Source organism: Parabacteroides sp. AF17-3 (assembly GCF_003635445.1).
Classification (GTDB): Bacteria; Bacteroidota; Bacteroidia; order Bacteroidales; family Tannerellaceae; genus Parabacteroides; species Parabacteroides goldsteinii.
On record NZ_QTMM01000007.1, the window covers coordinates 1 to 115,343 of the forward strand.

The following is a 115,343-nucleotide window of genomic DNA, read 5'->3' on the forward strand; positions in this document are numbered from 1 at the left end:
TCAAAGTTTATGCGCATTATTTATATATTTATACGGACTTATTAAACCCTTCGTCGCCGATGATGACATTTCATGTCACGGCCGTTTTTCCAGTACCTTATCTTTGTCATGTTATCGATAACCAACCAGTTAACCGTCAATAGCTTTCGGAGCATTTCCATTGGCATATTGGCACATTGTCAAATTAAAAAATTATTCCCCATGGCTTTAAGTTTTCACTTAGTAAAACGTCCCGACATGCGCAAAGACGCTGCCGAAGGTTCCAAATTATTTTATGCACAGGTCCGTTCATTGAAGAAACTCGATTTCAACAAGCTCTGCGATCTGATCGCTGTTCGAAGCACCGCTTTTATCGGTGATGTGATGCTTGTCATCGAAGGTCTTCTTTCCGTCATGGAAGAACGCCTGGAAGAAGGCGATGTGATCCAGATGGGCCGCCTGGGTAACTTCCGTATGGTTGCCGGCAGCAAGGGTATTGAGAACGAAAAGGACTTCAATGTCTCCCTCTTCAACAAGGCTCGTATCGTCTTCTCACCGGGCACCATGCTCAATGAGATCCGCAAGAATGCCAAATATGAAAAGATGGATATCGAAACGGTCACTCCGCCTACAGGAGGTGGTTCGGACCGTCCGGAAATCGAGTAGTAACGTATCAATTATCCGTTATGTTAAAACAGGAATTTATCAAACAATATCTTTTCCCCGCTCAAAAGGCGGGGGAATGTTTCGGAATCAATCCGGTTGTTATCCTAGCCCAATCGGCCATCGAAACAGGGTGGGGGGAAAGTACCCTGGCAAAGGAGCATAACAACTTCTTCGGTATCACCGCTTACGGACGTCCCAATGCTTTCTGGAAAGGCAAAAAGACTGATCTTTCTGAAAACGGTGGCCATGCTTCCCTCTGGTTCCGCACTTACGAATCAGCGAAAGACAGTTTTATGGATTTCGCCCGTCTGATCCACACTGCTTATCCGGTGGCCGCCTCGCTCAGTGCCCATCCTTCGGCCTATGCCAAAGAGATCGCTTACAGTAAATACATCAGCGAAGTGAATGGCGACAACCGTGCTGCCTATCAAAGGATGTTGGTGTCGATTTGCCGGACGATCGAAAGGATAATTATCAATTCATAATTTTCAATTAACATGAAGTACCTTGAAACAATCCTTGCCTTTCTCACTAGCCTTGCCCGGATCATCTTTCCCCGCAAGCAAAAACCGGCAACCGGTGACTGTCCTTGTCCCCATCCCTATCCTCGTCCTGTTCCTGATGGCGATCACCCTGCTGTCTCTCCTGATGGAGCAGACGGAAGTGACGCTAACAGCGATCGGAGCGATACTCTCGTTCTCCACCAGGGCGACTGGGGAACCAAACAACGTGTTGAACCCATAGACATTGCCGGTTACAGCCTGATGGCTGCGGGACTGATCGGGGGGTTGTACAAATTATTTACTGCATAAGCGCTGCTAAAGCGTCATCACTTATGTAAAAAGTCTGTTATCTTCTTTGGTATGGAAGGGTGATAACAGGCTTTTCCAGTTATTTTAAAGTAATCTTTAGTCATAAATTATTTATGACTACTACATCACTTTCTTTACAAAGGCTCAATCCGATTTATACTTCTTAAATACATGAAAATCATAATTTTGACGCCATCTCTTTTGCTTCCAGTATATTATCTTCTATAGAACAATAAGTCCAACTGCCATATCGTCCTATGGAATAGACATCTTTTTCTTTCAATATACTCTTATAATGTGAGATGGCCTCTTGGCTTTCCTTGCTAATATGTACATAAGCTGGCTTCATTAAGACGGTTTCATAATCAACCAACTTTTGTGTTGTCACCACCCCAATCCTCTTTAAATCATTCATCACACGATCTAAATATAAGCCTTCTTTGTATAAAATCTCGTTTTCCGGAAAGCCTATTTCAACATATAAAGACATTTTATCTGTTCCCAATATATTGTCGTAATAACCCAAACGATAAAAAATATAATCCTTTTCGGGAACATACACCCAACTATTCTTCTGATCATCGCCTTTAGAATCAAAACCTAAGTTAAATACCAAAACCTTGTTACATGAAAAAATATTGGATTCATACCCCAAGTGGCATTGGTCTAACAAAGAGGGTAATGGTTGAGTAGATATCAGTCGATCATACTTTATCTTCCGTTTATTAGTTGTCGCTACTTTTTCCTCTATATTTATTTCTAATAGCTCTTCATTCAAGCAAACTTTTGTACTATCTACATTTTTCAGCAGAGACCGAACATATTCCACCGCACCGCCTTTAGGATAAGTAAAAGAACTATTATAAGAGGAATTATCTTGCGAACGAAAGTTCAAGATAATATCTTCTTTATTCGCTTTTGGGAAAAAGCGTCCCATTGCATTCATATCTAATCTATCCAAATCACAAGCATACAATTTCTCATTATAAGGGATCAAGAACTTTTCAGCAATTGATTTACCCAAATTAGCATAAACCATTTCTTTGAAAGACTGTATATTTTCATGATTTGCAGAAAATAAATCATAAAGACAATCTATTAAATCTTCTTTATCCAATTGATGAATGTTTTTCTGGAAAGGAAAATCTATATAATCACCTTTATAATAAATCTGTGTGTGTTTTTCCACTTTCAACAAAGAAGAAGGAGATAGATTTCGGCAAACATATTCTTCGATATCCGGATGTTGGAAATGAAAGAAATGTCCCGAATAATCCCACACATATCCATTTCGTTTAATTGTACGGCAATATCCTCCCGCTTCGTTTTCTTTTTCTATCAATAAAAAATCATTCTTTGTAAAATTGGCATAACTGATACCTGATATACCTGCACCTACAATTAAATCCATCATCAACTATATTTAAAAACGCTCCTTATAGCCCAATTTATAAAATAATAAATACTTCTTAATAGTCCCAGCTTCTCCACTTGATAATAAATCAGAAATTGAGGCTTGATCAGTTTTTTTCTATTACGCGTAACGCTAGTGGAAACCAAACGATAAGATGCCAAGATTTTCGGATTACCATAAACATAGTCTACCTTGTCCTTCAATATCTCTAACCAAAAGGCATAATCATCACGTAGACTTTTCAGTTCTTCCCTAAAATAGTGTTCACTTACTACCTCACGATCATATATTGTAGTGAGGCAAGAAATAGGATTAGATTTCAGTATATCCCAATAATTTACTTTCTCTGGAACAATAAAAGGTTGCAATACTTGTATCCCTTGTTCGTTAATTCGGTGATAAGAAGCGGTGACTAATGCTGCACTTTTTTCTTTCATGAAATTCAATTGGGATTCTAAAAAATCAGAAGACCAAATATCATCCGAATCCAAGAAAGTGATGTATCTCCCCTGCGCTTCATGCAATGCTATATTTCTTGCACCGGACGAACCTTTGTTCACAGGAGAAGCTATTAATTTAATGCGCTTCTCTTTCTCCACATATTTCCTTACTTCTGCGATACCAGCACCGTCATCTGGAGAACAATCATCCACGATAATCATCTCCCAATTCGCATAAGTTTGCTTCAAGACTGATTCTATCGTATCTCCAACAAACTTAGCCCCTTTATACATAGGGGTAATGATTGATACCAATCCTCTTTCCATATCATATTTTAATAAAATTTCTGCTAATTCTAACGCATTAGTAATCACCTAATGCATATCATAATTATTTATATTCCGCCAATCGATCACTTAAAATTACTTTATCCTACCCATCTGTCCATCTTGTACAGAGCACATAATTGACTATTTATTCATCATTCACAGGATAGATAGTTTTATCTTTTGACACCCGAAGTGATATTTCGAGAAAGCAGAAAGGTTCTATATAAAGTCTATATCTATATTGTAATTTGTTAGAATATGCTCCCTAATTTTCTCTTTGTCTCTGCCACACGCTTTCCGTATCTCTAAAATCTTGGCATCTACCAACATCCGATACCACCATGAATACATAAAATGGAACAGAAAGCCGATTTTACCGTCCTTGAATCCACCGTGCAAGATGTAACGGTAGCAAAAAAACGCAAAAGCTCTCCAAAACAGAGGCAGACAAACGTATTTGTGTTTTTTCATGCGTTTGAAATAAGCCTGCTTACCAATATATTTGTCTTTGTCCATTCTCCTTGTACCAGTAAGATTTATCTCAATGTCTAAAAGATCAATAGCTTCACGTATAGCATAATTGACCTGTTTGTGGAGCGTCCACGAAAGGTCATTCAGATTTTTGTCCACCATGTCATATTTAAATTCTACAGCATATCCTTCCAATAATTGTATATGTTCATCCATCAGCCGTTGCTCACATATTCCTTTGCCGGAACGAAACAAGCGGAGTAGTTTCGTAGGATATATACCTCCTTTTATCCATTTTTCCATGAAAATATAGCGACGGTTAAACAGAACTCCTGTTATGTCTGGAGTCAATGACGGTAACTTCTCATACAATTCTTGTATTAATTCTGGTAAGAGATATTCATCCGCGTCAAGTCGCAATACCCATTGAGTTGTTATATCGGAATGCTCCAATCCCCAGTTGAACTGCTTGGCATAGTTATTTTCCCACTTATTTTGTAAGATATGCACATTGTGGTATTCCCTTGCTATTTCAAGCGTGCGATCGGTAGAAAAACTGTCTATGATAAATACCTCTTTCGCAAAAGAGATAACATTTTCAATGCAACGACGAATATGTTTTTCCTCGTTATAAGTCAATATGATTACTGAAATGTCAAGCATAATAATAAACCATTAAAAAACATTCGCTATAAATTAGGATCTATAATTCCACTACAATATTCTTTAAGTATAGGTATTCCATATACCATTGATAGTTCTGGTATATGTATCTGATACGTTCTGATATCCGGATTTATAACTCGGGTGGTATAGAGCACGGAAGAGAAAAATGAATATAACGTAAAAGAGGTTTGGGGAGCCAAGAATTCCAAGGTGATACCCAACTGACCGAGATCAAGGATTGGACAGTCTATTCGTTCTTCGTCAAGAGCGAAAGCGTGAGGTAAATAGCAATCTATGTCATACTTTTTAATGATCCTGTTCACTAGTTCATTATATTCCCCTATGGAAATATACCCAAATCGATATAGGCATTGCCCTACAAATATTTTTTTACCTTCGATTTTCGATAGTATGTTTTCTCCTATGGGTTGGATTGTCATCGGTTTTAATATGGCTCGTACTCCTCCATAAAATCTAGCCATATCTGGAATCAATAAATAAGTGCGGTAAATGCGTTCAATAAGTTTGCGTTGATTTATACCCAACACCCACTGGACCACAGACTTCATCCGACTGTCAGAAGGACGAAAATCAGAATAATTCATCAAACCATCTTCCAGCAAAAAGATATACCGACATCTGGATATATTTATCAAATATTGATTTGCAACCAGTACGATATTTGATAAGATGACTGCCTCGCATTCTAGTGCATCTTTCCTAGCCCTTATTTCCCGAATAACATTAATTCCATTTATACGTCTTTTTGGAGAATCAAATACGATTATATCATCGAATAGTTCTCTGAAAGGAATATATTTTTCAAATATATCATTTGCAAAAATAACTAAAACATGTCGATTAAATATTTTCCATTCAGGAGTGGAAATTGAATAGAAAATATCATTGAATTTTCTTGCCAAAACCAATAAAGTTCTTTCTCTCATTATAATTTAGTTTTCATATACACATTTTTGTCAATTCTCCTGCGGGCTATCAAGATAAATAGGAATGGGATCCATAAATATACGGTGGACAACATATTGTGTAAAGAACATGAAATTAGGGCAACAAGTATCAGTACAAATTCCAAATCCAACCGCACATGTTTCTTGATTTTCACCATCAGTAATATACAAAATACGAAAAAAAGTATTCCCCATTCATATATAAATTTTAATATATCGTTATGAGGTGAATAACTCGAATCACCTGTAAATTGCCTGATCACAGCAGTAGCGGTGTATGAGCCATGGGGTATCACCACATAATTATCTAATATTCCCATTCCTATTTGTAAATACAAGCTAGAGCGTGTATTTAAAGAAGCCTCGTTCTCATCTAAGCGGAATTTCTCGAGAATCTGTTCCGAGAACAGGGATAAATAAAGTAGGGAAATACCCAAGGCGACAAAAACCATTATTCTTGTCTTACGCTGAGTGTATAGTTGATATAGCCAATAGGGTAGTATAAATAACAAACTACGAGTCCCCGCTGCCCACATATAAATCAAAAAACTAACAATCAACGACACAAGTATCCCTAATCGCCTTTTTTCTTTCTTTTCCAACTCCCAAATAACAATGCTTACCATGGAAAAAATACAGGCCGAACTGGTAATACCATGAAATATCCCTAAATACCGAAATTCATCTCCTTCGTCTCCAGCATACATTATCGGATTAAAGATTCCCAAAACGGAAAGAAGACAGATAAACACACAAGCCAATCGTATGAAACGTATTTCTCTTTCCTTTACCGGAAAACAGCAACCAATATACACGGAACCAATCACATAGAAGATAAATGCACAATCGAGTACTACAAACAAAAAATTGGGGGATTGAAACAAAGAAAAGGTGAACACAACTAAACTGAATAGAAAAGAAACTCGATAAACATCAACGTTTCGAACCAGCCATAGATACACACTTGCCATGAATAAAAGCACATAACCATTATAATCCGACAACCCTTTGGGTAAAAGGGCAAAAATAAATAGGACAAAAAAATAGACGATGGATAAAACACCAACCTTACTTATCTTCATATGGGCTTACTTTGATAACGGATGAACTGACTAACAGACAAGAATACGGCTTTCATCGAACGCTTACCTTATATTTCACAAAGAGAGTTAGTTTCTAAACTAGAAGAGAATTTCTATCAGAAATTATTCTCACACCTTCCTTGATTGAGTTCCTTAGATTTTTATAATTAATAAAAAGATATATACCTACTCCAATCAAAATAACATGCCACTGGTTAATAACAAAAGCATAAATCAAAACAAGTACACAAGAAAACCATTTTTTCAGTGCAAATATTTCCTTCAATACATCAGTTATCGCATGACTCTTATTCATGGTTGCTAAAGATTCTCGAGTTGTCATGAATGTATAAAACAAAGAACTAATAGGAACAACCAATGACAAAGCATATAATGAATTAAAATATTCACCACATAAGATTCCTAAAACAAATGTCACCCCAACAGATTCGAACCCAAAAACAACTAGCTTGAATTCTTTCTTTTTTGATAGCAGATAAGCTGAATGCCCAGTAGTAGAACTCATAATCATCTGCCCCAAAATAAGAATAGGGAATATAATAGTGACATCATTTCTATATTGAGGTAACAAATAAGATAAAACAATTGCAACAAATATAGACAACAAAGACACCAAATCTATAAATAGAATATAAATACTTCTTATTCTACTTATCAACTCATAAACCTTATCTTCATCACAACTATAGAGTCTGTTCAAAATTTTAGGATAGAATATGAACAAAAATGCTCCACAAGCCATAATTACACCATGAATCAAGGTATTAACAAATGAGTAACATCCAAATTCTTCTAATGAAAAATAAAAACTTACTAAAGATGATGCAACTAACGTAAGAAGATAAAAACTCAAATTATAAAGTAATAGAGTAATACCCCTCCGTAGCAAAACAGATGCAATCGATCGATCAATTTGAAAGGAAGGAGGATTGGGCAAATCCACTCTAAAAATGATCAATGCTATCACATTACTTACCAAATAAGAAATAACAATATGTCTAACAGTAAGTTGATCCCACAAAATTAACACTAATATAAGTAGTGCAAAATGAGGAAGAAACTGTTGGATATTCAATTTAATCAGCTTTCCCAGTAGCCTATAATATGTTATATAAATTCGAGACAGATTAATTACAATACATGTCATTAGCAATAGCATACTATATGAATCGAACTCATAGTGACTAAATAGCGAAACTACTGAAATTAACAAAGCAAACACAATGAACAGAAAAGTATTTATCAATAAATTCAATGTCCATGACGTATTCCATATTTTACATCTATCACCGTTTTTACTTACCGCATATTCTGTATTTAAAGACTCACTAATTCCTAGATTTGAATACGACATATATTGCATAATCAAAAAGACAAAACTATATATACCATATTTGATATCACCTAGAGCTTTTGCCAATAATATGGAATTCAAGAATTGAACTATATACGTTCCATATCGAAAGATTACATATACAGATGAAGGAGAACGTAACAGAGCTAATATATTATATCTAGTACTCATTGCAGAACTTTACTGTCTCACCAAATTAAGAACTTGGTCAACAAACTTATATTTGCTACTATGGCATCTGTAAAGGTATTGTGCCATAACATTTTTCTCATACAACGATTTATTTTCATTTCAGGGATAAGAGTTTGACAGAGGAAATAAATCGAAAATAGAAAAATCACTTTATCTACAGTCTTATAATTTATCTATACACTTCCGAGTAATTAGTACCTTGGCTAAATCTAAGTCTAAAGCACTATCTATGTCTACAGAGTCTTCTGCAGACATTATGTATGCAATACTCCTTGCTCCAAAGAAATGCCTATGTTGAAGATATTCCAAGGGTTTTCCAATAAAAATGGCTCCATTGGGGGAATAATCCTTGAACCCTTGACGACGATAGGTTGAGAAATCTGTATCAAAATATCTTAAGCTGCCGTCCTCTCCAATTGGGTTTACCAACACTTTTGTATGCTCCGACTCTTTCATTGACACAAGGAAATCGAACTCCTTAATACGTGATTCAAAAAGCCAAGCTGCTTCTTTTACATGTTGCGCATTACGTAAAGGCGAAGTCGGTTGAAGTAATGTGAAGTAATCATACTCCTCATCCAATCTATTGAAAAGATCCATAAGCACATCGAAAGTGGTAGCTTCATCATTACTTTGTGCTTCTCCCCTCATAATTACGTCTGCACCATATTGACGTGAGATGTCAGCATAATACTCTGAATCTGTAGAAACAAGAATTTTATTGAAAATTCCAGACAGAAGTGCGGCTTCAATACTATAAACAATAAGAGGTTTACCACAAAGGTCCGTTATATTCTTATCTTTTAATCCCTTGGATCCACATCTGGCAGGGATAATTGCTAATCGTCTCATGTTTCTCAAAATTTGATATCGTAAAACTTCTTATAACAAAGTTTATCAACATCCAAAAGAATCCGTTTTGTGATGTTATAATAGCCATCAGATGTATTTGGCTTGTAATAAGGTGTATCAGTAACAGGTTCATCCTTGTGATTAATCGTATAATCAATCGCTCTTCTTATTTCAATTTCATCACAACGAACATCAAGTATGCTTTTACTCTTTACCCGACCTGTCTGACGATCTCCTATGTTTATGGTATAACTTCCTAGAGAGGGTACCTCTATGATGCCAGAGCTACTATTACCAATAAGAGCAATGGATTGCTTTACAACATGATGATACCCATCTGGATGAAGGTTGCTATAAAAACGGCAAGTGTCATGTTTCTCACAAAATTCATAAATATGGCGTGTGATCTGATCACTATAAGTATCTGCATTACTACCTATAAACACAAAATTGTAGTCAATAGTATAAAATTCGACAGCATTCAATATTTCCTCTATTTGGTCAGCTGGAGAGATTACATTAAGCGTCTCTGGATGGAAAAGGACTGTGAAACCATTGTTGAAATCACGAAGTTCCTCCGGAACATTGTTTATATCAATGTTCAAGCAATTCTCGGCACCAAGAGCTCCAAGATAAAATACGGTTTCAGGTCTTTCTCCTAATTGAATAACACGATGACGGTATTCTTCTGTACTAGTAATATGATATGCGCTCATCTTAGTAATGCTATGACGGATAAACTCATCATAATTGGAAAGAGTTATCTCACCTCCATGTAGATGTAATATAGGGATACGTTGCATAGCTGCAGCTATAGTAAGCGCATAAATTTCGTAACGATCACCAAGTATAATAAGCAGGTCATAACGATTATTCTGAAAATAAAGACCAAAATCTCCAAGGACAGTTGCCATAGTGCTAATCGTATCTGAAAATGCGGTCATATTGTTGCTTACCCTACATATATGTTCTATATTAAAACCGTCTTGTTCAACAATCCTTATTGCATTCCCAAAATTATCATCAAGTAGAGCGCCTGTAGCCAATACCGAAAATTCAATCTCTGGATCAATATTGAGTTTGCTAATATAGTTACGAACAATTCCGTAATCAGCACGAGAACCTGCCGCAAAAGCGACTTTATACCTTTTCATTCTTTTATAGTTATTACTTTTTCTACAATATCTTTCAACTTCACGTATCCCTTATCCGAGAAGTGCAATCCATCCTTTGTGTATTCGGATCTTAAATCTCTGAATTCATCATCTAGATCACACACATTAATGAAGACGACTCTCGACCGGAAACTGTCAAACAGTTTTTCATTTAGTTCTGTTATTCTTTTATTATTTTTATCCAAGTGTCCATTAACATGAGCACATGAAAGAAAATAAATCTTAGCGCGAGGTTGGCGCATCTCTATGTAATCGAAAGTATGAGAAATACTTTCGATTATCTCCTTGTCAGAATGATCGGTCACGATGTCGTTAGTACCATGCATAACAAGATAAACTTCGGCATTACATTGGAGTATATTCTCTGCAAGAATATACTCCTCATACTCAAAAGATGATATTCCACGAATACCACAATTCTGAACATTATATCCCGCTATTTCTTGAATATCCCAATTATCGATTTGGGAGTGTCCTATAAGGCAGATAGTATTACTATCATTGCGATAAAAAGTATTGTTTTGCTATAGTAAATAGTTTTTTATGCATAGTTATATCTTTAAATAATTATTACTGAAAAAGTTCCACATCTCATTTCATATCCTATAATTGAAATTTACAAATTGTATAGAACTCCAATGAACTAATTTACGTTTATTACTTTATCTTTCTATCAGTTCATCCTCTTCAAAATCGCGAACAGCTATTGTACCAAGCACATTGTACCATTCCATAGGACTTATACCATTCCCCGGACGTTTACACGTTATATTCTGCTCTGTGAAAATTTCCCCCCTCTTGATTATTTTACGAGCAACAATAGACTTACGGGCTATATTTATGTTTCGTTTTTCTGATTCAGTTACCCTTTTCCCCCCAGTTCCTGCCATAATCTCAATCCTACGAACATTCTCACAAAGAGCTTTAAGTTCTTCCGGTGTCGCTGAAGCTTTATGATCAGGTCCCGGAAGATTCCTGTCTAAAGTAAAATGCTTCTCAATAAGAACAATATTTTTCATACAAGCGCCAATAGCTGCAAGATAACCAACGGAATGATCAGAGAATCCTATCTCTATCCCCGGTAATTCTTCATGAAGCGTGTCAATGCCACTGAGATTTACGTCTTCATCAGGAGTGGGATACTCCGTATTGCAATGAAGCACCACAAGGTTTTTAGGATCTTCATACTTACATATAACATCAACAGCTCGATGTACTTCCTTCATAGTACACATACCCGTAGAAAGAATGATCTTCTTTCCTTGAATCTTGTATTTAGCTATACGTTCTAAAAAAGGAAGATTTGTTACTTCTCCTGAAGGTATTTTCCAGATAGCCTGTCCACTTTTCTCCAAAAAGTCTATAGAATCCATATCAAAAGGAGTCGAGAAAACATCAAGACCAATACTTATGGCATAATCACGAAGTTTTATAAACTCATCATATGGCAGTTCTAGTTTACGAGTCATTTCCAATTGATTTTCATCACTACCAGTAGTCTTTTTCTGATAATCAGCCTTAGGGGCATACTTGGAGATAAGTTCTGCCGCTTTAAATGTTTGGAATTTGACCGCATCAACACCGCATGCTTTAGCTTTCTCTATCATTACCTTAGCGCAAACAGGATCACCACAATGGTTACATCCTATTTCTGCAATTATATAAATGTGTTTCATTTTTCGATCAATTATATTTGTGACTTTTAGATTCGATTTCTTTTGCGGGACAGCCAACGACAGTCGTATGAGGCCTTACATCCTTAATGACAACAGCACCAGATCCAACAAGTCCCCATTCACCAATAGTGAGTTGTCCATTGCAGACAACGCCAGATCCGATAAAACTACCTTCTTCACAGACAACATCACCATTTAATGTACAATTAGTTGAAATATTGACGTGATTCTCAATTCTACAACCATGCTCCAAAAGAGCCCGTGTATTGATAACGCAATTATCTCCAACGGAGGCTCCGTGATTTACAATAGCCAACTTGCCAATGAAACTGCCTTCACCTATGGTCGAATACTGAGATACAATAGCTGATTTATCAATCACATTAATAAGGGACAGTTGCCGCTCCTTTAATTTGTTAAACCAGACTTTTCGTTTTCGATTATTTCCTATAGCAACGAAATACACACAATCTTCGGGCTTATTCACACAATCTATAGTATTCCCTATAATCGGATATCCAAGATGTTCCGATCCTATACGTTTTATATCATCTATAAATCCAATCATTCGGAAATTCATGTAGTCTACAGAATCAAGCACAGATTTCGCATAACCTCCAGCTCCAATTATTATTAGATTTTTCATATGCAAGCAATGATTCCAGACTCGTTATGAGTCCAATTTAACTTTATTGTTTAATAACTTATTCACTCTCGTATGTACTTAATTTAGGATGTACCCTTTGAAGGGGCACATAAGTGTGCCCTAAACTGAATTTTGTTGATTAATTAGTATTAAATTTAACATCAGCTTGTAGCCAAAGTAATTTTTTTAGGAACCATGTTAACATAATCCCTGCACCTGTTAAAGATATTTTTGAAAAAAGTTCCGATGAAGTTCCAAAAAGAACTGCCATGAAGCTTCACTGTCTCAATCACACTGTGGTAAGTCGGAGTAAATCCGGCATCATCACAACTACGTTCTCTAGCAAAGAATACCTTTAATATGTTGGAAAGGCGTTTAATTCACTGCGAAGATCGATCTTTTAAGCAATAGCCTATTTTTTATTATGGGTGAACAATCAGGCTTTCAAGTTTGGTTAATAATTTGCGTGTGGGTTCCAACAAGGGCAACACATCCTCACACTCAAAATCAAAAAAATCGTTATAATCTCCGGTAATGCGGTATTGCAACAAACGAGAATATAATCGACCTTCATCTTTCGTCAATAGGCCTTTAGAAACATAATTCAATCCTAATTGACCGACTACCCCGTTATGGGTTTGCGCCTTGAGTCCAGTGCTGAGCAACAATGCGGAAGCCATATAAAAACAAGCGTAATACATTCGTTGGACAGCCAAGTTCCAATGTTCCGTAGCAATCATATCTTCTACTTCTCGCAAGGTTGCGTGCGCCTTCTCTTTACGATAAGCGACAACTGCTGTTATATCTTCTGTACTTAAGCTCATAGTAATCGTATTCCCTCATCTTTTACGTTGTGAACAAAGGGGGAGAAGTGGTATTTCATCCAATCTTTCAAGGTGTAAAGTACCGGGCTGACGCACTCGTTTAACGACCAGCCTAGCTCCACCAAAGGATAAGATACATTGTCATAATCCTCCGCCTCGATTTTCGGTTTGTCCAACAAGATCAATATATCCCAATCCGAATCCGGACGTGCTTCGTTTCTTGCTTGCGAGCCATACAAAAAAGCATGCCCTCCAGTCGGTACGACCTTACGCAAGGTCTCTTTTATTCGATTTAACACATCCGTTCTCATAAATTTTATGGCATTATATTTTTTCACTTGACGCAAAGATAAATAATGTATACCAAACTTGCGCATAAATGTCCACCTAATTTCATTCAACATAACCTTTTCGGTTTTTCTACTATCCGAACTAATTTCTGGTGGCTTAAATTCTTTTCTTCAGTTTTTGCTTCCTGTCCCTAATCCGATCAAACCACAAATTCAACCCAACCCAAACAACAATATCCATTATAAACAAAACATTGTTATTTACATAGGATATTAATGTCATATTGATGACACTGAAAGATAATGCCATCGCCAATATGCTGATCATTGCTTTGCGCGGACTGAAGCCCATATCCAAAAATTTATGATGTATATGGTTTCTGTCTGCATTGAATAACCCTTTATGATTTCGGGCACGTACCAATATGACCCGGAACACATCGAATATGGGAACAATCAATGTTGAAAAGGCAACGACGATGGCTCCTTCGGTATAAGGAGCTCTTTCGGAATTGTTGTTGGTATAAGCGATAGCTAAAAAGGCAAGTATATAACCTAATGTCAGGCTACCGGTATCACCCATGAATATTTTTTTGCAACGGTCGGCCTGTCCGAATACATTATAATAGAAGAAAGGAAGTAACACCCCCAATGTAGAAAAAGCAAACATGGCATAGACCCATTGTTCGTAATAGATGTACAGGCTACCGAGTGCGAGCAACGATATGCTACTTAGTCCTGATGCCAGACCGTCAATACCGTCTATCAGATTAATGGCATTGACAATGAATACGGTTAGGAAGATAGTGAAGGGGATACCTAGCCAGGGTGTAAGTTCGTGGATACCGAAAAGGCCGTACAGGTTGTTGATCCACAAACCTGACAGAGGAATGAAGCAGGCGACTATGGTCTGTATGATGAATTTGCTTCGATAGCGTAGTCCTACCAAATCGTCTTTTATACCTGATAAATACAATAACATCAGACCACAGACCATGAAGTAAAATTCGGGAATTATGAAATTAAGCTTGTCAATGGCTATTTCAAGTCCGACAATATACCTTAATCCGGTGACAAAGGCTAACGAAAACAGGATGGTGGGAACAAATGAAACACCACCCAATCGGGGAATTATTCCACTATGGACTTTTCGTTCATCAGGTATATCGAACAGTTTTTTTCGGTGTGCAACTACCAGAATACGCGGAATAATAAGCCTTGAAAGGATTATTGATATGAATAACGATAAAGTAATAAGTAGGTAAGCCATTACATTAATACTAGTTATTGGACACGACAAAGTTCGTCAGTCACATGTGTGTGCTAACGAAAAATGACTAGAAAAAACGATCGTTTTTTCTAGTCATCATTATGTGTTTTTTAACCTTATGTTAAAAAATATTTAATACTTTGAAAATCAATTTTTATAAAAAATATATGTCTTGTGGATATAAAAATAATTCATACCTTTGCACAGACTAAAATAAACGATCGATTATTTTAGTCATTTGTTTTTATTGTAATATATTGATAGCTATTTATTTATATTCTATATTTCGATTTGTTTTATAGCTGGTTTTGTTTAAATCTTTTATCTTATATAATGATATAAAAAATACAATAACTATGTAAAAGTAAAGAATGTTGGAATGGGCTTTTATAAAGTTTTATGCTTGATAAGTAGCTGGGAAACAGGATGTGTTGAAAATTAGGGTAAATTAAAACCAATAAGGGAAAATAGTTGTATCGTTTGGCTGTGCGGGCAGATATATTATGCTTATATTTATCCCCTGTTTGTAAAATCTATTTACTTAATAAGGCAAAGATATGTCACGGGAGAAAATATTGATAAGAACATCATGGATAAGCACGATTGGTAACGCTGTACTTTCCGTATCGAAAATTATTGTAGGTTTATTGGCTGGCAGTTTAGCCGTATTGGGGGACGGTATCGATTCGGCGACAGATGTAATTATTTCTGTTGTGATGATTTTTACGGCGCGGATTATGAGCCGGCCACCTTCTAAAAAGTATGTGTTCGGCTATGAAAAAGCGGAGAGTATTGCAACGAAGATTCTGTCGCTCGTGATATTTTATGCCGGTATGCAGATGCTGTTGTCGTCTGTGGAAAGTATTTTTTCGGACGAGGTAAAAGAGATACCGTCTGCTATTGCTATATATGTTACTGTCTTTTCTATTGCCGGCAAGCTCCTGCTGGCGTTGTATCAGTATAAGCAAGGAAAGAAAATCAATAGTTCCATGCTGACGGCAAATGCTATCAATATGCGTAATGATGTTATTATTTCATCCGGGGTTTTATTGGGGTTGATATTTACTTTTATATTTAAACTGCCGATACTCGATTCAATTACCGGGTTAATAATAAGTCTCTTCATTATAAAATCATCTGTCGGCATCTTCATGGATTCGAATGTGGAGCTGATGGACGGCGTGAAAGATGTCAATATATATAATAAGATATTCGAAGCCGTGGAGAAAGTGCCCGGTGCAGGTAATCCTCACCGGGTTAGGTCGAGGATGATAGGAAACCTGTATAATATCACCCTTGATATAGAAGTCGACCCCCAGATGACTCTTATGCAAGCTCATGAAATAGCCGATGCAGTAGAGAAAAGTATCGAAAACTCGATAGATAATGTATATGATATTCTAGTCCATGTGGAACCTGCCGGGAAATGTCAGACGGATGAGAAGTTTGGTATCGACAAGGGGATGGTAGAATAATCTGTCGACGTGTGTTACTATCCCAATGGTAATCCGTAATTTGGGTATAAATATCTGTAATCCATCTACAGTCTGGTTGTCACTGTTTCCTTATTTTTGCAGCATCGAAAGGAAGATGATAAAATACCATTAAATAAGGAAGCGTATGAAAAATAATTCAGTAATTATCCTGATTTGCATGGCACTCTTTGCAGTGAATGTGTGCAACAGTAAAAACAATAACGGAAATAATCAAACAGTAGAAACAATGGAAGATAAAACTCAGGTAAAAGAACCGGTATTGGGACTGGGCAATCCTATTACTGCTAACTTCAGCGGCGATGCCTGGCTGAAGATGCTTTCCACACAACCGGAATATGATTGTAACATTTATAATGTAACTTTCGCTCCCGGCACCCGCAACAACTGGCATTCCCACGCAGTAGGACAAATCCTGCTTTGTACTGAAGGAGTCGGCTATTACCAGGAAAGAGGCAAACCGGCCCAACGCCTGCAACCGGGCGATGTGGTAAATATTCCGGCCAATACTGTCCACTGGCATGGTGCTGCACCCGACAGCCGTTTTACACATATCGGAATCACTCCGAAGGTAAGCGAAAACAGCGCGGAATGGCTTGGGGAAGTGACTGATGAGGAATATACGGAGGCTGTAAAATAGTTGAAGTTTGACTGATATAACAAAAATCTATTAACTTTGTACTGAAACATTTAAAAGGAAAGACTATGGCTGAAATAGAAAAAATGGATCATATCTGCCAGTATAATGACCTGATAGGGCAGGAAACGTTGCACCCGCTGGTTAGCGTGATCGACTTCTCGAAAGTAGCGGGCATAAAACGTGCCCGGATGAGTTACGGCTTTTATGCAGTCTTCCTGAAAGAGGTAAAATGCGGCGACTTGCAATACGGGCGTAATTATTATGATTACCAGGAAGGTACGATGGTTTTCACGGGGCCGGGCCAGGTGGTTGGTGTGTCGAATGACGGAGAGGTGATAAAGCCGAAAGGGTGGGCGTTGTTGTTTCATCCGGATTTGATTCGGGGGACGACACTCGGACGCAATATAAAGAATTATAATTTCTTCTCCTATGAAGTATATGAGGCTCTCCACTTGTCGGAACAGGAGCGGCAAATTGTAATCGATTGCCTGAAGAATATAGAACTGGAACTGTCCAGGGGGATCGATAAACACAGCCGGATGCTGATTGTTTCCAATATCGAACTGTTGCTCAACTACTGCTTGCGCTTCTATGACCGTCAGTTTATTACCCGCGAGAATGTAAATAAAGATACATTGTCGAAGTTCGAGAAGATATTGAACGACTATTTCCTGTCGGATAAGCCACAAGAGATTGGGTTGCCGTCTGTGCAATATTGTGCAGACCAGTTACATCTTTCCGCAAATTACCTGGGCGACTTGATTAAAAAGGAAACAGGCAAATCGGCTCAGGAACATATACAGTTGATGTTGATTGACATGGCGAAGGAAAAGGTGCTCGACACCAGCCGTTCTATCAGCGAAATAGCTTATGAAATGGGATTTAAGTATCCGCAGCATTTCACCCGTCTTTTCAAGAAGTGCGTAGGAACTTCTCCGAACGAGTACCGGGCGCAGAACTAAAGTATGAGAAATAATGAATGGCATGCAGATTGAATAAATAATTTTAATTTGCATGCCATTTGTTATTATGAAAGATTGCTGTTTTTATTTCTTTTTGCGGGTAGCGTAGACTCTTGCGAGTGTAATCCAATCTCCGGCGGGGCTTTTGGCAATGCTTCGCCAGGTGAATGAATTATCGGTGATATCGGAGAAAATCCATTTCATAGCTTTTGAGGTTATTTCAGTGAGGATGATTTCGTCACCTTCCTTGCGTGCTTCGAGACGTGCACATTCTTCGGGGCATCCGTAGAATATTTCCCAAACTTGTCTTTCGATGTTGAACAGGCGGATGGTGGTCCCGTAGGCGGCATCGGGCTGAATATCAGTGAGCCGCTCTGCTCTTGAAGGGACAATGAAAACGTCTTGTACGGCCATACCGTCGAGTACCCATGAGAATATCCATTCGCCTTTCACACGACGTGGGGTGGAGGTATTGAGTCGGTCGTTCCAGTCGAGGTCCCATTCGCCAATGACTTTTCCGAAGTAATTGAATTCTTCAGGTATTCTCTCATTCTTACATTTGCAAACTAGTGCTTCTTCAAATTCTTTCATGATCTTCTGTTTAATAGTGTTCAAAGGTTATTACTCAGCAAATATAGCAAAAAACAACAAACTATTCCACCCTCGCATCACGATAACGTGCGGGGGACATACCGGTGTGAGCTTTTACAAACTTGCCGAAGAAGGATTGGTTGGGGAAGTTGAACTCTTCTGCAATTTCTTTGATGGATTTGTCGGAGTGTTTCAGGCGGTGTTTGATATGCTCGATGGCTGTTTCGTTGATTAGTTCCAAAGGTGTCCTTCCACATGTTTTCTTGACGACTTTCGACAGATATTTGGGACTGTAAAAGAGCGCATCGGCAAAATAAGATACCGAACGGTGCATACCATTGTCTGCCGATAACTTTTCAGCGAATTTCCGGAAAATATAATCAGCCTGTTTAATCCCTTCTTTCGCATGTCCGACCTCTCCCAGTTCGATGGCTTCTTTGTGGAGAGCCCCCAGCATCTCACAGAAAAGTGCGGAAAACAGATGCTGTATTACTTCTTTATGATAATGATGAGGATCGTCGTTTATCTTTGCAACGATTAAATCCCTGTAATAAAAGAAGATTTCATTTTTGTTTTCACCAACGCGCTTTATCGGATTATTATGTATATAGATGGCTGTATTCCATGTCACTTTCTCCATTTTGAGGACACGCTGCAGGAAGCGGGTGGAGAAACCGGCAAGCCTGATTTTATTCCTGGGACTTAACATAATATGGCTGATGATGGTGTTGGGAAGGCCAAGTAAAAGGTCGCCATCTTCCAATTGATAAGTTTTGCGGTTTATATCCAGCTGAATGCAGCCTTCCACGCAAATAGCCAGGAGAAAACAATCTAATCGTACCGTATCATTACCGGTTGGAGCTCCTTCCAGGCTGTTCACTATTGCAAAATCGTCATCTATATAATCGATGATGTGCTCGTTGGTCTTAAAGTCTTCTATACTGACAGTTTTGATTTCTTCATTTTCCATATACTCTATTTTTGTTTTTGCAAATTTGGCGAATAACCGGACAACTAAGATGTTCTATTTCACTACTTTGATGTTCTGTATTCCGCATGGGTGTATAAAATTAGCGTAAAAAAGCGATGGTGGGGGAAAATAAGACATCCTTGGAGAGAAATGGGGCACTACGGCTATGTTCCTTTCGTCTACATTTGTCCCAGTTTTTAATAGCAATAGTATGAATAAAACAAGTAAAAAATGGATACGGCTGATAGGGATTGTCGGTTGTACGATGTGGATGGCATCCTGTAAACAAGCTCCGGATGCACAGATGAAATCTTCTTATTCAATTATGAAAGTGGCTCCGGCGGACAAAGAGCTTACTTCTTCTTATTCGGCGACGATACGTGGGCGGCAGGATATCGACATTTATCCTCAGGTATCAGGTACAATTGAGAAACTTTACGTAACTGAAGGGCAAAAAGTACGTCGTGGGCAAGTGCTGTTCGTTATTGACCAGGTGCCTTACAGGGCAGCTCTCAAAACGGCTACAGCTAACGTGGAAGCGGCACGTGCCGCACTGGCAACAGCAGAATTGACCTATAACAGTAATAAGGAACTGAATGCTCAGAAGGTCGTTTCGGACTTCAGCCTGCAAACGGCTGAGAACACTTTCCTCTCTGCCAAAGCACAATTGGCACAGGCCGAAGCGCAGGAACTGAATGCACGCAATAACCTCTCTTATACGGAAGTGAAAAGTCCGTGCGATGGTGTTGTGGGCGCATTGCCTTACCGTGCAGGTGCATTGGTGAGCGCGAGCATACCGCAACCGTTGACGACAGTAAGCGACAATTCCGATATGTATGTTTATTTCTCCATGACTGAAAACCAGTTGCTGGCCCTGACCCGCGAGCACGGAAGCATGGACGACGCATTGAAGAACATGCCGGAAGTGGAACTGAAGCTGAACGATAATTCGGTTTACGACAAAAAAGGAATCATAGAATCCATCAGCGGAGTCATCGACCGGCAGACAGGTACGGTGGTGGCACGTGTGGTATTCCCCAACGAATCGCGATTGCTTCATAGCGGAGCATCGGGCACGGTAGTGATACCGAGCGTTTATAAAGACTGTATCGTTGTCCCGCAGGGGGCGACTGTCCGGTTGCAGGATAAGACTGTTGTCTATAAGGTTGTGGACGGCAAGGCTGTCTCCACCCTGATAACCGTAGCCGGTATTAACGACGGGCGCGAGTATGTCGTGCTCGACGGGTTGAAAGCCGGTGATGAAATTGTATCGGAAGGTGTCGGGTTGGTACGCGAAGGTACTGTCGTAAAATAAAACAAGGAGAAAAAGAATATGAAAGGAAACATATTTATAAAACGGCCGGTGATGGCTATCTGTATCTCCGTGCTGATTTTGGTGATAGGGCTTATTTCGCTCTTTACGTTGCCGGTGGAACAGTATCCCGACATTGCGCCGCCTACGGTTTATGTGACCGCTTCTTATACGGGAGCCGATGCCGATGCTGTGATGAACAGTGTTGTCATGCCGCTGGAAGAAAGTATTAACGGGGTGGAGAATATGATGTATATCAGTTCCACTGCCACGAATGCAGGTTCGGCAGTCATACAAGTATATTTTAAACAAGGGACAGACCCGGATATGGCAGCCGTAAACGTGCAGAACCGTGTATCCAAGGCGCAGGGACTTTTACCGGCAGAGGTAACAAGGATCGGTGTGACTACACAGAAACGCCAGACCAGCTTCCTGCAAATCGGGGCAATGGTTTGTACCGATGGACGCTACGATCAGACGTTCCTTGCCAATTACCTGGATATAAATGTCATTCCCCAGATTAAACGTATTGAAGGTGTGGGTGATGTAATGGAATTGGGTGATACATATAGTATGCGTATCTGGCTGCGTCCGGAACGGATGGCGCAGTACGGCCTTGTCCCTTCGGATGTGACGGCAGTGCTGGGCGAACAGAATATCGAAGCGCCTACCGGTTCGCTGGGAGAAAATTCGGAGAATGTTTTCCAGTTCACGATGAAGTATCGCGGACGTTTGAAAAGCGTGGAAGAGTTTCAGAACACCGTTATCCGTTCGCAGAGCGACGGTTCCGTACTTCGCCTGAAAGATGTGGCTAATGTGGAACTGGGTACGTTGACGTACAGTTTCCGTAGCGAGATGGACGGTAAACCGGCTGTTCTTTTCATGATGTTCCAGACAGCAGGTTCCAATGCAACCGCTGTCAACAAACAAATAACTGCCCAGATGGAGCAGATGGAGAAGAGCTTACCGGAAGGGACGGAGTTCGTCACGATGATGAGTTCGAACGACTTCCTATTCGCTTCCATACATAATGTGGTGGAGACGCTTGTTATTGCCATCATCCTGGTTATCCTGGTGGTGTACTTCTTCCTGCAGGACTTGAAGAGTACGCTTATCCCGTCTATTTCTATTATAGTGTCGCTGGTCGGAACATTTGCCTGCCTTGTGGCTGCCGGATTCAGTTTGAATATCTTGACGCTGTTTGCCTTGGTACTTGCCATCGGAACGGTGGTGGATGATGCCATTGTGGTGGTCGAGGCGGTGCAGTCGAAGTTCGATGCCGGATATAAGTCGTCTTATCTCGCTACGAAAGATGCGATGGGCGATGTGACGATGGCTATCGTTTCCTGTACCTGTGTATTTATGGCAGTGTTTATCCCTGTAACATTTATGGGCGGAACGTCGGGTGTGTTCTATACACAGTTCGGTATCACGATGGCTACTGCGGTAGGTATCTCCATGATTTCGGCGTTGACTCTTTGTCCGGCTCTGTGTGCTATTATGATGCGTCCGTCGGACGGAACGAAGAGTGCAACGAGTATCAACGGACGGGTACGTGCAGCTTATAATGCTTCGTTCAATGCTGTGCTGGGTAAATATAAGAAAGGTGTAATGTTCTTTATCCATCATCGCTGGATGGTGTGGACTTCGCTGGTGGCTGCCATCGTTCTGCTGGTTTATCTGATGAATACCACTAAGACGGGGCTCGTGCCGCAGGAAGACCAGGGCGTTATCATGGTGAACGTAAGTACTTCGCCGGGAAGCACGCTGGAAGAAACAAACAAGGTAATGAACAAGCTGGAAGATATTTTGAATAATACTCCTGAAATAGAACACTATGCCCGTGTTGCCGGATATGGACTTATGTCCGGGCAGGGTACTTCTTACGGAACAATTATCGTCCGTTTGAAAGACTGGAGCGAGCGAAAAGGGAAGGAGCATAACTCCGATGCTGTGGCTGCACGCCTCAATGCACAGTTCTACGGTATAAAGGAAGCACAGATATTCAGTTTCCAGCTCGCCATGATTCCGGGGTACGGTATGGGTAATTCCCTTGAACTGAACCTTCAGGACAGAACTGGTGGCGATATGGCTACATTCTATAATTCGTCGATGCAGTTTCTCGGTGCGCTCAATCAGCGTCCGGAAATAACGATGGCCTATACTTCTTATGCGATGAACTTCCCGCAGATATCGGTAGATGTCGATGCGGCAAAATGTAAACGTGCAGGTATCTCACCAAGCACCGTACTCGATGCCTTGGGCAGTTATTGCGGTGGCGCTTATATCTCGAACTTCAACCAGTTCGGTAAAGTATACCGCGTAATGATGCAGGCTTCGCCCGAGTATCGCCTGGACCAGCAGTCTTTGGATAATATGTTCGTGCGTAACGGAGCGGAAATGGCTCCTATCAGCCAGTTCGTGACATTGACGGAAGTGCTCGGACCGGAAACGTCCAACCGTTTCAATCTGTATAGCACCATTACAGCGAATGTGAACCCGGCCGAAGGATATTCATCCGGTGAGGTGCAGAAGGCTATCGAAGAGGTGGCAGCACAGAGTCTGCCGGCAGGATATGGATATGAATACGGCGGTATGGCCCGCGAAGAGGCCAGCAGTAGCGGTGCACAGACGGTTTTCATTTATGCTATTTGTATATTCCTTATTTATCTGATTCTGGCTTGTCTTTATGAGAGCTTCCTGGTTCCGTTTGCCGTTATCTTCTCCGTGCCGTTCGGGTTGATGGGTAGCTTCCTGTTCGCCAAGATATTCGGATTGGAAAATAACATTTACTTGCAGACAGGTGTGATTATGTTGATTGGTTTGCTGGCAAAGACGGCTATCTTGATTACGGAGTACGCCATCGAACGCCGCCGCAAAGGAATGGGGATCGTCGAATCGGCTTATTCAGCCGCACAGGTTCGTCTGCGTCCTATCCTGATGACGGTATTGACAATGATTTTCGGTATGCTGCCGTTGATGTTCTCCAGCGGTGCAGGTGCCAACGGAAACAGTTCGTTGGGTACGGGTGTCGTTGGCGGTATGGCTGTCGGAACACTGGCGTTGCTGTTTGTAGTTCCGGTATTCTATATCATCTTTGAATATCTACAGGAAAAGATACGTAAACCGATGGAAGAAGAAGCCGACGTGCAGGTGTTGCTGGAACAGGAGAGAAGTGCAGCCGAACGTGGCGGCGTTGAATAATCAATAAATAAAAGGAATATGAAAAAGATAATTCTGTTAACGACTGTATCTGTCTTGTTAAGCAGTTGCGGCATATACAGCAAATATAAACCCGCTACCACCGTCCCCGACCATCTCTATGGCGAGGAAGTGGTGGCAGAAGATACCGCCAGCTTCGGTAACATGGAATGGCGTGAACTCTTCACTGACCCGCAGCTGCAACAACTTATCGAACATGGTTTGCAGAACAACACCGATTACCAGTCGGCCCAACTCCGTGTGGAGCAGGCCGAAGCGACTTTGATGTCTGCAAAACTGGCATTTCTTCCTTCTTTCGCCTTTACGCCGCAGGGATCTGTGAGTAGTTTCGACGGTCGTAAGGCAACGCAGACTTACTCGTTGCCTATCACCGCCAGCTGGGAACTGGATATCTTCGGACGTATGCGTAATGCGAAAGAACAAGCTAAAGCACTATTTGCCCAAAGCCGTGACTATCAGCAGGCGGTCCGCACCCAGCTGATAGCCGGTATAGCCAACACCTACTATACTTTGCTGATGTTGGACGAGCAGCTTTACATCACGCGCCAGACGGAGGAAGCATGGAAAGAAACCGTTGCTTCCACCCGTGCCCTGATGAAAGCCGGCTTGTCCAACGAATCAGCCGTATCGCAGATGGAAGCGGCATATTACCAGGTGCAGTCCTCCGTGCTGGACCTGAAGGAGCAGATAAACCAGGTGGAAAACAGTCTCGCCCTTTTGTTGGCAGAGACTCCGCGATATTATGAACGGGGAGAGTTGGGAGTACAACAGTTCCCCGACAACTTCTCCCTCGGTGTTCCCATGCAGATGCTGGCAAACCGTCCCGATGTCCGTTCGGCCGAAAGGACGTTGGAAGCCGCTTTCTACGGAACCAACCAGGCGCGTTCCGCTTTCTATCCCTCGATAACATTGAGCGGTAGCGCGGGATGGACGAACAACGCCGGTTCGATGATTGTAAACCCGGGCAAGTTCCTGGCTTCGGCAGTCGGTTCACTGACACAGCCACTGTTTGCCCGTGGGGAGATTATCGCCCAGTACAAGATTACCAAGCTGCAACAGGAAGAGGCGGCCCTTGCCTTCCAGCAATCATTGCTGAATGCCGGAAGCGAGGTGAATGACGCCCTGACTGCTTGTCAAACCAGCCGTGAAAAGAGTTTCTTGCTGGACAAGCAAATCACGTCCCTGGAAGCAGCATTAAAAAGCACTTCTCTGTTGATGGAGCACGGCACGACCACTTATCTGGAAGTGTTGACCGCCAGGCAGAGTCTGCTCAGCGCACAACTAACCCGTACCGCCAACCGTTTTACTGAGATACAAAGCGTGATTAATCTCTACAGGGCTTTGGGGGGCGGAAGAGAATAGCCCACTGTTTTTTATTTTTCGTACAACAAAGGAGGGGTTGCCTGGAAAGTGATTTTAGGGCAGCCCGTTTTTATGCCTTTCAGTGATAAGATTATACAATAATAGTCTCTGCCTGTGGCCCTCGGCCTATACCGATTTTTCGGTGGCCTCCACTCCCTGGAAAGAGGGGAAAGGAGACCTTGTCCGTTCGGTCGGGAAGAACTCACTGTTGCTCCTGAATCTACCTCCCGATAAACGCGGTTTGATCCACGAAAACGATATTTCTTCCCTGATTCTCCGCTTTGCTCCCGTACGTTGCAACAAGGCCCGGATTATTATAAACGGGGCAAGGGATGTTCCGCAACTATCGGAGATAGGCTTTTATAAGGCTTCAGAAGAAGAAATATAATGTATATAATGCCAGGCTGATTAGCGCGGCAATATTGAAGGTCTACGGCAGTGCCTCGCTAAATAGTCTGGCATTTTTGCAGTTGGAGGAAATGCCTTTTTAAATAAGCTGGCACTATTGTTGGACTCCGAAATTGCCGCGCTAATCAGCCTGGCAATATTTTTATTTGTCCGGACTTGTTTCTCCGCTTTTTATCCCTTATCTTTACCTGCGTAACTTTAAAAGAACAACGCATGAGCCATAAATTTCCTACCATATCAGTCACCAAACTGTTTGTAAGCATCGATCCTCGTCCGGCAACCGAAGAAGAGCGCTGGATGGGCCTTCCTGCTATCGTTCCCGGTTATCGTCCGAGCGGCAATACGTTTATCGATCATTTTATGCCGTTGCTTCATGCCGGAGGGGCGCTTCCGGTGGAGTATTATGCCAAGGAACTTGAAGTGAGCGTCTCCGATTTAAACGGTGCAATAAAGGTGCTGGCCGGTACGTCGGTCGCGAAGTTTATCGAAGACTATTCGCTGGAGATGGCCAAATACATGCTAGCGCATAGTAAATCTGAAATACGGGCGGTGGCACAGCGTTGTGGTTATAGTCCCAGCGGCCTGTTCCGGGTTTTCCGGCGACGCTTTAAGATGTCGCCGGAAGATTGGCGGTGGAACTATCGTATTTCTTGACGAGGAACGATCAGCAGTTAAATTCTTCGTCGGAAGAAGGGGCACCCTTCTCAAACTCGGTTTTTAGCTGTCCGACCCATTTCCGGACTCTTTCATCGGTTTTATCGGACTGGTTCTCTATGTCCAGTATCAATCCGAGGAATTGCCCGTTTTGCAGTGCACCGGATCGGTTGAAATGGTATCCTTCCGGCGACGTCCTTCCAACCAGGGTGGCTCCCCGGTCGGTGAAGGCCTTTGCCAGAATGCCGATTCCATCGGCGAAATTATCCGGATACTTCTTCTGGTCTCCCAATCCGAAGAGGGCGACTTTCTTGCCGGTCAGGTCGAGACCGGTAAGTTCGGGGAGCGTCTCGTCCCAGTAGGTCGGCAATTCGCCGTCGAACCAAGTGGAAGAGCCAGCGATGATATATTCATATGCATTAAACTCCTTTTCATCGGATTGTTCGACAGGAATGATATCGACGATATCTTCTCCGAACGCTTCCTTTATCTTTTTGGCGACAGCAGCAGTCTTAGCTGTCGCGGTTCCGTAAAATAATCCTATTTTTTTCATTATTCGTTTGCTTTTTTAGTAATCCAACAATTCTTTTGCCGCCTTATAAATCTTCTCTTCATTCGGCAGGATTGCCTTTTCGAGTATCGGGTTGAATCCGACGGGGGTGAAGAGGGAGCCGACGCGCTGTATCGGAGCGTCCAGGTATTGGAACAGTTCGGCACCAATCATACTGGCAATTTCCGCCCCGAAACCGGAGAAGACTTTGTCTTCATGCACAATCAGGACTTTGCTTGTCTTTCTGACAGAGTCGAAAATAGTCTCTTTATCTAACGGTATCAGGGAGCGGAGGTCGATAACTTCGACATTCCGATTATGTTCCCGTTGTAACCGTTCGGCAACGTTCAGGCAAAGATGCGTGGTATTACCGTAAGTGATAATGCTCATATCGTCTCCCGGACGGCGGATGCGTGCCTTGCCGAAAGGAACCTCGAAGTCATCGGGAACCACGGCCGAGGCTTCCACCGCATTATATAAAGCTTTCGGTTCAAGGAAGAGGGTAAACCCTTTCGAACGCATGCTTGTCCGGAGCAGGCCCGCGGCATCATCGGCAAATGAAGGGTAAACGATTCGTGCACCGGGCAAGGTCGTCAGTGCCCCTTCTATCGTTTGCGAATGATACAGGCCGCCGCCGATGTATCCGCCCGAAGCCAGACGGAGCGTGATGTTGGGCGTGAACTGTCCGTAGCTTCTCCAGTATTCATGGGTACATTCCACATATTGCTCGACTGCCGGCCAGAAATAATCGGCAAACTCGGCGCCTTCTATCACGACATGTATTTTAGGATCGAAACGGCACATGCCGTTGGCCGTACCGACGATATAGTCTTCGGCAATCGGAGCGTTGAAGACACGGGCGTCGCCAAACTCCTGCTGCATCCCTTTCGAGATGTTGAAGACGCCGCCTTTTTCTTTATTGGCAATATCCTGTCCCCAAATGAAGGTGTCCGGATTATACCGGAACTCCGCTTTCAGCGTCTTGTTGATGGCAGTGACCAATGTCTCTTTTTCTCCCTTTTCATCGTGTGGTATGCCATCTGTATACTTCCGGGGAATATAAGGTTCGGGCAAGACGAAATCGGTAACCGTGGCAGGGTCGGGGTCGGGAGCGGCAAGCGCTTTCCGGTTGGCTGCGGACAGGTCTTTCTTTGCTTTGTCTTCTATCTCCTTTAACTCTTCTTCGGTGAAACGTTTATAGCGGAGAAGCATGCGGCGGAACTTATACAAAGGGTCTGCCGCCTTTACATAATTCAGCTCGTTTTCATCGCGGTATAACGTATGTTTGTCCGAGTTTGAATGAGAGCCGATGCGTACGCAGTTAGCCTGTACGATGACCGGCGTACGGTTGAGGGCATACTCTTTGGCCTCTGTCATGGCGTTCATGGAGTCGAAGACGTCTTTGCCGTTGCAATGGATAATCTTCAGGTTCTTGAACCCCGAGAAGTTGTCGGCAACCTTGCGGTTGGCGGTCTGGTCTTCTTTTGGGACGGAAATGCCATATCCGTTATCCTGGATGACGAAGATGACAGGCAGGCGTTCAGTGCTGGCACCGTTGATTGCTTCGTAGACGAAGCCTTCGGAAGTGGCCGATTCACCGTGGGAAGTGATGGCAACTCCCTTGTGCCCGTAGTAAACCATGGCACGCCCGACGCCGGCAGCATGCAAATCATGTGTGCCGGTTGCGGAGGATATATTTTCGATGTTCCATTCTGTTTTTGCAAAATGGTTGGACATGTGGCGGCCTCCGCCAGTCAGGTCGGTCGCCTTGGAGATGCCGTTGAGTATAATTTCTTCGGGAGTCATTCCTGCCGACAGGACGGTGAGCATGTCCCGGTAATAAGGGAACAGGAAATCTTCTCCCTTTTTGAAAACCTGCCCGACCGCAAGCTGAATCCCATCATGTCCGGCGTAGGGAGCATGATACGACCAGCCCAGCGATTGCAGCAGGTAGGCAGGGGCCTTTTCGTCGAGAGCCCGGCCGAGTGTCATCAGATAGAACCACTTTTGCAGTGTTTCTTTGTCCGTATTTTTTATATCGTACTTTTTCATGTTTAATTGATTTACTTATTAAAGACTCCAGTTTTCCAGATAATCGGCAATGCGGCGGAGGAAAGCACCTCCCAGGGCACCGTTTATAAGACGGTGGTCGTATGACAGGGACAGATACATTTTATGCCGGATTCCGATGGTGTCGCCTTCCGGTGTTTCGATGACCGCCGGCTTTTTCTCTATATAACCGACTCCCAGGATGGCAACCTGTGGTTGGTTGATGATTGGTGTAGCGAACAGGTTCTTGAATGTACCGAAGTTCGTGATTGTGAAGGTGCCTCCCTGAATATCGTCCGGTGCGAGCTTGTTGTCGCGTGCCTTGTTTGCCAGGGTGTCTATGGCGACAGCCAGGCCGTTCAGGTTCAGCTTGTCGGCGTCGCGAACAACCGGGACAATCAGATTTCCGTCATCCAGCGAGACTGCGATTCCTACATTGATATGTTTCTTCAGAATGATTTGGTAGCCGTTGACGGAGGCGTTTACCTGGGGAAATTCGGACAAGGCTTTTGCTGTAGCCTCCGTAATGGCCGGCATATAAGTCAGGCTGACACCTTCCCGTTTCCGGAATGCTTCCTTGTTGCGTGAGCGCCATTGAACCAGTTTGGTGACATCTACTTCCACGACAGTTGTCACATGGGGCGATACGTTCTTCGACATAACCATATGGTCGGCGATAATCTTGCCTACACGGTCCATTTCCATCACCTTGTCTTCGCTGCCGGCTGATACCGGGGCGGAAGATATTACTTGTGAAGCGGGAGCGGAAGGTGCCGGACTTGTCTGTGCCGGTTTGGTCTGTGAAGCCGGAGCCAGTTTACTTTCAGTTACAGTCTGTGAGGCTGGTTGGGATTGCGTTATCATTGTCGCATCTCTCTTTCCCGAGAGATAATCTTTCATATCTTTTTTACTCAGGCGCCCCATATAGCCGGTTCCTGGAATCCGGTCCAGTTCATCCTGCGACAGATTAGCGTCGCGGGCCATCTGAAGTACGACGGGTGAATACCATCTTTCGTCTTCTGTGACGGCCTGTGCTTTAGGGACGGGTGTGGCGGAGGGAATGTTCTTGTCGTTTGCCGGTGTTTCGATAGATTCTTTTTCGGGAATGTCCGTATGGACGGCTGTATCATTATCCGTATCATCTTCCGAGCCTTCGAGTCCGATGATAGCAACGGTTGTGCCAACCGCAACAGTATCACCTTCCTGGAATAATATTTCAAGGACTTTCCCGGTAACGGGAGAGGGGATTTCCGCGCTGACTTTGGCTGTGCTTACTTCAAAGAGTACGTCGTCCTCATTGATTGAGTCGCCGGTGTTTACAGACCAGGAGATAATCGTTCCTTCTGTAATGCTTTCGCCCAGTTTGGGCATTTTTATTTCAAATGTAGCCATAATGTAATTAACTTTTATCTTTTTGTTTACCGCCGGATGAATAAATCAAACGGACGTGTCCGGGTTTATTCTATTGTTATAATGGAACAAGGAAGGGAAGGTGAAAGTTCTATATTACAGGGTGTAAGTATTGAAAATCCAGTTTACGTCTGCATATTTTTTATTCCTTAACAACCGGATTTCTTCCAGGTCGTGGCAGGTGAATTCGTATGGTTCGCTGGAGGTGTTTTCGTTGGAGAAATAATCGGACAAAGACTGTTTGAATTCGTCGATGGAAACGGAAACAGGCAGCTTGTCCGCCAGGTTGGTTACCGGACTTTTTACTGATGGAACGTAATAAGGATGTGCCGTAACTTCCCCGCCGGTATATTCGGGAGAAGGCTGAAGGGCCCGGTCGAGTATCTCCAAATCTGTGGAGAAAAGGAGCGTGGCATGATGCAGCATTCTCTGTTTATGGATAGCTTGCGCGCTGCCCGAAATTTTCAGGCCGTCGATTGTCAGCCCCTGCCTTTCGTCGGAACGGGCATGTAGTCCGTAATGTTTCAGAAAGCAGATAATACTTTCGGTAAATACGGAAGAGCGTATCTGATTGCTGTTTTCGATGAAAGTGAGGTTCAGGTTTCCCATATCGTGATAAACGGCACCGCCACCGGAATAACGGCGTGCCAGCCTGATTCGTTTTTGCCGGGCATATTCGATATCCGTTTCTGCCCGTATATTCTGGTATTTGCCGATAACGACAGCCGGTTCATTCTGCCACAACATAAAGATATCTTCTGAGAAATTCTTTAGGAGGTATTCTTCTGCGGCAAGATTGAACCAGGCGTCTGTATGGGTGTTATGAATGCAAAGCATTATAAATATAAGCTTTCGTGGATGACTTCCCCGACTGTCGGGTGGGGGAAGATGTTCTTTTTGAATTCTTCGGTGGTAAAGCCGTTCCCGATGGCGATGCCGGCTGCGATGATGATTTCGGAAGCCGGATTTCCCAGAAGGTGGCAACCGATGATACGGTCGTCGGTATCCGTTATTAGTTTGCACAGTCCGGCGAACGATTCGTTCTCGGCCATAAAGCGTCCGGAGTAGGTCATCGGTATCTTTACTACATTATATATAATACCGGCAGCCTGTAACTCCTCTTCCGTCTTTCCTACGCCGGCAACTTCCGGATTGGTGTAGACCACGGCCGGGACAGCCTTATAACTCATCCGGTCATCGTGTCCCAGTAAGTGGTTGATGGCGACTTCCGCTTCCCGATATGCTGTATGGGCCAGCATGGAAAAGCCGGTGATGTCCCCACAGGCATAGACGTTAGGGTGGGAGGTTTGCATGTATTCGTTTACCTTTATGCCGTTTCGGAGAAGTTCGATGCCCAGTGTTTCGATGCCCAGGTTTTTCGTGTTGGCTTTTCGTCCGACACTGACCAGTATCTTGTTGGCCTCAATTGTCTCAGTCTTTCCGTCCTTTTCCACAATCACGCTGTCGGGTGTGACTTCGATGACTTTGGTTTCAAGAAAGAATTCGACGCCCTTTTTGGTATATTCGGACCGCAGCATTGCTGATATCTCTTTATCCATCGTACCGAGTATCTCGGGCATCATCTCGATAACCTTCACTTTAACCCCCATGCTGTTGAAGAAAGAGGCGAATTCGATTCCGATTACTCCGCCACCGATAATAGCAATCGACCGGGGAAGTTCTTTCACATCCAGTGCTTCTTTCGAAGTCCAGTAAGCAATCTCCGACAATCCTTTTATCGGTGGAATGACGGTTTCCGAACCGGTACAAAGCAAGATATTCTTTACCGCAAAAACTTCCTCGCCGCACTGAATCAATATATATCCGTCTTCCTCTCCCCGGATTACAGCTTCTCCCTGTATGATTGTCACGCCGTTGCCGTTCAGCTTGGCTTTGACACCCAGTGTCAGTTTTTTGACGGTCTTGTTTTTACGTGCGATAATTTTGCTTAGGTCGAAGCCCGGGGCATTGTCTGCCTGAATTCCGTATTTGGCGGCGCTCTTTATGCTATCCAGTATTTTGGCTGAATATAATAATGTCTTAGTCGGAATACAGCCTTCGTTCAGGCAAACCCCGCCAATGGCATTCTTCTCAAAGAGGATTGTTTTTAATCCATTTTCGGCGGCCCGTTCACCGGCTGTATAGCCGGCCGGTCCTCCTCCGATAATGGCTATGTCATATTTCATAACCTGCAAATTAAATTATTCAAAAGTAAAGAAACGTTCCTGGATGGGATTGAATTCTTTTTCTCCCGGCTTTTGGGTCGGTGTTCCGAACGGCATTTGTGCGATAAGCTTCCAGTTCGGATTGAGTTTCCATTCATTTTGCACCTTTTCATCGATTAAAGGATTGTAATGTTGAAGAGAAGCGCCTAAACCGGCATCCTCCAGCATCGTCCAGATAGCGAACTGGTGCATGGCAGAAGTCTGTTGCGACCAGACAGGGAAATTATCCTTGTAGCTGGGAAATGCTTTCTGTAAATTTTCAACCACTTCCATATCTTCAAAGAACAAGACGGTGCCATATCCGCAATCGAAACTGGTATTTATTTTGGCAAGTGTCTTTTCAAAAGCTTCTGCCGGAACGATAGCTTTCAATGCTTCTTTGGTGATGTCCCAGAACTTCTTATGATTTTTGCCCAAAAGAAGAACGATTCGTGTCGACTGCGAGTTGAAGGCAGAAGGTACGTTTTTCACTGCGAATGCGATGAGTTCTTTAATCTCATGGTCCGAAATAGGAGAGCTGTTGGTGATGTTATAGTAGGTTCTCCTGTGTTCTACTGCTTCTTTAAAGTTTCTAGTCATAATTTTTACGTAAGTATTTATGTTTATTATTATTACTAGAACCAATAAAGTTGTATTTTTGTTGTACGGAAGCTTGTATGTATTTATAAGTGAAATTTATTGGCGTTTTGTGTGGAATAATCAAAAATAATTTTTACCTTTGCGCCCTGTAAAGAGAGAAACTCTATTAGAATCTTCGTTCTGATCATGATGCTAGTTCGGAAAGGGAAGACAGATAGCAGGAGTTGTAATTAATTTATTGCGTTAATAAAAAAAGAAGATAGCAATGTCTAAAATTTGTCAAATTACCGGAAAGAAAGCAATGGTTGGCAACAACGTTTCTCACTCTAAGAGAAGAACGAAACGTAAGTTTGATGTTAACCTGTTTACTAAAAAGTTCTACTGGGTAGAACAGGATTGTTGGGTTAGCCTGAATATTTCAGCCGCAGGCTTGCGTACTATCAATAAGCTGGGCTTAGATGCAGCAATTAAAAAAGCAGCTGAAAAAGGTTATTTAAACGCTTAATTTGGAGGAAAATAAGAAATGGCAAAGAAAGCAAAAGGTAACAGAGTTCAGGTAATCATGGAATGTACTGAACACAAAGAAAGTGGTATGCCGGGTACATCCAGATACATCACTACTAAGAATAGAAAAAATACTACTCAGAGATTGGAGTTGATGAAATACAACCCGATCCTGAAGAAGATGACTTTACACAAAGAAATTAAGTAATAGGAGATTTTAAACGATGGCAAAAAAAGCAGTTGCAACATTTAAGAAAGGTGACGGTCGTACTTACTCAAAAGTAATTAAGATGGTTAAGTCTCCGAAGACTGGTGCTTACATCTTCCAGGAAGAAATGATTCCTAATGAAGCTGTAAAAGATTATTTCGCGAAATAATCTTTCCTAATAAAGATATAGAAAAGAGGTTCTTCGATATGAAGGGCCTCTTTTTTTGTTCTTTCCTTTCTGCTGAAAAGAACATAAAAGATAGCCTCACTAATCAAATATTTTTTTACTTTTGTATGGGCGTTTGTGATATGCTCTGACTATATTGTCAAATAATAAAATTAATAATATAAACAATTAAGAACCATGAGATTTGATGTATCCAGCACTGCGCTGTTATCCCGTTTGCAGTCTATCAGCAAAGTTATTGCGTCTAAGAACTCTTTACCGATCCTCGACAGCTTCCTGTTCGACCTTGATGGTAATAAACTGACTATAACAGCTTCGGATGCTGAAACACGTCTGGTTACTTCTGTTGAGGTGATGAATTCAAAAGGTACCGGACTTTTCGCTGTTTCTGCCAAGATTCTGCTCGATCCGTTGAAGGAACTGCCGGAACAACCGCTTACTTTTGATATCAATGACGAAAACCTGGAAATCTTTATCCATTTCCAGAACGGTAAATATAATTTTATCGGACAGAAAGGGGATACTTATCCGCTCCAAAAGCCGTTGAATGATAATGCAATTGCAATCATTGTGGATTCACAAATGTTGCTGAACGGCATCAGCCGCTCGCTTTTCGCAACTGCTGACGACGAACTTCGTCCGGTGATGAACGGTATCTATTTTGATATTCATACAGACGATTTGACGTTTGTCGCATCAGACGGACATAAACTGGTTCGTTTGCGTAACCTTTCAGTGAAATCACCGGAAAGAGCTTCTTTCATTTTGCCTAAAAAGCCGGCTAACCTACTGAAGAACCTGCTGGGTAAGGAAACAGAAATGGTTAATATCAAGTTTGATGATAACAATGCTTATGTGAACTGTGCGAACTTTGAAATGGTTTGCCGTCTGATCGAAGGCCGTTATCCGAATTATAACAGCGTTATTCCACAGGAAAATCCGTTTAAGGTTACTATTGACCGCATCTCTTTCCTGAATGCATTGAAACGTGTATCTGTTTTCTCTAATCCGGCAAGCAGCCTGGTTAAATTGCAGTTGAAGGAAAGTGAAATGGTGGTTTCCGCACAGGATATCGACTTCTCCACTTCTGCTGAAGAAAAGATTGTTTGCCAGTTTGACGGAACAGAATTGAATATCGGTTTCAAGGCAACTTATCTGATTGAAATATTAAGTAACATCAATTCGGAAGAAGTAATTCTCGAATTGGCAGACCCCTCACGTGCCGGCTTAATTGTTCCTGCTGAAAACGAAGAGAACGAGGACCAGCTGATGCTGCTTATGCCAATGATGTTGAATGACTAATAAATAAGAAATGCAATTAAACCTGAAAAACCCGATAGTCTTCTTCGACCTAGAGACTACGGGTATAAATATAGTAAAAGACCGTATCGTTGAAATCTCTTTTGTGAAAGTTCACCCTAACGGCAAGGAAGAATCAAAGACGAGACGGATCAATCCGGAAATGCCCATTCCACCGGAGTCGACAGCGATTCACGGTATTACGGACGAAGATGTAAAAGATTGCCCGACCTTTAAAGAAATAGCCAAATCGCTGGCGGCACAGATTGAAGGCTGTGATCTGGCCGGATATAATTCCAACCGTTTTGATATCCCTCTGCTGGCAGAAGAATTCCTTCGTGCCGGGGTAGATATTGATTTGAACAAACGTAAATTTGTCGATGTGCAGACCATTTTTCATAAGATGGAGCAACGTACATTATCGGCTGCCTATAAGTTTTATTGTGACAAAAGCCTCGAAAATGCTCACACGGCAGAGGCCGATACAATGGCGACTTATGAGATTCTGAAAGCTCAGTTAGACCGTTATCCGGACGATTTGCAGAATGATATCGACTTCTTATCCAAATATTCCAGTTTTACTAACAATGTCGATTTTGCCGGTCGTATGATCTACAATGAAGATGGTAAAGAGGTCATTAACTTTGGTAAATACAAGGGAAAGTTGGTGGAAGAAGTTCTGAAAACAGACCCCGGATATTATTCCTGGATTATGAATGGAGACTTCCCGCTGAATACGAAGAAGATTCTTACCGAAATCAAATTGAGAGGTTTTAATTCGAAATAACGCAATGAATAACTTTGAGTTTGCTAATCCTGTAAAAGTTGTATTCGGGAAAGGTACAATTGCACGTTTATCAGCCTTGATTCCTGCCGGAAGTAGAGTGTTAATGGTCTATGGAGGCGGAAGTATTAAGAAAAACGGAATCTATGACCAGGTGACAAATGCATTGAACGGTTTTGAAGTGACTGAATTTTCAGGAATCGAAGCCAATCCGCATTATGAAACCTGCATGAAAGCCGTTGATGTCGTTAAAGAGAAAAATATTGATTTCCTGCTGGCAGTAGGAGGCGGTTCGGTTATAGATGCCACCAAGTTCATTGCCGCAGCTTATTATTATGAAGGCGAACCTTGGGATATTTTATCCAAAGGCGGTGTGATTAAGAAAGCATTGCCACTGGGTGTCGTATTGACATTATCGGCTACCGGTTCCGAAATGAATGAGCGTTCTGTTATTTCACGTGCCGAAACCCGTGAGAAACTGAATTTTGCATCTCCGTTGGTATTTCCGCAGTTTGCAATACTTGATCCGGAAGTAACTTATTCATTACCGGCGAGACAGGTAGCCAATGGTGTTGTCGATTCATTTATTCATGTCGTAGAGCAATATCTTACTTATCCGGTTAATGCCAAGGTACAGGATGCTTTTTCCGAAGGACTGATGAAAGTGATCTATGAGGAAGGTCTCAAGGTGTTGGATAATCCGCATGATTATGATATCCGTGCCAATCTGATGTGGGCCGCTACCAATGCTTTGAACGTATGGATCGGACAAGGGGTTCCTCAGGATTGGTCGTCTCACCGTATGGGATATGCACTGACTGCCCAATTCGGCCTGGACCATGCACAGACGTTGGCAATACTTTTGCCGGGCGTTATGACATATATGTTTAAGGAGAAACAAGTAAAACTGGCCCGTATGGGTGAAGTAGTTTTCGGTATAACCGGCGGAACGGAAGAAGAACGTGCCCGTCAAACAATCACGGCCTGCGAAGATTTTTTCCGCCGGATGGGGTTGAATACCCGTTTGAGTGAATGTGGCATTACAGAAAACGACTTGGATGCATTGGCTGCTCCTGTGGATAAACAAGGCTGGCATCTGGGTGAACATCACAATATTGACAGTAAGGTAACGCGCGATATCTTATTGTTGCGTTTATAAGGAAAAAGATACATCCGGGAGGAAAATTAATTCCATCCGGGAGAAAGTCAAATTTCTCCCGGATGAAACTAAAATCCCTTTCGGATGAATATTTATTTGAATGAATAAGAATGATGCTGAAAGGTAAACATATCATATTAGGAATTACAGGAAGTATAGCTGCTTATAAAGCTGCTTATATTATCCGTGCATTGGTAAAGAAAGGTGCCGAGGTACAGGTTGTAATAACACCTGCTGGGAAAGAGTTTATTACACCGATAACACTCTCTGCCTTAAGTAGTAATCCCGTTATCAGTGAGTTTTTCTCTAACCGCGACGGCTCGTGGCACAGCCATGTCGATTTGGGACTGTGGGCAGATGCCATGCTGATTGCTCCGGCAACAGCGTCGACAATCGGCAAGATGGCTAATGGAATAGCCGATAACATGCTGGTGACAACTTACCTGTCTTGCAAAGCACCCGTTTTCATCGCTCCGGCAATGGACCTGGATATGTTTGCCCATCCTTCTACACAACAGAATCTGGACCGTCTCCGTTCATTCGGAAACCATATCATCGAACCAGCTGAAGGTGAATTGGCAAGCCATCTGGTAGGTAAAGGCAGGATGGAGGAACCGGACAAGATTATAGCTGTTCTGGAAGAGTTTTTCGCTTCCCGCACCGTCCTTGAAAAAAAAAAGATTGTAATAACAGCCGGTCCGACGTACGAAAAGATTGATCCCGTACGTTTTATAGGTAACTATTCTTCCGGGAAGATGGGATTTGCACTGGCAGAGGCCTGTGCACAGCAAGGGGCCGAAGTTACATTGATAGCCGGCCCGGTATCGTTGACGACCACGCATCCGAATATACAACGGATTGATGTGGAATCTGCCGAAGAAATGTATCAGGCGGCCATGACGGCTTTTCCCGAAGCGGATGCCGGTATATTATGTGCGGCTGTAGCCGATTATCGTCCGGAGATACAAGCAGACGAAAAGATCAAACGCGAAAGTAAAGGGGAAATGATGCTTCACCTGGTTCCGAACAAAGATATTGCTGCCTCCTTAGGGGCAATTAAACGGGAAGGACAGGTTCTGGTCGGTTTTGCTTTGGAGACAAATAACGAAGCAACGAATGCCGAAAGCAAATTGAAGCGGAAAAATCTCGATTTCATCGTGTTGAACTCGCTTCGTGACGCAGGTGCTGGTTTCCGTTGTGATACCAATAAGATATCCATTATCGACCGTCAGGGAGAAACAACCGGTTATCCGTTGAAATCAAAACAAGGGGTAGCTGTTGATATCGTAAACAAGTTGGCAACATTATTGAAATGAAAATGATTAAAAGACTGTTATTCCTGTTCCTGTTGGGAACTACATCCTTTATCGGTTATGCGCAAGATAGAGCAAACGAGTTTAATGCCCAGGTCAAAATCAACAGTGATAAGATCCAGGGGACTAATAAGCAGGTATATACTACTTTGCAGGACGCTTTGACTCAGTTTATCAATACCCGGAAATGGACGGATGCAACCTTTGGTATCAACGAACGGATTGACTGTACTTTTAATATCATTATCAACGAGGCTACTGATAACAGTTATAAGGCTGAATTGCAGATTCAGGCTAGCCGTCCGGTGTACAACTCAAGTTATGTAACGACTTTGCTGAATTTCCGTGATACACAATTAGACTTTGATTACACAGAGTTCGAACAGTTGGAATATACGGAGAATACGTTAAACAGTAACCTGATCGCTACTGTTGTTTTCTATTTATATACGATTCTGGGACTCGATTTCGACAGCTTTTCACCTAGAGGCGGAACAGCTTTTTTCCAACAAGCGCAACAGGTTGTCACCCTGGCGCAGTCTCAAATGTCGTGGAACGGTTGGAAAGCCTTTGACAGTGACCGTAACCGGCACGCAATAGCAACAGCATTGAATGAAAATGCTTCGGAAGGATATCGTGACATGTGGTATAATTATCACCGGAAAGGTCTCGATGAAATGGCTGCTAATGTGGATCGTGGACGTACTACGATCCTGTCTTTATTGCCGACATTGGAGGAATTGAAGAAAACCCGTCCGACATCTGTCCTGTTACAAATGTTTGCCGATTCCAAATTGGATGAAGTTGTTGCCATATATTCTAAAGCAACTACGACCGAAAAGCAGGAAGGATACAAAATGCTTTCTAACCTGTATCCGGCAATGACAACCCGTTTGGAGCCACTTAAAAAGTAAAAGAGAATTATGCTGAGATCTTTATTCATACAGAATTTTGTCTTAATAGATAGTCTGGATATTCAGTTTGATAACGGCTTTTCGGTGATAACCGGTGAAACGGGAGCCGGGAAGTCTATTATTTTAGGGGCTTTGTCGCTGGTATTGGGCCAACGAGCTGACGGGAAAAGTATCAAGAGTGGTTCGGATAAATGTGTGATCGAAGCAACATTTGATGTTTCCAAATATCAACTGGAAGAATTTTTTCATGTGAATGATCTGGAGTATGATCCGGAAATATGTATTCTTCGCAGGGAACTGTTTGCATCCGGCAAGTCGCGTGCTTTCGTTAACGATTCACCTGTGCCGCTTACCGTCATGAAGGAACTGGGAAGCCGACTGATCGATATACATTCGCAACATCAGAACCTGTTGCTCGGAGATAATCGCTTCCAGATGAAGGTAATCGATGTAATGGCGGAAAACGAAATCCTTCTGATCCTGTATCGTAAAGAATACCAGCGTTATCTCTCTTTGAAACGGGAGTTGAAAGATTTGACGGAGAAGGCTGACCAGAATCGGCAGGAAGAGGATTATATCCGTTTCCAACTGGAACAACTGACGGATGCTCATCTGGTTGCCGGTGAACAGGAAGAACTGGAGCAGGAGTTGGAGACATTGTCGCATGCCGAAGATATTAAAGGATCCTTATATAAAATAACAGAATTGTTGAATGGCGAAGAGCAGGGAAGCGTACAGCTTATCAAAGAGGCCCTTTCGACCGCCGATTCGTTGGAAAGGTTTTATCCAAAAGCCAGGGAGATTGCCGAACGTCTGCGTTCTGCCTATATTGATCTGAACGACCTGGCCTCAGAAACCGATGTTCTTAAAGAAGATGTCGAGTTCAATCCTGAACGTCTCGAATGGGTGAACGAACGCCTGAACACTTTGTACACATTGGAACAGAAACACCGGGTTCCGACAGTGGAAGAGTTGATTGCCATTCAGGATAAATATACGGAACAGCTACATGATATAGACTCTTTCGACGAGCAGATCGAGGGGATAAAAGCCCAGTTGGAAATATCATATCAGGAATTACTTCAGCAGGCCGCTGTTTTGAGTGAGCAACGTAAGATCGCCTCCAAAGCTATTGCCTCTCAACTGGTAAAAATGGTTATTCCGCTGGGGATGCCAAATGTGAGGTTTGCCGTAGACTTTGTTACTCGTTCGGAGCCGGAAAGCGATGGAATGGACGATATTCGTTTCCTTTTCTCTGCCAATAAGAGTGGCGAACTGCAACCGGTTGCCCAAACTGCTTCCGGTGGTGAAATATCCCGTCTTATGTTATGCATCAAGGCAATGATTGCCGGCTTCACAGCTCTTCCCGCTATTATTTTTGATGAAGTGGATACAGGAGTTTCCGGTGATATCGCCGATAAAATGGGGGATATTATGCAGGATCTGGGTACAAAGATGCAAGTGATAACCATTACCCATTTGCCACAGATTGCTGCGAAAGGTAAAGATCATTTCTTTGTCTATAAGGAAGATACAACGGAACGTACGATAACCCGCATTAAAAAATTGAATAAAGAAGAACGTGTTAAAGAGGTTGCCCGCATGTTGAGCGGTGCGTCACTAACCGGCGCTTCGATAGCCAATGCAAAAGAGTTATTGAAAACTAAACGCTGATATGTCTATTAAACCTTTTATATCTAGAACGGTCATAGATGTAATTACTAACTAAAAATGAACAGTCATGAAACGGATTAGCTTTATATGTTTGTTGATTTTATTGTGCAGTTTGCCGGGACAAGCTCAGTTTTGGATCAGTTTTGGTTGGAATGAGCCACATTGCCAGAGTTGTCTCTGGATGGAACAGGCCATGCGCCTGAACGGAAGACAGGCCGCCGATTATCATAATATCGTACATAAGTACGGTCAGAGAATAGAAAAGGAAGCCCGTAAGCATTACCGCTATTGGGACCAGTCTGCCAAGAAGATATTTAATCTGCGTATGGAACGTGACCGTAAGTTGCAACGAGTTCTTTCTCCTTCGCAGTTCCGTCTGTATGTTCGTTTTGTTCGCGAACGTCCGCAGCGTATCCATGATTATCAGGGATGGTATAATAACCCCCACTATCCGAATTATCGTCCCTCTGATATTTGCTGGCGTTATGAAGACCATTACTGGCATAATCAATGGGAATATTCAAACGGACGATGGCATGGGCGTTTTGATGACGGTAAGTGGTATCGGGGTAAATACGATCGTCCCAATCATCATGATAACGGACAGTGGCGTCCGGACAATCATAATCGTCCCAATAATAACCAGCATTTCAATAAACCGTCCAGACCGGGAAATGATCGGTACGATAAGGATAAAAGACCGGACAACCGGAGAGACCGCGACCGTGATAGAGACAGGAAAGACAAAGACAGAAAAGAAAAGGATAAAAAGGAAAAAGACAATAAACGGCAGGAAAGTAAACGCTCTGAAGTTTACCGCAGAAGCTGAAAATACTGATTGAACTTTCCGGAACATGAGTTTGTTCCTAGTATAAAGAATAAACTCATGTTCACGCATTTTCTAAATATTCTGGCTACGGTTATCAGTGTGGTAAGCCTGCTGATCGTTACTTATGGGGCACTGGTCGCTTTTATCTCTTTTCTGGGAAACGAACTCAAGCGATTTACCGGACAATATTCAACAGTCAATATCCGTCGGCTGCGAGCGGAATTAGGTACTTATTTATTATTGGGATTGGAGTTGCTGATCGCTTCAGATATTCTTAAAACCGTCTTGGAACCCAGTTTGGACGAACTGGCTATCCTTGGCGGTATTGTTGTTTTAAGGACCATCCTTTCCGTTTTTCTGAATAAGGAGATTAAAGAGTTGGATAATGAAAAGGAGGCTTCATGAACTGTCAGGATTAGGATATGTCGTTAAAAATCGTACTTTTGCATTTTAGTAAAAGTAGACGGATGTTCAGAGTTAATAAGCAGATATTATTATTTATAGCAGGTTGCGTATGGATTATAGCCGGAGTCAATATTCTCCGGATCGGAATTCTTACGTGGATGCATGATGCCCATTACTCGGTGTTAAAGGTGGGAGAAGCAGTTATTGTGTTTCTGTTATTCCTTAATTTTGTATTTTTACGTTTGTTCAGAAAGCATAGCCGTCGTATTGCCCAAAAAGGAGAAAAGAATTGTCCTTTCTCTTTCTTTGATGCCAAAGGTTGGATTGTGATGATTTTTATGATCACTTTAGGAGTGGGAATTCGTCATTCCCGTTTATTGCCGGACTCTTTTATTTCCGTTTTTTATACAGGTTTGTCATCTGCACTGATTATAACAGGAGTATTATTTCTTATTCAAGGGAAAAAACAGCAATAAAGAAAATTGTTTTGTTTCAAATTAATAAGAATCTGTGATAAAAGTAATGTAAAACATGTTTTTCAATTGTTTATTGCCGATTTTATTATTATATTTGTTACTAAACTTTTGTCGGATAGAAATATGAAAACTTTCTGTTTCTTATTATTGGTTTGTATAACAAATATTCTTGCTTCGTTTACTTTTTTGCGGAGTGAAAAGATTTTATTGCATACCGATCATTCTGATTACAGACAGGGAGATACTATTTCTTTTTCCGGAACCTTACTGGAAGCGACTACTTTAGAACCCTCAACTTATAGTAAATATGTTTATATAGAATTAATAAATAGGGAAGATTCTGTTTTGTGCCGACAGAAATATAAGTGTGACTCCGCTTGTTTTAAGGGAGAGTTATTTCTCGAAACAGATTTGCCTTCCGGTAATTATTATCTGCGTGCTTATACTCGTTTGATGCAAAATTTTTCTCCAACAGCTTTTACCCTAATAACAATACCGGTCGATAACCTATCGACTACCCGGTATAGCGGTAACATTCCCAGCCATGTTTATTTTTACCCTGAAGGCGGTCATTTGTTATCCGGCAGTTTACAAAATGTAGCTTTTGAAGTAAAAGATGAAAATGGATTGCCGGTACAAACAACTGCTTCTCTGTGCAAAGGCTCGTCTGATACGGTTTATTCCAATTTGGTTACAGATAGCTATGGGATCGGTTCTTTTTCTTTTATTCCTGATTCTTCGTCTTTATATTATATCCGGATAGGGTCACATCGTTTTCCTTGTCCGTCTGTAACCTCAGTACCTGTGTTGCAATTAAATCAGAACAGGGAACGAATTTGTTATAATATACTTTTCTCCGGTGATGATACCGATACCTACTCTTTTATGCTTTTCCACAGGGGAGCGGTCTGTTTGCAACAAAAGATCGATACAGCACATAGAAGTGGTGTTATTCCGTTTACAGATTATACGTCGGGGTTGATAGCCGGTATCTTATTGGACAAAAAGAACCGGGTGGTTTCAGAAACATTAATTTATTATGATTCCCGGCGCAGTTCTGCCAATCAATTTACAACAGAAGAAAAGGCAGCATTACTTAACAGTGATTTGTCCCGACCCATTCCTGATCTGGCACTTTGTATGGACTCAACGAATAAATTGAGGACATATTTGCTAACCAGAAAATGGGGACGCTTTATGTGGCAGGATATATTGCAGGATTCTTATGATTATCTTTATAAACCGGAGGATGTATTGGCTTTATCAGGATATGTTGAAACAGAATCCGGTCGCCCTCTTAAAAAAGGACATCTGATTGCCATTAATAATAATAAAGGCTTTACTTATGATGCAGATATTCTAAATGGACGTTTTGTTATCGGTGTTGATGATTTTAAAGAGGGAGAGAGTTTCTTTTTGCAAGCCTATAATGAGAAAGGGAAAAGTTATGATTATAAGATAATAATGGATAATGATACTTTTCCGGGTGTGGTAAATTTGTATAAAGAATTTTCTATGGGCATAAAGGAGCCTGCTTCTTCTGCCTATATTGATTCTTTTTCAATCTACCATCTGCCTTCTATCACTGTTACGGCTCGTATAAAGGAAGATATTCCCTCTACAAAAGAATTTTATGGCGTAAATTATTTGGGTGAAAAAGAATTTGAAAATCCGTTGTATCCTAACATAATCCCTTACCTGGAACGAATGATCGGATTTGAAATATGTGAGATTCAGCAGGGAGAAGATGAAAAAATGTCTGTAAATGAAAAATATGAGATACGAACGACGCGGGGAGCGGCTTTAATTGGTAATTCAATTACCCGGAATGGGAATACGTTGGTTGTTTTGCTTGACGGATACGTAGTCGATACAACCTGGGCCTTGGAATCCCTACATCCTGCGGATATTTGTTCTATCGAAAGACTTACACCGGTACAGGCATTACGGTATACTTCCTTAGGCTTTGCCGGAGCGATTCTTATTCGAACAAAAGGCAATGATAAAGTAGAGCCAAAGTCTAAAGGGCTGATATATGCCCCGGGTGGGTTGTCTGATATATAGCTTGTTTTTATCCGCTTGCCATAATCAGATGACTGCTGGTTGATATAATATTCTTATCTTTGCAGTAAAATAAGCATAGATTGTAGTTGTATAGTGGTTATATATTTGCAATTTATATAATAAACTGCTGATAATAAGGAATATGAAGGAAAACGAAATGGTATTCGGCATACGTGCCGTAATCGAGGCTATCCAGGCCGATAAGGAAATAGATAAAATACTTGTTAAGCGTGAGTTGCAGGGAGAACTTTCCCGTGAATTGTTCGAGGTGCTGAAAGGACGCGATATTCCTGTACAGCGTGTACCGGCCGAACGTCTTGACCGCCTGACTCGGAAGAATCATCAAGGAGTGATCGCCTTTATTCCGGCTGTTACTTATCAGCGTCTGGAAGATATTATTCCTTTCGTTTATGAACAGGGAAAGAATCCTTTCATCGTACTTTTGGACGGCATAACCGATGTCCGTAATTTCGGGGCAATTGCCCGTACCTGCGAATGTGCCGGTGTGGATGCTATTGTTATTCCGGCTAAAGGAAGCGTGACAGTGAATGCGGATGCTATCAAAACATCTGCCGGAGCGTTGCATGTATTGCCTGTTTGTAAAGAGAAAAGCATTGAAGAATCCATTCGTTTTTTACAGGCTAGCGGAGTCAAGGTCTATGCAGCCAGCGAAAAAGCTTATGAGAACTATACTTCTATCAAATATGACGGTCCGGTTGCTATCGTAATGGGAGCAGAGGATAAAGGAGTTTCTATGGATAACCTGCGAATCTGCGACAGCATGGTGAAAATACCGCAGTTCGGAACGATCGGTTCCCTGAACGTCTCGGTAGCCAGCTCCATCCTGATTTATGAGGTTGTCCGCCAGCGTATGAATGAAGAACAAAACAACTAAAAAGATAAACACAATGAAAAAAGTTATTGCAACAACAAATGCACCGGCCGCCATCGGTCCTTACAGCCAGGCCATACAAGTAGGAAATATGCTTTTCGCTTCCGGACAGCTGGGTATCGATCCGGCAACCGGTAATTTCGTAGAAGGAGCTGTAAAGGAACAGACAGCTCAGGCTTTCAAGAATGTGAAGGCTATCCTGGCAGAAGCCGGTCTTGATATCAGCGACGTAGTCAAAACTACTGTTTTTCTTGCTGATATGGGTGATTTCGGAGCGATGAACGAAGTATACGCCTCTCAGTTTGAAGGTGCTTTTCCAGCACGTTCGGCTGTTGCTGTAAAGACTTTGCCGAAGAATGGTTTGGTAGAGATTGAAGTGATCGCTGTAAAGGCTTGATAATCACTGTCAAAAAAATAAGGGACTTTTGAAGTTAAAAGTCAGGACTTTCGTTTTTAAAAGTCCTGTCTTAACATTTCAAAAGTCCCTTATTTTTTTCAGGTAAGTCCGTATCTTTATTCTTGAGTCAGTGACAAACCTACTATTTTGAAACAGGAATCGCAATCACCTTCGATGAAATCGACTGTTTTTGTTCCGGCCGGCAAAGCGGGGAAGTGCAGTTTAAAGGAATATTCACCTGATTCCGGCATTGTGAAGCGTTCGTCCGGTGTGATGCCGTCTGCTGATGTTAGCGGATAATGAGTACCGTCTTCTGTTTTCAGGAAAGTATCCTTGCCGATACTTACCCAGTATCCGGGAGAATTAAAGGCTTTCATATGGAAAATCGTTTCAGAACCAGTCAACTCTATTCTGTTGATCTCTACAGTTTCCGTATTGCTTGATTTTTCAATAGGAAAATCAACAATGGTTGTGTTTCCTTCCTTTTTCACAGACATAACACGGTCTGATTTGTTTACCCATTTGTTTAGCTTACGTTTAAGTAATCCTTTTCCGTATCCGCTCCAGCTATGCAGGATGATTCCTTCCGGTGAGATAATGACGTAATGAGGTATTCCTCTTACATTATATTTAGCTGCCAGTCCGCTCATTCCTCCAAAATCATTCAGGTTTACCCATGACATATCTTTCGTTTTAGAAATCTCTTTCCATCCTTTTTCTGTGTCTGTGCTCAGACTTATGACAGTTACTTTGTCTTTCCAGGTTTCGGATATTTCTTTCATTTCCGGCAAAGCCATCATACAAGGACCACAACCGCGGCTCCAAAAATCGACCAGGAGATATTTACCTTTATAGTCGGCCAGATGATGAATATTGCCTTGCAGGTCGTAAAGGTCGGTATCCGCCATTTCATCGCCTTCTTTCACTGTAACGGGAGGATAAAGACATACCGTGATTTCCTTACCTGCCTGAGAGTTTTTCTCATTATCGGATAACTTGTTGTATAAAGCAATCAAATCTTCCTTATAAGGATAGTTCTCCATGTATTTACTTTGCTTGCATTGGCCTAGCAATTTATCCATCCAGACTGTTCCTTTAGGAGTTTGCTGCATTATTTCGATTTCTTTTTGGGAGGAGATCAGTCGTAATGAATCCGTTTTTTTCTGAAGTTCTTTCATTTCATTCCTGATCGCATTCTTTTCTTCTTCGGAAGGATTGCCCGTCCTTCCTTTGGAGAACAAATCCATTAACTGTATATAGATTTCCTGTTCTTTACTACATTCTTCCCGGCAAGCGTCGGCATACCGGTTTAAATCCTGCTGTTCCTGGATATCGGCCGATACATTCCATGTCCTGATAAGTTTATTATTACCGGTAACGGTTGTCTCTTTGCCGGGAGCCACCCATACATCCAGCCAGGTGTTTGGAAACCCTTTGTCATGGCTGGAGACCATTAATGCTTCGGGAGCATTGTCGACGGTTTCACCTTTGAAGGTAAAACATTCATTGATGACCGTATCCTGAGCGATCTGGCTCATGACTTGTCCGTCACTACGATAAAGGACAATCCGGGTACTGTCCTCCAGTCCGGAGATTTTGCCTTTTATCGTGAATTCGTTTTGTGCTTGTGCAGATATAATGAATATAAGCGATATACCTGCTAAAAGTGCTTTTACCATATTTATATGAATTAAGTAAATGCAATATTACGATTTTTTCGTAATTAACAAGCAGGATAGGTGAAATATTATTGTTTACCGGCCGAATAATTTAGTAAGCAGGTCTTTTTTTCCTATTTTTTGTAACGCCTGGGTTATCTGCCTGCGAAATTCCGGTTTATACCAGAAGAAGAATTGCCGTTGTGCCAGTTTCTGTTCTTTTGTACGGGCTGTATATACTTTTTCTAATGTATAAGGATGATAACCTGTGTAATATATCTCCGTAGCCAGTGTCATTGGTGTAGGAGTGAAATCCTGTACCTGTTCCAGTTGGAAATGCAGTTTCTTGGTCTCGATAGCCAGTTTTGCCATATCTTCTTCCGTACAGCCGGGATGGCTGGAAATGAAGTATGGAATTAATTGTTGGTTAAGTCCCTGCTGCTTGTTGATACGGTCGAATATTTTTTTGAATTGTCCGAATTGATCGAAAGAAGGTTTGCGCATCATTTTCAGAACATTGTCTTCCGTATGTTCGGGAGCCACTTTCAGACGTCCCGATACATGCCGGGCGATCAACTCTTCCGTGTAGCTCTGAGCCGACTTATTCACGATTTCATCGTCGTAACGGTGCAACAGCAGATCATAACGTACGCCACTACCGATAAATGAGCGTTTGATCTGTGGCATACTGTCTACTGCTTTATAAATGTCCAGTAACGGAGTATGGTCCGCATTCAGATTCTTACAGATGGCAGGAGAGATGCAGGACGGTTTTTTACATTTGGCACAAATACTTTGATCTTTGCCTTTCATCCGGTACATATTGGCGGAAGGACCTCCCAAATCACTCAGGTATCCTTTGAAATCTGGCATTTCCGTGATAGCCTTTACTTCTTTCAGGATAGACTCTTTGCTCCGGGAAGCGATGAACTTTCCCTGGTGGGCGGAGATTGTACAGAATGCACAGCCACCAAAGCATCCCCGGTGCATATTTACTGAAAACTTGATCATCTCGAATGCCGGTATGACTTTTCCCTTATATTTGGGATGCGGCAAGCGGGTGTAAGGCAGATCGAACGAAGCATCGACTTCGGTTTCCGTCATAGGAGGGAAAGGAGGATTCACTACAATAGTCTGCTTTCCAACCTGCTGAAGAATACGCGATGCATTATATTTGTTCGATTCTTCTTCGATATGACGGAAGTTCTTAGCCTGTTTTAATTTATCGCGAAGACACTCTTCATGTGAAAAAAGTACGATGTCATCGGGCTTTATCTCTTCTTTTCCTGTCAGATAAACTGTTTGGCGAATATCTTTTAATGAATTAAAAGATTCTCCGGCCTGTAAGCGGGTAACCAATTCCTTCATGGGAAGTTCCCCCATACCGTAGATCAGAAGATCGGCCGGACTGTCTGCCAGAATACCCGGCCGGAGTCTGTCCTGCCAGTAATCATAATGAGACAGCCTGCGTAAAGAAGCCTCGATTCCACCGAGTACGACCGGTACGTCGGGATAAAGTTCTTTCAGTATTTTGGTATAGACAATGCTGGGATAATCCGGGCGCATTCCTGCCCGGCGATCCGGAGTATAGGCATCATCGCTACGTAACCGCTTATTGGCCGTATAATGATTGATCATCGAATCCATCGCTCCGGGTGAGACTCCGAAGAAGAAGCGGGGAGTTCCCAGTTTCTTAAAATCGCGATAATCACCGCGCCAGTCCGGCTGCGGAACAATAGCCACCCGCAGTCCCAAGGCTTCCAAGGTACGCCCGATAACGGCAGCACCAAACGAAGGATGATCCACATAGGCATCCCCACTGAAAAGAATTACATCTATATAATCCCATCCACGCGCTTCAACTTCTTTCTTGGTGGTGGGCAACCATGCTTCCGGTCTGAATGTTTTCATGTTGCAAAGGTAGGAATTTGAGCTATAACTTTAGCTTATAGGGGATAGAATTTAATGATTGGCATATAAGGAAAGGATGTTTTACCTTTGTAACCGAAAAGAAAAATATAGGCGAAACGGCAAACATTATCAATAAGATATGTGTTCTCTTAACAAACACAATTATTAAAAAATAATACAGTATGAAAGCATTAACAGACGAAAAGCTCACTATCGTAGGTGCAGCAGGTATGATCGGTTCTAACATGGCCCAGACAGCTTTAATGATGGGGTTAACTTCTAATATTTGTCTTTACGACCCTTTTGCTCCGGCTTTGGAAGGTGTTGCAGAAGAAATGTTCCAGTCCGGATTTGAATATGCAAACATAACTTTTACATCTGATATCAGCGAAGCGCTGAGAGGTGCCAAATATGTTGTTTCATCCGGTGGTGCAGCCCGTAAAGCCGGTATGACACGTGAGGACTTATTGAAAGGTAATGCTGAGATTGCTGCTCAGTTCGGAAAGGATCTCCGTGCTTATTGTCCGGATGTAAAACATGTGGTAGTTATTTTTAATCCCGCCGATATTACCGGATTGATCACATTGCTGTATTCCGGATTGAAACCTTCCCAGGTAAGTACTTTGGCTGCACTTGACAGCACCCGTCTGCAAACAGCTTTGGCACAGCACTTCGGAATCCGTCAGAACCTGGTAAAAGGTTGTCGTACTTATGGAGGGCATGGCGAACAGATGGCTGTTTTTGCTTCTACTGCAACTGTCGACGGTAAACCGTTATTGGATTTGATCGGTACTCCGGAACTGACAGACGAACAATGGGAGGACTTGAAAGTGAAAGTTATACAGGGTGGAAAACGTATCATCGAACTTCGCGGTCGTTCTTCTTTCCAGAGTCCGTCTTACCTGTCAATCGAAATGATCCGTGCCGCTATGGGTGGCGAAGCATTCCGCTGGCCTGCCGGAACATATGTTCACTCCGGTAAATTCGACCATATCATGATGGCTATGGAAACAGAAATCACTAAAGATGGTATTTTCTATAAAGAAGTAGAAGGAACACCGAAAGAAAATGCAGAACTGGCAGAAAGTTATGTTCATCTGAGCAAACTGCGTGATGAAGTGATCAGCATGGGTATTATTCCTGAAATCCATCTGTGGCATACATTGAATCCGCACATGAAATAAGCCGTTTCTTATATGTTATATACGAAGAAGGGAGCGACCGTTAATCGGCACTCCCTTTCTTTCTTTGCAATTTTATTTATAATGTTCTTTCCGGATACAGGGCATCCCACCATTCCGGTTCATCTTTCAGCCATTTGGCAAACCAGGCAAAGATCGTGTTCTGCCATTCCAGGCGTTTCTTATAATCAGCTACACCGTGGTTTTCTCCGTCAACCTGGATAAATTCCACTGTCTTGCCGAGTAGTTTCAATGCCAGGAACATCTGGATACTTTCTCCAACCGGAACATTTGTATCGGCATTGCCATGCAACAGCAATAACGGAGTTTTGATCTTGTCAGCGTTGAACAACGGACTGTGTTTAGTGAAGAACTCGGGGTTATTCCAGGGATAAGTTCCGGTATTGGCTACCGAACAGTAACCATATCCCCAATATCCTTCTCCCCAATAACTGCTCAATGCACTGATACCGGCATGGCTGACAGCAGCAGCAAATAAATCGGTGCGGGTTTGCAGATATTGTGTCATAAACCCTCCGTAGCTGGCACCTGCACAACCGATCTTTTTAGGATTTACAAAGGAATGTTCTTTACAGAACAATTCTGTGCCGCGGATGATTTCATCGGCAGTCGGTTCTCCCCAGGCATTTACGTGGCGGGCAGCAAATTCTTGTCCGAATCCGGTTGTCCCGCTGGGATTGAGCGTATAGACTACATATCCCTGGGCGGCATACATATGCATGGAGTAGCTGAATTCCAAAGCACGGTTCGTCGGCGAAGTTCCTCCATAGTAATAGACGATCATCGGGTATTTTTTGTCCGGATCGAAATTAGGTGGCAGGTAATAACGTCCCTGTATGGTTGTTCCGCCTTCTGCCGTGAAGTTCCAGTCATGAACTTCTCCAAGTTTAACATCTTTCAGTTTTTCAGCAGACAGGTCGTAGATCAGACGGTTCTTTCCACTTTTCAGGTCGTAAGCATACAAACGGTTTGCGTTTGAAGTACTTTGTCCGTAATAATACATTACCGGAGCTGTTTCTGCCAATGAGTAATTATAAACGACGTCTTCAGAAGCATTGATCTGTTTGATTTTCCCGTTTGCCGGATTACAGGTATAGATACGCAGATAGTCCTGGTCTTCCGTCATCATATAAATCTGACCGTCGTATTTGTTCCAGAGTGCACCAGTTACATTCGGATTGAAATCCTTGGTTAGTGCCGTTGCTTTCCGGGTAGCCGGATCATACAGGAACAACTGGCCGTCGTATGTATTTGAGATTTGTCCTTCCCTGATATTTAAACCGATTCCACCGAAAGCATTTCCCGATCCGCTAACCAGTAATTGTTTTCCGTCGGGAGAGAAAGTTCCGCCGTTCACATATTTGGCATGTTCCCAAAGGGTATCGACTGCCATCGTTTGCAAGTCGAGTTTGTATAACGAGTTGCTGGAATGAGGTAGAGATGTATAATCCGTTTCACTGGTACTGAACAACAGGTAACGGCTATCCGGGCTGACATCATTAATATATGTACTGTTATGTCCGAATGTCAGTTGTTCGTATAGTCCGGATTGCAGATCGTAGCGCCAAATGAAATAACGGTTACGGAATCCCGGCAGACGGTCGTTCGGTTCGAGGATACGGAGCATGTCAGGACCATCCTTCGGACCTTCCTCCTGTATGGTGAAAAGGAGTGTTTTTTCATCCGGGGTAAAATTGAAGCTACCTTCCGGCAGGTTATCTGCCAGTATCTCTTCCTGCATGTTGGTCGGATCGACTGTCACCAGTTCCTTTCCATTCATGCCGGTACGGGTGAAATACATTTTATTACTGGTCGGCATCCAGCTGGCACTCATGATAAACCCTTTATCCTGCAAAAGGATACGTCCGCTGGCGGCTTCACGCAATTGAGCGTATGATTCGCTTTTTCCACCTTCCAGGCGTGTATAATATTTCACTAATACATATTTGCCGTTGGGGGACAGGCTGACGCCACGAAAGTTTGTTCCTTCCAGAATATCCCGTGAGGTATATCTTTTATCCGGATTAAGTGAAGCAACGACTTTTGCATCTTCCTTACTTTTATAGATTGCCTTTAATGTAGGCGGACAGGTATCGCTGTCGGCTGTCAGGTATTTCACAACCACTTCATACCGGTGTGGTTCCATTGTCAGTTCAGAAGTTGCACTCACCGGTTTGTTATTTACATACACATCGAAAGAACCAGGTCCGGAAACTTCTAAAGTTCCTTTGGTATAACGGTCACTGTTCAAATAAAAGGAGAAAAGATGCAGGGCATATCCTTTTTCCGGAGCCTGAAAACTGATCATTCCAGCTGTATCTGCATCCAGAATGGTCGCGTTGGCGAATACTTTGTCGAAAGGGACTGTCGATTTCAACAGATTTTTGATCTCGAAAGGTTTTCCGTTTACATTCAGGCTGTCTGCCATGATCGGTTTATTAACCGGAACAGGACCGGTATGCAGAAATTGCATCACTTTTATATCTTCTGCTGCCTGTAGAGTAAAGGCGGAGAGAAGTAATGCAGAAAGTAAATAGGTACATTTATTCATGTTATCTTGTATTAATTAATAGCGAATTCCGCTGACCATATAAAGTTCGTCGGTATCTTCCATTGCCTCGATATGAAAATAAGGTTCCATTAAGGCGGCAACTTCCCTGGCTGTAGGCAGGCCGAACGATATTTTGTTAGCTTGTTTATTGTGATGTCCGTTTATGTTTTCCCTCCCTTCGCTGTGACAGATCACAAGTTCGCCTCCCGGGATAAGTAATTCTGCCAGATGGCCGATTACCTTATCCGGATGTTCGAAATGAGGAAAAACACTATAGGCAATAATAAAATCGAACTGTTCGTCTTTCAGTTCCATAACATCTATGCAACGGAAATCGACTATCGGGGTAGCATATTTGTTTTGTGCTGCTTCAATCATCCGTGGCGAAATGTCTATTCCTGTGATATGGGCTGGTGAATAAGTTAACAGATACTGTTCGAGTACACCAGTTCCGCATCCGACATCCAATATGCGAAGTCCTTTGTGCAGAGTGGTCTGTTCCAGTATCTGATTGATTTTTTCTGGTGCATGATAGCAAAGTTCGTCCCAGCGATCTGCTAATGCATCAAAGAAACCGGCTATAACATTCATGGTAATTGTCCCTCCCATACAAAACAATCGGTGAATTGCTCTTTTAACTGAGTCGGTGCTTCGAACAATCCGAATACGGAGGAACCTGACCCCGACATAGAAGCGTAGACAGCTCCTGCCTGATAGAGTGTTTCTTTGATCCGGCCGATAACCGGATGTTTGCTGAAGACGCTTTTTTCGAAATCATTTATCATTAAGTTTTTCCATTCGGAAACCGGTTTGTTTATAATCTCTTTTAGTGAGATTGCCGGAACTTTCGGGGTGACTAATGAATAGGCCTCCGGAGTGGAAACGGCTACATCCGGTTTTATCAGGCAGAAATGATAGCCTTTTAATGATAATTCGACTGGTTCGAATATATTCCCTGTTCCGGTAGCGAATACAGGTGTATTGCGGATAAAGAACGGACAGTCAGCACCGATGGAAGCTGCAATTTTTTCCAGTTCGTCTGCGTGGATATCCAGTTTGCAGAAATCATTCAGCAGTTTCAGCATGAAAGCGGCATCAGCCGATCCTCCACCCAGTCCGGCTCCGAAAGGGATCGCTTTAAGGAGATGGATTTCCAGAGACGGTATTTCATATTGTGTTTTCAGCAGGTTCAGTGCTTTTATCACAAGGTTTTTTTCCATGGGAGCATCCACCTGTATTCCTGTCTGGGTGAAAGATAGTTTTTCTGCATTCACTATTTCAAGTGCATCTTTCACAGGGATAGGATAGAACACAGTCTCGATGTTATGATAACCGTCTATCCGTTTACTAACAACGTTTAGTCCCAGGTTTATTTTGGCATTAGGAAAACAAATCATAGAATAGATCCTTTAAATTATGTTTTTTAGACAAACGTAGGCAAAATAATTAGGATAAACAAACGTAACGTATAGCTTGTATAATCGAAGCTGTCATAAATCTAAAGAAAAGAACTTATTTATTTTTCAAATAAATAGTTGTCATGTAATTTATCGGTAACTAACATTTGTTTGAAAATAGCAAAAGCGACTACCAAATGAATAGTAGTCGCTTTTATGTTATACTGGGAAAGGGAAGAGGGATTACATATTTTGGAAGTCCTTTAACCTTTTCTGTAATTCTTGACGAGCAAAGAAGATACGACTCTTCACAGTTCCTAAGGGCACATTTAGTTTTTCTGCTATTTCGTTATACTTATAGCCACTTAAAAACATAGAGAAGGGAACCTTCAGATCATCGTTCAAGCCGTTGATCGCTTTAGTGATCTCTTTGATTTGATATGCTTTATCCGGTGAATCAAATCCGGAATCATTGACAACATCCAGATTATATAAATCTGCACTTGAGTCAACAACTGTCTGTACACGTACAATCTTATGATAATTGTTTATGAAAATATTACGCATGACAGTTAAAACCCATCCTTTGAAATTAACGTTGTCAACGAATTTATCCTGATTATCTAGTACCTTTAATGTAGTATCCTGTAGCAAATCCTGAGCATCGTCCCGGTTTGCAGTGAGCATAAGTGCAAAATTCATCATGTTTTCTTGCAAGCTCAATAATTTTTGTTGAAATTGTATCCCATTCATATTACTTACTTTTTGAATGTTTATTGTCGGTTATGTGCTGTATTTCAATACTGAAGCACAATACAAAAATATGTAATTTAAATCAATGGAACTAATTCTTTGCATAATATTAATACTTAACACTCAATCTTAATATTTATAGGCTAAAAGTGTCTGATACTGAGTAGGATTTACAAGTTTTCAGCTTGTATATGTCTAACATTTACAAGTTCGGTGTTGATTTATTCAACAAGAGATAAAATAAACCTTGAGCAATCGATACGAATATGGAAAATTGTCGGATAAGAATAGTAGTTATCATTAAAAGAAACAGGAGTTGACCGGATGCAGCTTTTTATAAATAAAGAGAACGGTGTCAGTAAATTACATAAATTACTGACACCGTTCTCCTTATGATTGTCTTTTTATATAATGAATTTATCTCTGACCTTCACCAATCATTTCTTCAGCCAGATATTTATCTGCATCTTTTTGGATATTGGGTAATTCCAAACCGTAACCTTTTATACGGTCTTCTCTTTTCAGGAGATATGAAATGAGAAGTGCAAGTATACCAAAACAGGTAAAGATAATCATTGGAATGGTATAATCGTAAGTCGGTTTTTCATTGACATAGCCGGTTATGCAGTATTTATCGAGTACTTTACCTATGAGGTAAGGCACACCCATTAATCCCCAGTTTTGTACCCAAAAAATAAGGGCATATGCTGTTCCTAACTTATTTTCCGGAATAATTTTCGGAACAGAAGGCCACATGGCTGAAGGTACAAGCGAGAAAGCAATTCCTAACAGGATAACCAATGCAAGCGCTACCAACCAATTATCCAGGAATGGTAAAGAGAATGTGAAATGAATGCATACAAGCATGATTGCACCGATCATCATGATGGTGGCACCTTTTCCTTTCCGGTCGTACAGGTTGCCGAAGAATGGAGTCAGCAGGATAGTACCAAACGGCAGGATCGAGGGGATGATTCCGGAAAGAGTAGGTTCAATACCGAATTTATTAATCATCAGGCTGGGGGCGTATTTCAGAAACGGGAATACGGCGGAATAGAACAACACGCATAAAAGGGCGACATACCAAAAGCCTTTAAGGGTAATAATATCCAGGATATCTTTGGCACGGAAAGGAGCTTCTTCCTCTTCTTCACCTTCGTCGAGAATTTCCTGATCCCGTTTTTTATCCATTACAACGAATACGATGAATGACAGGAATCCGATGCATAATAAGATTAGTCCGATAAAAATAGGTATACTGATAGAATTATTGAAAGCTCGGCTCAGAATAGGCGTTATACCGATTGCCAAACCTGTTCCGATACGGGCACACGCCATTTCAAGTCCCATTGCTAATGCCATTTCCTTACCTTTAAACCATTTGACAATGATTTTCGATACGGTTATACCGGCAATCTCGATGCCTACGCCAAAGAGTGCATAACCTAAAGAGGCTATGAGTAGAGGATATCCCCATTCGGTTCCGAAGATTGAAACTGTTTCACCACCGAAATCATGAGAGATACCGAACCATTTAATGAAAACACCGACCAGCATGATACCAGTGGCCATTAAACCGGTGAAACGTACTCCCATCTTATCAAGGATCATACCACCGAAAATAAGCATTAACAGGAATACATTGAACCAGCCGTATGCACTTGTAAATTTACCGTAGTCATCGCCACTCCATCCAAGGCCGCCGCTCATAACGGGGGTTTGTAATAAATCCTGAAGCGGAGCCATCATATCCGTGATGAAGTAACCGCAAAGCATTGTAAATGCAACGAGTGCCAAAACCGACCATCGTGCCGTTTTGGATTCGCTTAATTTCATTTGAATTTGTTTTACCATGATATTTGTTTTTATTAAGTTGTATTATTTGTCTTCTTTCATGAAAAGGGGGAGGGCATCGGCTACGATGAATGTGCTTCCTCCGATAAAGATCGTATCTTCTTCGCCGGCTCTGGCTAACGCCCGTTCAACAGCAATGGCGACGGAGTCGCATGTGACGCCGCTAAGGCCGTGCATCATACCCATGGCGGCAATTTCGGCTGCCGGCATTGCCCGTGGAACGGATGCCTGTGTAAAAAAGTAGAAAGCATCCTGGGGCATCAGGTCCAGCACACCGTTAATATCTTTGTCGTTTACCATGCCGATGATCATATAAGTATGGCGGGAACGCTTCATTACTTCTTTCAGCTGCATGTTCAGATATTGCCATCCGCCGGTGTTGTGGCCTGTATCGCATATCACTTTCGGTTTTTCCTGCAAAACCTGCCAGCGTCCCATTAGTCCGGTGAATTCAACGACATGCTCGAATCCTTCGCGTACAGCTTCCTGAGGTATATCGATACCCTGAGTGTAAAGCAGATTGAGGGCAGCCAGTACGGTTTTGGCATTTCTTACTTGTGCCACTCCGCCCAATTCACCGAATAGTTGTCCGTACTCGACGGAATCGAAATACCATTCGCCGGTATCCATCAGATATGATTCGTTTAGCAGGTCTGCCTGTGAAGCAAAATAAACCAGTGTCTCATTCCTGTGAGCTGCATCGGCAAATACCTGTGCAACGCTTTGGGTATATATTTCACCTACCAGTGCCGGAACTTTGGGTTTGATGATCCCCGCTTTTTCAAAGGCGATCTTTTCTACCGTATCGCCCAGGAACTGGGTATGGTCGAGACTGATATTCGTGATAATACTTAGGATAGGAGTGATAATGTTGGTACTGTCCAACCGACCGCCCATGCCTACTTCAATAATGGCAAAATCAACTTCTTCAGCACGGAAATAATCGAAAGCCATGGTAGAAGTCAGTTCGAAGAAGGAAGGGTGAAGTGGTTCGAAAGTGGTGCGATGGCGCTCTACAAAATCTATTACATATTCTTTGGGTATCATTTTACCGTTGACACGGATGCGTTCACGGAAATCGATCAGGTGGGGAGATGTGAAAAGTCCGACTTTATATCCCGCCTGATGAAGGATCGCTGCCAGTAAATGACTGACGGAACCTTTTCCGTTTGTCCCTGCTACGTGGATTGTTTTATAGGCTTTATGGGGATTCTCCAGATAGTTGTCCAGTGCAATACTGGTGTCCAGTCCCGGCTTGTAAGCGGATGCTCCGCTGTGTTGAAATACCGGAATGCTTGTATATAGATAGTGAAGCGTTTCTTCGTAAGTCATGCTGTTAGTTTTTTATAATTGGCAAAAGTACTTAATTTTATTTATACCTTTGCACCCCGTGAATATAAAAGTACAAAGAGATGAGTAAACAACGTATAGCTTACACTCCTATAGGTGGGGTATGTTCTAAAATGATGATTGTTGAGGCTGAAGACAATATGATTACCGGAGTTCAGATCGTGGGCGGATGCCAAGGAAACACACAAGGTTTATCAAAATTACTGGTCGGTATGGAAGTACAGGACGCCATACAACGATTGGAGGGCATCGATTGCCGTGAACGGGGTACCTCTTGCCCGGACCAACTGGCACAGGCTCTAAAGAAATTGAGTTGAACCCTGCTGCCAGGTTTTATTTCCGACGGATTAAGGGATATCTTTCACGATCCTGAATCCGTTGTTGAAATGTTTACTTCCCGGGTAAATATAATAATGACAGGTAGGACGGCAGCTCGCCCGTTCGTTGAACCAGGTGCCTCCCCGTACGACAGCATATAGTTTGCCATCCTTTTCAAAACTGTCGGAACACCATTCCCATACATTTCCGCTCATATCATGGATGCCCAGTTCATTCGGTTTCTTCATGCCGACCGGATGCGGTTTGCCTTCCGAGTTTCCGGCATACCATCCCAGACTGTCGAGTTCCATTCCTCCGCTGTACAGATGATCGCGTTTACCGTATAATCCGCCGCGGGCAGCATATTCCCATTCTTCTTCTGTGGGCAGACGTCCGCCCGCCCATTGGCAATAAGCCTGTGCTCCGTACCAGGTAATATAAATGGCCGGGTGTGCTTCATAACCGTGGATCGGTATCCCTTGTCCGATGCCCCAGTTACATTCATAATATAAGGGTTGTCCTGCATTCGGCCCTTCTTTTACCACCTGACTTCCGTAGGCTTTCAAAAAAGCGGCAAACTGGAAATTGGTTATTTCGTATTTGCTGATGGAGAAGCTTTTAACCGTTACTTTATGGGGTGGATTATTGTCTTCTTTATAGGTCGATCCCATTATAAATGTACTGCCTTTCACTTCAATCATTTCCGGATTGATATTGGTCGACAGCCATTTGCGAAATTCTATATCTTTTATCCGTTTTCGGGCTTCTTCGCGATCTTCCTCCCTGACATCACTTTCGATGAATTTGTTGAGGTAGGAGATGGATATGTCGTATGCTTCATCCCCTTTTAGCGGGAGCAGGCGTTCGTACATCGTTGACAGGGCAATATATCCGTCGGTTCGTTCCGGGTCCAGGCGCACTCCCTGTTCATATAGTTTATATGCTTCTTCCGTATATTTATTGATTTGAATAGCACTGCCGCTTAATGATAGCAGGTTGTCTGCCTGCCGGATACAGTCATCTGCATAGGGATTGATCTGGTTACTGATGAGGCGGGCGAATTTCGTCTTTTTCATCTCTACCGGGATCAGGCGATAGAACTGACGTAATGAGTCCGGCGATAACTTTTTCATGATACGGGTAAGGAGGAATTGGCCGGCATATTTGTCCATATTGCTTTCAATAAAGTCAATGCGGATGGAATCGCGTTCCTGCTGGGCGGCATGTAATTCGATATCGACTTCCAGCTCCTGGCTTCCCCGTACCGGCCTGGGGCTTCCACCGCCGAAGGATAGCTTGAGTGTCTTTTTCTTTTTGTCATCATCCTTTTTCTTGCCGGTGGCACCCAAGTCGTGCAAAAACATGGAGACGGTGCTGAGACTGTCTATTTTTATATTCAGGTCGTGGGTGTTTTCCAGATAGACGGCATATCCCATGTGGGTGGCGGCTCCTTTGAAATGTAATCCGTTCGGGAAATCGGATAAGTCGCCTTTGATGAACAGGGTGTCCCGGTCGATAAGCAGGTCGCAATAATAGAATTCGTCGTCTATCGTAGTGCATAACCATAAATGTTGAGGAATATCGGGCAGGGTTCCTTTCATGGTGAATTCTCCTTTTTCGATCCGCATGGAGTTGATGATCCGCTGGTTATCGAATTGTTTCAGAAAGAAGACAGTACCGTCTTTTACGCCTGTTATATGCGCTTGTATTACGTACCGGTCGTTTGCTGTTAGCCATGAGGTACAGCAGAGAAGTAACAAGCTTATCAGTATTTTCATATTCATTAGTCAATGATAAGTTTGTAACCGATTCCCCGTACATTCAGTATCTTTATACTGGGATCGTCCGATAATTTATGACGCAGCTTTGTAATGAAAACATGAAGGCTGCGGGCATTAAAGAAAGAGTCGTCGCCCCAAAGGTCGAGCAGGACATCTTTCATCGGTAATACATGATCCTTGTTTTCGCAAAGACGTTTGAGTATTTCCGACTCGCGGTTGCTTAACAGTTGCTTTTCTCCACAATATTGCAGGGTTTGCGTGATGGAGTCGAATGTGTATTGTCCGAGGCTGAAGGTCGACTTTTCTTCTTTACGGACCGTGATCTTATTCAGCAGGGCTTTGATACGGATGATCAGCTCGGCCATGCCGAAGGGCTTTTTGAGATAATCGTTACCGCCCAGTTCGAAACCTTCGACCACATCATTCGCTGCTGAACGGGCCGAAAGGAAAAGGACTGGGATCTGGCTGTCGGTCTTGCGGATATGACGTATCAGGGTGAAACCGTCTATCTTCGGCATCATGATATCTGTTACAATGATATCCGGTTTTACTTCTTTGTAAAGAGCCAGGCCTTCTTCGCCGTCGGCAGCCAATACGATGTCGAACTCTTCACCATCCAATGTATCTTTGATGATCATTGCAAGGGTCGGTTCGTCTTCAACCAGTAATACTTTTATCTTTGCCATAGTCTTTCTTTTCTTTTTCAGTTTTTAAAATGGAGGGTAAATGTGGTTCCTTTGCCCGGTTGGCTTTTTACAGATACCGATCCTCCGTGTTTGCTCATCATGTCCTTTACGTAATAGAGTCCCAGACCGAATCCTTTTACATTATGCAGGTTACCGCTGGGTACCCGGTAGAACTTATCGAATATATGTGGCAGGCTGGCTTCACTGATACCGATTCCGTTGTCGGTAACGGAGATACGGATCCCGTTTGCCTGTGTCTCTGCCTGTATGGAGATATCACAAGGTTTGTCTCCCGAATATTTCACTGCATTATCGATCAGGTTTCCCAACATATTATAGAAATGCGTACGGTCTGCAAATACTGCAATGTTGTCCGGGATATTTACGGTGAAGTTGACAGGCTTACCGGCTTTCAACTTGTGTTGTTCAATGAGTGGGGGAATGATATCCGTGATAGGAATCGATTCCTGTTTCAGACGGAACGTATTACGATTCTCTACCGAAAGCGTAAGGATCTGTTCGACCAGGCCGCTTAACTGGGTCAATTGTTCGCGGACAATCCCCAGGTATTTCTTTTGTTTCTCGCTGACGTTGTTGTCGTAATTGAGTAATACGTCGTTGGCCGCGTAAGCAACGGAGATCGGTGTTTTCAGTTCGTGTGTCATATTGTTGGTGAAGTCCGTTTTCAATTCTTCTACGGTTTTTTGTCGGAGAATAGTATGGATCAGATAGATGAAAGCTATCAGGATCAGGATCACGAGCAGGAGGGAGGAGATGAGTATTCCGGATATCTGCTTGAATACCAACTGGGAAGGCGTCTTTAATGTTAACCGGTAATATTGCTCCGATTGTGTAGAGATCGGATAGTTGAATTGGGAGGCTTTATTCCAGTTCTCTGTCGCAATAACAGAGTCGGTGGACTGGATGCTCATTACTACCTCCGGCAAGCTGTCGACCAATTGTACGACTTCCAGCTTGTGAGGTACAAAAATATCATGCTGTTTGAGTTCTATGGAAAGGAGGCTGTCGTATTTATTATAGTTGACTGGCATGAGTGAATCTATTTTCATGTGGAGGGCTTGTTGTATTTGCCCTTCCAGGTCGGTAAGCAAACTAAGATATTCATTCAGCGATTTAGATATATCCTCATTTTTGAATGGATTCTTATCCGTATGGACGGCAAAAGTATCCATCATCCCTACTTTTTCAGTTTCTTCATCTTCTTCTTTTGAAAAGGTAAAACTTTGACTTATCTCTCCATGGGTTTCTCCTTGGGTCAATTCGTCGATGCGGATAAATATTTCCTTATAATCAGCCATACGCATAGCTTCCTCTATGTTACCATTGATTTGCATCCAGGTCGAGTCATACAATCCTTTCAGCCAATATCCCTGCGAGAACAATAGTGCCGCCAGTGATATACTGATCAATGCGGCTATAATCTTGAAGCTTAATTTTGTTTTCATGTCTAAAACCTCTTCTTTCAGACAAAAGTAATGGATAAGTTCGGGAGTTTCGGGGGTATGATAAGACTAAATAACACTTCCCGGATGAATAGAAAGCCAATTCATAATAAGCCCTATAATTATGGCAATGGTGAAACTGGCAAGTGTCCCGATCAGAACATACTCAGTCGTTTTGATTTCTTTACTTTTATTCAATTCTCCAAATCGGAAAATAGATTTGGCCGCTAAAAGAAATCCTATTGCTTCAATTTTTCCAATCAATATAAAAGTTATAATCAATATTCGTTCGAGATAACCAATCCATTGACCTGCATTTTGAAGACTTTCAGATACGTTACCTTTCTCTCTCCATCTTTTGGTGAACAGTCCGAGGAATATAGATGCAGGTTTTAGTATAAGCAGATAACCGATCAGATATATCCAACATTTGTCACATTTCATAATGCTTTGAAGTATATCTCCGACAGCTGCATATTGTTTGGTTATTACCATCCATAACGAACAAAGTACCAGGATGTGTAAGACCTGATCTATGATAAATGAATATAGTTTCTCTTTCTGAGTGATTTTCCATAAGTCAATGGCGAAATGTGTTATGAAAATAACAGGAATAATGAACCAACAATTCCATAGTCCTGCAACAATATAAGTAACTAAGGCTTGTGTCAGGCTGTGGATGATATGATATTGGTATTTACCTTCCCGTTTTTTTCTAACAATATTATTTGTTTGTAAAATGAAATCTACAATCAAATGAGAGAATAATAGTTTTAGTAAAAGATTCAGGTCTGTTAATTCCATAATTATTATTGTATTAAGGTTGTTGTCAATTGTTCATAGCGATTCAGGTAAAGTTCTATTAAGTTTACTTTTCCCCCTATTAATAGTTTGCTGATTGCTTGTGATGATTTTCGTAAATCATCGGCAATCTCTTTTTGCGTTTTGCCGGTTGATAGAAACAAAAATATTGCCTGAGCCTGTGTGATCGTCCAATTCGAAACAATATCGTCGACCAAAGCGGTACTGACTATAAATTCTTCATTGAAGTTTTCCCAGGGAGTTCTGATTGCCAGCTTTTTTGAACGGCCTAATTTATCAAATTCCCAACCTGAGTTACGGAAAGCTTCTCCATCGGATTCGATTACACTTTGTTCTTTTTCAAAGTCGATTGTTCCCAGACCTAATGCAACCCGCGCATCCCATCGGAAAGCGGTGGGTGACTTAGCCTGCAATCCGGCTCGTATCAACAGAGTAATCCTTAAAGCTTGTATGGGGTTGTCCACTAGTATTTGAAAGCTGTCGCCGCGATAGATATCCAGTCGGTTCTCTCCCCATTTTCGGGTGCATTGTACAATACCCTGAATAGTGTCCAGCAATAGATTTCTGTCTGCTGGATTTATGTGAGTAGACTGAATGATATCTCCTGTAATTACTCCTTTTATTTTCATATATTTATGGAAAGGTTTTATCTGGAAGCAAATATACTGATATTTATTAAAAGAACAACCTATTTGGGTTGATTTAATAAAAACAACCTGTTTGGGTTGATTTGGGAAAAACAACCGGAATAGGTTGATTCTTGTTGAAACGATCGATTATGGCAAGTTCCAGGCGGAAATGCTGTTTTCAATTACTTTCTAACTGATCCTTTGCGGATAGCTTCTTACAAAGCATCCAGTTGCCGGTAGGTAGTCGTGATAATGGATTCAGCCTGTTTGTAGGATGCTTTTATTTTTTCCGTATCCGGAAACTGTTTGTCGTTAGTAGAAGATATTGTTTCAAATAACCGGAAGATCTGAGTTTCCGCATCCTGCAATTGTTGGATATAGCCGGTGTTTTCATCATTCCATAGAAGTTGCCAATGGAGATATTTCTGTCCGTTACCGCGGTGTATGGAGTAAACCTTGTCTTTCAGGCGGGATGCATAATAGCAGAGCGGGGCAGTCTGTAAAGCGGTATCGTACTGTATGAAGGAAGGCTGGTCTTTCCCCGTTTTTACCCATAACGGCAAAGCGATAGAGGTCGGCGGATATCCTAGCATAGTCCACATAACCGTATGTTCCGGCGACATGCCTGGTTTTACTCCCTGTATTACGATAGAAGCCGTACTTTCTGAACGGGGAATGAAATCCTGTTCTACGAACCAACCGGAATGTTTGTTCGGGCTTTCATCCGGATTTTTCAGGTCTATATCCAGTAAACTATTATAGAATGAGCGTGAGGCTTCCTGAAAGATGCGTTCCGGTGTAAATCCTTTCTTTTCCATTTGTTTGAATATTTTCCGTGCACTATCGTAACGGATATACCCCAAACCTTCATCCGTACGGCCTTCGAAAGAAAAGTTCGTATAGACGAGGTAACCGTTTGGAGCTAAACCGGTATCGTTGACGTCTTTTTTATAGTAACGTTCATTGTTCGTTTCGTAATATGCCGCACCACCATACGCATCGATCACTCCGAAGTTGGCTTCCACCCGTAAAGGACGCTGTAAGGTATCGAGCAGATGTTCGAAGTCCTGTATAGTCTTACATGTTTTCAGTGCCTGCCGCATCAACAGTCCTTCGTGATCCATCTCTTTTACATCATCATCCTTTAGATTGAACGAAGCTGTATTCATAATGGAGAAGCCGGCTTCGTTGCTGCCTGTCCAGACGGCTCCGTTCGGATCGTCGCTGTTTACCAGTCCCAGGAAACGGTAACCACCTTCATCGATATAGGCGATATGGTTGTAAGGAGCTTCGGTGTCCCGGTGTTTCCACATCAAAGGGCGTCCGTCGGGTGTCGCTTTCCCTGAGATAATAACAGAGGTACAAGCTTGTTGCTGCTGGAGTGAAAAACAAAAACAGAAAATTACCGCTAAGATGAGCTTTTTCATGACGTATAAGTATTATGTATTTAGTGGCAAACATATGCACAATAATTCATATAGACAAACAGAATGCAGATAATTTGTTTCAGGAAGTCTTGCTATTCATAATTTATCCTGAATAGATATATTTTTAGGTGCAAGATATTTAAGAGTATCTTGCACTTACTTTGAGTTTATTCAATTTCATCTTTCTGTATATAAACCGTTTGGGTCGGGAAGGCAAATTCTAGGCCAGCTTTATTGAAGGAGGACAGTATTTCCATGTTCATATTGGAAGTTACACCTAATATGTCTCCCTGCTTTTCAATGAAATAAATATACATGATAACCAATGCCGAATCCGCATAATTTGTGAAAACAGCAGTTGTATCCGAAGGGTTGGAAGATACGTTTTCGACTCTTTCGGGAATGGCTTTCAATATATCCAATGCCTCTTTCATTTTTTCAGGTGTCGTGTCGTATGTCAGTCCGAGATTTAAAACTACGCGGCGCCTCGGTTCGGAAGATATATTGATGATGTTGGCATCAGTGATCTTATAATTCGGAAAAGTGATGATACGTTTGTCATAGTCCATAATCTTCGTACTTCGGGCACCCACATCGATCACAGTCCCTTCGAAACTGTCTACACGGATCGTATCACCGATATTGAACGGCTTGTCTGTAAAAATAGTGAAAGCGCCGAAAATATTTTTCACCGTATCCTGTGCTGCCAGGGCGAATGCAATACCACCGATACCCAGCGTACCTAACAGAGCACTGATATTCACCCCGATATTACTTAATGCCATCACAATACCAATGATCCAGACGAGAACAAGTGCTGTTCGTTTGATGATCGGCATCATTTTGTGGGTCTGTCCGGTCGATTCTTTTCTCAGGTAGATCTCAAGCAGGCCACCAATCAGGCGGGCAAAGACCCAGGTGATATCCAGAACGATCAGGATACGGTAAGCATTGTCGATCGTCTTCACGAAATTGTCCGGATATACCAGCCGGTGGATCGCGATCCAGATACCCAACAGCATAACGGCAAACTTTATGGGTGATTCGAGGGAATAATAAATAACATTATCCAGATGGTTTGGCGTACGGGTGATGAAAGGCTTAAGCACTTTCCTGCTGAACAACGAGATCAGCTTGACAACTACAACAGCTCCTACAATAATAAGGATGGAGATACCCCAGCTTTCCAGCGTATTCCCCCATAATTCATATTCTAACATATTCTTATACTATTTAAAAATGAAACATTTCTATTGATATCTATAATCTATTCTTTTTTAATTCACCTGCAGGTTCTCCTAAAGGTATCTCTATCGTTTTGGTCGCTACTGCATATTCATCAGGAAAAATTTTTCCACCCATTTCGTTGGCCCACGCTTTGGTGAACTCTGCGCCGGTATAGATAATGATGGCGGAATAATAAATCCAGGTGATGGTCACGGCCATGAATGCAGCCGCTCCGTAAACGGTTCCGACATTTGCAATTCCGATATAGAGCGATATTCCCCACTGTCCCGCCAACAGGAGCAAGGTCGTTACGAATGCGCCGATAAAGATATCCTTGCTTTTTATTTTTGCATCCGGCAACATCTTGAATATTAGTGTAAATATAGTAGTGGTCACACCTATATTCAATAAAACGCCTACTGTCTTGACCAGCGACTTCGCCACGTCCGGATAATTGCTGATGAAACGTGCGCTGAGTTCCGAAATAATATTGGAAATAGCGAACGTAACGAGTAGGATAAATGCAAAAATAAGAATGATCGAGAAGGAGAGTAGCCTGTTCTTCAGATACTTCAACCAGCTTTTCTTCGGAACAGCCTTGATCCCCCAGATCGTATTCAGCGAACTTTGTATTTCTGCAAAAATGGTAGTCGCACCGAAAATGGAAACTCCCAGGCTGACGATGCTGGCAAATGCGGATGAGTCGGTCCGGGCTGCATTCTCAATAATGCCACGAAGCGTCTCGACTACCTCTTTTCCCAGGATCGGCTCCAACTGCACATATAGTTGATGGGTTAAATCCATGTGGATAAACACTCCTATGGTAATTAAAAGAGAAAGAAAGGGAATGATAGAGAACAAAGTGGCATATGCCAACGAGGCACTTAACCGAAGTACGCTGTCATCCATAAATCCCCGAACCATATCCATGATGATTTTAACCAGTAAGGACAGGGTGAGTTTCTTTTTACTTTTCGATATGTTATCCATAATGCAGCAGGCTTATTTCTTGATCCAAACCGCCAGGTTCCGTCCTTGCACAGAAAACTCTCCGTTACCTTCTTTATCCAGCGTAACTTCTTCCGGGATGCTTCCGGTTATTTCATGCCATACTTCACCCTGATGTTCTTTCCCCAGGCTCATCGTTTTACTACCGGCTTCATCGTTCGACATTAGGAATACCAGACCGGAGCCGGGATGTTCTTCATCACCTGTGCGCACAAACCCAACGGTCGACGGATGGTCGAAATAGTCGATCTGGTCGCCGTAGGCGTATTTACGTCTTGCATCCAACAGGATATCGATGATTCGGGTATGAGGAGATTTCTCTCCTTTAATACCGTAGTAGTCACCATAGAACAGGCATGGATAGCCGTTTTCCATCAGGAAGATCAGTCCGTAAGCTAACGGTTTGAACCAATCCTCGATCTGTGATTCCAAAGAACTTCCGTGTTGCGAATCATGGTTATCTACGAAAGTGACGGCCAGTTCACAATGATGTTCGACCAAAGTATTTTTGAGAATATTCTGCAGGTCGTAATCTTTTCCTTCCTGTGATGCCTGAAACATATTATAATGTAGGGGCACATCGAACAAGTTGACTTTATGACCGACAGCTTCCACATAGTTGTCCAGCGTTTCCATATCCCCGTTCCAGTATTCGCCGACAGCGTAGAAGTCATCGCCTTTCTCGCTTCGTACGGCATCGAGGAACTGGGCGATAAATTGATCTTTCATATGTTTGATAGCGTCCAGGCGCATGCCATTGAGGTTCAGTTCGGTGGAGACCCATTTTCCCCATCGGTTCAATTCGGCGATCACTTCCGGATGGTCGAGGTCGAGGTCGTTGCACAGCAGGAAATCGTAATTACCATTCTCGCCGTCTACTCCGTCGCTCCATGCTTTCCCTTCACCCTGAATCTGGAAGATGCCGCTACGCTTCTGTGCATCGTCGAAGCCTGTACCGGAGAAATGATACCAATGCCATTTGAAATCGGAATATTTATCTTTACGACCATGAAAACTGTAACCGGTCCAGCCCTGTATCTCGAACGGTTCGCCCAATGCTTTGTTTCTTTGGTTTGGGTCGACTTCCACAACCATGAACTTTTCGGTGAAGTCGCCGCCTGCTTTATGGTTCAATACCACATCGAGGTAGACTGAAATATGATTTTTATGCAGTTCGTCGATCATTTCTTTCAGTTCGTCTTTCGTGCCGTATTTTGTTCGTACGGTCCCTTTCTGTTCAAATTCTCCCAGGTCATATAAGTCATAGGTAGCATAACCTTCATCCTGTTGTTCGTCTGCTTTGTATGCCGGTGGAATCCATACAGCCGTCACACCGATGTCATGCAAGTGCGCAGCCTCTTCCTTTAATTGCTTCCACAGTTTCCCGTCATTGGGGAGATTCCATTCAAAATACTGCATCATTACACCATTTTCCATAATCTTTCTTTTTTTATTTGTTTTGTATTTAAATTGATTTGATAAAATTCTATGAATCATTTATTGCCGATAGAGTATAAGAGCCGATGAAGCTGCAATCTTTACACTTCCTCCCGGTAAACGATCCTTGCCCTCCGGGTCGATCTGTCCGTTGCGGCAAACAACATTCCATTCGCCTTCGGGAATGCCGATCTCTACTTCATGGCGATTGCCATTGTAAGCGACAAGGATTTCTTTCCATTCATCGTTATTGGCATATTCTCCCAGCGTATAGGCTATTACTCCCGAATCACCGGTGTCCATAAAACGAAGCCATTGTTGCAGACCTTCGACTGTGGGAATGCGGAAAGCCGGGTGCGCCTTACGGAGTGCGATCAACCCTCTGATAAAGTCGAATACCTCCCGGTTTTTAGCTTTTAACGACCAGTCGATCCGGTTGATGGAATCGGGTGATTTGTAACTGTTCGGTTCCCCTTGTTTATCCTGCATGATCTCTTCACCGCTGCGGATGAAAGGGATTCCCTGTGCTGTCAGTAACACGGTATGTACTAGTTTGTCGATCGGGATGAGTTCATCCGCCGCATGGTCGCCTTGAACGGATAATTTCAGCTTGTCGACCAGCGTATAACCATCGTGGCAGGAGACGAAATTGATCATTTGCGAAGGAGCACCTGCATAAGGTGCATTGCAATAGAGCAATCCGCCATAGTCGACTTGCGGATGATCGGTTCCGCCGACGATACCATACTTGACCGGTTCGAAATGACCGTTAATATTTCCGGAAGCATAACCGGGCTCCTGTTCGTCGAAGGTACTGCCTTTCAACCCGTCACGAAATTCATCGTTGAATACGCCGATACCTTCCATCTGCTCGACATTTTCTTTTACTGCCCGTTGTTCGAAGGGGAGGGGCGAGTCGGCTGCTACCCAGCCTTCGCCGTATACGAAGATGGTCGGATCGATCTCCAGGAGTTCACTTCTCAAGCGGTTCATCGTCTCGATATCATGTATGCCCATCAGGTCGAAACGGAAGCCGTCGATATGATATTCCCTGGCCCAGAATTTGACCGATTCGATGATATAATGCCTCACCATTTCGCGTTCCGAGGCCGTCTCGTTTCCGCAACCGGAAGCGTTGGAATAAGAACCGTCGGCGTTTTGCCGATAAAAATATCCGGGGACAGTCAGGTCGAAATTCGAATGGTCGGTCGATGCCGTGTGGTTATAGACCACATCAAGTACAATGCGGAAACCGTTTTGATGCAGGCTTTTCACCATCTCTTTAAATTCGCGGATACGGACGACCGGATTAGCCGGATCTGTAGAATAACTTCCATCGGGAACATTGTAATTCTTAGGGTCATATCCCCAGTTGTAACGATTCTCGTCCAGTCTTGTTTCATCTACAGTGGCAAAATCGAACGAAGGCAGGATATGGATATGAGTTACACCGAGCTCTTTCAAATGATCCAAACCGGTAGCTTCTCCTTCGGGAGTCTTTGTCCCTGTCTCCGTCAGAGCCAGAAACTTCCCTTTATTCTCTATTCCTGAATCAGGCGCAATACTGAAATCCCGGTGATGCAACTCGTAAAGAATAATGTCGGAATACATTTTCAGTTCCGGCGACCGGTCCGATTCCCAACCTTCCGGATTCGTTTCATTCCAATCGATCACAGCGGCACGGTTCCCATTGATACCGACGGCTTTTGCCCAGATACCGGGTGTTTCGTTCAACCATTTTCCGTTTTTTTCTATCTGAAAGGTGTAGAAAGAACCTTTCAGGTCACGGTCGATATGGATTCGCCAGGTTCCATAGCCGGCTTTTTCCATTTCTACATGTTCTTCCGGGTCGCCTCCCTCACCGGACGCATACAGGTTCAGCCGGACACGGTCTGCAGACGGTGCCCATAAAGTGAAAACAGATTGTTCGGGTGTATAAACCAGTTCCAGGTCACTCCCATAATAAGACGGATACTTGTCATACGAATCCAATCGTTCCGTAGACGGATGATCTGTTAAAGTCTCCATATATATAAATTTAATATTAATACTGCCTAAACTATACTGTTTTAGCTGAATAGAATCTACTTATTCCCTCGACTTTTTAAAAACAATTGAAAGATTAAAATGTCCGGTTCGAAAAGGAGTATTTATGAAAATAAAAAGATTTATTAAGGTAATTTTAGTTGGGCTTAGTCCCGAATTATACCTTACAGTCTGCTTTTTACTAGTACTATATTATGTTCAGTCAAATAACGATAATCTTGAAGCATCTGATTATCGGGTTTGTTGCAGATGTATTGACAGCTATATACAATTTTAGACTAATAAAGGTATATATGTTTCTACTTTCGAAAAAGTCGTTAATTAACATAGCTCTTTCCGAACCATATTTTTACAGATCCTGTTTTTTCTCGTGTATGGTGATAAGTAGAGTTTTTGTCAGGCCTGACGCTTCTACTCGGTGATTTATTTAATTATTTTATTTACATCCTAAATTTTTTATTATGAATTTTATTTGGTATATTATTATTGGGATCGTTTCCGGATTTCTTGCCGGAAAGATCATGAATGGTGGAGGTTTCGGGCTCCTCATTAATTTGTTGGTGGGAATCATCGGTGGCGTATTAGGAGGTTGGGTATTCGGCCTGTTAGGTATTGCAACTGCCGGTATCCTGGGCAGTCTTATTACTTCTGTTATAGGGGCTGTCTTACTGCTGTGGATCGTTTCTTTCTTCAGGAAACCTCACAAAGCAGATATTTAATTTATCGTTCTAGTATTAATCGTTTTAAACTTATCAGATTTATGGAAACTAATCATTCAAAATTTTGGATGGGCCTGGGTTTGGGCTCGATTATCGGTGCAGTTGTCTATCATTTCTCTTGCTCTTCAAGAGGCAAACAACTGAAAGAAAAAGTACGTCATGCCTTTCATAAGGCCGGTGATAACGCCGAAGAATTAGTGGATGAAGCAAAAGACAAAGCATTGCAAACCGGAACAAAAGTAGCGGATAAGGTAGCCGACGGTACTTTTAATCTTGCGGAAAAAGCCGATGAGGTGAAGAATAAAGTACATGCTTTTGCAGATAATGCGAAGAAATGATAATGTGTAATTTAAAATATTGAGTTATGTTTTATCATGTAAAAGATTTGCAATATAACGCCAGAGTATCTGCCCCCGATCCACGTTTTGCACGTTTGTTATTAGAGCAGTTCGGCGGGTCGAATGGTGAGTTGAAAGCCGCTATGCAGTATTTTGTACAGGCATTCAGTTGCCGTAATCCTTTCCCGGAAAAGTACGATATGCTGATGGATATCGCGACTGAAGAGTTGGGCCATTTGGAGATTGTAGGTGCAACCATCCAGATGTTGCTGGGACCGGTCAACGGTGAGATGAAAGATGTGGTTGAGAATATGGAAATTAATAAGATGATGAATGGTAGAGCAACGAAAGAAGATTTTATCCACCAGGCTTATACAAATCCTCATTTCCTGGTTTTGGCCCCCGGTAGCCCGGCGCTGACCGACAGTAACGGGAATCCCTGGAGTGCCACTTACGTCACAGCCAATGCCGAACCGACGGTCGATTTACGGTCGAATCTGGCAGCTGAGTCTCGTGCAAAGATCATGTATGAATATCTTATTCCGTTTACGGATGATCCGTATGTGAAGGAAACTCTCGATTTCCTGATGACCCGTGAAGTTGCTCATTATCAGCAATTCGAAGCTGCTTTGGATTCTATTAAACCCAATTTCCCGCCGGGTATTTTCCAGACTAATCCGAAATATAGCAATCTGTATTTTGATATGTCGAAGGAGGAAGAAACACGCGGACCGTGGAATGAAGGAAGTAGTACCCAGTTGAAAGAGGAGTGGCAATATATCGATAAACCCCAGGAATATGTTACTTCCACCGACGGGTTGACCAACGTAACTCCTAAAGGAACCGACCGGACTGAAGAGATGGTAAAAGAAAAGGATGAGAAACTTGCCAAGGAACGGAAGAAAATGATTCTTTCCAAAACTCCGGCAAAGGATATGCAGTGGAGCCATTATCAGCCTGACGGAAACATGAAGAAGAATTCTAAAACGAATAAACATTCCAACTAGGAAGTCTGAACATGTTTAAAATCCGATTACCCTGGATTTCATCTATCGGTTGTCATAAGGAAGCTGGCGGTATGTACCAGGGTGATCTTTTATAGGAATAAGTTTTTTAATTAAATTGAATGATCATGAAAAAGTTTATAGGTTTAGTTGTCTTATTGACAATCTCATTAAGTTCATTTGCGCAAAAGGGAGATTTCTCATTATTGGGAAATTTCGGTTATCAAACCGATTTCAAACGTGTTATGATCGGTGCCCAGGGGCGTTATAACCTGACGAACCATGTACGTCTGGCTCCCGATTTGATGTTTTTCTTTCCGAAGAATAAGGTGACAGGGTTCGATATCGATGTGAACGCTCATTATGTCTTCAACTTGCATGAAGATAACTTGTCGCTCTATCCGTTAGCCGGTTTTAATCTACAGAATAATTTCCAGGGCAAACAAACCATCAAGGGGGATGATGGTAAAGAAACTACGCTCGATTCACATAGTTCTACCAATTTCGGGTTTAACCTGGGTGCCGGCCTTACCTATAATTTAGATAAACGCAACTTCCTGAATGTCGAGTATAAATATGTATTCGGCAAAGATAACAACTCCGTTATCGCATTTGGTTGGGGATACCGTTTCTAGTAAAAAGACAACTATCGTTTTAAACAAATAGAAAAAGTTATGAATAAAATAATTATATCTATGGCGCTTTTAGGCGTCATGCAGATTTCTTATGCCCAGGAAAAAGAGGGCTACAGTACGGAACCGGCACATAGTGCCACCTTCCTTAAGAACGGGTTTTGGGATAATTGGTTTATCGGAGCCGGTGCCGGTGCGAATATCTATTTCGGCGACAATAATAAGGATGCCGACTTTTTCAACCGTTTTACGGTAACGCCCGAATTCCAGGTCGGCAAATGGATCAGCCCTTATCTGGGTACCCGTATCAAGGCTGCCGGACTGACCAATCTGCATACTTTCAATGATAACGCAAGTATCATGTCACGTAACCGGTATGCCAGTTTTCAGGCGAACCTGATGTGGAGCATTACGGACTATTTCATGAAATACAGTTCCGACCGTGTTTATCGCCTGATCCCTTATGTCGGATTCGGCTGGGCTTTCGGTTGGGATTATGCGAACCAGCCCGAATATGCGATGGGACATACCCGCGATAACAGTATGACACTGAATGCCGGTATTATCAATAATTTCAAATTGTCCAATCGGGTTACCTTGTCTATCGAATTTGCCGCGACAGCTTTGAAAAGTGGATTCAACCAGGTAAAAACCAGCGGTAATTACGATATATTGGGTACGGCTTCCGCTGGTCTGATATTTAACCTGGGAAAGACTGCTACATTCTCGGAAGCGGAACTGAGAAACCCGCTTGAGATCGAAGCGTTAAATAATACGATCAATGAGTTGCATCAGCAGAACCAGTTACTGGCGCAGCGTCCGGTAAGTTGTCCGGAATGTCCGCCGTCGAAGATTATTACTGAAAAGATTGTGGAAACCAATCCTTTGATAAACAATGTTGTCCTGTTTAAGATCAACCAGACGAAAGTCGATCCGTACCAGGGAGTGAACATTTATAATATAGCTCAATATCTGAAAGATAACCCTCAGTTGAAGGTGAAAGTCGTTGGTTATACGGATAAGAAGACCGGCACTGCCACAATCAACGAAAAGTTGTCTGCCGAACGTGCTCAGAACGTGGCCAGAATATTGATCGATGAATATAACATCAGCCGCGATCGAGTGATAGTGGAATGGGTAGGGGACCGTGAACCTCCTTTCGATAAGCCTGAATGGAACCGTGCGGTCATATTGTATGTTGAATAATCGTATATCTCTAAACCGTAACCTTTTCTGAAAAAAGGAGTACCTCGATTAATCAGAGACCTCTTGCAAATTAAGCACTTTTTTAGGGGTACTCACTTGAATTTGATCTGTTATGGGGATCACACAAAAAGGGAGAAGAAATTAAGTTTTCTTCCCCCTTTTACTTTGGTAATCCGGCGAGATCAGTCGAGTTTTTCTTTTATATCCTTTTTGGTTTTGTCGTAACCCTCCTTGATATTCTTTTTCGCCTCTTGTGCATTTTCTTTGACATCTTCTTTGGTGTCGTTCCAGGCATCTTTCACTTTGTCAGCCCCTTTGTCGATCTTGTCCGCAGCTTTGTCCATCGCATGGTCGACAGATTCTTTGGCATTTTCTACTTTGTGATTTACTTTATCCTGGGTTGTCTTGTTACCGCAGGATGCTAATAGCAGGACGACTGTGCCTGCTATTGCTGCTAAAACTAACTTTCTCATTTGTTTAATTGGTATTTAATTAATACTAGTTTTTATAAAACAGAACTGATAAGTGGAAAGTTCTGTTTAAGGTCTGAATATTAACTGTTATAAATGTTTTTCGTTCAACAATTCCTCTCTTTTTTCTGCATTGGCTCTGATCATCTTCTTTATAAACCCGGTTAGTTTCATAGCACTGACTTCATAAAAGCCTATGCGTATAAATATAGCTTTGATTCCGTTTTTCTCATACAGTTTGTCAAAGCGCCAAAACCACGTGGGACGGACGGTGGCCGGTTTATAATCCCTGTCTATCAGAAGACGTATAAAATATTGTCCCCTGTAATAGAATTCATCTGCTCTGAGGATTGCGTCCCATTCGATTTCTTCACGTATATCGGACATTTCCGTGATACCGTTTTCTGTCAGAATAATGTAAGGTTTTCTGTCGAAGTAAGTGCCGATACCGAAAATCAGACATAGAACGGACAAGATAATAAAACTCCAGCCCACCACATAATAATCGGGATGGTGAAGGAAAAGTTTACCGGCAATTGCCAGTAGCAAACTAACTAAAATAAATAGAATGGCCTTACTTCTGGATTTATATATAACTACCTTGTTATCTATACAGGTTTCTGAATCCAATAGTTTCACGGACGACTGTTTTGTGAATGTTTCCATACATATATACATTTAATATTAATACAGGTTGAATAAAAAAAATATCAATTGCCAAATAGAATTGACTGGGTGTATAATTTAAACATTACTAATTCTTTATAGGTTCGGATTTTATTCGGATTGCTAGCAATAATTAACGAAATGACGATAATTTTTTAGAGAGTTTCGATTATCGTTATTCGCAAAATAGAAAATTGTCATTTTGATAATTATCCCTTACATTCCCGGCTCTATTTGGAAACAGGAATGTAGGGGATATTTTTTTGTGTTTCTGCAAGAGTTAAGGTTTGACGTAGAGATATTTGTAGAAGATAAAATGTACATTTAAGTAGGTAATAATAAAATCATCGTAATGATTTTAGAGCTAGTGGCAGAAATAAGACAAAACCAGTTACAATCTGTCACCTGAAAACGGCCTGTCCGGAAAGAGCTTCCAGCTTTCTGAAAGGTGTATTACCCCCGTTTTATGAGATAATCACGAAGTAAATTTCCTGATATTCTGTAATGTTAAAAAAATCATTGCAATGACCAGTCCGGTTCATTGTGATAAGTACCTGGAGTCATTGTGATGACTTCCACAAGGTATTGTGATGATTGGGAAGAATCATTGTGATGAATTTGTGTAAAGGTGGAAATGAAGGTCGTAAATGATGGTGAAAGATGTGATTTTCTTTCTAAAACATGCTTTTTTAGAGATGCTGCCGTTAGTGAAAACCGTGAAAACCGAACAATCTGCAAGCCGGGAATGTTTATCTTTATCTTTTTGATTAATAACGATAAAGAAGGAATAAGTTATGAGAAATAAAGATTTTTGCATACTGATGCTCGAGCAGGAAAACCAGAAGCGCAGTAACGGGGATGAAAGTACGGCCGACCTGTACCGTGCCAGCCGTAATCATTTTGCCGCATTCGTTCGTGAGAGAGGTAAGAGCGGATTGTTGGGAGATGTGACACAGGATGTGGTGCAGGAGTTTATTCGGTATCTGAAAGGAAAGAAACTACGTGTGAATTCGGTGAATAGTTATATCAGCAATTTGCGTGCGATGTACAACCGTGCCTGTCGGGGGTGGAAAGGGCGGCCTGAGGAACGGCCGTTCGAGGGGATGCTGTTACAACGGGAGGAGACTGTTAAGCGGGCGGTTCCGGTGGAAGTGATTAAGCAGATGGCTGCGCTCGATCTGGAAGAGGAACCGGAGAAAAAGCTGGCGGTGGATATGGCCCTGTTTTCTTTTTTTGCCTGCGGCATGCCCTTTACGGATATCGTTCGTCTGAGCGGGGAGAACCTGGTTGAAGAAGGAAAAGTGTTGTCGTATCGCCGGCAAAAAACAGGTGCACTGATCGAAATGGAAGTATCGGAGTCAATGCAGCTGCTGATCGATCGTTACAGGCGGGAAGATTCCAAATATCTTTTCCCTGTGCTGGAGGAGAGAGCCACGCATGAACAGTATAAACATTGCCTGGCACAGGAAAATCAGTATCTGGCAGAGGTACAGGTTTTATTGGGTTTATCTGCCAGGTTAACGACTTATGTCTTCCGGCATAGCTGGGCCTCTGCGGCTTATCACCTGGGTATACCGATTGCTGTCATCAGCCAGGCATTGGGACATTCTTCAGAAAAAATGACACGTATCTATTTATCTGCTTTTGATGCCGGTAAGGTAGGGGAAGCTAATAAAAAGGTTTCTGAAGGTATAAAGGAACTGATGGCTGCTTAATCTACCTTATTTATATAATAAGGTCATATCCTTCTTTTTTCACTCATATCCAATCCTTTACGACTAATGGATTTTGCAAAAGAATTTGAATACTCTGCAAACATAGGAAGAATCTTATGGAAAAACAAAGCTTTTGGACAAAATCCTAAAAAAAATATATGAAATTCATATTAATTAATATAAGATTCCTGCTTGTGACCTTAAAATCATAAATTTCAAAGAATAAGACATGAGGCGGGTGGAGACTACTGTCTTATAAATATCCGTTTGAAAAAAACTGTTATCATTTTTACAAGTTTTTACTCTACGAAATACCTAAATAAGACATCAATCCCAAATTATCCGGGGAGAAAATCCCTGAAATTCCCCTTGTTCTTGAAGTATCGTTTGCCTTTTCTCCTTATTATATAAATAAGGTGTTTTTTATAGGTTGATCTGATAATCAAAAGCTAGTATTAATATAATAATGTATAGGATAAAAATACCATATTGTCATTTCCCGTTGAAAGGAATCTTTCTGTTATTGGTTTTCAGTTTGCTGAAAACGGGTGTAACTGCGCAGACAACGACCTATCATAAGGCGGAATCTTTTTTATTCTCTTTCAAAGAGAACAGCGACCTGTTCCTGGCTGATTACGGCGATAACGCTTACCAATTAGAGCGTATGGGGCAACTTCTGGACGCCTCCCGCAACCGTCTGCTGAAAGGAGACAACCACCTCTTGATCGTTTCACATGTGGATGCTTATGGCTATGAAGAGGATGCGGTGGTGAACGAAGCCTCGCTGCGTGCCAGTCGTATTCGTGCCTATCTGAAAACCCGTTTCGATATCCCTCATGACTGTGTCGCTTTTTACATCGACCGTAGCGGCAGCTATCGCGACCAGATACATATATATAATGTATACCGTCCGCTTCCGTGGTTTGCCAACATCTCGATCCATTACAGTGAGAGCCGTTATCCGATAGCCGTAAAGGCAGCTATCGGTGAGTATGGCGCAATCCCTTATGTTGATTTGTACCGTCGTGGAGAAGCTGGTGGTTACGACCGCGAAGTCTATCGTATCGACGATCCTCTTTTCGACCGTACGGAACTGGAAGATTACCGGCTGGCATCGGTGACGGATACGATTCGTCGTAACGAGAGAGTAGAGCTCCCGGCTGTCAATCTGGCAACGACCGTTACAACAAAGGAAGTGGTACGGGTGGTCACAAAGCATAAAGAGAGAACGGATGAAACTGCAACCCCTGAGGGGATAACTCCTGTTGCTCCCGCTGTCAAAAAGAATGCAACACCGATCGAACACAATCCTGTATATCTGGCCGTAAAAACAAACCTTCTTCCCTGGTTTGGCGTAGTTCCTTCAATCCGTTTGGGAACAGGTGAGACGAAAATAGAAACAGGCGCCTTTATGCCTAATCTGGAAGTGGAATGCAGCTTTGCCGGTCGTTGGTCGCTGGCGCTGTCGGGCATGTATTCCGACTTTGCCTATAAAGACAAGACACGCGATAGCTGGTCTGTCTCTGAAATATCCCTCGAACCAGGAATCTGGCTATCCCCTTCGGGAAGGTTTACCGGCCTGCATACCGGGGTGTTTGCCGAGTACGGTGACTTCGATGTACGTGGCGGTGCGATCGATAAGTCTGAGGATATACTTTACGGCCGGACGGGCTGTTTCTGGTCGGCAGGCTTGTCGGCGGGTTACCGGTTCTCTTTGGTCGGTGGTTTGGGGATGGGGTTGAGTGTACGTGCCGGTTACCGTTCGGTCTTCGACGGGAAGAAATACCGTTATGATGCGCCGGATGACCGAAATTATTTGGAAACCCGTTTTGCCTCGACGGGATTTATGTTGGGGCTTCGGATCAGTTTGTCGTACCGTTTTCAAATTAGATAGGAAGATGGAAAGGAATAAAAGAAATAAGAAATATCGTATAATACAACTGATGGGTTGGATGATATATGCCGTATGGACCGTGGCGGTCTTGTCTTGCGCATACCGTATGACGGACGAGGATTGGGAGAAGAACGGAAAAGTACGTTTACTGCTTCGCCGCCCTGACAGTGATTGCCCGGAGAATATGACATGGTATTTCTATGCAGAAGGTTCTGACATCCCCATTATCCGTACGGGAGACATGAAGGGGTATGAGGGTACGCTGCCTTCGGGCTGCTACCGAGTGGCTGTCTGCAACAGGGGCTGTACGGGTGTTACGCTTGAAATGGAGAAGGGTTATGAGGAGGCTTGCGGAAGGGCGCAGCGGCTTTCTTCTCTGAAATCTTCATCGGTGCAGATAGCCTGTCCGGGTAACCTGTACGGGGCGGGTTTAGACCTGATCGAGGTGGGCGGCAGAGAAGTCGTGGCAAAGGAATTGTCAGCGGTGAACCTTGTCTGTACATTGGAAATGAATATAAAAGTCATAGGAGGGGATAAGGGTGATGTCGCTGCGGCGGTCTTGTCGGGAAGGTTGACTGGTGTTTCGTCACGGGTTCATATACCTTCCGGCAAGCCGCTGTTCGATACGCGGGCCTTTATGACGTTCGAGCCGGAAGAGACCGGACCTGGCATTTATACATCTACCTTGAACCTGTTTGGATTGTCTTCGGGTGAGGAAAGTGGTGAAATGGTCGACCTGATCCTAACGATGACACTGGCAGACGGAAAGGAAATCACTTCATCTACGGATATAACGAATGAGGTGAAAGAGGCATTCACCGTCGGAGTTACGACACATGTGATACTGGACCTGGTTGTCCGTTATGATGAAATGTCCGGTTTGACGATCACACTGAAGGAATGGAAACCGGGTAGCGGCGGTTCGGGTGTGGTTACTCCCTGAACCGAAATGAAAACGATAGTAATAGCAATAATAACGATAAAACACTGGTATAATATGGAAAGAGGAAAATTATTGATCATGAGTCTGTTGGCGACAGCTTTCTTCGGCAGTTGCACCAACACGGAAGAGCCGGTGACGGATGGAACGGCTGAAGCAATAGAGGTGAATGCCGGAATAGCGGAGGCTACCCGTGCGGTGATCGGCGGCGGCTATACGAATGACCTGGAAGTATCGTTTGTCCGTTTGGATAATCCCGGTACAGCTGGCGCTGCGTGGACCTCTATCGACGCAGTCCGTACAGGTGGTGCGGGTAATACGGCGCTGACTTTTGAGCCGGAACAAACCTATTTGGCAGAAGAGGGAGAGTCTGTCCTGATTGGTTATTATCCCCGCAAGGAACCGAGTGGAACCACCAACCCCGCCAGTGTCATTTACACTATAACGGGTGACGAGGACATCATGGCGACAGGTGTGCAGACCGGTTCGCTGGTCGATAAGTTCGAGACTTTTACTTTCAGCCACCTGCTAACCCAGTTGCAGTTCAAGTGCGTGGGTTCAGCCGGTGCGATCAGCAAATGGACGGCGGTCGCTTCCATTAAAGTAAAAAATGTAGCCACGGGATTGAAGCTATCGCTGGATAAAACAAGCGGAGCTAAACTAACGGCCACGGGTACAACAGACCAGACACTGACAGTTAAGAACTGTCCTTCTACGATCTCTGCTTTAGATGCCGAAACTCCGCCAACCTGTTATCTGCTGCTTTACCCGACGGCCAATATGGGAACGGAGAGTCTGCCTGTCTCTCTGGAAGTAAAAGGAACATATGACGGGAGTGCGAAAACCCTGAACGTCACAGTCTCGAATATTGGTGAAGGAGTGAAAGCTGGCTATTCGCATCTGATCACGCTCACCTTTACGGAGGACGGTAAAATAGCGGTAGAATCCGGCATTGCTGAGTGGCAGCCGGGTAATAATGGCAGTACAATAGTAACCCCCGGAGAATAATCGTAGAGTCATGAACAACTTCATAGTAGCAGCATTCATATCCATCGCCATCCTTTGGGGCCTTGCCGCCTGTTCGGACAGCAATCCTACACCGCCTCCGCTTCCGGAAACGGTAGTTTGCCTGGAAGGTGCGATCGGAGCGTCGACGCGTGGGGTAATCGGCTCGGGCTATGAACAGGATCTGAAAGTGAACTTTGCCCGTCAGGATGAATCGGCGGTTTCAACGGGTACATACGGTGGGTGGGCTGTGCATAAAGCAGTGCGTCAGAGTGGAAGTGGGAACCGTCCGATCGTATTTAATGAGTCGCAGTCGTACCCGGCGGATGGCCGTCATATCCGCCTGCACGGTTATTATCCGGTGGAGGGGGAGCCGACAACCGATGCAGGAGGGGGCAAAGTAACCTTCCGCATAGACGGAACGACGGATATCATGGCCACGGGAATCCTCGTGGGAAACGGCTATGTTCCGGTGACGACCTGTACGTTCCGTCATTTGCTGACCCAGGTCCGCCTGGTTTGTTATAGCGACCGCCCCGCTGAGTGGGGGACGATAAAAGGAATCGAAGCGGCAGATGTACATACCCGTCAGGAACTGGATTTGTCAGCGGAAACGCCCCGTCTGGCAGATATATCTGTGGCGGAAGATATCAGGAACCTCCCGGTGCAGGATATTGCCGGTCTGCTAATCCCGCAGGTAGCGTCCGACGGATCGCCTCCCGAGGCGCAAGGTTATCTCCTTCTTCCGACATCCCCGGTGGACGGGACGGCGGCTCATCCGCTCCATCTTCGGATCACGACAACGAAAGACGGCAATGGCAACCTGAAAGAAACCCTCTCGAACGTCTTTGTCCGTATAGAGGGCGGTTTTGAAATCGGCAAAAGCCATATCGTCTCACTCTTTTTCACCGAAGCAGCCAACATACAAACCACGTATGTCAGTGTGGAAGCGTGGATGGAGGATGAACAAGGGGAGATGCCAATATGATAAAATACGAATGATTAAACAGGAAATAAAACTTTTAAAACGAATGAAAATGAAAACGATCATGACAAAGTGGGCCATGCTGATAGCCCTTGTGACAGCGGTAAGCTGTACGGAAACAGAAACAGGAATAGACCCGGAACCGGGTGGCGGCAACGGGCAGGTGGCATTGGGTATCAACCCGAACCTGAAGGTGGATGCCGGACTGAAATCGACAACCAAAGCGGTGGTAAGCGGCAGTGCGATTACCTATACCGATTATGATACAGCTCCCGGCCTGGGTGTCGTGGTAACCAGTTCGGATGCAACCGGCTGGTATTCTCCCGATGTATCGAGTTCAGGTTATACAGGCCATCATGTATGGTATATAGGGGATGTCAAAGGGGAGAACTGGATCTCCATCGAAAGCAAAGGTCTTAGTTATGACCCCAAAAACGAAAAACCTTACTATCTGACGGAAACGGTCGGAAAGGTGTATGCTTATTATCCGTATGATGAAAATGCACTGAGTAGCCTGTCAAATATTTCGGGTGAAGGCAGTCTTAAAATCCCGGTAAGCGTATTGGCTAGCGGCGATATAGATGCTGCGACAAATAATGCGAATAAAATATGGAATAGTAGTAATGGCTCCTGGGGTAATAATAACGCGGCAAACAAGGCGATAAACCTGTCTGATACGGGCGAAAAAGATTACCTGTATTTTGCGGCTGAAGGAGGTGGCCGTTATGTGAACAATGGTCGTGCCAAAAATCAGACACCTTTCGATCCGGAGCAAGGTTCGAAAAATACCGATGTCGCCAATCCCGGTTATCTGATCAACCTGGATATGAAGCATGCGATGGCGATGGTTTCCTTCCGCGTGTACGACGGCGGAAATCTGAGTAGTAATGATGTGAAATTTACAAAGTTCGTGATAAAGAATCATGAAGGGAGTTCCAATAGTTACATCAAGAGCGGAAGTGGCAAGATGTCGCTGTCAGACGGTATAATAAGCGATAACACGTCAACCGGTACCCTGACCCGAAATATCACAAACTACATCCTGATGAAACAGATCAAAGACGGAGAACAAAGTGATAAAGCCTTTATCGAGAATAAATCGACCGTCAACGGACAGTTGGTATCCAAAAAAGTCAGTGCAATCGTGTATCCGGTCACCAGTTTCGGAGAAAACGAAATAGATGTGGTCATCACTCTTCAGGAAGGTGTAAATACGGCAGTGGACTATACCGTTACCCTGCCGGCTTATCAGTGGCCGGCGGGAACCAATTGCATCTATACCTTCTCAGCCGGCCGTAACAAGTTGACAGTAATGGATGTAACGGTGACAGAGTGGGAGGAAGACGAACCGGACGATATCCCGTTGTAATACATCACTAAAAAAACAAATCCCATGAAACAGTTCTTATCGCGTTTAGTGGCAGTGTTTTTGTTCCTGTGTGCTGCCTGCACAGAGGCGGATATCGTTTCGCCGGTGCCTGGTGGTGGCGAAGCGGAAGAGGGGGTTCCTTTTCGAGTGAAGAACCTGGGCATGTGGATGGAGGTAGAGTCGAGAAGTGTCGTGACAGGCGGCCCGGGAGAAACGGATAGAAACCCGAACCCGCTGACACAGGTGGGGGTATGTGTCACGAAAGAGAGCGGCGGTGTGGTAAGTTTGTACAACACCAGCATCAAAAGCCAGCAGTTCGTGTATAGTGCTGCCAGTACCCCTCCTTCCTGGGAACCTGCGGAAGGGGAGGAACCGCTTCTGTTGTACACCGAAAAAGGAACGGTATACGGCTATGTGCCTGCCGAAAAGAGTGTTTCGCTCACGGGTACTCCGAAAGCTCCTTTGATGAGTGGGATAAAGGTGTTGGATAAACAGAAATTCTACTTTTCGGATGGTAACAATATAGTGGATGCCGCCACCGATGTGCAGTGGGAAACCGACAAGGAGGATTACCTGTATTGCACGGCTGCGGCTGAGGTAGACCGTTGGCATCCGGAAGTATCGCTCGAGATGCAGCATGCGCTCTCGAAGGTGAGCTTCCGGGTACTGGAAGAGGGTTCGGCTTTTGCCGGTTGCTATGTTGAAAAGGTGGTGCTCAAAAGCAATGGGGAGTTAAAAAAATGCACGTCCGCCAAGCTGAACCTGGCAACGGGTGAGGTGGAAGGGACGCTGACAGCGGTGGATCAACTGGTCTTTACCTCGGGCGGGGATATGCGTGCGGTAGGCGGGGAGTCGGGAGAAACGACGACGAACGTTCCGGTGCAGGCTTTCGGGTTGGTGATTCCGGTCAGTGGCGTGAATGTGACATTGGAACTGACCTTCGACGACGGGCGTACCTTTACGATGAAACCGTCCGGAACGGGTGAAGGCCCCGGCAGCTTTACAGCCGACTGGAAAAAGGGATACAACTATACCTACAACCTCCGCATGCAGCCGCAGGGCATAGAGCTAGCGGAAGTGAAAGTGGCGGCCTGGAACGACGGCGGGGCGTATGACGTACCGATGGAGTGAGTCTTGTCACTTATTGAAACAAAGAATTAGAACACAAAGGAAATCGAAATGAAACGGGATCGAATACAGTTATATCTGATTGTTCTGCTGGTCGGTGGTTTGCTGGCCGGATGCACGGTAGGGACTGTGGAAGATGTCGTGCCGGAAGAGAGTCGCCCGGTGGAACTTCATTTCAGTAAACCGGACCTGGGAACCCCGGTCCTTCTGAGCCGTGCGGGGGAGGAGGCTGCCGTTCCTGCGGCATCTGCAACCCCGCTGCCCGAAGGGGCTACGGTGCGCATCTGCGGCTACCTGCGCGGTGAGGAGGGGACGGCTACAGCCGAGGTTCCTTTCTCTACTGCGCAACCATCGTTTGAAGCGACCTATGTGGTGGAAAAGGACGGTTCTTTGTCGCCTTGCCTGGCGGATGATACAGGGGTGCAGCTTCCCGGCACTGCCGGCGAACTGGTCGTCAGGGGAGGCGTTTACGATTTCTATGCCGTTTCACCGGCACGTCGGCTGGAAAAAGATGCGCAAGGGAGGTATGTGATGACGGCAATCCCGCATAAGGAGGATGTGATGACCTCTTTTGCCCGTGGGGTGTCCGTTTCGCGTTCCTCGCGTGTGGTCACGCTGGAAACTTTCCGCAGGCAATGCGCCCTGTTGGTGTTCAATGTCGCCCCTTCACCGGAGAATGCGCTTCCATTCGATGAGCTATATGGAACCAGGCTGGAACTGAGTCATATCTCTGTCTCCGGTGCGACTCTGATAGCGGGGGAGGATACGGGAATCCTTCCGACGGGCGGAGAGAATAAAGCGGAGGCGACCGTAGTGTTTGAAAGTGGGGAATTTGTCGCGGTGGAAGCGGGTTCCGATCCGGATGGTATGGGCCTGAATAAAACGACGGGCATCGTCCTACCCAAAAACGACCGTCCTTTCGGAGTGGAAATCGATGTACAAAGGAATCATGAAACAGCGACCCTGAAAGCGACCATAGACCAACCGATCACTTTCGATGCAGGCAAGCGGTACGTCTTCACCCTGGAAGTAAAGAATGACGAAAGCTGTCTGAATCTGAAAATAATAGCCTGGAATGCCATTTCCTTTTCCGACGGCGAGGTAGGTGCTCCCCCCGGCGGTTCTTATCCCGACCCGGATATCCAGGAGGGGATCGGAACAACCATCACGGTGGCTCGGTGGACAAAAATAGAGTGGAGCGACTCAGATGTCGGAGGAGGAGAATAATTGAAACAATTAAAAACGAAATACAATGGAACGAATCAGTAAAACCGTGTTGTTTGTGTGGTTGCTGCTGTGGGTGGCGGGAGGTTGTACGCGGACGGAGGTGGAGGAAAAGGATTTGCCACCCCATCCGGCGAAAGAGGTGGAAGCCGTTTTTAACCTGAACGTGCTGGCTAACCGCCCCCTGCAAACACGCAGCATCACTTTTACCCGGGAAGGAACATTCGAAGTCGACTCGGTTGCACCGGGCATCACGGATTCGGTCGCAACCAGATCGGCAGTCGCCTTGACAGAGGGGGATGAGAGCCTGATCTCCCAACTATGGGTCGGGCAGTATGATGCATCAGGCAACCGGGTATTCAGCCAATACATTTCGCCTGTGACCGGAACGACGGTGAACCTGAGGCTGAAAGAGAGCGGAGAAGCCACGCACCATGTCTGGTTTGTTGCCAATTGCGACGATTGGGGTGAGATCGCTACGGAAGTGGTATTGAAAGAACATGTATTTACGTATGCCTCGACCACAGAGGGATTACCTGAGAATCGTTTGTGCGGCATGACGGGAATGTGGTCGGGTGTGATCCGGGATAACGGTGTGGAGAGTATAGGTGTCGATATGACCCGGACGGTGGCAAAGATTTCGTTTAGCTATTTGATCGGTGGAGATGGTTTCAGTTTCAAACCTTCCTCAGTAAAGCTGAAATCGGTGCCGGATAAAATACGTATGGAAGAAACGACAACTCAATTAACCGATGTAACATATGGAGAATATACCGGCGAATCCAGTGTTGACGGAGCGACGATGCACTGGTATCTACCGGAAAACCGGGCAGGTGTAGTAACCGGCGAAAACGCCGCCACGTCTGAAAAGGAGAAAACAGGCCGGGGAGTGAGCAATGCCACTTGCATAGAACTGACGGGAACGGCTGTACAGGGCGGTGTCACTTACGAAAACGTCACCTTCCGTTTCTTCCCGGGCAGTACCGATATGAATGATTACAATATCAAACGCAACCATTATTATACGATGAGTGTGACGTTGAAGGGAATAGACGTCACCGACCAACGCATCACGGTGGGGACAATCCCGCCGATCGATCTCGACGGCTTGCAACCGATGCCTGCGGGTAAAGGCGGCACGACCGGGTTGCAGGTCACTGCCCGCCCGGGAGATGAGTGGACAATCAAGTTACCGAATTGGCTTTCGGCATTGCTTAACGACAACATCCCGGTAGGATATGGGGCTAATATAACTCACCAGGGCCCTGCAAAGATTGTTTTCAAGGCAGAAACGGCCAATCCGACCGCCCAGCAGCGCTCATTTTCTTTTCAGATGAACGTAACGGGCGAGGAACAAAATATTGAAATCGTACAGAATGGATCGACCATGAATGTTGGTAGTCCCATTTCTTTGGAAGCTGCTTCCGGTTCGGAAGGTCAATCAACATTTACCCTCACAAAGGGACTAAACTGGCGTGCTCTTTTATCCAACGGTTGGCTGAGTTGGGTGTCAGGTGATCTGGCCAACAGCGGTGATGAAGTTACAGGAGGGGAACAAAGTTTAATAGTCAAAGCGACTTCCAGTAACCCGTATGCATCAGCACGAACGGGAAGCATAACGGTAGAAGGAGGTGGGTCGGTTGGCAGTTCAACATATAACGATCTGAAAAAAGAGATATCCGTAGAGCAGACCGGTTCCACGGTCACTTGTCCCACCCAACCGGTAGAAGTAAGTGCGGAGGGAGCGATCGATGCGTCTTCTCAGTTTACAGCCACTCCCTATTTACCGTGGAAAATAACAGTTTCGGAAGTTGATAACTGGATCGGGCTGACTGGTCAAACGACGGGGCAGACAACGACAAATCCTCAAAATGTTGTTTTTAATGTTCCTGTCAATCCCAATTCCGAGGAACGTACGGGTGCAATAATAGTCCGTGTGGGAGATGAATCCAAAGGGCCGAACGGAGAAATCACGGTTATTCAGAAAGAGTCTGCCTTGTCAGTCGATGAAGATAAAACTATTCCTGCAATAGCTTCATTGGATAATACCTTTATTTTCAGGGCAACTAAGGGTTTGTCCTGGTCTGTTTCCGAAGAGATGGATTGGCTGACCTTGTTGGGGACAACCGACGGAACAAATAATACGACCGGTTCCGATCAAACGATTACATATAGTGTATTAATTAATCCGAATGAATCCGCCCGTAACGGCAATATTGAGGTCAAAGCAGGTAATATCTCGAAAAGCATAACAGTCGAACAAGCCGGTTCTACTTTTAGTGCTACTGGTGGCGAGGAGAAAATAGCTACAACCGGCGGGACAACTACCGGCTCGGTAAAGGCAACTAGCGGTTTGGCGTGGACTATAACTCCTGAAACCGATAATGATATCACCGTAAGCCCAACTAGTGGTAGTGGTGATGTTACATTGGAGTTTTCAGCTTCAGATAATGCCGGTAGTGAACGTATGGGAACATTTATTGTATCGTTGGATGCTAATCAGGAGCGTACGATCACGATAACCGCAACGCAAACGGGAAAAGATACAGGAGCTTATATTGGAAATCTTCAGGTTTGTTTGACTGATGAAGATAGCAGTAATTTCGGTACTGCTAGTACTAATTGTAGTAAATCAACAAAAGAAGGTAAGACTGGTTGGCGTTTACCTACTAAAGATGAATTGATCATCATGAGTAATAATAAGAATACGTTGCAGTCCATGAGTGATTTTACTGCGTTCGTGGGCGGGTACTACAGGAGTAGTACGGTTGACAATCGATATAGTAATGCTCATTTTGTCTATAACATTCTTGGCAATTCCGAATCTCCAGGATTCGATCACGTCATCTACCCTGTTCGGTGTGTCCGGAATAAAGACTGATCTATTTGAGTGTACGCAGTTAACTTAACAAAAGATGATGGTCTATATTGCGAAGTTTGGAGGGCATTAGAATACCCCTATAACAGGGAGCGTAGAAATTGGTTCATCGGTAAAGAGTGTTCAGGCATATTTACCCAACCGCGCTCCGGCGCTTCTCCACAACGGTGGAGGTATTGAACAGAAGAGCGAAAAGGCAGCGGTGAGAGAACCGTGTCAGATATAGAGTTTAAAAGCGATCTTTGACATATTGAGGGTTTGAAGAAAAATAGTAAGGCAACAGGCCGGCGAAATTGCTCCGGATTGATTACATTTGCATATACATTGTAAATAAACTAATCGTATAGCCTTATGAAAGATAATTATATTCGTTTCGACTGGGCGATCAAGCGCCTTTTGCGTCAGAAAGCCAATTTCGGCGTGCTGGAAGGTTTTTTGTCTGTGTTGCTGAATGAAAAGGTGGAGATCATTGAATTGCTGGAGAGCGAAAGCAACCAGCAAGCTATCGACGACAAATTCAACCGTGTAGACATCAAGGCTAAAAACAGCAAGGGTGAGATCATCATTGTGGAAGTACAGAACACGCGCGAACTTACATTCCTCGAGCGTATTCTCTATGGTGTTGCGAAGGCTATCACTGAACATATATCTTTGGGTAGCAGCTACTACGAAGTGAAAAAGATTTACTCCGTAAGTATCCTTTACTTCGATATCGGAAAGGGTAGCGATTATCTGTACCACGGTCAGAATATCTTCACGGGCGTGCATACGGGCGATCGTTTGGAAGTGAGTGTCAAGGAGAAAGACGCCCTGGTTCATAAGCTCCCGGCAGAGATATTTCCGGAATACTACCTGATTCGTGTAAACGAGTTCAACCAGGTAGCCGTTACCCCGCTAGAAGAGTGGATCGAATATCTGAAAGACGGCACGATCCGTGCGGATACAACAGCTCCCGGCCTGAGCGAAGCTCGCGAAAAGTTACTCTACTACAACATGAGCGACGAGGAACGCCGTGCTTACGATGAACACCTGAGCGACATCATGATCCAAAACGATGCACTGGAAGGGGCAAAGCTGGAAGGACGTTCAGAAGGACGTGCTGAAGGCCGCATGGAAGGCCGTGCGGAAATTGCCGCCAATATGAAAAAACAGGGGTGGGACATTCAGCAGATTGTACAAATAACCGGTTTGACTTCCGAAGAAATCGAAAAACTGTAACATACCTTGTAAGACTTTTTTCTTCAAACCCTCAATATCTTGATCGAAAAGATATTGAGGGCTTTTTTATGCCTTTACAAAATAAATACAACAGATTATGAACAAAGCAGATTTTATCAGTAAACTGGCTGTGGAGATGAATATTTCGCAACAGCAATCACGTCAATTTATGAAAGCCTTTCAGGTAGTGTTAACAGAAGCAATGAAACAGGATAGTCCTGTTATGCTTCAGGGTTTCGGTACTTTTACTCCGTGGTCGCAAAAAGAGCGTATCGGCCGTAATCCCCATACCGGTATCTCTTGTGCAATACCGGCACGTACGAGTGTCAAGTTTAAACCCGGGAAGTTTTTGCTTAGAGATTTAAACCCATCCAAATAGAGAGCAGGTGGAGACACAGATGTTTTTAGCTATTATGTGTCTCCACCTGCTTCTGTTTTTTTGATTTCCCTCAATTATTTATTAACGCCTATTAGATATATCATGAAGAAACAAAACAAATTAGAGGCCTTATTTCCCAACGGAAAAGTGCCGGAAGCGAAGGATTTTAACCGTAGCCTTGACGAAATGTCAAAAGAAGGCCGTAACCATTTACGTGAAAAGATTTATAAAATTGCATTTACCGTATGGTCAACTTTACCTAAAAAACATCAGAAGTTCATCGAAGAAGTTATCGTCCATGATCGTCAGTCCTATGTTGACTTTATACAACAAAGAACGGTAATGGCCTGTCTGCGCTGTCCTCTTCGGTTTCCTGTTTTATTTATTCGGATGTTGCATTTGACCGAAGTTGTCGAACGGACTGCACAAACCTCTATAAATCATATCGCAATGTCTGTTCTGATTTGTTTTCAGATTTGCGGTAAGATCGGTACGGTTTCCGGACATATCAGTAAAGGGGGAATTACTAGCGAAGATGTGTTGGTTTTGGCAGGGAAGATGACTATAGTTGAGTTTTGCGGGGTGGTGAGGAGCTATTGAAAAATAAATAATAATACAATCGTATATGCTGGCGGTTTACGATCTGTAATTTGGGTTAGATAATCAGTGATTTATATACTTTTATATTGGATACTATTCTGTAATTTTGTGTCATAACAATAAAAATAAGAATTACATATGACAACAATGAAAGTTAAAGGTATAATTATGGTAGTGATCATGATGTTATGTATCCCCATAAATGCACAGACGCAAAGTGATAAGACATTGGTTGCTTATTTTTCGGCAACAGGAACAACGGAGAAAGCTGCAAAGTTGATTGTAGAAGTTACAGGTGGAACGCTCTACGAAATACAACCTGAAAAAGAATATGTCGCAGCTGACCTGGATTGGCATGACAAATCCTCGCGTAGCAGTGTAGAGATGTCAGATGCCAAATCACGTCCTGCATTGAAATCTAAACCGGAAAATCTTGCAGATTACGATATCATTTATATAGGTTTCCCTATTTGGTGGAATTCAGTTCCGAGAATCATCAATACTTTTATTGAGAGCAATGATTTTGCAGGCAAGACGATTATTCCGTTTGCTACATCGGGTAGCAGCAGTATTTCTAATGCTGAAAAAGAGCTACGGGAAACCTATCCTGGTCTGAAATGGCAGAAAGGCCGACTTTTGAATGGTGCGACAAAAGAAGATATTAAGAAATGGACTAAAAAATAAATTATCATGAGAAAGAATTTTGGGGCAAAGCCCTTTACTTATCCGCAGCCGGTGTTTATTATCGCTGCTTATGATGAAAATGGAACTCCCAATGCTATGAATGCGGCTTGGGGCGGTATCAGCGAAATGCATGAAATTAGTATTTGTATCAGTGAGGGACATAAGACGACTACAAATATCCTGAAGCGTAAGGCTTTTACCGTGAGTATGGCAGAGGCCGGACAGGTGGTTGCTTGTGATTATGTAGGTATTGTTTCCGGCAATAAGGTTTCGGATAAATTTGCTCGTGCAGGTTTCCATGCTACTCATTCGGAGTTTGTGGATGCACCGTTGATTGACGAATTATCCGTAGTGTTGGAATGTAAATTGAAAGATTATAATCCTGAAACCTGTATTTTGCGAGGTGAAATAATAAATGTAAGCGTGGATGAACGTGTTCTTGACGAAAGCGGAAAAGTAGATGTATCCAAAGTGTCTCCTATTATATTCGACCCGTTCAATAACGATTACCTGGAAGTGGGTAAAAAGGTAGGTAATGCCTTTTCGGATGGTAAGAGATTAAAATAAGGAGCAACTTTCGGAGGTTACAATCGGTGAGAATTGTGTTGTAGGAGAGGACAGGGTTTAATATTCCTCTTTATATATGTTTGTGTTCTGGGACAATGCACAAGGCATTTCAAACAGGTACTACATCCATGTATGTTAACGATATCATCTCTTGAAACCGATCTACTCCAAATCTTACCTTTAAGGAGTTTTCTCTCACAGATATTGACGCAAGTAATGCAATTACCGCATTTGGGAGATAGAGGTTCATGCAATACTGTTTCCAGTGGAGCATTAGTTAAAACCGTACCGAGACATTGTGCTGCGCCATATTCAGGAGTAATTAGCAGGTTGTTTTTCCCAATCCACCCTAATCCGCCAAGTAGTGCAACGGTTTTATGAGGTAATACTGATTCTTTTGTTTCATAATCGAATACGCCGTCAGCCAATAATCCCGTATCGGATTGCGATACGGCTTTATAGCCCTTCCCGGTGATGAACTTGGCCAGTTCGTCTGCTATTTCTCCGGCTTTATGTTCGGTTTGCGAATATTCATCATCGTCGAAATTGTAATTATCCGCTATCCGTGCTTGTACGTAGTCGGGAATATTAAATACCGTTTTAACATATTCTGCGGTTAGCGGGAGCGCAAAAACAATGGCGGTCGGGAGTTGTCTGTTTTGCTTTTCGTCTAAATGCGATATATTGACAAAGCGTATCAGTTCTGCTCCTTGATTTTTTAATTCGTTTTCTATCTCTTGGTTTAAGTATTGCATGTCTCTTTTTTTGTAATAGGGATATAAATATCTGTTATAAGCTCCGAAGCCGGAGTTTTTTCGGGAGTGTTGATGTAAGTCTCAAAGGTGAATTGTTCCCGCAGGGTATAATCGCTTGTCGGCAACCAGTCAAGGTAAATATGGCGGTACACCTTATTTAATTCATGGTAAAACCCTTTGAAACGAAAGATTGCATATTCGCCCGTATGAATTTCATAAACGCCAAAGCCTTTCGGCACTTCAAATGATTGCGGTAATGTTACCCCAATCATAAAACGGTTTTGTTCTTCCGGCGTGATATACGGATAATCGAGAGTCAAACTCACATATTTACATCCTTTTGAAGATAATTCATATTTTTCGGAAAATTGTAGCAACTGCTTCCACAAAACAGAGAAACTATGGATGACATTATTTGTTCTTTCCAATTTCAAGTATGCGATTCGAATACCAGATATTTTTTCAATACTTGGTTCAATTCGTATCGGATTCTTCCTCTCGGGATTGACGTTTGAATGCTTTTTACGAAATTCTGGAATGGAACAATTAAAATAACTCTTGAATGCCCTCGAAAATGTGTGCTTGTTCTGATAATTGATTTGATCGAGAAGCTTCGGGACACTTACGTCAGTTGTTATTAGCTTAAATGCAATGTACTCTAATCTCAGTCGTTGAATGTACATTCCAATATTTTCGCCACAAACAGCCTTGAAAAGTCTGCGAAAATAATATTTGGAGATACCTGCAACATGCGATAGTTTGTCGGAATCAAGGTCGTCAAACAAATGGCGGTTGATATACTCCTGAACTCTTATAATCAAATTATATTGCACATGAGCCGTATTGATTTTTTGTTTCCACCTCTTGATATTTGGAAGTCGTTTGGACATTTCCGCTCTCAACTCTTCCGACGTGAGATTAACTCCTGTTTCTTTATAATATTCTTCGGGGAACAGCCCCCAAAGATAAATGAGATAATCCATTGAGAAATCATAGAGTTTAACCCCGTTATGCAAACAATAGTCGCAATATTCCACATTTTGGTTTGCCTCAAGATTTGTATAATCTATATCTAAAGGTATTCCACACGTCTGGCAATATTTTGTTTCAGCATTGATTTTCATAAATATCTTATTATTCAGGTACAAAGTTAACCAATAGATTGTACTAAAGGTTACCATAAATAGCCTTCTTTTAAAAGAAAACAGGGAATACCTTAATAATTATAGATTAGTCTGTTACCTGTGTTATTATCTGATTTTTCTTTGTTCGGATAGCGGGCGATAAGACTAAATAACACTTCATAAGCCAACGATAACATAGTTTCTTGACATAACCTCTTTTCTTTGCAGAATAGGAACTGATAAAGCAAACGGATATGAAAAGAATATTTTACTATGTGATACTTATCCTGATTGGTGGTAACGGGATGATGATGGCTCAGAATGGTTTGATTCATGGGAGAGTGACGGATATGGAGAATAATCCGGTTGACGGCGTAGCCGTTGTTCTCCAGACATTGGATTCGGTTTATGTGGATGCGGTGGTAACGGACAGTCTGGGTAGTTTTAACCTGGACCATGCGGCGGAACAGACATGCCGGCTTTTATTCCAACATCTATTATATGAACCATTTCAGTTGGAGGTATCCGGGGAAGATGCCGGAACTGTCCGGCTGACTTCTAAAAACTATGAGCTGGATGGCGTGGTTGTTAAGGCGGAGCGTCCGCAGGTGAAAGTAGAGAACGGGGCTTTGAAATATGATGTTCCTCAATTGATGAAAGATAAATCGGTCAGTAATGCCTTTGAAGTTGTAAAACAATTGCCGGGTATTGTCGGCGGCTCGGATGAGATACAGTTACTGGGAGCCGGTTCCCCGCAAATCATTCTGAACGGGCAGTTGACAACTATGTCGGTAGACCAGCTGATAACCATGCTGAAAAGTATCCCTTCTTCACGGGTGAAAAATGTAGAAGTGATGTACAACGCTCCCGCTAAATATAATATCAGAGGCGCGGTAATCAATGTTATTCTGGACAAGGGGACAACTGACGGCACAGCCTTACAGGGAGAAGTTGGCGTCGATTATCTCCAAAAACATTATGCTTCGGGCAAGGCACATGCCAATTTGTTGTATTCGACTCCTGACCTGACCGTAGACTTTCTGGTGAATGGTAATAAAGGACGTTATTTCGAGGGGGAAGATATTATGGCAAGGCATACCCTGGAAACAGGAATGACGGAAATCCATCAATTCGGACGAGGAAACGGTCATATAAACAGTGGGGATATCCGATTGGGCTTGGACTATAAATTCAAAAATGAAGATAAGTTGTCGGCTGCCTATTCCTTAGGAGGCAATAGGGTGAAAAAGAACCGGACAGCCAATACCTCCTTTTCTATACCTGAAAACTCTGTCCCGGAAGAAGAGCGTTTCAGTCGGACTACCGGAGAAGATGAGATTACTCTGCACAATATCCGCTTACAATATGACGGTCATAGCGGTGTTACAGCCGGAATGGATTTTACCAACTACCATTCGCCTTCTTTCCAGAATTTCCTGGAAAATCGTGGAGAGGAAACGCTGACTGATATGCAGAACAATTCCAAACAGGATATTTCACAATGGGCGTTATTTGCCAACCATACACACACTTTTGCCACCGGATGGACACTGAATTACGGTGTCCACGGTGGTTACACTTCCTCAAAGACCTATATCGATTATTTGTATAATAAAGGGAATGGTTACGAACCGGACCCGGATTTACTGGAGAACAATTTGCAGAAAGAATATACAGCCAATGTCTTTGCCGAAGTATCCAAAAATTTCGGAGAACATTTCTCGGCAACAGCTTCTTTGAAAGGAGAATATTTTAAATCGGACTATACTTCCAATGGCAAGAAATCGACACTTTGGAATGATTGGACCTTCTTCCCGAATGCCTCGTTGAGTTATCTGTTTACACCGCAGCATATTTTGCAGCTGAACGTGAACAGCAATAAGACATATCCGTCTTATTGGGAGATTACACCACAGGCTACCCCTCTAAACTCTTATTCCGTAGTAATGGGTAATCCGGCTTTGAAGCCTTACCGTTCCTATCAGGGACAGTTGCTTTATATCCTGAAACAAAAATATACTTTCATGGTTTTTGCCCAGTATGAACCGGATTATTTTGCCCAGTTGCCTTATCAGAGTTCAACAGAACTGAAGAATGTGTTCCGTTACGAGAATATGGATTATAACCTGGTTGCAGGAGTAGGAGCTGTTATCCCGTTCCGCATCGGTGAATTCATGAACAGCCAGTTTACGGCACAGGGCATTCGGATGCAACAGAAGCTGGATCATTTTAATGATATTTCTTTTGATAATAGTAAATACCTGGGGCAGTTCTTCCTGAATAATACATTTACTTTGTCAAAGTCACGTCCGAATCTGAAACTGGATTTGAACGGTTATTATATCACCGGAGCCGTGCAGGGAATCTACGATTTGGGTTCTGTCTATAATGTTTCAGCCGGTTTGAAATGGCAGTTTGCCAATGACAAGGCAACGGTTCTTCTGAAATGTGACAATATCTTCCGGAGCAATCTTCCTAATAAAATCGAAATTAATCAGGCAAACCAATACAGCCGCCTGACTAAGATTGACGATACTCGTTGCCTAACTGTTTCCTTCATCTGGAAATTCGGGGGGTATAAGAGTAAAGAGCATGATAAGGTAGATACTTCCAGGTTTGGAAAATAGTATCGGTAGTCCTGTTCATTCTGAAATCTCATGTGTCCGGTCTGTCATTTTGATAGCCGGATGGGTGAGATTCTGCCTTGCAGGCCTGTTATGGGTATCAATTTGGTATATTGAAATTTTGTTTTTATCTTTGCGTCCGAATTGGACAAAGCATTTGAATATGAATAAAATTTATACAATAAATGATATAAAGAAACAGAATGCTCTCGTGACGTGTGGTATTCCTGTTGTGCATGTCCATTGGTTCAGTGGTTTTATCTAAATAATATTTCCTTTCTTCTCCGGCATCAGCTTTCCGGAGTTTTTATAACACCATTCATTTATATTAGTAACGTATCGCGGGAGAATCCTTATTCGTCCGTGTTAAATTGATTATACATATGTTTATAGTTTTATGCCTGTTATGCATAGGGACAGGTGCGGGCTATCTGTTCCGTCGTGCTCATAGTTTAAGGAAATTGGAAAATACAATCTCTTATACCATATTCGCCATGTTATTTGTTTTCGGCATTACTATCGGGGCAAACAAAACCTTAGTGGATAATATTGGTGATTTTGGTTTTCAGGCGGCGTTGCTGGCTGGTTGCGGAGTACTGGGAAGCCTGTTGGCCTCTTATATTGCATATAAATTTTTATCAGAGAAAGGAGACGGTGATGAAAAGTAATCTGATTGTTATATGTTGTTTTTTTGCAGGGATACTTTGCGGAATGTTCGGGGGAGAGGAACTGGCTGCCTATTGTACAAAATTACCGACATGGTTATTGTATGCGCTTATTATCCAGGTCGGCTTGAATATAGGTTCTAACGGAGAGATGGGAGCCATGCTGCGGAGCGTACGGTTGTCCAGCCTTTTACTGCCATTGTTTACGATATTAGGCACGTTGCTTTTCTCGGCGATAGCAAGTGTGTTGCTAAAGAGCTGGAATGTATATGATTGTATGGCGGTTGGGAGTGGATTTGCTTACTATTCTTTATCGTCGTTGCTGATTGTACAGTTCAAGGAGGCTTCTGCCGGAATAGAGATTGCCACACAGTTGGGAACAATTGCTTTACTGGCAAATATTATCCGGGAGATGATGGCTTTGTTCGGTGCGCCGGTTTATGCCTCTTTGTTCGGGAAGTTTGCTCCGGTGTCTGTTGCCGGCATCAATTCGATGGATGTCTGTCTGCCGGTTATCAGCAGGTATTCGGGAAAAGGGATTGTCCCCATTGCTATTATTCACGGAATCATCCTGGAGATTAGCGTTCCGCTATTGATATCGTTGTTTTGTAAGTTATGATTTTGATTTTGGGATATAATTTATAGCTTTGTGGACAAACAAGCTTAATACCTTAAAATTATGCGAATAAACAGCTTAGCGGCCTCTCTCTTTCTGCTCATTATTATCGGTGGGTTCTCATGTAAAAATAAGAATACTGGAAATGTTTCAGAGGGAGAGGAAAAGTCCGGATTGGTGGTCTCTGTTCCCGATTTCAATGCAGATAGTGCTTATTCCTATATTGTCGAACAAATTGCTTTCGGACCACGTGTACCGAATACGGAGGCACATCGTCATTGCAGTGATTATCTGATTGCAGGTCTGAAACGTTTTGGGGCAGCGGTGCAGGTACAGGAAGCAATGCTTACTGCTTATAACGGTGACCGTTTGAATGCCCGTAATATTATCGGGTCATATAATCCGGATAATCCCCGGCGGATTCTGCTTTTTGCGCATTGGGATACGCGTCCCTATGCCGACCATGACCCGAATCCTGACAAATGGCGTGTTCCCATTGACGGTGCGGATGATGGGGCCAGTGGAGTAGGTGTCCTGCTGGAAATATGTCGTCAGTTAGGCGGTCAGAATCCGAATATCGGTATCGATGTTATATTTTTCGATGCAGAAGATTATGGTACTCCCCGTTTTATAACTGAAAACAGTCCGGAAGAGAGTTGGTGTCTTGGTTCACAGTATTGGTCTGCCAATCCCCATGTGACTAATTATCGGGCAGATTATGGGATATTACTTGATATGGTGGGGAGTCGTAATGCTACCTTTTTCAAGGAAGCAACTTCCATGGAATATGCTTCTCAGACTGTGGAGAAGGTTTGGGAGGCAGCGCGCAATCTCGGCTATGGCAAGTTCTTCTTTAATGAACCGGGAGGCGGTGTGCTTGACGACCATACCTTTGTCATCAGAGGACGAAATATACCCTGTATCGATATTATAAACTATGACCCGGAAAGTTCACACCGCTTTGGTACTTACTGGCATACACATGATGATAATCTGGATAACATAGACCAGACGACCTTGAAAGCTGTCGGCCAAACTGTTCTGGAAGTGATTTATAAAGAGGTGGAAAATGATATTTAAGGAAATACAGATTAAAAAAATAAAAAGCGTAGGCCGAAATCAATAACCGGCCTACGCTTTTTGTTTTATCTCGGAACGATCTCGAACGGAACCCTGACAAATACGCCATGTTTCATCAAATTCATCAGATTCGGATACATTCGTTCCTTAAAGGAATCCCAGCTCCGGTGTTCCATCTGTGTCCATCCGGCTTCGGCCAAAGCAAGGCCGCGTGGATAGGTCATATAAGTCACACGGTTAATATCCTGCATCGCTTCTCCCCATAATGTGCCGGTGATGCCTAAAATATGCGCCTGTTGTGCGGTAGGAAGTCCGTATCCGGGGTCGAAGCGGTAACAGGTTTCCAGCGTGGTGACAGGCATTCCCCAGTTCTTAAACTCTGGAAGGTCGCCTTTTAGTTGCGGATAGTCCAGATAAGTATATTCACCCGGAGCCATGATTAACGGATTACCATGTTTTGCAGTTAGTTCGATACATTTGGGAGTTAATCCGGCACGCCAGGTGATCAGTGTGGCGTCTTTGGGATAATCGAACAGGTATTCATTGGCCGGCATACGGACATTATCCAGCTCGCACCATAACATCGGTTCTTTTCCGTATTTGCGGACAGAGGCCAGTATTTTATCGAAGAAATAATTCATTAACTGCGATTCTTTGGTGTAACCCAGTTGTTTCATTAAATCCTGGCAGTGAGTGCATTTGGTCCAGTTCTTTTCGATAACAGCTTCGTCTCCTCCTAAATGGATTTTGGAGGAAGGGAATATATCGGCTATTTCTTTGATGATATCGTCATAAACGGTATATACTTTGTCATTATTGGCACAAAGCATCAGGTCGACTGTTTGCCCCATTATTTTCTGAATCGTATCGGTGTGTGTACATCCCAGTTCCGGATAAGTAGCCAAAACTGCCACCGTGTGACCGGGGATATCCAGTTCGGGAATGATTTCAACGTTTCTGTCGGCAGCATATTTGATAAGGTCTTTCAGCTGTTCCTGTGTATAGAAACCGTTGTCGGGCCCGTTGGAGCCGGTTTTCGGATTGCGGAATGCCCCGATCTCTGTTAGTTTGGGGTGTTTTTTGATTTCAACACGCCATCCCTGATCGTCAGTCAGATGTAACTGCAAAACATTGTATTTGTATTTTGCCATCTGGTTGATATAGAATTTTACATCTTCTACAGGAAGAAAGTGGCGGGCAGGGTCAAGCATCAATGCCCGGTAACCATAGCGGGGTTCGTCGTCGATACGGATAGGAGCGATTTGATTGTTCGCTGTGTTGCATACATCTCCCAGCAATATCTGATCCAGTGTTTTCAGTCCGTAGAAGAGGGCGGCATGGCTGCTTCCTTTGATCGATAGTTTCTTTTCTGAAATATCCAGCATGTAGTGTTCTTTCCCTTTTATTGAAGGGTCGAGCTCTATCTCGATAACAGAATTGCCGGATGTGGAAGGAGCACCGATATCGGCAACCTGTCCGGTTCGTTCGCCCAGAATACGCTGTAGTTCAAATAAACAAAATGCTTGTTTGGGCAGATTGGTTTTAACGGTTGTCCGGGGAGTAAGGACGAAATTCTTTTTACCTGTCATCTGTTCGATTCGATTAGGCAGAGGCAATAAAGCCGAAGTATTGCTCTGTCCGAAAGAAAGTGTCGCCGCTAATAGCAGTAATGACGTAATTTTGAGTTTCTTAGTATTAAAAATCATACATCTTAGGTTATTTTGTTATTAAAAAATCAGATCTTCGGTACAAAGATACATAACGAGATTAATTATCCCGGCATCTTATGAACTTTTCGTTATCAATGAATACGATGCAAAGATAGACAAGGCCTATTTTATAAAAGAACTCAATGGCTCCCAACGGGACTCAACGGGCACATACAGGCATTTTTTTCTTTTATTCAAAAAAACAATTGTTTTCAGTTACAAATACAACTGTTTTTGAATGCAAATACAATTGTTTTTGTGTTTGAATACAATTGTTTTTTCAGAGCCGGAAGGTTGTAAAAAAATAAAATCCTTTTTATTTATTCTTATATATAATGTAGGGAATTGACAGCCTTCAGGCAGGATGTGGTGTAAGGTGTTGAATATGAGTGTGTAAGACGTGACAGCCTTCAGGCATTTTGTTTAACTCCTGATTTTTAACCGATTATGAAATTCGCACAAAACTAGAATAAATTGGTCCGGCGCATTTATTTTCCGTTTTAAACCAAACAAGTTCCAAAAATGTTTTTAACTTAGAAGCGATAATCTTTAAATCGAAAGATCATGGGAGCAAAGAAGAATTTTGTATTGGATACCAACGTTATCTTGCATGATTACAAGTGTATCGAAAATTTTCAGGAGAATGATATCTATCTTCCTATCGTCGTTTGATTATCAGATGTTTAAGATATTGTATTCTTTACAATGATTACAGTAAATATTTGTAAAACAATCTTCATTTCATGTTAATTTGATCCTTATTTTTATCATATTATAGTCAATTTATTGATGTATGTTTGCCGAAAAATAACCGAAAAGGGCTTCTGAGGTGTTTTCGGCAAACAACTGAAAATTAAATATTTATAATATGATTTACTTGAATCCTTGTGTTCAGAAGAGTAAGAGAAGATCTGATGGATCTTATGTTGGTTACATTTGCTTTACCAAAGACAGACAAACGTATATGCACAATACGGGTATTGTTTTGAGTGCTAGTGAAGTAACAAAAAATATGGCCATTAAAAGGTGTCGTTCATTAAATCTTATCAATGAGATCGTAGTGAAGTTTCAAGCTAGAATTAATGAATTGGAATTACGCAATCTAATTGGATGCAAAAGTCTTAAGCAGATAGCAGAGTTATGCAATGCTGAGAAAAAATACGAGGTTGATGTTATTGCCGAAATATTAGATATTACAAATGGTATAAAAAATGAAAATACCAAATTTAATTATCTTACCACTCGTTCTTCATTAATAAAATACATAAAAACTGGATCATTGAATATCAATGATGTTACGCTTCGCTTTCTGAACGATTTTACTATGTTCTTACAGAATGAAGGAATGGCCCCAGCTTCTGTGCATAATTATATGACTAACTTTAAGGCTTCAATTAATAAAATTAGAAATAAATACAATAATCCAGAAATCGGTGAAATAGTTATTCCTTACAATCCCTTTGAAAGATATAAAATGCCTCCTTTACCCATATCTAAAAAAAGAGCCTTGTCTCCAAATATGATTAAAGAAATTGCATTTATTCCTGATGATCTTTATTACAAGGACCCATCAAGAAGACTTCTTAATTTTATAAGGGATATGTTTATGTTGTCTTTTTATACTAGAGGAACAAACACCATTGATTTTATGACGATGAAGAAATCTGATATAAAAAATGGAAGGCTAGAATTTGAAAGAACCAAAACCATGAATCGTAGAGCAGATCGTGCTTTTACTTCTATTAAACTAGAACCGGAAGCATTAGAAATAATATATAAGTATCCTGGTAAAGGGGATTATCTACTATGTATTGGAGAGAGATTTAGTACAGAAAAATCCTTCAGAACGGCAATTCGACAGGGAATAGTTGCTCTACGTGATTATTTGGACTTTCAAGAAATGTCTTTTTATTCGGCTCGTCATTCATGGGCTACGATTGCCCGTAATGATATTGGTGCCGATTTAGAAGATGTAGCAAAAGGCTTGAATCATAAATCTTCTCTTCCTGTGACAGACATCTATGTAAAGCAAGACTGGAGTCGGATTGATAATATAAATCGCAAAGTAATTGACTATGTTTTATATGACAAGATAGATGTATAAACAACAAAGGCTACCAATAACGGTAGCCTTCTTGCTTTTATATATGCCAGGGGTTCAAATAAGGATCATAAGACTTCTGGAAGGTTGCTACTCCCCAGTCTGTAATTTGTTGACCTGTTTTGTCTACTTTTCTAGGTATCATAGGATTTATCTTCAGTTTATTTGCTGACTCCAACCATTTCATTGATTCTTCATAATCGGCTATTCGTATTGAGGAAACATTGTTAGGAGAGATGTTTTTGGTCAAATGGTACAATGATATTCGAACCATATGCTTCTTAATATTCATGTTTCGAGGATCTTCTAATACTAAATTCTTACCAATAACCACATCATCCGAGTTTACATTCATTTTGGGATAATAGACTTCTCCCATATAAATAACATATTCATAAGGCAGTAATTCATATTTATTGTAACCTGGATCATATTCAATAATTTCTCCCCAACACTGAGGTAGTTGATTCGGCTCAACAGTTTCATCATATTCTTTCAGATCGTATAACATATAATATTTACCATCATAGCTAAATGCCTCATACAATTCATGTTCAACAGGGGTCCAATTTTGTAATTCAATCTTTTCCCAAGCACAAAGAGATGGAATGCGAATGTTATCAAAGTCATATCCATTTTCTACCAAACACTCATAAACCACTCCATTGTAATATACTAAATCTTCTGGGTAGTATGTTTTGAACTGTGAATATAAGTCAGCGTTAACTTCTTCTTGAACTTCTAAAGATTCCTTCCAGTAAATTTTATCACAAGGTACTTTATAACCATTGATCGCCCTGATCACTTTGTATATTTCATTTTCATATACTATATAAGCACCAACCGGGTAGTTTATTCTACGATCATAATCCTTGATCGCTTTTCCCTTCATAAATTCGTTTTCTATCTCATAATTTTCAATAAGATTCTCCAATATAGACATTTCAGCAGACTGTTCTGCCTGGATGTATTTGTGTTCATTACCAGGTTTAATGGTTTGTTCTAATGCTTCCTTAGTGATAATCTCAAGATAATCACTATCTAATAAAAATCGATTGTTTTTCATTAATATGTAAATTGTGGTTGAATTATTGTTGTTGTTAATAATGGACCAGTCTGTCCTCCTCTTTGATATTTACTCCAACTTTTAGAGAGAAAGGTACATAAGATATAGTCAAGACAGTCGCTGTTGTGTCCGAATCTCTCATATCTCACCTTAGTTACAGGATCAGTTACTTTTTGCTTGTTTTTTGTTCCATCTTCATTACGTAGTTGGTAAACAAGATCCTCTGTAAGTTTTCTACATCTAAGATCAATATAAATATTCCACCCGTCAAGACCATCGAATAGTTCATTGATCCAATCTATTCGATTTTTTTGAGGTGGTTGTTTGGATAGAATGTTTTGTCTTGGTCTTAATATAGTTTGATCAAGATTAGCCTGAATGATAGTAAAATTATTAACCCCATCCTCTGTCTGTGTACTTCTAGCTAAACCAGCAGGGTCCCCAGTGAGAATTATTCCTCCAATATGCTTTTGTTCTAATAGTTTCCCTTTTATATATTGTGCAAACTTTGGTGTGTTATTAAGCTTCTCTTTTGGTTTTCCTAGAAACTCTTCTAAAAAATAGACATTCTTATTTTCCCAATCTATCTGAACGGCTTCACATGACATATGTGGAAAGACATTAAAGTCAAACCCTAAGATCAATGGCTTCATTGGGTCATAAACACTTTCTTTTAGATTTGTAACAAGATGCTTATCTCCGGAAAAACCTTTATATAGGGTCATGGCATTAGCTTCAATAAAATCCCAGTTCCCATAAAGAAGTCGTTCTCTGGTGGCATTATCTTTGATTTTATTGAGCGATGATTCATAAATTTGTCGGAACTGTTCATCTGGATTATCGAATATAGAGAATCTAATAAATACTTCGCCATCTCTACATTCAACAGGATTTCCTTCTTCGTCTTGAACAAATCTATCACGAAGCCAACATGCAGCCGGGTTACATGAAAGAAACATTTTGGGAGTCTTGAATGTCTCTGATGTTTTCCAACGTATACGAGAGAACATTACGTCTGCTGCACGTTCGGATATTTCAGATGCTTCATCAACAAACACGATAGTTGCTTCCATTGAACCAAAACGTGAAAAATCTAAGTCAGCTGGAAGGTCGGCCATTTCTTTCATCATGATAACAGATTCATTCCAGAATGTAATTGTACCTTCAATATTATTAATACAGAAATTCTCATCTTCCTTCAATCCCCATTCTTTCATTACTTTCTTAATTGTAATAAAAGTAGATTCTTTCAAAGACTTGATAGTTTTACGAGCAACTACTGCACGAATATTGGGAAATCTCATACAACTACTCACAAGCCAAGCACTTCCTACATAAGAATTGTGTGTTACGAGGAAATCATCGGTGATATAAAGTTGTTCTTCGCTATCTAAAGTAATACATCGGCACTCTACTGGTTCATCTAGTTCTTCGATTGATCTGATATATCTTTTATGGACCGGTATTTGGGGACCATGTTTAAGAATATTGGATCTTGGATCGAATGAAAATCTGATATAGTACTTGATGACTTTTGTTTTCTTCTTGATTGGTTTGATACATGCTATTGCACCAAGGCTCCGAAGAATGTAAGCCAATTTATTAGCAAATTCTTCAGATCGACTTATAAATTCATACTCACCATTAGTAGTATAGCTTGCTTCATATAACAGCCCTCTAACAAAATCTTTTCTATCTTGCAGACAAGATTGTACTAATTCGTCAGGTATAGTTTTATGATATGCATTTAGAAATCGATAATGATTTGACATAATACATTTCATATATCCTCCCCAGGAAAAAGCTGATAGGGAACTGATAAACTTATTTCCAAATTCTTGTTCTTCTACTGATTGAACATATGCAAACTTCCCTTGTGATAAAAATTTCTTAAGAGTTTTAGTATCAACTATCTTGTATGTAAATTTCCCCTGAACAAAAGCACCACCTCTTGTTTTGAAATAAACTCCCCACAAATGATCATCTGTACATTCTGTAACACATCCATCGCTTGTGGTAATTCTGTTGATTTTCTTTATCCCTTGTTTATGTATAGCTATTACATTAGCAGTTTTACCATCAGGTGTAGAAACAATTGTTCCAATTTTAGTATCTCCCATAGTAATCCATCCAGTAGGAGTAAGGATTTTTGAAGTTAATGGTTGAGCCTTGCCTCCTCCAGCAGCTCCACCACCTAAAATCATCTGAGGAATATTTCTGTTTCCACAAGATGAACATTCGGGCACATACTTTTTATTTCCATGTTCATCAGTTCCAATATATGCATTTTTAATTTCTCCACCACAAAGATGACATTCTGGTTGTAATGCTTTCCATAGAGTAAATTGCTTTTCCGAAGGTGCAAATTCTATATGAAGTTCTTTGGGCGGAACTAAGGTTTTGTATCCCATTTATTTTTATGTTTTGGTTTTTATAAAGAATAGGTATATAAACAAAAAAGGGGGTTGAACACCCCCTAATTTTAAATCATCATACCTTCGTATTTCTTGATCTGTGCTTGAATTGAATCGTCAATATCAAGTAGTTTATTGTTTTCTGTAGTTAACTTTGAAATTTGTTTACTATTCTTGGCTTTAGCGGTAAGGACTTTTGTTCTAATCTTTTCTAAACGTTTGATTAACTTAGTGAAGATACTATTTACTGAGTTGAGTTCTGAAGTATAAATACTAGACTCTTGTTTCCAAAACATTGCTTTTTCTAACATACTACTTTTTTATTTTTTGATTTCTATGAATTCTGAATAATTTAGTTTTACATATGGATTGTCGCTTAATACAACCTGGTTAACTCCTTTTACTCCCCATCTAAGCCACAAGAATTTATATTTGTACACCAGGTACAAATATTGTTTTAGTTTAACCTGGAGGCTTAAATCAGCTAAAATAGAATCATTAGTAATAACCCCTCTAAACATTCTATATTCATTTGATAAATCGAATGTCTTAACTAATAGGGGAGTGTTATTCTTAATTATGGTACTATCTTTTATTGGAGTTTTAATCGGAACTTCAATTGAAATGTCGTGTTTCATTGAGGCTTTGATTTGTTTAAGTTTTAACCCCAAATCTTTAATAGTTTTTATGTCATCATCTCTATACTTTTTGTACTCAGTTAAAGTTAGTTGTAGCCTGGATGATTCTATCACTTGCCTGGTTGAGTCTAATTTATATTGGTGTATATTTGATAAAAGAGCTTCTGTGTTTTCTTTATATTTATCTCTTGACTCAACAAGTTTCTTTCTATCAGCTAATAACAAACCACATACTAGTACACTTAGAACTGAACAGATAATGAGGTATTTATTCATCAGGATTTACAATGCACCAATCTTCACTTAACATATCAGTCTGAGAAGCTAACCATCCATTACATATAGATCCATCTGCACATTTCATACAGATATATGCTCCGAATTTTACTTCAGTGGTGTTAGGGTTTACAAGAACTTTCGTTTTAAACGAATCAGGAAGAGACTTTGCTCTTACAATTACATCAAGCGGTAAAGTGTCTTCAGGTCTCATAAATAAATACATCTTTTTCCCGTTCCAACCGGTTCTAGAAACTAAGAATCCCTTTTTCAAATATTCTATGGCATCTCCAAAAGTCATATTTTTTGTTTCATCTCTGTATCGGTCTTTAAACTCTTTGCATCCAATCCACTCTTGAAATCCATCAATGTCTGTTACTAAAAATCCATCAAAGCTTTTATAATCCTCACAAGATTCTTCCCCTTGTGAAATACGATAAGCGTCAGCAGTCATTGGTACCGCATTGACATTTCTTGTTGTAATATACATGTTCTGTTATTTTATTAATGATACGTAATCTAAATCTATAAACCATTCTTGTTCATCTTCTGGTAATCCTGTAACTCTTACCATAAAACCCCTGTTACGTCTAGCGGGGGAGTTTAATACCTGGGTGATAATACCTAGTTTCCCAGATAAAAATTTCAGATTGACATCAGGAATGTCACCAATCTGAACTACATCATCTACTTTTAACTCCATTCGTTTTTATAATTTTTGTTTTGTTGAAAAATTGATTGTATTCTTTAATTCGTCTTTGTCTAATTGACGGGATTAATTTTTTCTTATAATAGCAAAACCCTATATATTCATGATAAATATTTCTATCTCCATTTTTTATTTTATTAGCTAATCTGGAGGACAAAACCTTGTTTTCTCCTATATTGTAGGCCAACATCCCAAGTAACAATGAGTCTTTACCGAATCCTTTAAATACTATACATTTGGATTGTAAGTCATTTATAACCAATAGTCTTGCAAATTCTTTTGAAATGTTGTGATTGAAATTATCGTTCTTTGTTAGTTTGTGACCGTAGCCCACATAAGGATAGTTTTGTTTATCGTGCCAGCCTTCATGTGCAATTATAAAATCTACAGCTTCTTCAAATAAATCGGTTTCAATTGCTTGAGTAGTAATAGGGTTGTCATCAGCACAAATGAAAGGGAATATAAAGATGATAACCGCTATTGCAAGCAGTTTTATTTTCAATTATGTAATATGATTAATTGTATTTTGAACCGGAAGTATGGTTCTCATTTGAATGATACAAAGGTAGAAATAAAAAAAGAGTTATCAAAATAATATGACAACTCTTTTTGATTAAAATTATCTTTTTTCTTTCAGAATAGATTTGATATCAGAACGTATTTCTTTGATATCATCTCTTATTGCTGTTACTTGTGTCATCGTAGCCTCAAATACTGATTTGTCAAGTTTTATATCATCTATTTTTTTGTATTGATCGTCTACTTTAACTTCTAATAAATTGTATTTATGGTCAAGTTCTTTTAGCTTGTTCATGTTCTCTGTATGCTGAACATAGAGAGTGACAAAAAAACAAATAACCATTACTACAAGCCGGAGGTTGTTTAATAGAAAATTTTTCATAGTGGTGTGATGGTTTCTGGTGACGTTGTTATTATTATTTGCATTGCTTCTGAAAAAGCACGAATTAGTGTTATTGATATTTCTGTATTCCATATTCCGTAGGCAACAAGTAAAAGTATAATAAATATGTATATTGCTCTTTCTATTTGTTTTTGAGTAAATTTATGCATTTTTCTGAGGTACTATAACATTAAATGTAACATTGTTTTCTCCATTAATGGTTACACCAGATCCATCGCCGGTCTTAAAGCCACAAATATCTGCAATCGCTTTAGCTGCATTAACGCTGACTGCTCGCAATGGAGCTGGAGATAAATCTACTCCCCATTTATCTTTGTATTTAGCTTCGCGTGTCTCATCCATAACAGAAAAAAGAGTTTCGATTACTCTCATTTTCCTGTATAAATTTTGTTCATCGCTGTCAAATTGATTTTTCATTATCTCCCTAATCCTATTAGCTATTGCTGGAGATGCTAATAATTTATTTGAATCTATAGCAACCTGTCGTTTATTAGTATATCCAAATACTTCTTTATATACTGCTACTGGATTTCCTGAGAGTTCTTTTCCTCCAGAACAAAAAAGTTGGCAGAATCTTTCTTCTTCTTCTGATAAAAGGTCTATTGAAGATATTGATTGAATATCAGATGCCATCTGTTTTTGTAATATTTGATTTCCCTTCAAAGAAGGAATTTTGATTGTTTCTTTCTTATCCATAATCCTATATTGAATTTAAGAAACAGGGAGATAATACATATATCCCCCCGTTTTCTAAGAATAGGGTTATGGACTAACCCTTGTTTTTGAATTTCATATCTTCTAATATAGTTTCAAACAATGCTTTAAAAAAAACGTTTGACATGGCCTGGCATGCATATTCGGCATCATCTAATGAATTGATTCGATCCATATTGAATTTTGTTTTTATTCCATATCCAGATATTTCAGCAATCATTTCATTTCCATCTTCTGAAGATACACCATAAACAATAAGGTCTGAGTGAGCATTAAATGTTACTTTTTCTTCCATCTTCAGATTTTAAAATGTTTTCGTGTCTTTTCTGCTTGCTTTATTAAACCAGAACTATCTCCTTCCAAACCATTTCTCATTCGATTGGTAAGAATTGTAAATATCCCAGAAGTAGCTTCTACGTCTGCCATAGAAGAGTGAGCATCAACTAGATCAATTTTTAACTTTTCAGCTATTACCTCCAATTTGTGACTAGTTACTTCCGGGTCATTAGCAAAAACTATCCTACTTAATGGTAACGTATCAATAATTGTAGGTCTGAAATTGCCATATATGTCTTTATCTCCTTGGAACAATGATGCAAACTCTTTCATTTTACCAGTATAAATGAAGAATTGATATAGCATGTTTATGTCAAATGGAATGTTTTGTCCGACAATAATTGGTTTATATGCTTTTGACTTACCTAATGTACTATTGGAAATGAAAGCAATAAAGCTGTCAGCAACTTCAAAAATATCCTTACCATTCTTTTTTAGAAAATCAAACGATAATCCAGTAACATCCAATGCTCTTTGGTTATATTCGAAATATGATTCTTCTTCTTTATCAATTTCTCTTTTTGTTCGGAGCTTCTTTGCCGGATTAGGATTAAAATTTCCTTTTGGGTATGGCTTGATATATTCATCAAACTGTCCAATTATTTCAAATGTATCTAGGCGAATCATCTGACATGAAAGCTGGGTGATAGCACATGTTGTAGGATCTAATCCTCCAGTCTCTGTATCAAGAATACAAGCCGTATATATCTGTTCTTCTTTCTGTACTGCCATTATAAACTAAGAGATTTAAGTATTTTTTCGTTGAATTCTTCTATTGTACCGTTGTTTTCAATAATACAGTCATAGAATTCTTCTGGTAATCTTTTTCTTGAGTTGTCTCTTTTTATCCTTTCTTTGGAAACACCGGATTTACGTCTGTTTTCTTCATTGCGTTTTATATAAACAGGAATTATCTGATACATTAGAAAATTAGTATGGGATAGACTTTTTAAACCAGCTTCATCAATTACATAAGAACAAATTTGGTTTCTTTGGATATCTGAATGGAGAGCACCGTATTGATAATCCCCATATCTAGTATATGCAATGAAGTCTCTATCGTTATGAAATTTGTTCATCATTTTTGTACTAACAAACCAATGGTCAACTCCATCTATTTCACCATTTCTTATTGGTCTGTCGGTATAAGAAACTATAGACTTGATCCCCATAGTTTTTTCAAGATATTGACTCATGTATGTTTTGCCGCTTCCTGATTGGCCAACAATACAAATAATGATAGGTTTCATTCGCCTAGTACAGTCAAATAAGAATTATTCCCCGTGATTCTATTTTTCAAGCAAATATTCACCTGGTAATCTTCAAAAATATAATTGAGTGCATTTTTTACTATTTTACCCACCGAATTGCAGTCATCAAAAGCTCTGTTTGTTCTAGCTTTAGCTACAGCATCTTCTTCTTCACGTGTTAATGTTAATCTATACGTAGTATTACTATTTACTATATGATAGGGATTGTTCTTTAATCCTCTCATCTTCAATACTACTGCTAAATCTTCATTAGATAGGCGCATTCTTCTTTTCTTAGTTTTCTTCATTTGTTTAAACAATTTCTATAAGTGAACCTTTATACCCTTGTAAAATATTCTGCGATGAGAAATCACTCCATTTCACCATGCAGCTCATCAGTATTATTTTATCTTTTGCGTTTGTCAACTTCAACTTATTTTGTTCATATGCTTCCGGCCAAAGAAGTAATTCTATTAGCTCGTTGTTTTGTTGAAGATACAAGGTCGCAAATGCTTTTTTCTCTTTAGTTTCTTTATCTACATAACTCTTTTCTTTGATTTCTACAATTGTTGCACATATAATCGCTTTATTACCGTCCATCATCATATCTCGACATTGAGCGATGTCTTTGTAACTAATGTTTCTGATTTTACCTTTAAAATCCGAATTGTCGTAAACTCTTCGATAATCAACACTACCAATCCCACTGATTGCAATTTGAAGCATAGACCAGAAATAATGCTGAGAGATTTTATCTTCAGGAAAATCGTTCTCTGATATTTCGAAACCAATTATTTCTGATGCTTTTTGTAATAGTGCATACCTTTCAATAACGGATAATGCATTTTCAACTTTGTCGAAGCATCCGGAAAGAATCAAATTTTTAACCTGGCGAGAGTTCACCGGGCACCTATCTTCACCTGGGAGCTTAAGTAATTTCTTTCTAAAGATTCTTCGACAGAAATCTTCTAATGAACTATATGGACCATTTTTGTCTCGTTCAGAAATGATATAGTTTACACTTTCTCCACCAACAAACTTAATTCTTGATAATGACCAAAAAATCTCATTAGTTTTATAGTCTGTAATAAATTCAATGTTAGATACATTAATGTCTGGATGAACTATCTTACACGAAGAAGCCTGTTCCATTTCAGCCATAAGAGATGAGATGTTTTCATCTTTTGCATATTCTAATGCTACCGTATAAAAGGCTGTTGGATAGTTAGCTTTATACCAAGCACCAATGTATGCTGTAAGAGCGTAAGCTGTTGCATGAGAATTACATGTAACAATTCCATTTCCAGTACAGAAAGTATGGTATGGGTTTTCCATTTCAACGTCATATACTTCATCAAATCCTATACTTTCAATAGACACAATATTTCTTAGTTCAGTATATAGACCTCTTTTTCCCATTTTTGTACGCCCCATATTGTAATGTGCTTTCTTGTGACAAGACACACAAAGGGTCATAAGGTTTTCAAAATTGCAATTAGCATGGTTTCCATCAATGTGATGTATTTCCAATCTATTGGAACTTTTATCACATTGTTCACAACTATCTTTCATCATGAACTTTCTATAATGCTCAAATTTTACATAATCGGAATCAGGTCTTTCTATAAACCCCATATGACCTTTTTTAGAATTAAGTTCATATGAAATAATGTTATCATTATTATGATATGTTTCGTTGTTATATTTACCCTTGTCTGTAAAACGATATACAGTATCTTGACTAATGTGCCCTATATTAACATACATCTGATCAACACCAACTATCAATTCATCTGTTCTTTTTAATCCATTTGACGTTGGGTGTTTATGATTACATGTAACATCTATTGTCTTACCATCATCGAGAGTAATTCGGTATAATTCTTTAACACCCATATAACGAATATCTCTGATTCTGTTTGATACTAGTTTGTTTTCTTCATTTAAAGAAAATCCTATTCCATATCCATAAGTTACATATTTTACTCTTAGATCAACATGCTTTGTTTCTTTTGCATAGTTTTGATCATTCATGATCTTATACATTTCTCCTATAGTCGGTTTCCATTTACCACCATGAGGTCTATAGATCATCTCTTTTCCCGATATACATTTATTAAACAGATAAGTTCCAGCTGATTCGAACATGCGCCAAATTGCTTGTGCATCTTCATCAGGACACCCCTTAGATTTAGCTCCGGTCATGAATTTATCTTTCATAGCAAGAATCTTATCTACTTTCTTTTTACTGATGTGTTTTACAAGATGAACCCCTTCAGCCAATGAAAATCCGCCAATTTCACGTGCCATTCGAGCTAAATCTTCTTGATAACAGAGTTGGGCGAAAGTTTCTTTCAAAATATCATAGGTCCCCCATAAGTAAACTGGTTCTTTTGTCCCATTTTTACAATCAACATAATTTTCAGTTGATCCTGATTCAATAGTTGCAGGTCTGAATAGTGCATTTGCAGCAATTAAATCTGTAATTGATTCTGGTTTCATATCCATTACAAATTTTGTCATACCTGCTGATCCAAACTGGA

Annotated in this window: 111 protein-coding genes and 1 pseudogene (1 of these 112 running past the window's edge); 53 read left to right on the plus strand and 59 right to left on the minus strand. The window is 41.9% G+C overall.

Annotated elements, in window-relative coordinates; all coding sequences use genetic code 11:
• Positions 1-201: 201 nt before the first annotated feature.
• From DWW91_RS10395 to DWW91_RS10405, 3 genes are read left to right on the plus strand one after another with little or no spacing between them, the layout of a single operon-like run.
• Positions 202-645, plus strand: coding sequence for an HU family DNA-binding protein (locus DWW91_RS10395; RefSeq protein ID WP_010803308.1), 444 nt, complete (start codon positions 202-204; stop codon positions 643-645).
• Positions 646-665: 20 nt separating this feature from the next.
• Positions 666-1,130, plus strand: coding sequence for a glucosaminidase domain-containing protein (locus DWW91_RS10400; protein WP_122327636.1), 465 nt, complete (start codon positions 666-668; stop codon positions 1,128-1,130).
• A gap of 12 nt (positions 1,131-1,142) precedes the next feature.
• On the plus strand, positions 1,143-1,457 hold the full coding sequence (locus tag DWW91_RS10405; RefSeq protein WP_122327637.1) for a hypothetical protein: 315 nt from the start codon (positions 1,143-1,145) through the stop codon (positions 1,455-1,457).
• Between the two features lie 178 nt (positions 1,458-1,635).
• Here DWW91_RS10405 and DWW91_RS10410 read toward each other — a convergent pair whose 3' ends face one another.
• The 14 genes from DWW91_RS10410 to DWW91_RS10480 form a co-directional block, all read right to left on the minus strand.
• On the minus strand, positions 1,636-2,868 hold the full coding sequence (locus DWW91_RS10410) for an NAD(P)/FAD-dependent oxidoreductase (protein WP_122327638.1): 1,233 nt from the start codon (positions 2,866-2,868) through the stop codon (positions 1,636-1,638).
• Between the two features lie 2 nt (positions 2,869-2,870).
• The gene (locus tag DWW91_RS10415; RefSeq protein ID WP_122327858.1) at positions 2,871-3,638 is read right to left on the minus strand and encodes a glycosyltransferase family 2 protein; all 768 of its coding nucleotides are present in this window, start codon (positions 3,636-3,638) and stop codon (positions 2,871-2,873) included.
• 222 nt (positions 3,639-3,860) lie between these two features.
• Positions 3,861-4,775 (minus strand): glycosyltransferase family 2 protein, encoded by a 915-nt coding sequence (locus tag DWW91_RS10420; protein ID WP_122327639.1) that lies wholly within the window; start codon positions 4,773-4,775, stop codon positions 3,861-3,863.
• A gap of 26 nt (positions 4,776-4,801) precedes the next feature.
• Positions 4,802-5,725: a hypothetical protein gene (locus tag DWW91_RS10425; protein WP_122327640.1), complete on the minus strand. Its 924-nt coding sequence runs from the start codon at positions 5,723-5,725 to the stop codon at positions 4,802-4,804.
• Positions 5,725-6,828 carry a hypothetical protein gene (locus DWW91_RS10430; RefSeq protein WP_122327641.1) on the minus strand — a complete coding sequence of 368 codons (1,104 nt, stop codon included), beginning with the start codon at positions 6,826-6,828 and terminating at the stop codon, positions 5,725-5,727. Before DWW91_RS10430 ends, DWW91_RS10425 begins: the two co-directional genes overlap by 1 nt.
• 94 nt (positions 6,829-6,922) lie before the next feature.
• Positions 6,923-8,374, minus strand: a complete 1,452-nt coding sequence (locus DWW91_RS10435; protein ID WP_122327642.1) for a lipopolysaccharide biosynthesis protein — start codon at positions 8,372-8,374, stop codon at positions 6,923-6,925.
• 183 nt (positions 8,375-8,557) lie between these two features.
• Complete coding sequence (locus DWW91_RS10440; protein WP_122327643.1) at positions 8,558-9,247, minus strand: cytidylyltransferase domain-containing protein; 690 nt, start codon at positions 9,245-9,247, stop codon at positions 8,558-8,560.
• Positions 9,248-9,252: 5 nt separating this feature from the next.
• Positions 9,253-10,401: a UDP-N-acetylglucosamine 2-epimerase gene (neuC, locus tag DWW91_RS10445; protein ID WP_122327644.1), complete on the minus strand. Its 1,149-nt coding sequence runs from the start codon at positions 10,399-10,401 to the stop codon at positions 9,253-9,255.
• Positions 10,398-10,910 (minus strand): GDSL-type esterase/lipase family protein, encoded by a 513-nt coding sequence (locus DWW91_RS28385; protein ID WP_122327645.1) that lies wholly within the window; start codon positions 10,908-10,910, stop codon positions 10,398-10,400. Before DWW91_RS28385 ends, neuC begins: the two co-directional genes overlap by 4 nt.
• 174 nt (positions 10,911-11,084) lie before the next feature.
• Complete coding sequence (neuB, locus tag DWW91_RS10455) at positions 11,085-12,098, minus strand: N-acetylneuraminate synthase (RefSeq protein ID WP_122327646.1); 1,014 nt, start codon at positions 12,096-12,098, stop codon at positions 11,085-11,087.
• A gap of 7 nt (positions 12,099-12,105) precedes the next feature.
• The gene (locus DWW91_RS10460) at positions 12,106-12,744 is read right to left on the minus strand and encodes an acetyltransferase (RefSeq protein ID WP_122327647.1); all 639 of its coding nucleotides are present in this window, start codon (positions 12,742-12,744) and stop codon (positions 12,106-12,108) included.
• 422 nt (positions 12,745-13,166) lie between these two features.
• The gene (locus tag DWW91_RS10470) at positions 13,167-13,568 is read right to left on the minus strand and encodes a HEPN domain-containing protein (protein ID WP_122327649.1); all 402 of its coding nucleotides are present in this window, start codon (positions 13,566-13,568) and stop codon (positions 13,167-13,169) included.
• A complete protein-coding gene (locus tag DWW91_RS10475) occupies positions 13,565-13,879 on the minus strand; it encodes a nucleotidyltransferase domain-containing protein (RefSeq protein WP_122327859.1) in 315 nt (104 codons plus the stop codon). The genes DWW91_RS10470 and DWW91_RS10475 overlap by 4 nt, the downstream gene beginning before the upstream one ends.
• 136 nt (positions 13,880-14,015) lie before the next feature.
• Positions 14,016-15,128, minus strand: a complete 1,113-nt coding sequence (locus tag DWW91_RS10480; protein WP_122327650.1) for an MraY family glycosyltransferase — start codon at positions 15,126-15,128, stop codon at positions 14,016-14,018.
• Between the two features lie 557 nt (positions 15,129-15,685).
• Between DWW91_RS10480 and DWW91_RS10485 the strand changes: the two genes are divergently transcribed.
• From DWW91_RS10485 to DWW91_RS10495, 3 genes are all read left to right on the plus strand, one after another.
• Positions 15,686-16,603 carry a cation diffusion facilitator family transporter gene (locus tag DWW91_RS10485; RefSeq protein WP_122327651.1) on the plus strand — a complete coding sequence of 306 codons (918 nt, stop codon included), beginning with the start codon at positions 15,686-15,688 and terminating at the stop codon, positions 16,601-16,603.
• Between the two features lie 145 nt (positions 16,604-16,748).
• Positions 16,749-17,261: a cupin domain-containing protein gene (locus tag DWW91_RS10490; protein ID WP_122327652.1), complete on the plus strand. Its 513-nt coding sequence runs from the start codon at positions 16,749-16,751 to the stop codon at positions 17,259-17,261.
• A gap of 65 nt (positions 17,262-17,326) precedes the next feature.
• A complete protein-coding gene (locus DWW91_RS10495) occupies positions 17,327-18,223 on the plus strand; it encodes an AraC family transcriptional regulator (protein WP_122327653.1) in 897 nt (298 codons plus the stop codon).
• Positions 18,224-18,307: 84 nt separating this feature from the next.
• Here DWW91_RS10495 and DWW91_RS10500 read toward each other — a convergent pair whose 3' ends face one another.
• Positions 18,308-18,814, minus strand: coding sequence for a hypothetical protein (locus DWW91_RS10500; protein WP_010803290.1), 507 nt, complete (start codon positions 18,812-18,814; stop codon positions 18,308-18,310).
• Between the two features lie 61 nt (positions 18,815-18,875).
• Positions 18,876-19,784, minus strand: a complete 909-nt coding sequence (locus DWW91_RS10505) for a helix-turn-helix domain-containing protein (protein ID WP_122327654.1) — start codon at positions 19,782-19,784, stop codon at positions 18,876-18,878.
• A 211-nt stretch (positions 19,785-19,995) separates the two neighbouring features.
• On the opposite strand from DWW91_RS10505, the gene DWW91_RS10510 reads away from it, so the two are divergent.
• The 5 genes from DWW91_RS10510 to DWW91_RS10530 all read left to right on the plus strand — a co-directional run bounded on the left by DWW91_RS10510 (position 19,996) and on the right by DWW91_RS10530 (position 26,742).
• Entirely contained in the window at positions 19,996-21,099 is a 1,104-nt protein-coding gene (locus DWW91_RS10510; protein ID WP_122327655.1) for an efflux RND transporter periplasmic adaptor subunit, read from the plus strand.
• A gap of 18 nt (positions 21,100-21,117) precedes the next feature.
• The gene (locus tag DWW91_RS10515) at positions 21,118-24,300 is read left to right on the plus strand and encodes an efflux RND transporter permease subunit (protein ID WP_122327656.1); all 3,183 of its coding nucleotides are present in this window, start codon (positions 21,118-21,120) and stop codon (positions 24,298-24,300) included.
• Between the two features lie 18 nt (positions 24,301-24,318).
• Positions 24,319-25,680: a TolC family protein gene (locus tag DWW91_RS10520; protein WP_122327657.1), complete on the plus strand. Its 1,362-nt coding sequence runs from the start codon at positions 24,319-24,321 to the stop codon at positions 25,678-25,680.
• Positions 25,681-25,762: 82 nt separating this feature from the next.
• A complete protein-coding gene (locus tag DWW91_RS10525; protein WP_044214462.1) occupies positions 25,763-26,068 on the plus strand; it encodes a hypothetical protein in 306 nt (101 codons plus the stop codon).
• 233 nt (positions 26,069-26,301) lie between these two features.
• Entirely contained in the window at positions 26,302-26,742 is a 441-nt protein-coding gene (locus DWW91_RS10530; RefSeq protein ID WP_010803285.1) for an AraC family transcriptional regulator, read from the plus strand.
• A 10-nt stretch (positions 26,743-26,752) separates the two neighbouring features.
• Here DWW91_RS10530 and DWW91_RS10535 read toward each other — a convergent pair whose 3' ends face one another.
• The 6 genes from DWW91_RS10535 to DWW91_RS10560 all read right to left on the minus strand — a co-directional run bounded on the left by DWW91_RS10535 (position 26,753) and on the right by DWW91_RS10560 (position 33,555).
• Positions 26,753-27,295, minus strand: a complete 543-nt coding sequence (locus DWW91_RS10535) for a flavodoxin (protein WP_007657208.1) — start codon at positions 27,293-27,295, stop codon at positions 26,753-26,755.
• A gap of 15 nt (positions 27,296-27,310) precedes the next feature.
• Positions 27,311-29,344, minus strand: coding sequence for a thiamine pyrophosphate-dependent enzyme (locus DWW91_RS10540; RefSeq protein ID WP_046146995.1), 2,034 nt, complete (start codon positions 29,342-29,344; stop codon positions 27,311-27,313).
• A gap of 18 nt (positions 29,345-29,362) precedes the next feature.
• A complete protein-coding gene (locus DWW91_RS10545) occupies positions 29,363-30,733 on the minus strand; it encodes a dihydrolipoamide acetyltransferase family protein (protein WP_122327658.1) in 1,371 nt (456 codons plus the stop codon).
• Positions 30,734-30,847: 114 nt separating this feature from the next.
• Positions 30,848-31,588, minus strand: a complete 741-nt coding sequence (locus tag DWW91_RS10550) for a lipoate--protein ligase family protein (RefSeq protein WP_046146997.1) — start codon at positions 31,586-31,588, stop codon at positions 30,848-30,850.
• Positions 31,588-32,937 (minus strand): dihydrolipoyl dehydrogenase, encoded by a 1,350-nt coding sequence (lpdA, locus tag DWW91_RS10555; RefSeq protein ID WP_122327659.1) that lies wholly within the window; start codon positions 32,935-32,937, stop codon positions 31,588-31,590. Before lpdA ends, DWW91_RS10550 begins: the two co-directional genes overlap by 1 nt.
• Positions 32,938-32,952: 15 nt before the next feature.
• The gene (locus tag DWW91_RS10560) at positions 32,953-33,555 is read right to left on the minus strand and encodes a nitroreductase family protein (RefSeq protein ID WP_010803279.1); all 603 of its coding nucleotides are present in this window, start codon (positions 33,553-33,555) and stop codon (positions 32,953-32,955) included.
• A 265-nt stretch (positions 33,556-33,820) separates the two neighbouring features.
• On the opposite strand from DWW91_RS10560, the gene rpmB reads away from it, so the two are divergent.
• From rpmB to DWW91_RS10635, 15 genes are all read left to right on the plus strand, one after another.
• On the plus strand, positions 33,821-34,060 hold the full coding sequence (rpmB, locus tag DWW91_RS10565) for a 50S ribosomal protein L28 (RefSeq protein WP_005638129.1): 240 nt from the start codon (positions 33,821-33,823) through the stop codon (positions 34,058-34,060).
• An 18-nt stretch (positions 34,061-34,078) separates the two neighbouring features.
• Positions 34,079-34,267 carry a 50S ribosomal protein L33 gene (rpmG, locus tag DWW91_RS10570; protein ID WP_007657199.1) on the plus strand — a complete coding sequence of 63 codons (189 nt, stop codon included), beginning with the start codon at positions 34,079-34,081 and terminating at the stop codon, positions 34,265-34,267.
• A gap of 16 nt (positions 34,268-34,283) precedes the next feature.
• The gene (locus tag DWW91_RS10575; protein WP_005638125.1) at positions 34,284-34,436 is read left to right on the plus strand and encodes a DUF4295 domain-containing protein; all 153 of its coding nucleotides are present in this window, start codon (positions 34,284-34,286) and stop codon (positions 34,434-34,436) included.
• Positions 34,437-34,631: 195 nt separating this feature from the next.
• Positions 34,632-35,756 carry a DNA polymerase III subunit beta gene (dnaN, locus tag DWW91_RS10580; RefSeq protein WP_007657184.1) on the plus strand — a complete coding sequence of 375 codons (1,125 nt, stop codon included), beginning with the start codon at positions 34,632-34,634 and terminating at the stop codon, positions 35,754-35,756.
• 10 nt (positions 35,757-35,766) lie between these two features.
• A complete protein-coding gene (locus DWW91_RS10585) occupies positions 35,767-36,540 on the plus strand; it encodes a 3'-5' exonuclease (protein WP_007657182.1) in 774 nt (257 codons plus the stop codon).
• 4 nt (positions 36,541-36,544) lie between these two features.
• Positions 36,545-37,696 (plus strand): iron-containing alcohol dehydrogenase, encoded by a 1,152-nt coding sequence (locus DWW91_RS10590; protein WP_007657181.1) that lies wholly within the window; start codon positions 36,545-36,547, stop codon positions 37,694-37,696.
• A 113-nt stretch (positions 37,697-37,809) separates the two neighbouring features.
• The gene (gene coaBC, locus DWW91_RS10595) at positions 37,810-39,012 is read left to right on the plus strand and encodes a bifunctional phosphopantothenoylcysteine decarboxylase/phosphopantothenate--cysteine ligase CoaBC (RefSeq protein WP_122327860.1); all 1,203 of its coding nucleotides are present in this window, start codon (positions 37,810-37,812) and stop codon (positions 39,010-39,012) included.
• On the plus strand, positions 39,009-39,923 hold the full coding sequence (locus DWW91_RS10600; RefSeq protein WP_046147001.1) for a DUF4835 family protein: 915 nt from the start codon (positions 39,009-39,011) through the stop codon (positions 39,921-39,923). Before coaBC ends, DWW91_RS10600 begins: the two co-directional genes overlap by 4 nt.
• Positions 39,924-39,932: 9 nt before the next feature.
• Positions 39,933-41,597 (plus strand): DNA repair protein RecN, encoded by a 1,665-nt coding sequence (recN, locus tag DWW91_RS10605; protein ID WP_010803274.1) that lies wholly within the window; start codon positions 39,933-39,935, stop codon positions 41,595-41,597.
• Positions 41,598-41,664: 67 nt separating this feature from the next.
• A complete protein-coding gene (locus tag DWW91_RS10610) occupies positions 41,665-42,426 on the plus strand; it encodes a hypothetical protein (RefSeq protein WP_010803273.1) in 762 nt (253 codons plus the stop codon).
• A gap of 57 nt (positions 42,427-42,483) precedes the next feature.
• The gene (locus tag DWW91_RS10615; RefSeq protein WP_010803272.1) at positions 42,484-42,831 is read left to right on the plus strand and encodes a DUF1622 domain-containing protein; all 348 of its coding nucleotides are present in this window, start codon (positions 42,484-42,486) and stop codon (positions 42,829-42,831) included.
• Positions 42,832-42,893: 62 nt separating this feature from the next.
• On the plus strand, positions 42,894-43,307 hold the full coding sequence (locus DWW91_RS10620) for a hypothetical protein (RefSeq protein WP_122327660.1): 414 nt from the start codon (positions 42,894-42,896) through the stop codon (positions 43,305-43,307).
• 123 nt (positions 43,308-43,430) lie between these two features.
• Positions 43,431-45,371 (plus strand): hypothetical protein, encoded by a 1,941-nt coding sequence (locus DWW91_RS10625; RefSeq protein ID WP_147426540.1) that lies wholly within the window; start codon positions 43,431-43,433, stop codon positions 45,369-45,371.
• Positions 45,372-45,513: 142 nt separating this feature from the next.
• Positions 45,514-46,266: a 23S rRNA (guanosine(2251)-2'-O)-methyltransferase RlmB gene (gene rlmB / locus DWW91_RS10630; protein ID WP_007656237.1), complete on the plus strand. Its 753-nt coding sequence runs from the start codon at positions 45,514-45,516 to the stop codon at positions 46,264-46,266.
• Positions 46,267-46,279: 13 nt separating this feature from the next.
• Complete coding sequence (locus DWW91_RS10635; protein ID WP_122327662.1) at positions 46,280-46,660, plus strand: RidA family protein; 381 nt, start codon at positions 46,280-46,282, stop codon at positions 46,658-46,660.
• Between the two features lie 116 nt (positions 46,661-46,776).
• Here the strand turns inward: DWW91_RS10635 and DWW91_RS10640 are convergent, their stop codons facing one another.
• Positions 46,777-48,339: a TlpA disulfide reductase family protein gene (locus DWW91_RS10640; protein WP_122327663.1), complete on the minus strand. Its 1,563-nt coding sequence runs from the start codon at positions 48,337-48,339 to the stop codon at positions 46,777-46,779.
• Between the two features lie 75 nt (positions 48,340-48,414).
• Positions 48,415-50,229: a YgiQ family radical SAM protein gene (locus DWW91_RS10645; RefSeq protein ID WP_122327664.1), complete on the minus strand. Its 1,815-nt coding sequence runs from the start codon at positions 50,227-50,229 to the stop codon at positions 48,415-48,417.
• Positions 50,230-50,411: 182 nt separating this feature from the next.
• Here DWW91_RS10645 and DWW91_RS10650 point away from each other — a divergent pair, with 182 nt between their 5' ends.
• Positions 50,412-51,413: a malate dehydrogenase gene (locus DWW91_RS10650; RefSeq protein WP_010803268.1), complete on the plus strand. Its 1,002-nt coding sequence runs from the start codon at positions 50,412-50,414 to the stop codon at positions 51,411-51,413.
• 76 nt (positions 51,414-51,489) lie between these two features.
• Here the strand turns inward: DWW91_RS10650 and DWW91_RS10655 are convergent, their stop codons facing one another.
• From DWW91_RS10655 to DWW91_RS10680, 6 genes are all read right to left on the minus strand, one after another.
• A complete protein-coding gene (locus DWW91_RS10655; RefSeq protein WP_122327665.1) occupies positions 51,490-53,982 on the minus strand; it encodes a prolyl oligopeptidase family serine peptidase in 2,493 nt (830 codons plus the stop codon).
• Between the two features lie 15 nt (positions 53,983-53,997).
• Positions 53,998-54,591: a bifunctional 2-polyprenyl-6-hydroxyphenol methylase/3-demethylubiquinol 3-O-methyltransferase UbiG gene (locus DWW91_RS10660; protein ID WP_228100095.1), complete on the minus strand. Its 594-nt coding sequence runs from the start codon at positions 54,589-54,591 to the stop codon at positions 53,998-54,000.
• Positions 54,570-55,379, minus strand: a complete 810-nt coding sequence (gene ispE, locus DWW91_RS10665; protein ID WP_122327666.1) for a 4-(cytidine 5'-diphospho)-2-C-methyl-D-erythritol kinase — start codon at positions 55,377-55,379, stop codon at positions 54,570-54,572. The genes DWW91_RS10660 and ispE overlap by 22 nt, the downstream gene beginning before the upstream one ends.
• A 243-nt stretch (positions 55,380-55,622) precedes the next feature.
• Positions 55,623-56,132, minus strand: coding sequence for an RNA polymerase sigma factor (locus tag DWW91_RS10670; protein ID WP_007656255.1), 510 nt, complete (start codon positions 56,130-56,132; stop codon positions 55,623-55,625).
• 417 nt (positions 56,133-56,549) lie between these two features.
• Positions 56,550-57,986, minus strand: a complete 1,437-nt coding sequence (locus tag DWW91_RS10675) for an MFS transporter (RefSeq protein WP_122327667.1) — start codon at positions 57,984-57,986, stop codon at positions 56,550-56,552.
• A gap of 24 nt (positions 57,987-58,010) precedes the next feature.
• A complete protein-coding gene (locus tag DWW91_RS10680; protein WP_122327668.1) occupies positions 58,011-59,318 on the minus strand; it encodes a folylpolyglutamate synthase/dihydrofolate synthase family protein in 1,308 nt (435 codons plus the stop codon).
• 80 nt (positions 59,319-59,398) lie between these two features.
• Between DWW91_RS10680 and DWW91_RS10685 the strand changes: the two genes are divergently transcribed.
• Positions 59,399-59,653, plus strand: a complete 255-nt coding sequence (locus DWW91_RS10685) for a TIGR03905 family TSCPD domain-containing protein (RefSeq protein ID WP_007656258.1) — start codon at positions 59,399-59,401, stop codon at positions 59,651-59,653.
• 30 nt (positions 59,654-59,683) lie between these two features.
• On the opposite strand, the gene DWW91_RS10690 is transcribed toward DWW91_RS10685, so the two are convergent.
• The 10 genes from DWW91_RS10690 to pulA all read right to left on the minus strand — a co-directional run bounded on the left by DWW91_RS10690 (position 59,684) and on the right by pulA (position 72,162).
• Positions 59,684-61,432 carry an SUMF1/EgtB/PvdO family nonheme iron enzyme gene (locus tag DWW91_RS10690; protein ID WP_122327861.1) on the minus strand — a complete coding sequence of 583 codons (1,749 nt, stop codon included), beginning with the start codon at positions 61,430-61,432 and terminating at the stop codon, positions 59,684-59,686.
• A 5-nt stretch (positions 61,433-61,437) separates the two neighbouring features.
• A complete protein-coding gene (locus DWW91_RS10695) occupies positions 61,438-62,121 on the minus strand; it encodes a response regulator transcription factor (RefSeq protein ID WP_010803262.1) in 684 nt (227 codons plus the stop codon).
• Between the two features lie 17 nt (positions 62,122-62,138).
• Positions 62,139-63,587: a sensor histidine kinase KdpD gene (locus DWW91_RS10700; RefSeq protein ID WP_122327669.1), complete on the minus strand. Its 1,449-nt coding sequence runs from the start codon at positions 63,585-63,587 to the stop codon at positions 62,139-62,141.
• A gap of 66 nt (positions 63,588-63,653) precedes the next feature.
• Positions 63,654-64,388, minus strand: a complete 735-nt coding sequence (locus DWW91_RS10705; protein WP_122327670.1) for a DUF3307 domain-containing protein — start codon at positions 64,386-64,388, stop codon at positions 63,654-63,656.
• A gap of 5 nt (positions 64,389-64,393) precedes the next feature.
• Positions 64,394-65,035, minus strand: a complete 642-nt coding sequence (locus DWW91_RS10710; protein ID WP_122327862.1) for a hypothetical protein — start codon at positions 65,033-65,035, stop codon at positions 64,394-64,396.
• 215 nt (positions 65,036-65,250) lie between these two features.
• Positions 65,251-66,462, minus strand: coding sequence for a hypothetical protein (locus DWW91_RS10715; RefSeq protein ID WP_122327671.1), 1,212 nt, complete (start codon positions 66,460-66,462; stop codon positions 65,251-65,253).
• A 167-nt stretch (positions 66,463-66,629) separates the two neighbouring features.
• Positions 66,630-67,682, minus strand: a complete 1,053-nt coding sequence (locus DWW91_RS10720) for a mechanosensitive ion channel family protein (protein ID WP_122327672.1) — start codon at positions 67,680-67,682, stop codon at positions 66,630-66,632.
• 40 nt (positions 67,683-67,722) lie between these two features.
• A complete protein-coding gene (locus tag DWW91_RS10725) occupies positions 67,723-68,679 on the minus strand; it encodes a YihY/virulence factor BrkB family protein (protein WP_007656264.1) in 957 nt (318 codons plus the stop codon).
• Positions 68,680-68,691: 12 nt separating this feature from the next.
• Complete coding sequence (locus DWW91_RS10730; protein WP_122327673.1) at positions 68,692-70,134, minus strand: alpha-amylase; 1,443 nt, start codon at positions 70,132-70,134, stop codon at positions 68,692-68,694.
• Positions 70,135-70,194: 60 nt separating this feature from the next.
• Positions 70,195-72,162, minus strand: coding sequence for a type I pullulanase (gene pulA, locus DWW91_RS10735; RefSeq protein ID WP_122327674.1), 1,968 nt, complete (start codon positions 72,160-72,162; stop codon positions 70,195-70,197).
• 479 nt (positions 72,163-72,641) lie between these two features.
• Here pulA and DWW91_RS10740 point away from each other — a divergent pair, with 479 nt between their 5' ends.
• The 5 genes from DWW91_RS10740 to DWW91_RS10760 all read left to right on the plus strand — a co-directional run bounded on the left by DWW91_RS10740 (position 72,642) and on the right by DWW91_RS10760 (position 76,079).
• Entirely contained in the window at positions 72,642-72,899 is a 258-nt protein-coding gene (locus tag DWW91_RS10740; RefSeq protein ID WP_007656269.1) for a GlsB/YeaQ/YmgE family stress response membrane protein, read from the plus strand.
• Between the two features lie 41 nt (positions 72,900-72,940).
• Positions 72,941-73,237, plus strand: coding sequence for a YtxH domain-containing protein (locus tag DWW91_RS10745; RefSeq protein ID WP_007656271.1), 297 nt, complete (start codon positions 72,941-72,943; stop codon positions 73,235-73,237).
• A gap of 26 nt (positions 73,238-73,263) precedes the next feature.
• On the plus strand, positions 73,264-74,244 hold the full coding sequence (locus DWW91_RS10750; RefSeq protein ID WP_122327675.1) for a manganese catalase family protein: 981 nt from the start codon (positions 73,264-73,266) through the stop codon (positions 74,242-74,244).
• 125 nt (positions 74,245-74,369) lie between these two features.
• Positions 74,370-74,876 (plus strand): outer membrane protein, encoded by a 507-nt coding sequence (locus DWW91_RS10755; protein WP_010803256.1) that lies wholly within the window; start codon positions 74,370-74,372, stop codon positions 74,874-74,876.
• 39 nt (positions 74,877-74,915) lie between these two features.
• Entirely contained in the window at positions 74,916-76,079 is a 1,164-nt protein-coding gene (locus tag DWW91_RS10760; RefSeq protein WP_233584459.1) for an OmpA family protein, read from the plus strand.
• 182 nt (positions 76,080-76,261) lie between these two features.
• On the opposite strand, the gene DWW91_RS10765 is transcribed toward DWW91_RS10760, so the two are convergent.
• Complete coding sequence (locus tag DWW91_RS10765; RefSeq protein WP_007656279.1) at positions 76,262-76,552, minus strand: YtxH domain-containing protein; 291 nt, start codon at positions 76,550-76,552, stop codon at positions 76,262-76,264.
• A gap of 87 nt (positions 76,553-76,639) precedes the next feature.
• A complete protein-coding gene (locus DWW91_RS10770) occupies positions 76,640-77,215 on the minus strand; it encodes an STM3941 family protein (RefSeq protein ID WP_010803255.1) in 576 nt (191 codons plus the stop codon).
• 794 nt (positions 77,216-78,009) lie between these two features.
• Between DWW91_RS10770 and DWW91_RS10775 the strand changes: the two genes are divergently transcribed.
• The 14 genes from DWW91_RS10775 (at position 78,010) to DWW91_RS10840 (ending at position 93,801) form a co-directional block, all read left to right on the plus strand.
• Positions 78,010-78,930 carry a site-specific integrase gene (locus DWW91_RS10775; RefSeq protein ID WP_122327677.1) on the plus strand — a complete coding sequence of 307 codons (921 nt, stop codon included), beginning with the start codon at positions 78,010-78,012 and terminating at the stop codon, positions 78,928-78,930.
• 466 nt (positions 78,931-79,396) lie between these two features.
• Positions 79,397-80,824: a DUF3575 domain-containing protein gene (locus DWW91_RS10780; protein WP_122327678.1), complete on the plus strand. Its 1,428-nt coding sequence runs from the start codon at positions 79,397-79,399 to the stop codon at positions 80,822-80,824.
• 4 nt (positions 80,825-80,828) lie between these two features.
• Positions 80,829-81,767, plus strand: a complete 939-nt coding sequence (locus DWW91_RS10785) for a DUF5119 domain-containing protein (protein ID WP_233584460.1) — start codon at positions 80,829-80,831, stop codon at positions 81,765-81,767.
• Between the two features lie 54 nt (positions 81,768-81,821).
• Positions 81,822-82,772 (plus strand): fimbrillin family protein, encoded by a 951-nt coding sequence (locus DWW91_RS10790; RefSeq protein WP_122327680.1) that lies wholly within the window; start codon positions 81,822-81,824, stop codon positions 82,770-82,772.
• 10 nt (positions 82,773-82,782) lie between these two features.
• On the plus strand, positions 82,783-83,757 hold the full coding sequence (locus tag DWW91_RS10795; protein WP_122327681.1) for a fimbrillin family protein: 975 nt from the start codon (positions 82,783-82,785) through the stop codon (positions 83,755-83,757).
• A gap of 49 nt (positions 83,758-83,806) precedes the next feature.
• Complete coding sequence (locus DWW91_RS10800; protein ID WP_122327863.1) at positions 83,807-85,123, plus strand: fimbrillin family protein; 1,317 nt, start codon at positions 83,807-83,809, stop codon at positions 85,121-85,123.
• 24 nt (positions 85,124-85,147) lie between these two features.
• Positions 85,148-86,254: a fimbrillin family protein gene (locus DWW91_RS10805; protein WP_122327682.1), complete on the plus strand. Its 1,107-nt coding sequence runs from the start codon at positions 85,148-85,150 to the stop codon at positions 86,252-86,254.
• A 48-nt stretch (positions 86,255-86,302) separates the two neighbouring features.
• A complete protein-coding gene (locus tag DWW91_RS10810; protein ID WP_122327683.1) occupies positions 86,303-87,478 on the plus strand; it encodes a fimbrillin family protein in 1,176 nt (391 codons plus the stop codon).
• 25 nt (positions 87,479-87,503) lie between these two features.
• The gene (locus DWW91_RS10815) at positions 87,504-90,356 is read left to right on the plus strand and encodes a BACON domain-containing protein (RefSeq protein WP_122327684.1); all 2,853 of its coding nucleotides are present in this window, start codon (positions 87,504-87,506) and stop codon (positions 90,354-90,356) included.
• A 348-nt stretch (positions 90,357-90,704) separates the two neighbouring features.
• Positions 90,705-91,571 (plus strand): Rpn family recombination-promoting nuclease/putative transposase, encoded by an 867-nt coding sequence (locus DWW91_RS10820; protein ID WP_122327685.1) that lies wholly within the window; start codon positions 90,705-90,707, stop codon positions 91,569-91,571.
• Between the two features lie 97 nt (positions 91,572-91,668).
• Positions 91,669-91,950, plus strand: a complete 282-nt coding sequence (locus tag DWW91_RS10825) for an HU family DNA-binding protein (RefSeq protein WP_010803243.1) — start codon at positions 91,669-91,671, stop codon at positions 91,948-91,950.
• 102 nt (positions 91,951-92,052) lie between these two features.
• Positions 92,053-92,550, plus strand: coding sequence for a hypothetical protein (locus DWW91_RS10830; protein ID WP_122327686.1), 498 nt, complete (start codon positions 92,053-92,055; stop codon positions 92,548-92,550).
• A gap of 147 nt (positions 92,551-92,697) precedes the next feature.
• Positions 92,698-93,234: a flavodoxin gene (locus DWW91_RS10835; RefSeq protein ID WP_122327864.1), complete on the plus strand. Its 537-nt coding sequence runs from the start codon at positions 92,698-92,700 to the stop codon at positions 93,232-93,234.
• A gap of 6 nt (positions 93,235-93,240) precedes the next feature.
• Positions 93,241-93,801: a flavin reductase family protein gene (locus DWW91_RS10840; protein WP_122327687.1), complete on the plus strand. Its 561-nt coding sequence runs from the start codon at positions 93,241-93,243 to the stop codon at positions 93,799-93,801.
• A 17-nt stretch (positions 93,802-93,818) separates the two neighbouring features.
• On the opposite strand, the gene DWW91_RS10845 is transcribed toward DWW91_RS10840, so the two are convergent.
• The gene (locus DWW91_RS10845; protein ID WP_122327688.1) at positions 93,819-94,556 is read right to left on the minus strand and encodes an epoxyqueuosine reductase; all 738 of its coding nucleotides are present in this window, start codon (positions 94,554-94,556) and stop codon (positions 93,819-93,821) included.
• Positions 94,544-95,680, minus strand: coding sequence for a GyrI-like domain-containing protein (locus tag DWW91_RS10850; RefSeq protein ID WP_122327865.1), 1,137 nt, complete (start codon positions 95,678-95,680; stop codon positions 94,544-94,546). Before DWW91_RS10850 ends, DWW91_RS10845 begins: the two co-directional genes overlap by 13 nt.
• A gap of 254 nt (positions 95,681-95,934) precedes the next feature.
• Here DWW91_RS10850 and DWW91_RS10855 point away from each other — a divergent pair, with 254 nt between their 5' ends.
• The 4 genes from DWW91_RS10855 (at position 95,935) to DWW91_RS10875 (ending at position 100,665) form a co-directional block, all read left to right on the plus strand.
• Positions 95,935-98,307 (plus strand): TonB-dependent receptor domain-containing protein, encoded by a 2,373-nt coding sequence (locus DWW91_RS10855; RefSeq protein ID WP_122327689.1) that lies wholly within the window; start codon positions 95,935-95,937, stop codon positions 98,305-98,307.
• Positions 98,308-98,687: 380 nt separating this feature from the next.
• Positions 98,688-98,972 carry a LysO family transporter gene (locus DWW91_RS10865; RefSeq protein WP_007656303.1) on the plus strand — a complete coding sequence of 95 codons (285 nt, stop codon included), beginning with the start codon at positions 98,688-98,690 and terminating at the stop codon, positions 98,970-98,972.
• The gene (locus DWW91_RS10870; RefSeq protein WP_007656305.1) at positions 98,962-99,588 is read left to right on the plus strand and encodes a lysine exporter LysO family protein; all 627 of its coding nucleotides are present in this window, start codon (positions 98,962-98,964) and stop codon (positions 99,586-99,588) included. Before DWW91_RS10865 ends, DWW91_RS10870 begins: the two co-directional genes overlap by 11 nt.
• A gap of 60 nt (positions 99,589-99,648) precedes the next feature.
• Complete coding sequence (locus tag DWW91_RS10875; protein ID WP_122327690.1) at positions 99,649-100,665, plus strand: M28 family peptidase; 1,017 nt, start codon at positions 99,649-99,651, stop codon at positions 100,663-100,665.
• A gap of 65 nt (positions 100,666-100,730) precedes the next feature.
• Here the strand turns inward: DWW91_RS10875 and DWW91_RS10880 are convergent, their stop codons facing one another.
• Complete coding sequence (locus tag DWW91_RS10880; protein WP_122327691.1) at positions 100,731-102,371, minus strand: beta-N-acetylhexosaminidase; 1,641 nt, start codon at positions 102,369-102,371, stop codon at positions 100,731-100,733.
• A 567-nt stretch (positions 102,372-102,938) separates the two neighbouring features.
• On the opposite strand from DWW91_RS10880, the pseudogene DWW91_RS10885 reads away from it, so the two are divergent.
• Positions 102,939-103,043: pseudogene (locus DWW91_RS10885) on the plus strand (PIN domain-containing protein); the annotation flags it as partial.
• A gap of 199 nt (positions 103,044-103,242) precedes the next feature.
• Entirely contained in the window at positions 103,243-104,478 is a 1,236-nt protein-coding gene (locus DWW91_RS10890) for a site-specific integrase (RefSeq protein ID WP_122327692.1), read from the plus strand.
• Positions 104,479-104,515: 37 nt separating this feature from the next.
• On the opposite strand, the gene DWW91_RS10895 is transcribed toward DWW91_RS10890, so the two are convergent.
• The 14 genes from DWW91_RS10895 to DWW91_RS10960 form a co-directional block, all read right to left on the minus strand.
• The gene (locus DWW91_RS10895; RefSeq protein ID WP_122327693.1) at positions 104,516-105,541 is read right to left on the minus strand and encodes a hypothetical protein; all 1,026 of its coding nucleotides are present in this window, start codon (positions 105,539-105,541) and stop codon (positions 104,516-104,518) included.
• Positions 105,541-107,325, minus strand: a complete 1,785-nt coding sequence (locus tag DWW91_RS10900) for a phage terminase large subunit (protein WP_370449575.1) — start codon at positions 107,323-107,325, stop codon at positions 105,541-105,543. Before DWW91_RS10900 ends, DWW91_RS10895 begins: the two co-directional genes overlap by 1 nt.
• A gap of 698 nt (positions 107,326-108,023) precedes the next feature.
• Complete coding sequence (locus DWW91_RS10905) at positions 108,024-108,266, minus strand: hypothetical protein (RefSeq protein WP_122327694.1); 243 nt, start codon at positions 108,264-108,266, stop codon at positions 108,024-108,026.
• Between the two features lie 9 nt (positions 108,267-108,275).
• The gene (locus tag DWW91_RS10910) at positions 108,276-108,869 is read right to left on the minus strand and encodes a DUF6549 family protein (protein ID WP_122327695.1); all 594 of its coding nucleotides are present in this window, start codon (positions 108,867-108,869) and stop codon (positions 108,276-108,278) included.
• Positions 108,862-109,359: a DUF2829 domain-containing protein gene (locus tag DWW91_RS10915; RefSeq protein WP_233584463.1), complete on the minus strand. Its 498-nt coding sequence runs from the start codon at positions 109,357-109,359 to the stop codon at positions 108,862-108,864. Before DWW91_RS10915 ends, DWW91_RS10910 begins: the two co-directional genes overlap by 8 nt.
• Positions 109,360-109,365: 6 nt before the next feature.
• Entirely contained in the window at positions 109,366-109,572 is a 207-nt protein-coding gene (locus DWW91_RS10920) for a hypothetical protein (RefSeq protein ID WP_122327696.1), read from the minus strand.
• Entirely contained in the window at positions 109,553-110,080 is a 528-nt protein-coding gene (locus tag DWW91_RS10925) for a glycoside hydrolase (RefSeq protein WP_233584464.1), read from the minus strand. The genes DWW91_RS10920 and DWW91_RS10925 overlap by 20 nt, the downstream gene beginning before the upstream one ends.
• A 117-nt stretch (positions 110,081-110,197) precedes the next feature.
• A complete protein-coding gene (locus DWW91_RS10930; RefSeq protein WP_122327697.1) occupies positions 110,198-110,479 on the minus strand; it encodes a hypothetical protein in 282 nt (93 codons plus the stop codon).
• A 162-nt stretch (positions 110,480-110,641) separates the two neighbouring features.
• On the minus strand, positions 110,642-111,196 hold the full coding sequence (locus DWW91_RS10935; RefSeq protein WP_122327698.1) for a hypothetical protein: 555 nt from the start codon (positions 111,194-111,196) through the stop codon (positions 110,642-110,644).
• A gap of 73 nt (positions 111,197-111,269) precedes the next feature.
• A complete protein-coding gene (locus DWW91_RS10940) occupies positions 111,270-111,509 on the minus strand; it encodes a hypothetical protein (protein WP_122327699.1) in 240 nt (79 codons plus the stop codon).
• A gap of 2 nt (positions 111,510-111,511) precedes the next feature.
• A complete protein-coding gene (locus tag DWW91_RS10945; protein ID WP_122327700.1) occupies positions 111,512-112,282 on the minus strand; it encodes a PolC-type DNA polymerase III in 771 nt (256 codons plus the stop codon).
• Positions 112,282-112,800 (minus strand): guanylate kinase, encoded by a 519-nt coding sequence (locus tag DWW91_RS10950; RefSeq protein WP_122327701.1) that lies wholly within the window; start codon positions 112,798-112,800, stop codon positions 112,282-112,284. The genes DWW91_RS10945 and DWW91_RS10950 overlap by 1 nt, the downstream gene beginning before the upstream one ends.
• Complete coding sequence (locus DWW91_RS10955) at positions 112,797-113,108, minus strand: hypothetical protein (protein WP_122327702.1); 312 nt, start codon at positions 113,106-113,108, stop codon at positions 112,797-112,799. The genes DWW91_RS10950 and DWW91_RS10955 overlap by 4 nt, the downstream gene beginning before the upstream one ends.
• A gap of 4 nt (positions 113,109-113,112) precedes the next feature.
• Positions 113,113-115,343 carry the 3' portion of a DNA polymerase III subunit alpha gene (locus DWW91_RS10960; protein ID WP_122327703.1) on the minus strand. The gene runs 748 nt beyond the window's last position, so the window shows 2,231 of its 2,979 coding nt (coding positions 749-2,979); its start codon lies beyond the right edge, outside the window; it ends in the stop codon at positions 113,113-113,115.

What these genes read in the sequence shown, in the direction of transcription:
- coaBC (WP_122327860.1), top strand. Translation starts at nt 37,810, where the DNA reads ATGCTGAAAGGTAAACATATCATATTAGGAATTACAGGAAGTATAGCT.
- DWW91_RS10545 (WP_122327658.1), bottom strand. Translation starts at nt 30,733, where the DNA reads ATGGCTACATTTGAAATAAAAATGCCCAAACTGGGCGAAAGCATTACA.
- DWW91_RS10680 (WP_122327668.1), bottom strand. Translation starts at nt 59,318, where the DNA reads ATGACTTACGAAGAAACGCTTCACTATCTATATACAAGCATTCCGGTA.
- recN (WP_010803274.1), top strand. Translation starts at nt 39,933, where the DNA reads ATGCTGAGATCTTTATTCATACAGAATTTTGTCTTAATAGATAGTCTG.
- DWW91_RS10625 (WP_147426540.1), top strand. Translation starts at nt 43,431, where the DNA reads ATGAAAACTTTCTGTTTCTTATTATTGGTTTGTATAACAAATATTCTT.
- neuC (WP_122327644.1), bottom strand. Translation starts at nt 10,401, where the DNA reads ATGAAAAGGTATAAAGTCGCTTTTGCGGCAGGTTCTCGTGCTGATTAC.
- DWW91_RS10575 (WP_005638125.1), top strand. Translation starts at nt 34,284, where the DNA reads ATGGCAAAAAAAGCAGTTGCAACATTTAAGAAAGGTGACGGTCGTACT.
- lpdA (WP_122327659.1), bottom strand. Translation starts at nt 32,937, where the DNA reads ATGAAATATGACATAGCCATTATCGGAGGAGGACCGGCCGGCTATACA.
- DWW91_RS10945 (WP_122327700.1), bottom strand. Translation starts at nt 112,282, where the DNA reads ATGGCAGTACAGAAAGAAGAACAGATATATACGGCTTGTATTCTTGAT.
- DWW91_RS10930 (WP_122327697.1), bottom strand. Translation starts at nt 110,479, where the DNA reads ATGAAAAATTTTCTATTAAACAACCTCCGGCTTGTAGTAATGGTTATT.
- rpmG (WP_007657199.1), top strand. Translation starts at nt 34,079, where the DNA reads ATGGCAAAGAAAGCAAAAGGTAACAGAGTTCAGGTAATCATGGAATGT.
- DWW91_RS10620 (WP_122327660.1), top strand. Translation starts at nt 42,894, where the DNA reads ATGTTCAGAGTTAATAAGCAGATATTATTATTTATAGCAGGTTGCGTA.
- DWW91_RS10405 (WP_122327637.1), top strand. Translation starts at nt 1,143, where the DNA reads ATGAAGTACCTTGAAACAATCCTTGCCTTTCTCACTAGCCTTGCCCGG.
- DWW91_RS10395 (WP_010803308.1), top strand. Translation starts at nt 202, where the DNA reads ATGGCTTTAAGTTTTCACTTAGTAAAACGTCCCGACATGCGCAAAGAC.
- DWW91_RS10610 (WP_010803273.1), top strand. Translation starts at nt 41,665, where the DNA reads ATGAAACGGATTAGCTTTATATGTTTGTTGATTTTATTGTGCAGTTTG.
- DWW91_RS10650 (WP_010803268.1), top strand. Translation starts at nt 50,412, where the DNA reads ATGAAAGCATTAACAGACGAAAAGCTCACTATCGTAGGTGCAGCAGGT.
- DWW91_RS10660 (WP_228100095.1), bottom strand. Translation starts at nt 54,591, where the DNA reads ATGGGAGGGACAATTACCATGAATGTTATAGCCGGTTTCTTTGATGCA.
- DWW91_RS10915 (WP_233584463.1), bottom strand. Translation starts at nt 109,359, where the DNA reads ATGTATATTACAACAAGAAATGTCAATGCGGTACCAATGACTGCTGAC.
- DWW91_RS10880 (WP_122327691.1), bottom strand. Translation starts at nt 102,371, where the DNA reads ATGATTTTTAATACTAAGAAACTCAAAATTACGTCATTACTGCTATTA.
- DWW91_RS10910 (WP_122327695.1), bottom strand. Translation starts at nt 108,869, where the DNA reads ATGAATAAATACCTCATTATCTGTTCAGTTCTAAGTGTACTAGTATGT.
- DWW91_RS10590 (WP_007657181.1), top strand. Translation starts at nt 36,545, where the DNA reads ATGAATAACTTTGAGTTTGCTAATCCTGTAAAAGTTGTATTCGGGAAA.
- DWW91_RS10485 (WP_122327651.1), top strand. Translation starts at nt 15,686, where the DNA reads ATGTCACGGGAGAAAATATTGATAAGAACATCATGGATAAGCACGATT.
- DWW91_RS10795 (WP_122327681.1), top strand. Translation starts at nt 82,783, where the DNA reads ATGAACAACTTCATAGTAGCAGCATTCATATCCATCGCCATCCTTTGG.
- DWW91_RS10755 (WP_010803256.1), top strand. Translation starts at nt 74,370, where the DNA reads ATGAAAAAGTTTATAGGTTTAGTTGTCTTATTGACAATCTCATTAAGT.
- DWW91_RS10510 (WP_122327655.1), top strand. Translation starts at nt 19,996, where the DNA reads ATGAATAAAACAAGTAAAAAATGGATACGGCTGATAGGGATTGTCGGT.
- DWW91_RS10685 (WP_007656258.1), top strand. Translation starts at nt 59,399, where the DNA reads ATGAGTAAACAACGTATAGCTTACACTCCTATAGGTGGGGTATGTTCT.
- DWW91_RS10430 (WP_122327641.1), bottom strand. Translation starts at nt 6,828, where the DNA reads ATGAAGATAAGTAAGGTTGGTGTTTTATCCATCGTCTATTTTTTTGTC.
- DWW91_RS10800 (WP_122327863.1), top strand. Translation starts at nt 83,807, where the DNA reads ATGAAAACGATCATGACAAAGTGGGCCATGCTGATAGCCCTTGTGACA.
- DWW91_RS10410 (WP_122327638.1), bottom strand. Translation starts at nt 2,868, where the DNA reads ATGGATTTAATTGTAGGTGCAGGTATATCAGGTATCAGTTATGCCAAT.
- DWW91_RS10600 (WP_046147001.1), top strand. Translation starts at nt 39,009, where the DNA reads ATGAAAATGATTAAAAGACTGTTATTCCTGTTCCTGTTGGGAACTACA.
- DWW91_RS10825 (WP_010803243.1), top strand. Translation starts at nt 91,669, where the DNA reads ATGAACAAAGCAGATTTTATCAGTAAACTGGCTGTGGAGATGAATATT.
- DWW91_RS10765 (WP_007656279.1), bottom strand. Translation starts at nt 76,552, where the DNA reads ATGAGAAAGTTAGTTTTAGCAGCAATAGCAGGCACAGTCGTCCTGCTA.
- DWW91_RS10520 (WP_122327657.1), top strand. Translation starts at nt 24,319, where the DNA reads ATGAAAAAGATAATTCTGTTAACGACTGTATCTGTCTTGTTAAGCAGT.
- DWW91_RS10615 (WP_010803272.1), top strand. Translation starts at nt 42,484, where the DNA reads ATGTTCACGCATTTTCTAAATATTCTGGCTACGGTTATCAGTGTGGTA.
- DWW91_RS10890 (WP_122327692.1), top strand. Translation starts at nt 103,243, where the DNA reads ATGATTTACTTGAATCCTTGTGTTCAGAAGAGTAAGAGAAGATCTGAT.
- DWW91_RS10710 (WP_122327862.1), bottom strand. Translation starts at nt 65,035, where the DNA reads ATGAAAATAAAAGGAGTAATTACAGGAGATATCATTCAGTCTACTCAC.
- DWW91_RS10830 (WP_122327686.1), top strand. Translation starts at nt 92,053, where the DNA reads ATGAAGAAACAAAACAAATTAGAGGCCTTATTTCCCAACGGAAAAGTG.
- DWW91_RS10835 (WP_122327864.1), top strand. Translation starts at nt 92,698, where the DNA reads ATGAAAGTTAAAGGTATAATTATGGTAGTGATCATGATGTTATGTATC.
- DWW91_RS10505 (WP_122327654.1), bottom strand. Translation starts at nt 19,784, where the DNA reads ATGGAAAATGAAGAAATCAAAACTGTCAGTATAGAAGACTTTAAGACC.
- DWW91_RS10535 (WP_007657208.1), bottom strand. Translation starts at nt 27,295, where the DNA reads ATGAAAAAAATAGGATTATTTTACGGAACCGCGACAGCTAAGACTGCT.
- DWW91_RS10840 (WP_122327687.1), top strand. Translation starts at nt 93,241, where the DNA reads ATGAGAAAGAATTTTGGGGCAAAGCCCTTTACTTATCCGCAGCCGGTG.
- DWW91_RS10955 (WP_122327702.1), bottom strand. Translation starts at nt 113,108, where the DNA reads ATGAAGAAAACTAAGAAAAGAAGAATGCGCCTATCTAATGAAGATTTA.
- DWW91_RS10415 (WP_122327858.1), bottom strand. Translation starts at nt 3,638, where the DNA reads ATGGAAAGAGGATTGGTATCAATCATTACCCCTATGTATAAAGGGGCT.
- DWW91_RS10780 (WP_122327678.1), top strand. Translation starts at nt 79,397, where the DNA reads ATGTATAGGATAAAAATACCATATTGTCATTTCCCGTTGAAAGGAATC.
- DWW91_RS10670 (WP_007656255.1), bottom strand. Translation starts at nt 56,132, where the DNA reads ATGAATGGGATACAATTTCAACAAAAATTATTGAGCTTGCAAGAAAAC.
- DWW91_RS10690 (WP_122327861.1), bottom strand. Translation starts at nt 61,432, where the DNA reads ATGAAAATACTGATAAGCTTGTTACTTCTCTGCTGTACCTCATGGCTA.
- DWW91_RS10850 (WP_122327865.1), bottom strand. Translation starts at nt 95,680, where the DNA reads ATGAAAATCAATGCTGAAACAAAATATTGCCAGACGTGTGGAATACCT.
- DWW91_RS10705 (WP_122327670.1), bottom strand. Translation starts at nt 64,388, where the DNA reads ATGGAATTAACAGACCTGAATCTTTTACTAAAACTATTATTCTCTCAT.
- DWW91_RS10515 (WP_122327656.1), top strand. Translation starts at nt 21,118, where the DNA reads ATGAAAGGAAACATATTTATAAAACGGCCGGTGATGGCTATCTGTATC.
- DWW91_RS10875 (WP_122327690.1), top strand. Translation starts at nt 99,649, where the DNA reads ATGCGAATAAACAGCTTAGCGGCCTCTCTCTTTCTGCTCATTATTATC.
- DWW91_RS10440 (WP_122327643.1), bottom strand. Translation starts at nt 9,247, where the DNA reads ATGAGACGATTAGCAATTATCCCTGCCAGATGTGGATCCAAGGGATTA.
- DWW91_RS10655 (WP_122327665.1), bottom strand. Translation starts at nt 53,982, where the DNA reads ATGAATAAATGTACCTATTTACTTTCTGCATTACTTCTCTCCGCCTTT.
- neuB (WP_122327646.1), bottom strand. Translation starts at nt 12,098, where the DNA reads ATGAAACACATTTATATAATTGCAGAAATAGGATGTAACCATTGTGGT.
- DWW91_RS10700 (WP_122327669.1), bottom strand. Translation starts at nt 63,587, where the DNA reads ATGAAAACAAAATTAAGCTTCAAGATTATAGCCGCATTGATCAGTATA.
- DWW91_RS10760 (WP_233584459.1), top strand. Translation starts at nt 74,916, where the DNA reads ATGAATAAAATAATTATATCTATGGCGCTTTTAGGCGTCATGCAGATT.
- ispE (WP_122327666.1), bottom strand. Translation starts at nt 55,379, where the DNA reads ATGATTTGTTTTCCTAATGCCAAAATAAACCTGGGACTAAACGTTGTT.
- DWW91_RS10920 (WP_122327696.1), bottom strand. Translation starts at nt 109,572, where the DNA reads ATGGAGTTAAAAGTAGATGATGTAGTTCAGATTGGTGACATTCCTGAT.
- DWW91_RS10470 (WP_122327649.1), bottom strand. Translation starts at nt 13,568, where the DNA reads ATGAGCTTAAGTACAGAAGATATAACAGCAGTTGTCGCTTATCGTAAA.
- pulA (WP_122327674.1), bottom strand. Translation starts at nt 72,162, where the DNA reads ATGGAGACTTTAACAGATCATCCGTCTACGGAACGATTGGATTCGTAT.
- rlmB (WP_007656237.1), top strand. Translation starts at nt 45,514, where the DNA reads ATGAAGGAAAACGAAATGGTATTCGGCATACGTGCCGTAATCGAGGCT.
- DWW91_RS10695 (WP_010803262.1), bottom strand. Translation starts at nt 62,121, where the DNA reads ATGGCAAAGATAAAAGTATTACTGGTTGAAGACGAACCGACCCTTGCA.
- DWW91_RS10495 (WP_122327653.1), top strand. Translation starts at nt 17,327, where the DNA reads ATGGCTGAAATAGAAAAAATGGATCATATCTGCCAGTATAATGACCTG.
- DWW91_RS10740 (WP_007656269.1), top strand. Translation starts at nt 72,642, where the DNA reads ATGAATTTTATTTGGTATATTATTATTGGGATCGTTTCCGGATTTCTT.
- DWW91_RS10815 (WP_122327684.1), top strand. Translation starts at nt 87,504, where the DNA reads ATGGAACGAATCAGTAAAACCGTGTTGTTTGTGTGGTTGCTGCTGTGG.
- DWW91_RS10400 (WP_122327636.1), top strand. Translation starts at nt 666, where the DNA reads ATGTTAAAACAGGAATTTATCAAACAATATCTTTTCCCCGCTCAAAAG.
- DWW91_RS10810 (WP_122327683.1), top strand. Translation starts at nt 86,303, where the DNA reads ATGAAACGGGATCGAATACAGTTATATCTGATTGTTCTGCTGGTCGGT.
- DWW91_RS10720 (WP_122327672.1), bottom strand. Translation starts at nt 67,682, where the DNA reads ATGTTAGAATATGAATTATGGGGGAATACGCTGGAAAGCTGGGGTATC.
- DWW91_RS10775 (WP_122327677.1), top strand. Translation starts at nt 78,010, where the DNA reads ATGAGAAATAAAGATTTTTGCATACTGATGCTCGAGCAGGAAAACCAG.
- DWW91_RS10500 (WP_010803290.1), bottom strand. Translation starts at nt 18,814, where the DNA reads ATGAAAGAATTTGAAGAAGCACTAGTTTGCAAATGTAAGAATGAGAGA.
- DWW91_RS10550 (WP_046146997.1), bottom strand. Translation starts at nt 31,588, where the DNA reads ATGCTTTGCATTCATAACACCCATACAGACGCCTGGTTCAATCTTGCC.
- DWW91_RS10935 (WP_122327698.1), bottom strand. Translation starts at nt 111,196, where the DNA reads ATGGATAAGAAAGAAACAATCAAAATTCCTTCTTTGAAGGGAAATCAA.
- DWW91_RS10940 (WP_122327699.1), bottom strand. Translation starts at nt 111,509, where the DNA reads ATGGAAGAAAAAGTAACATTTAATGCTCACTCAGACCTTATTGTTTAT.
- DWW91_RS10950 (WP_122327701.1), bottom strand. Translation starts at nt 112,800, where the DNA reads ATGAAACCTATCATTATTTGTATTGTTGGCCAATCAGGAAGCGGCAAA.
- DWW91_RS10785 (WP_233584460.1), top strand. Translation starts at nt 80,829, where the DNA reads ATGGAAAGGAATAAAAGAAATAAGAAATATCGTATAATACAACTGATG.
- DWW91_RS10480 (WP_122327650.1), bottom strand. Translation starts at nt 15,128, where the DNA reads ATGGCTTACCTACTTATTACTTTATCGTTATTCATATCAATAATCCTT.
- DWW91_RS10675 (WP_122327667.1), bottom strand. Translation starts at nt 57,986, where the DNA reads ATGGTAAAACAAATTCAAATGAAATTAAGCGAATCCAAAACGGCACGA.
- DWW91_RS10865 (WP_007656303.1), top strand. Translation starts at nt 98,688, where the DNA reads ATGTTTATAGTTTTATGCCTGTTATGCATAGGGACAGGTGCGGGCTAT.
- DWW91_RS10490 (WP_122327652.1), top strand. Translation starts at nt 16,749, where the DNA reads ATGAAAAATAATTCAGTAATTATCCTGATTTGCATGGCACTCTTTGCA.
- DWW91_RS10855 (WP_122327689.1), top strand. Translation starts at nt 95,935, where the DNA reads ATGAAAAGAATATTTTACTATGTGATACTTATCCTGATTGGTGGTAAC.
- DWW91_RS10540 (WP_046146995.1), bottom strand. Translation starts at nt 29,344, where the DNA reads ATGAAAAAGTACGATATAAAAAATACGGACAAAGAAACACTGCAAAAG.
- DWW91_RS10900 (WP_370449575.1), bottom strand. Translation starts at nt 107,325, where the DNA reads ATGAAATGTATTATGTCAAATCATTATCGATTTCTAAATGCATATCAT.
- DWW91_RS10730 (WP_122327673.1), bottom strand. Translation starts at nt 70,134, where the DNA reads ATGGAAAATGGTGTAATGATGCAGTATTTTGAATGGAATCTCCCCAAT.
- DWW91_RS10725 (WP_007656264.1), bottom strand. Translation starts at nt 68,679, where the DNA reads ATGGATAACATATCGAAAAGTAAAAAGAAACTCACCCTGTCCTTACTG.
- DWW91_RS10635 (WP_122327662.1), top strand. Translation starts at nt 46,280, where the DNA reads ATGAAAAAAGTTATTGCAACAACAAATGCACCGGCCGCCATCGGTCCT.
- DWW91_RS10770 (WP_010803255.1), bottom strand. Translation starts at nt 77,215, where the DNA reads ATGGAAACATTCACAAAACAGTCGTCCGTGAAACTATTGGATTCAGAA.
- DWW91_RS10560 (WP_010803279.1), bottom strand. Translation starts at nt 33,555, where the DNA reads ATGACTAGAAACTTTAAAGAAGCAGTAGAACACAGGAGAACCTACTAT.
- DWW91_RS10715 (WP_122327671.1), bottom strand. Translation starts at nt 66,462, where the DNA reads ATGAAAAAGCTCATCTTAGCGGTAATTTTCTGTTTTTGTTTTTCACTC.
- rpmB (WP_005638129.1), top strand. Translation starts at nt 33,821, where the DNA reads ATGTCTAAAATTTGTCAAATTACCGGAAAGAAAGCAATGGTTGGCAAC.
- DWW91_RS10435 (WP_122327642.1), bottom strand. Translation starts at nt 8,374, where the DNA reads ATGAGTACTAGATATAATATATTAGCTCTGTTACGTTCTCCTTCATCT.
- DWW91_RS10895 (WP_122327693.1), bottom strand. Translation starts at nt 105,541, where the DNA reads ATGAAAAACAATCGATTTTTATTAGATAGTGATTATCTTGAGATTATC.
- DWW91_RS10460 (WP_122327647.1), bottom strand. Translation starts at nt 12,744, where the DNA reads ATGAAAAATCTAATAATAATTGGAGCTGGAGGTTATGCGAAATCTGTG.
- dnaN (WP_007657184.1), top strand. Translation starts at nt 34,632, where the DNA reads ATGAGATTTGATGTATCCAGCACTGCGCTGTTATCCCGTTTGCAGTCT.
- DWW91_RS10745 (WP_007656271.1), top strand. Translation starts at nt 72,941, where the DNA reads ATGGAAACTAATCATTCAAAATTTTGGATGGGCCTGGGTTTGGGCTCG.
- DWW91_RS10905 (WP_122327694.1), bottom strand. Translation starts at nt 108,266, where the DNA reads ATGTTAGAAAAAGCAATGTTTTGGAAACAAGAGTCTAGTATTTATACT.
- DWW91_RS10750 (WP_122327675.1), top strand. Translation starts at nt 73,264, where the DNA reads ATGTTTTATCATGTAAAAGATTTGCAATATAACGCCAGAGTATCTGCC.
- DWW91_RS10790 (WP_122327680.1), top strand. Translation starts at nt 81,822, where the DNA reads ATGGAAAGAGGAAAATTATTGATCATGAGTCTGTTGGCGACAGCTTTC.
- DWW91_RS10530 (WP_010803285.1), top strand. Translation starts at nt 26,302, where the DNA reads ATGAGCCATAAATTTCCTACCATATCAGTCACCAAACTGTTTGTAAGC.
- DWW91_RS10420 (WP_122327639.1), bottom strand. Translation starts at nt 4,775, where the DNA reads ATGCTTGACATTTCAGTAATCATATTGACTTATAACGAGGAAAAACAT.
- DWW91_RS10805 (WP_122327682.1), top strand. Translation starts at nt 85,148, where the DNA reads ATGAAACAGTTCTTATCGCGTTTAGTGGCAGTGTTTTTGTTCCTGTGT.
- DWW91_RS10645 (WP_122327664.1), bottom strand. Translation starts at nt 50,229, where the DNA reads ATGAAAACATTCAGACCGGAAGCATGGTTGCCCACCACCAAGAAAGAA.
- DWW91_RS10845 (WP_122327688.1), bottom strand. Translation starts at nt 94,556, where the DNA reads ATGCAATACTTAAACCAAGAGATAGAAAACGAATTAAAAAATCAAGGA.
- DWW91_RS10475 (WP_122327859.1), bottom strand. Translation starts at nt 13,879, where the DNA reads ATGAGAACGGATGTGTTAAATCGAATAAAAGAGACCTTGCGTAAGGTC.
- DWW91_RS10585 (WP_007657182.1), top strand. Translation starts at nt 35,767, where the DNA reads ATGCAATTAAACCTGAAAAACCCGATAGTCTTCTTCGACCTAGAGACT.
- DWW91_RS10870 (WP_007656305.1), top strand. Translation starts at nt 98,962, where the DNA reads ATGAAAAGTAATCTGATTGTTATATGTTGTTTTTTTGCAGGGATACTT.
- DWW91_RS10820 (WP_122327685.1), top strand. Translation starts at nt 90,705, where the DNA reads ATGAAAGATAATTATATTCGTTTCGACTGGGCGATCAAGCGCCTTTTG.
- DWW91_RS10640 (WP_122327663.1), bottom strand. Translation starts at nt 48,339, where the DNA reads ATGGTAAAAGCACTTTTAGCAGGTATATCGCTTATATTCATTATATCT.
- DWW91_RS10425 (WP_122327640.1), bottom strand. Translation starts at nt 5,725, where the DNA reads ATGAGAGAAAGAACTTTATTGGTTTTGGCAAGAAAATTCAATGATATT.